Raw genomic sequence first — 111010 nt, forward strand, 5'->3', positions numbered from 1 at the left:
CCACCCGATCGCGTTTGAAACCGACCGTGTTCACGTTAGCCAGGTTGTTGGAGATACTGGACATCTTGGCATCTTGTGCCGACAGACCTGTTTTACTGACCCATAATGCTGCGTGCATTGTTATTCCACCTTATTCATCAAGCCTCATCCACTGGGATGTGGCAAGGCATCGGATATCTGCCCGATGCCGTCAAAATCAACCCTGACCGGAAATCAATTTGGCCCCCTGACGAGCCTGATCATCCGCTGCTTTCATCAACTTGACCTGCAGTTCGAAGTTGCGGGTCAATGACATGCTGCTCACCAATTCATCCACGGCATTGACGTTGGCCCCTTCCAGAAAACCGGATGCCATCACCACCTGGTCACTGACCTCTGCATCCTCTCCCTGACGCATCCGGAACAAACCGTCATGACCTTTGACCAATTCGGCAGGCTCTGGATTGACCAGTTTCAGACGCCCCACATCGAGCCGGGCGCCGCCCCCCGGAGGAGTGATACTCAGAGTGCCATCCTTGCCGAAACTGATGTCACGATAAGCGGGCAGCACCAGCTCGCCACCTTCCCCCAGTACCGGCCGACCATTGAGGGTCAACAGCCCGTCAGCATCCGCTTCCAGGTTACCAGCACGGGTATAGGCCTCTTTGCCATCCTCAGTCTGTACGGCAAGAAAGCCTTCACCACGAATCGCCACATCCAGCTTGCGACCGGTCTGCATCAGAGGGCCAGCCTTGAAATTGGTGCCCGCCATCTCCTCCTTGGCCATCACCCGACTCTGGTAACCATCGCCAGTCAGGGCATAAGCCGAAACCCGCTCAAAATCAGCGCGAAAGCCGGCGGTGTTGACGTTGGCCAGGTTATTTGCACGGATCTGCTGAGCCATCAGGGTATGTTGTGCCCCGGACATGGCTGTGTAGATAAGCTTTTCCACGGATTACCCTTAGAAGGAGTTGAACAGGATCTGGCTCATCTTGTCAGCCGAACTGATGGTCTTGGCGTTGGCCTGATAGTTACGCTGAGAAGTCATCAGGCTTACCAGTTCACCGGTAAGATCAACGTTGGAGCTCTCATAAGCCCCGGCGGTCAGCTTGCCCATGGTGCCGGTTCCCGGAGCCCCCAGTACAGGCTGCCCTGAGCTGAAAGATTGCTGCCAAGAGGTATTGTTGGTCTGCAGCAGGCCATTGGGATTGGTGAAGTTCGCCATCACGACCTGCCCCTGCAACAGGCTCTGACCGTTGGTAAAGGTGGCGTAGACACCGCCGTCTCCATCCACACGTACCCCGGTCAAATCCCCAGCGGTATAACCATTGGACTGGTTGCGGGTGGCATTAAAGTCAGAGGCATACTGGCTGACTCGGCTCATGTCCAATTGCAATTCAATCGGCGAGGCACCCGCAGGCTTCAGGGCCAAGGAGGGAGGAATGGTGGAAGCACCAGTATCCAACTTGCCATTGGGATCAAAAATCATTTTGGCGCCGGCAGCAGGCGTCACATCTGCTCCATTAAAGCTGTAATGAACATCCCAGGCATTGGCCCCTTTTTTCACAAAATACTGGGTGACGGTATGTTCAGTTCCCAGCGAATCATAAACCTTGCTGGACTGTGAATAGCTGAAGGTATTCGACTTGTTTGGATCAAATTTAGGGTCAACCGGGATGATACTGGCATCGGCTTTCAGGTTAGCCACAAACTCCAGTTTGTCGGATGGCTTGGCAGGCAGGCTGCCCGCCTTGACCTGGATATCACCAACCACACCGGATTGCAGCTTACCCGCATCATCAGTGGTATAACCTTGCAACCGCGTACCGCCTGCAGTGGTCAGGTAGTTGGCATTATCACGCTGGAACATACCGGCACGGGTATAGGACGTCTGGCCGCTGCCATCTTTCAGCACGAAGAAACCACTGCCAGAAATCGCCAGGTCCAGCCCGCGACCGGTACGAGTCATATCACCATTGCGGTCAAAATTCTGGGAGACGTTGTTCATCTCGACACCGCCAGCCTGACCACCACCGTAAATTGCCGCAAATTCGGCGCGGCTGGATTTGAAGCCCGCGGTACTGGCATTGGCTACGTTGTTACTGATAATACTCAATTCCTGGTTTACGGCGCGCAGGCCGCTCAATCCGATACTGAAAGACACAGTGTCGCTCCTCTCTGATTACGCTGATTTGCCGAACTGGATTGCACTGAAGAGCGGGACATCGCCCACACCGGCAACCTGCAGCATGATTTCTCCCGTACCGGGCAAGGCAACACGTTCCACCTTGCTCGCCACATAATTTTTGGCCCCCACCAGGGTCTTGCCTGCCGAGGCCTTGACCTCAAAGCGGTACTCCCCGGCAGGAAGAGGGGGCAATTCATAATCCAGCCCACCCGCCTTGCTCTCACCCCAGCTCTTGCTCGCTACCAGCACGCCATGCTGGTCATATACCTTGAGATCCACCTGTTCCGCCGTACCTTGCAACTCGATCTGACCGCGGATTTTGTGCTCTTGCTGCTGCTTGAGGGTTTTGCTAGGCACCATGACCTCTTTGTCGACCAACGCGGTACTCTCTAACACCTGCTGGGTATCCATCTTGGTATTGCTCTGGAGCTGGAGCTTCTTCAGCCCTTCGACCCCTTCAACCATGCTGAACTGGGCAAGCTGAGCCACGTACTGGGCACCCTCAAGCGGGTTGGTGGGATCCTGGTTCTGGATCTGCGCCACCATCATCTGCAGAAATTCATTGCGCAGTTGCATGCCACCATTTTGGTTGGCTTGCACATCCTGGGCAGCACCACTGCCATTGCTGGCGATCTTGGGATCAGTATTGGTCTGTACTGTACCGCGCGCCGTATCCAGGCTACTGATCTGTGGCAGACTCATGACTTAGACTCCCTGACCAAGACGCAACAGCCCCTGTTGCATGCTGTTAATGCGGTTGATCACCTCCACCGAGGTTTCAAAACCACGAGAGGCGCTCATCATGTCAGCCATCTCTTCCACCACGTTGACGTTGGAGTAGTAGACAAAACCATCCTGATCGGCCATCGGGTTGGTCGGTTCCAGCCGTTTCTCGACCTGACGGTCGGACTGCACGATACCCGCCACTTGCACCGACGCAGCTCCGAGGCCATCGGCATCCTGAATCTTCTGATAGAGAGTGGAAAAAACCGGTTTGATGGCACGAAACGCAGTATCTTCACTGGCGGCAGCGCTATCCACGTTGGCCAGGTTGGAGGCTACGGTATCCAGCCGCACGGTCTGGGCACGCATGGCACTGCCTGCGATGTCATAAATCTTGTTGAACGACATGGTTAACGGCCCTCAATCGCCTTGGCGATCCCGGTAATTTTCATATTGAGGAAGGTGAGGCTGGTCTGGAAATCGGTGGCATTGTTGGCAAACTTGCCCTGCTCCACGCCCAACTCAGCGGTATTACCATCCATGGAGACCTGATAAGGAATGCGATAGAGGGGGTGACGCATATCGTCACGCATGGCGCCCTGGCTGATAGCCTGGCTCTCTTCACCAGCAGCAACTTGTTGGGCGACACGGCCCAGAATCGTCTTATAATCGACATCCCGAGCCAGATAGCCCGGTGTATCCACGTTGGCCAGATTCCCCGCCAAAATCCGCGCCCGCTCAGCCCTGACATCGAGGGCATAAGGGTGTACGCCGAGGGCGCTGTCAAATGAGATACTCATGCTTCATCCTTTATCGTTCACTCAGACCGGTGTTTTCCTTATCAAGACTCATGCCAATCATGAAAAGACCTGATATCAAGCGGTTAGCGCACCTCATTAACCTCAATACAGCGAGAAATGAGGAAGTACGACTTCCCGTGTGGAAATTGGCCGGTGTGCTTTGGTTGCTATCAGGCGCGCCAGCCCATGGCACGCCGCAAGCACAAAGCGACATGCTTGAGCAGTTGCTTGAACAGGATGCCCGTAAAAGTCTTGAGGGCTACATCACCCAGCAGGGATGGCCTGTAACCACAGGAGAATTTCGAGTCTGGCTTGCCCCTTCCGTCGAGCATCTCCCCCCCTGCCCCTCACATTCCCTCTCGTTACAAGCAGGTGGCCAATATCGGCAACCCTGGGGACGACGCCCCTATCTCATCGAGTGCACCGACCCCGCCTGGCAGGTGCGCGGGCGGGTAGAGGTCTCGTTACTGTTGCCGGTCTGGGTTGCTGCACGGGATATCGCAAAAGGTCAGGCCATCAGTGCCAGCGATCTGGTGGAGAAAGAGCTGGATGTCAGCCGTATACAACGCGGGTTTATCCCGAGCAATCACTCCCTGCTGGGCCATAAAAGCAACCGGCATCTGAGAAGCGGACAGCTCATCGGTGAGCTCGATTTACAAAAAAGTTGGACGGTCAAACAGGGGGAAGGGGTACTGATCCGTGCAGGGAAAGGTGAGTTCTCCGCCACAACCAGAGGGGAAGCTCTCGAAAATGGCAGAATTGGCGATGGCATTAAAGTGAAAAATCTTAGCTCAGGCAAGCAGATACAGGCATGGGTGGTAGATAAAGGAGAGGTGGAAACCCGTTTTTGAACCTGGGCAGCTATTTGATTCAAGTTTGACAAACCTTGGGTCGCTTGTCATAGAAAGACCATCAGGAAGTTACGTTATGAAAATTACCCGAACTGACCCGCTCTATATTCAAAACCAACCTGGCCGCAAACCGGATGTGACGGCCAAACCGGAAACCAAATCTTCACAGTCATCCGAAGCCCGGATCAGCAGCACAGCGCAGTCAGTAGCCAACGCCCGCAGCCAGCTGGCCACCACATCCGACATCGACATGGACAAGGTCAACGAGATCCGCAAAGCCATCAGTGAAGGCAAGCTAGAGATCGATCTGGATGCGCTGGGTCAGGCCATTCTGGATATGCATCGCCGATGAGCGTGGATACCAAGGCCACCGTTAAAGCATTGATCCTCGGGATCCAGCAGGATTACGGCCACTATACCGAACTCACCGCCCAGTTGCTGCGTCAGCATGCACTGCTGGCAAGCCATGATGTCGATGGTCTGCAAGTCCATAACGAACAGCAGACCGAACTGATGGCCAAGGTGACACAACAGGCAAAATTGCGTTGCCAGCAGCTGCAGGCATTGGGCCTCAAACCCGATGAGAAGGGGATGGCCACCCTGATAGCCAAGCTGCCACTTCCCCTGCGCACCACGGTAGCCAATCAATGGCAACAGCTTGAACAGCTGCTGCACCAGTGTCTGCGCCAGAATGATCTCAATGGCCGCCTGCTGGCAGGCCAGATGGAGACGATTCATTCACTGTTGGGACAAGAGTCAGGTTATCGCGACCCGGACAGCATTACGGATTAACCTTGGTCTTACTCTTTACAGGTCAGGTGACGCAAACTCGCCAGCTCATCCAGCTGTAGCTGATCCCGCCTCTCCTGCTGCTGACGAGCAACATCATCACGTCTTGCCAGCAATAGCTCCAACCCCTTGACCCGTCCGAACTGCCGAACCAGCTCCCCTTCGTGGCGCTCCAGATCCAGTCTGGCCAGCGCCGATTGCTGCACCTGATGGGAGAGCAAACGGCGCAACTGGCCATCCATCTGTTGCTTGTTTTGCCATAGCAAAGGGTGAAACTTGTCGGAACCGGGTCGCAACGAGGAGATCACTTCCTGCAATTTGTGTGCTCGCTGCTCTTCCCGCAACGCCAGCTCCCGCAAACGCTGACGCTCAGCACCAAGATTTTCCAGCTCTTCCTGTTGCAACCCCAGATAAGACTTCAGCATAACGAATCCTTATCCCTGCCCCAGCACCTGCTTGAGACCAACCATCACCTGTTCAAAGGCCATCTCTTCATGCAAGCCTTGCTGCAGGAATGCGGCAATCCCCGGATAACGCTGAACAGCCTCATCCATCTGCGGATCGGCCCCAGGTTGATAACCGCCCAGTGGCAGCAGTTCACGCACCTGCTGATAGCGTCCCCACAGCTGGCGCAAGGTGACCGCCAGCTTTTGCCATTCGGCAGGCACGACTTGTGGCATAACCCGACTGACCGAGGCACCGATATCGATGGCTGGATAGTGGCCCTCTTCCGCAAGACGGCGGGTCAGCACGATATGACCATCGAGAATGGCGCGCGCCGCATCGACCACCGGATCCTGCTGGTCATCCCCTTCCGCCAGCACGGTGTAGAAAGCACTCAGACTGCCATCCGGATGCGTGCCGTTACCGGCTCGCTCCACCAGCTGGGTCAGCATGCTGAATACCGAGGGCGGATAGCCCCGGGTCGCGGGGGGTTCACCGATAGCCAACGCAATTTCCCGCTGCGCCTGGGCATAGCGAGTCAGTGAATCCATCAGCAGCAGCACATCCTGCCCCTGCTCACGGAAATACTCGGCAATCCGGTGGCATAGCTGGGCCGCTCGCAACCGCATCAGGGGAGATTGATCTGCTGGCGCCGCGATGACCACGGCGCGAGCCAGACCTTCCGCCCCCAGACTGTGCTCGATGAATTCGCGCACTTCACGGCCCCGCTCACCGATCAGTCCCACCACCACAATCTGGGCTGCGGTATTGCGGGTCATCATGCCCAGCAACATACTCTTGCCGACCCCCGAGCCGGCGAACAGCCCCAAACGTTGACCCTTGCCAACCGTCAGCAGGCCATTGATGGCACGGATACCGACATCCAGCGGTTCACGTACCGGGGTTCGCAATAGTGGATTGGGGGGAAGAGCAAACAGGGGGACACTGTCACCAACGTCGGGTAATGGCTGTCCGTCGAGGGGCTGCAGCAGTCCATCGAGTACCCGCCCCAGCAGATGACGACCAAGCCGAACGGTTTCCTCTCCATCGATCGGTTCGACCTGAGCCCCCGCGAAGAGGCCACTCATCGGCTGCAGAGGCATCAGGTAAGAGATATCCCGGTTAAAACCGACCACCTCGGCCAGCAAGGGGGCGCCACTTGCCGTGCTGACACGACAACGCTGCCCCATCACAAGTTGGCAGCCGACTACTTCCAGAGTCAAACCAGTGACTCGCACCAACCGGCCAAAGCGACGAAATGCGGGTAGTTCATCCAGATTATCCAGCGCACTGGTCAGTGCCTGCTGCAAGGCTTCATGCATCTTGTGGCACGTCCAGCGAGCTGTTGAGCTGTTCGATGCAGGTTGCCAGACGGGAGCTGGTGCTCACCTCGACGACGGCAGCGCGGGTTTCGATACGGGCATCGCCTACCCCGAGCGCTGCATCAACTTGCAATGGCCACCCTTCGCAGCGAGTCACCCCCTGCTCGGCGAGTCGCTGTCGGTCTTCCTCGTTGAGGTAGATCACCAGCTCTTCCGACTCACTCGGCAAAGTAGCCAGCGCCTGCTCGACCTGATTCATCACCTGCTGCGGATTGAGGGTAAACTCCGCCATGATGACCCGCTTGGCAACCTGCGCTACCAGCTGGGCAATCAGCTCTTTCTGCTCGGCCATTCGGGCCCGGCTCAGTGACTCCCACTGCTCTTGCAGCTTGGCAAACGGCAACATCGCCTGTTCGAAGGCCGCGCGCCCCTCTGAAAGGCCCTGAGCAAACCCGCGGGTTTGCCCTTGTTGCAAACCGGAGCTCTCGCCTTCCTGCAGGCCGCTGGTCAGCCCTTGCTGATAACCAGCCTGATAACCTTCGTCGTGGCCTTGCTCCAGCCCCTGCTGGTAACCATATTCAAACTGTTCTTGTTGACTCTGTGCTTCTTCCCCGCTCTGACCGAGCGCAGGGAAGCGATACAGTCTGGTCGCTCCAGGCACCAATTTACGCACATACTGGCTCATAAATGCCTCCTGTTAGCTGACGGTAGGCTCTTCGAACAGTTGGAACTCGATCTCGCCCTGCTCCACCAACTCGCGGACCAATTGCATGACCTCCTCTCTTGCCTGTTCGACCTTGCGCAAAGAGACACTGCCCTGGTTCTGGATCTGATCGTCCAGCGCCTGAGCCATACGTTTCGGCATAGCCCCCAGAATAACTTTGCGGAAGCCAGGGTCGGTATTCTTGAGAGCCAGTGCCAGCAATTCGCTGGGCAATTCCTGCACCAATCGCTGCAAGGTGTCGTCGCTCTGACGGCGTAACGTCATAAAATCGAACATGTTCTTCTCGATCTCAAACGCCATATCACCATCGTGCTCACGCAGCAGGGAAAGCATCTGCTCCTTGTCACCCTGATAACGGTTGAGAATATCGGCTACCTGCCGCACCCCGTTTACCTTGGCACCGGATTGATCCGCCACATAGGTGAGGCAGCGATCCAGCGTCAGCCTGAGCTCGCCCAGCACATGTTCACTGACACTGGTGAGACTGGCGACACGCACCAACAAATCATCGTGTACCGATCCGGGCAAGGCATCTAGCACGGCGGACGCAGTCTGGGGCGGCAGGAAGGCCAGCAGCACGGCCTGCATCTGGGGATGCTCATTACGGAAGAAACGAGCCAGTACATCGGCTGGCACCCACTGCAAACGCTGGATATCCTGACTCATCACATCGCCGTACAGACTGTCGAGCAGGCTGCGGGAGAGACGTTGGCCCAACGCCAGATCCAGCGTCTGCTCCAGATACTCCCGTGAGGCACTGCCAATACCGCTCTGCTCACGGTATTGATTGAAGAACTGTTGCAATGTCCATTTCGCTTCGATAGCACTGACGCCAGAGAGCGCGGCCATCTTGGATATCAACCGCTGCACCTCGTCACGGGAGAGCTTCTGCATCACCTTGGCTGCTGACTCTGTCCCCATGCTCAGCAACAAGATTGCGGCCTTCTCAAGGTTGTCGATATCGATATCGACAGCACTCTGATTCAAGTTAACGCTGTTCATTGCCACTCACCCACGCTTTGAAAACCTCCGCCACGCGGGCGGTATCTTTTTCCACCAACAACTGCAAATGCTTGAGTTGCACTTCAAGTTCAGATCCCGGCTCTGGCAGTGAGTCCAAATCCAATGATGTGAATTGGGGTTCAATCTCATTGTCTGCATGGATCAAGCCACTGGACAATGTGACCGGAGGTTGAAGGTCATCACTGCGCATCGACAATCCGACTGTGGGCTCCAGATCTTCCTCAGTCTCATTCATTTCCATATCCGGCTGCTGCTGGGTACGAACCAGGTGTTTCACCAGCGGACGAATACCGAAGAAGACCAGTGTCAGGCCAAGCAAACCGCCGACCAGATAACGCAGGGAGTCTTGCCAGTAAGGGGTTTCCCACCAACTGGATTCGGGCGCGGCTACTTGTACTGCACCATTGAAATCGAAGGCCTGCAGACTAATCTGATCGCCACGTGACTCATCGAAACCGACTGCACGCTCCACCATCTGACGGATCTGTTCCAGTTGCTCGGCACTCCAGCCACCTTTCGGAGCAATCTGCTGGTTAAGCAGAATGGAGACGTTAATTCGCTCCAGCCGCCCCTGCTGGTAACGGGTGTGCACTATGGTGCGACTGTTTTCGTACTGCTTGCTGATTTCCTGACGCTCGGTACGAGTGTCGTTCTGTTGTGTCGCGGTATTGGCATTTGCATTGCCTTTGTCAGCACCAGCCTTTTCATCTTTTGCCGCCGTTTCAGGCGGGCGGTTGGATAACGCCCCCGGGATCCCCATCGCCAGCGCATCGATAGTCTTGTCGGACTTGTTGGACTCTTGAGTCACCACACCTTGCGGATCGAGCTGCTGCTGGGTCTCTTCGACGGCATTGAAGTTCACGTCTGCCGCGATCTGCACCTTGAAATTGGTGCTGCCCAACATGGGATAGAGCATGTCATTGGCACGCTGACGGATATATTGTTCCAGCTTGCGGACATACTCCATCTGTTGGACGCTCTGCTTGCCAAACCCGACCTTGTCCCCCAGCTCTGCGCTGAGCAACTGGCCAGATTGGTCCACCACGGTCACAGCACCAGGTTTCATTCCGGAAATACTACCCGCAACCAGGTTGGCTATCGCTTCGACCTGACCCGCTTCGATGGATTGGCCCGGTTGCATATCGAGCATTACCGACGCGCTGGGTTTCTCCTCATCACGTCCAACGAATAGCGTGCGCTTCGGAATAGCCAGATGAACACGGGCACTGCGCACGGCATCGAGCGCTATGATGGTGCGGGCCAGCTCCCCTTCCAGGGCATGACGATAACGCGCCCCTTCCATAAATTCGCTGGTACCCAACCCGGTTACATTGTCCAGCCCTTCCAGACCCGACGGCATGGCTGCACGCACCCCTCGCGCAGCAAGTGCCATCCGGACATGAGCCAGCTGATTTTCAGGAACCAGTACCTGACCGGTGCTCTTTTCCAGACGGAAAGGTACCTGCTCTTTCTCCAGCATCTCCATGATGTTGGCGGTATCGTATAGCTCCTGTTTGCCATACAGGGGCACATAGTTTTTGCTGGAGGTCCAAAGGATAACGACTATGGTACCCGCCACAATGGCAGCCAGCAGAGCAATAGTCAGGATCGATTTATTGTCACGGGAGAGGGTACGCCAATTGCGTAGCCCCTCTTGCAACCTGATTTTGAGCGAATCAGGGGCAGCCCCCTGAGGGGATGTTACCAGTTCAGTCATCTGTTACCTCAGAGCGGCATGCGCATAATGTCGTCAAAACCGGTCATCAGCTTGTTGCGAACCTGCATCAAGGCTGAAAAACTCAAGCCGGCTTTTTGACTCGCCACCATGGCCCCCACCAGATCATCGCTCTGTCCGGCATCGACCGATGCCATCAATTTTGAGGCAATATTTTGCTGTTCATTGACACGCCCGACTACGTCGTGCATAGCCTCTGAAAACGATGCTCCCGATACATCACTATTGGGTTCGATGGACGGTGTCTGACTGGCGACACGCTGCATTTCCTGCATCTGTTGCAGGAGTGTCACCTGCGATGACATCATTTGAATTTTCACTCTTTATCCCTCTGCTTGAATCTGCTGTTCAATATCAATGCCTTGCTCACGCATCGCCGCAAGCTTGTAGCGCAGTGCCCGGGTTGTCATGCCCAGAGCATCGGCTGTGCGGGTACGATGGCCACGAAAGCGGCGCAAGGTCTCTAATACAAATTGGAACTCGGCATGCCGCCGGGTTTCACTCAACCCCTCGGGAGCATGCCACGTGTCTGATGCGACTGTTTCTTGGGGAAGAATACAGTTTGGCAACATCAAATCGACGGACTGTATATGCAAACCGCGCGCCATAATTAATGCGCGTTGCATAACATTATCAAGCTCTCGCACATTTCCTGGCCATTCATAAGACAACAGCAATTGGCACGCCTGCTTACTCAGGCGATAACCCTGCTGAGGTGCATAACGCTCAATAAAATAGTTGGCCAGCGGAATAATATCGTCAGGGCGATCACACAATGCGGGCCAACTCATAGGCAAAACATCAAGACGATAAAAAAGATCTTCACGGAATAATCCATTAGCAACCAAAGTACGCAGATCTTTATTGCTGGCAGCAATGATTCGAACATCAAGAGCAATCGTTTGATTACTACCAAGCCGCTCCACTTCTTTCTCCTGCAAAACCCGTAATAACTTTGCTTGCAAGTTCAAAGGCAATTCAGATATTTCATCCAATAACAGGGTCCCACCCTGTGCCAACTCAAATTTGCCAGGCTGGGCAGAAATAGCACCGGTAAATGCACCTTTATTGTGGCCAAAAAGAATTGACTCAAGCATTGTCTCAGGAATAGCGGCGCAATTAATTGCAACAAACGGTTTTTCAGACCTAACTGACATATCATGAATATAACGGGCCAACCGCTCTTTACCGGTGCCTGACTCACCCCCGATCAGAATGGTGGCAGAGGTTTTGGCTGCACGTCGAGCCAGTTGCAAGACCTGCAGGCTCATGGGCGACACAGCGATAAGATTGGGGATCGCCTGACGAAGGCGTAAAGCACCACGAACAGCATCGAGCAATTGCTGGGAGCGGAAGGGTTTGACAATATAATCTATGGCTCCGGCACACATAGCTTCTGCAGCAATTGTGGCCTGATGCTCATTAACAATAATGACACAATCGAGCCCTTCAAACTCATGCAGAATACGTGGTCCAAGCTCGGTCATAGCATCCATATCGAGCAATATAAGATGAACATTATTGCCAGCAATAATGCTCTTTGACTGTTTTACAGAATTAACCGTTGATACTCTAAGACCTTCCCTGGAGAGAATATGTCCAACCTCATTCCCAGCAACTAACGGTTGAATCAATAATATATGTGGTTCAGCAGAACCATCACCACACAACCCGATTGTTTTATTTATTGATAATCCCGAAGACATAGACATCTGATACCTGTGACTGTGAATAGGACAATCAATAGAGCTGAAGCATCAGACACAAAGGATCAATACAAGGTAATACTGAAAAACAGCACAACCTTGTATCCATATGGTAACAATATTGTATCCAAATTCACCTTGGTAACCCCGCTGTCATTAGCTTTCATGCTGTTAGACCGGAGGCTTTGCGTCCTGACTTTTCAGTTCAGTTTGCCCTTACAATGTGATAACACGCCCGACCTGATTGCCTAGGCGTGTAGCAACACAATTAATATTGTTTTTGTTATTTAACTTTCACACATTGCTGCGTCAATTTTCGTCACATCATATAGTATTCATACGGCAATTCAAGCAAAGGCGGAAAAAACACTTCCCCATCAGCGCATTTATCCAACAGCAATTAACCAAGTGTACCAATTACCTCTACCCGTAACTCTTCCGGTATTTCATTATAAGAAAGCACTTTGAGTCCCTTTGAAAATGATCGGGCATAACGGGCTATTAACGGTCTCAGTTGCGGCATAACAACCAATACGGGGGCATGTCCCAACTGCTGCAACTGCTCCTTCACCAACGGCATATTTTGCTGCAATTGGGCCAGCAGTTGCGGATCGACCGGGAAGCTGTCCAGCTGGATTTTGCCCTGCTGTTGTGACTGATTCATTGCAGCCAGCAATGTCTGCTCAAGGCGATCATCCAGCGTAAAGGTGGCCAACACATCGCGATTACCAATGGCCTGCCGCACAATCTGGCGCTTTAAGGCACAGCGCACATCGGATGCCAGCAAGACAGGGTCTTTGGTAAGCTCGCTCGCATCCAGCAGCGTCGTGGCAACAGTTCGTATATCGGTAAGACTGACCTGCTCCTTTAGCAATTGACGAAACACTCTCAATTGCTGCATCTGGGTCAGCGCCAGATTCAGCTCTTCAGCCAACCGGGGGGACTGACTGGCGAGATATTGGCCCAGTTTGCCAACTTCATCGTGACCAAACAGTGCATCAAGTTGTTCACGCAACAGCTTGCTGGCGTGAGTAGCAATCACGGTGGCCGAATCTACCACCGAGTAACCAAGATTAAGGGCCTTGGCCTTTTGCTCAGGGGAGATCCAGACCGCACTCATGCCGTAGGCCGGGTCCTGGGTCAACTCGCCATCTAGCGCGCCATAGGTCTCACCACTGCTGATGGCCATCAAGCGCTGACAATCCACATTCCCCATCGCTAACGCGACGCCGGACAGCTTGATCCGGTACTGATCCGGCTGCAACTGCAGATTGTCGCGCACCCGGATCTCGGGGAGCAGAAAACCGTACTGCTCGGAGAGGGTTTTACGGATCCCGCGCACCCGGGCAAGCAGTTCAGCTCCTTTATCAGTTTCAGCCAAAGGCACCAGACGATAACCAAGCTCGATGGCGACCGTATCAACTGGCGGCAAATCCTGCCACTCCAGTGCCTGCTGTTCAGGCTGAATCATTTGACGAGTCAGCTCTTGCGCTGCATCCAGATCCGGCACATTGACGGCTCGTTTGCTGACACTCCAGCCAGTCCAGGCCAGTACAGCTGCGAAACTGAGGAATGCGAGCATCGGCATCCCGGGCACCAGACCCAGGATCAGCATGATGGTTGCAGAGGTATAGATAACGCGAGGCGATGCCAGGATCTGCTGACCTACCTGATCAGCCATCTCACCCTCATCGCTGACCCGAGTCACGATAATAGCCGCAGCAGTCGACATCAGCAGGGACGGGATCTGGGCAACCAGACCATCACCAATGGTCAGCAGTGCATAGCGCTGGAAGGCCTCCGCGACGGGCAAGGCATGCTGGAAGATACCGATGGCCAACCCACCCACCAGGTTGATGATCAGCACCAACATGCCAGCTATCGCGTCACCACGAACGAACTTGGAAGCACCATCCATTGCACCATAGAAGTCCGCCTCGCGCGCGATCTCCTCACGGCGAGCCCTGGCCTGATGCTGATCCATGGTGCCGGCATTCAAGTCGGCATCGATGGCCATCTGCTTGCCGGGCATAGCATCCAGAGTGAAGCGGGCGGATACTTCCGAAATCCGCTCACCACCCTTGGTGATCACCACAAAGTTGATGATCATCAAGATCACGAAGACCACCAGACCGACGACATAGTTGCCACCGATCACGACTTCACCGAATGCCTGGATGACCTTACCGGCCGCTTCATGCCCTTCATGACCGTGCAGCAACACCACACGAGTAGAGGCCACGTTCAGCGACAGCCGCATCAAGGTGGCAACCAGCAACACAGTTGGGAATACCGAGAAATCGAGTGGTCTGCGGGCCGAGACGGATACCAGCAACACCAGAACCGCCAACACGATGTTGAAGGTAAAGAGCGCATCCAGCAGCCAACCGGGCAGAGGCAGGATCATCATGGCCAGAATGGCCAATAACATCAGCGGAATTGCGGTATAGGATTGGGTGAATACACGCCAGTTCACAACTTACCTCTCAGGTTGACGTAACTCGGGCGGTACATATAACGGGGCAAGAGGGGTCGGTTTCCTCCCCTTGCCTGCCTCATACGCCCTTAACTGCAATACATGGTTCAATACATAGGCAACTGCCGTGTACAGCCCTGCGGGGACTTCCTGATCCACCCTGGTCGAGTGATAGATGGCTCGCGTCAACTCGGGCAAGCTCATCACCATCTTGTCATGCTGCTTGGCAACCTGACGGATCCGCTCGGCCATACTGTCGACCCCTTTGGCAATCACGAAAGGGGCATTGGCACGAGTCGCATCATATTTTATGGCCACCGCATAATGGGTCGGGTTAACGATAATCACATCCGCCTGCGGTACCCGCTGCTCGATGCGCGCGCGGGCAAGCATTCCCTGCACCTGGCGGATCTTGGCTTTGATTTCGGGACGCCCTTCGCTGTTCTTGTGCTCATCCTTGACCTCTTGCTTGGTCATCATGAGCTGCTTGTTGAGCGACCAGCGCTGATAGGGCACATCCAGCACGGCAATCAGCATCTGTACGCTCCCCAGCAGAATAAATGCCTGTGAGAGGATTCGTAGCGCCTGTTCGAGGGCCGCCTGAGGAGGCATCCGGTTCATCATCAACAAGGAAGGCCATTGATGATTTAGCATCAACGCCAGCGTACCGCCGATCAGCGTCACCTTGAGCAGTGACTTCAGCAACTCCATCAGGCTGTTCTTGGAGAACATCCGCCCCAGCCCCTTCAAAGGGTTCATCTTCTCGCCACTGGGTAGCAGCTTTTTCCAGGTCAACGCCATACCGCCCGGCACTATGCTGAGCAACACCAGCATCAGGGCCAGAAAACCAAACAGGGGCAGCAGCACCCACAGCATGTTTATGAGCGCTTCACCCAACCAATGGATCATCATCTGCGGGTCACGGGCACCTTGCCAGTCAAAACGCTGCGGACGCTTCATCAACTCGGCAAAGAACTGGCCAAACCCCGGCACCATCCACTGCATCACCAACCCGCCAAGCAGCAGCAAACCGGCAGAACTGAGCTCTTTTGAGCGAGCGATCTGCCCCTCATCTCTCGCTTTCTGGCGTTTCTGGCTGGAGGCCTCTTCGGTTTTGTCCTGTGCGCTGTTCTGACTCATGCCGGGGTCAAGCCTCGCAGCTGTTCAAGCACATGGGTAACCAAATCCAGATAACGGGAGGGCACGCCACTGATGGAGAGCGCCATGGTGAGCAACCCGAGCAACAGGGTCATGGGAAAACCGAGAGAGAAGATATTGAGCGAAGGGGCGGTCCGGTTCATCACCCCGAAGGTCAGGTTAACCATCAACATGGCGACAACGGCAGGCAACGTCAGCAACAGGGCGGCACCGATAGACCAACCAAACAAGCCGATCACACCTTTCATATCGATCAGATCCAGAGATGAACCCGGCGGCCAGCTACGCAGGCTCTGCACCAGAATATCCAGTACCACCAGATGGCCATTCAGCCCCAGAAAGAGCAATGCGCAAAACACCATCATGACCTGACTGATGATGGGTGCAGAATCACCGTTGACCGGATCATTCATCACCGCCATCGCGAGCCCCATCTGCATGGAGAGGATCTGCCCCGCAGTGGTCATCACCATATAGAGCAGCTGGACACACAGACCAAACAGCAAACCAAACAGCAGCTGCTCCACCGCCAGGACCAGCGCACCGGCACTGAAAGGATCGACAACCGGCATATCCTTCATCATGGGGGCGAGCAGCAGGCTGATGATGAACGCCAGCATCAGGCGAACTTGCGCAGGCACCCGGGTATCCCCAAAGACCGGCATCACCCAGAATGCCATGCCGATCCGGATAAACGGCCACCACCACTGTCCCAACCATGCGGTCAGGTCAGCAGCACTGAGTGACAGCAGCGAATTCATCCGATAAACCCGGGGATTTTAAGAAAAAGATCCTGAAACAAAGTGGTGATCTGCGACAACAGCCAGTTACCCGTAAAGATAAGGGTCATCAGAGTCACGATAAAACGGGGAAGAAAACTGAGCGTCTGCTCCTGGATCTGGGTGGCCGCCTGAAAAATACTGACCACCAAACCTACGATCAGGCCCGGTACAATCAGCACCGAGACCATGGTCACCACCAGATTGACCGCGCCACCAACCAGGGCAACGCTCTGCTCAGGGGTCATATCAGCCTCCCCCACCAAAGCTGGCAGCCAAGGTGCCGACGGTCATCGACCAGCCATCGACCAGCACAAACACCATCAGTTTGAAGGGTAACGAGATGATCAGCGGTGAGAGCATCATCATCCCCATCGCCATCAAGACGCTGGCGACCACCAAATCGATCACCAGAAAGGGGATAAACAGCATAAAGCCAATCTGAAATGCGGTATTCAACTCACTCAATACAAACGCGGGCAACAGCACCCCGAAAGGCACATCCTCTTTGGCGACCGTAGTTGGTTCGCCAGAAATACGCAGCATCTGCTCCAGATCCGGTTCACGGGTCTGGGCCAGCATGAATTTGCGCAGGGGCTTTTCTGCCTTGGCGATCCCCTCTGACAGGGTTATTTCATTCTGGTCATAAGGGACAAATGCATTTTGATACATGTCCGTCCAGACCGGACGCATAATCACCACAGTCAGGATGAGGCTGATGCCGATCAGCACCCGGTTGGGAGGGCTCTGCTGCAGGCCAAGTGCCTGTCTCAATATGGCCAGCACGATGATGATCCGGGTAAAACTGGTCATCATCAGTAACAAGGTCGGAAGCAGACCCAGCAGGGTCATGAAGAAGAGGATCTGCAACTTGATGTTGTAGTCCTCGCCCCCTGAAGCGCCTGGCGATACCGATAACAGGGTCATGTCCGCCCCCCAGCCGGGCAGCGAAAATAACAGCAGCGTCAGCAGCAGATAGCGCATCAGTCGTCCATGCCACCCAGCAGGTTGGTATCGATGACATCGACCAGGCGCAGACCATATTTGCCATTCACGACGACGACTTCGCCCTTGGCAAGCAGACGGCCATTCACCCGCACATCCAGCGGTTCACCCGCCAGCTTGTCCAGTTCAATGACAGCCCCCTCCTCGACGCGCATCAAATCGCCGAGCGGCACTTCGGTACTGGCCACTTCCAGCGTCACCTTGACCGGGATCTGGCGAAAGAAGGAGAGATCCCGTTGTTTGCTGCTACTGGTGGGGGCCAAGTAGTCTGCGGCGCTAGGCATGCTGATGTCGTCACCAAACAATTGATCCAGTCCATCCAGATCCAGCGGATCATTCATATTGTGCTCGCTCATGATTCAATTTACTCCTCTACAACCGTCGCAACCTGATAGACCAGGCTGCCTTTGTGTTCTGCGATTCGTCCACTGAAGCAGGGACGGCTGCCAATCAGTGCTGGCACCACCTCAGGCAAGTCCAGTGACAGCACATCACCCACCTTGAGACACTCAAGATCCGCCAGCGTCATGGACAATTGGCCCATCACCACCCGCAGACGAACCGGGACATGAGTCAGAGCCTGTTCCAGCTGACCTGCCGGCAATGAATGGCTGACCTGAGAAATGGACTCCTCGGGGGGAAGCAACCACATCTGCCAGTGATGAGTGCAATTACCTGCCTGCAGGGTTGCCTGCGTGGTCCAGAGCTGGCGGTGGGCGATGGAATCCCGTGGCACGACATGCAACTGCCACTTCAGATCCCCCAACCCCAGACAAGCACACCAGATATCAACCTGATACTGGCAAAGCCGCAATAACAGCCGCTGTTCGGTATCGGTCAGCCCTTTGCCAGACTGAACATGCTCCTCTTTTTGCTGCAAGGTGCCGCCGAAAAAGAGGACCGCAAGACGATAGATGACCAGGGGTGCGATCGAGAAATAGACGGCGCGCTGTGGTTCAAGCGGACTTCTCGCCTCGACCCAGATATCAGCGCCATCTGTCTCTGCCGGGCCGGAAAAGGCAAACTCGCCATAATTCAGTTCGCACTCCGCACTATTGAACAGCTGGGCCATACAACTCGCAGCTTGCAGGGAAAATGTGCTCAACTGGCCATTGACCTGCTTCAAACGGGCGTGGTTTAACCGCTCGACACCCAACAGATCATAATGAGGCAGGGTTCTGCCCCGTTCTGCGCTAAGCAGCCGGGAAGGTGTGAGCATTGCGCTGCTTGATGACATTAATAATCCACCTTAACCATTTCATCTCGCCTTACTGCCACAGGGTCGCTCATCAGGCCAGCAGTGTGATAGATACAGACAGTCCAGCCGACGTATATCGACCAAAAAGGGTGAGAACTTTATTACAAATTCCAGAAAGCCGCCATGCGGTGCATCTCGGCGTGAATAATAAAAATCCCGGTGCCGTTAGGCACCGGGATTTTAGCGTGACGGTTCACGCGGAATGAGGTCGGAGTCGGCCTGTAAGCCGGGTTCTGTACCGGGTTGCCCCGGGTAGCAATCATTCCTCTAGGCCAGCAATCGCTCGCTGGCTCAAGCAACCTACCCGCCCCCAACGCGGGCCGCGCCAATAGGGGCCTATTTGGTCTTGCTTCGGGTGGAGTTTACCGTGCCACGAACTGTTGCCAGTCGCGCGGTGCGCTCTTACCGCACCCTTTCACCCTTACCTGATCCCTTGCGGGCCATCGGCGGTCTGCTCTCTGTTGCACTGGTCGTAGGCTCACGCCCCCCAGGCGTTACCTGGCACCCTGCCCTGTGAAGCCCGGACTTTCCTCCCCTCCGCCCGTCTGTCCCGAGGGACACAACGACGAAGCAGCGATTGCCCAGCCAACTCCGAGGCGCGGATTATAGCCTTGCGATACGCACGGGGTAAACCGGCAATTCCCGTTTACAGCCATTTATCGCGCTTTGGCCCCCGTTTACAGGCTGACTGATTGTCGATACAAGGGGTTGATCAGGTCAAAAAACAGTCTGACTACCTATTAACCGACTCAATAGTGCTCGAGACCGTATTTATAGAGGGCATTCTTCTTCACGCCGTGGATCTCGGCGGTCAGGGCAGCCGCTTTTTTCAGTGGCAGCTCAGTCACCAGCAGACCCAGAGTACGGATCGCCTCGGCAGGCAGATCCTCTTCTTCTTTGGAGGCGCCAGCCACGACCAGCACGATCTCGCCGCGGCAGCGGTTGTCATCCTCGCCAAGCCAGGTCAGCATTTCAGACGCTGGCAGACCATGGATAGACTCGAAGGTCTTGGTCAGCTCGCGGCACACCACCACCTGACGCTCGCCGAGAATGCGAGCAATCGCTTCCACTGTATCCTGCACACGGCGCGGAGATTCGTAAAACACCAGCGAACGGGGATCTTCGATAACGGCTTGCAGACGATCATCGCGACCCTTGCTCTTGGCGGGCAGGAAGCCTTCAAAGGCAAATCGATCAGTGGGCAGACCGGCCGCGCTCAAGGCGGTGATGGCGGCACAAGGGCCGGGCAACGGCACCACCTTGACCCCGGCTTCACGACAGCGGGTGACCAAGTGATAACCGGGGTCGCTGATGAGCGGGGTGCCGGCATCGGAGACCAGAGCAACACTCTTGCCCTCTTTGATCCGGCCGATCAGCACATCGGCTTTCTGCTGCTCGTTGTGATCGTGCAGGGCGAAGGTCGGCACCGAGATTTGGTAGTGGCTGAGCAGGATACCGGTATGACGGGTATCTTCGGCTGCCACCAGATCGACACTGCGTAAAATGTCCAATGCACGCTGGGTGATGTCCGCCAGATTGCCGATCGGAGTGGGGACTATATACAGGGTTGGGATGTCACTCATGGGATCTCCGAGTGCCCCGACAATTGTGTCGCCATATTGGCCCGTTTACACTATGGGGAACTTCAACACTGGTCGGGGAATGAACTTGAACCGGGTTACAAAGCAGCTAAGTGTATCACGACTCTTCGGCATCATACTCGCGGCAGTACTGCTCGCCGCCTGTGCGTCGGAGCCCAATCAACCGTCAGGGCAGTCAGGCATGCCCTCTGCGTTCTCCAATCTGACCAAGAATGCCCAGTGGTATCTTGAGCAGGTGGACCCGGCCAAGCCGGCCGAGGCCTTTACCTGGCAGATGCTGGCGGCACGCAGCTATCTGGCGCTGGGCCAGGCCAAACCGGCCTCGGCACTGTTCCAGCAATTGCAGAAGCAGGCCAAGGATCCCGTTCAGAAGGCACAGTTGCAACTGCTGCAAGCCCATCTGTTGCTGGCGCAAGGCCACGCCAATCAGGCGCTGATCCTGCTGGAAGGCAAACCCGAGGTGGTGCTGGATGCCGATACCCAGAAGGATTGGTATCGCCAGCGCGTAGTGCTTCAGCTCGACATCAACAACAAGTTTGGCGCAGCCAAATCGTTGATTGCACTGGAGCCCTACCTCAATCAGAGCGAGCAGGCGACCAACCATCAGCAGATCTGGTCGTTGCTGAAAAGCATGACCCCCTCCACCCTGCAAGCGCTGGAAGAGGCTCCGGCCCCTGATGTGACCACCGGCTGGCTACGACTGGCGGCACTGGTCAACGAGTTTGGCGCCCAGCCGAACCTGCTGGCACGCCAACTGGCAGGCTGGAAGCGCGACTTCCCCAACCATCCAGCCCAGAAGGATATGCCGGCAGGATTGGGCGATCTGGCGGCCACTGCCAGCACCTCGGTACAACAGATCGCTGTGCTGCTGCCCCTCTCAGGCAATCTGGAGCCGCAGGGCGCCGCCATCCGTAACGGTATGCTGATGTCTTATAAGGAAAATCAGGGGCAATTCACCCTGAACTTCTACGACACCCAGAGCAAGTCAACCGGCGATCTTTACAAGCAGGCGATTCAGGAAGGGGCGGACATGATCATCGGCCCGCTGCTGAAAGACCGGGTCGAGGAGCTGCTCAAGGCCAATCCGACCGTGCCGGTACTGGCGCTCAACGAGCTGGATAAGCCGGTCGTCAACGACACCACCTACTACTTCTCCCTCTCTGCCGCAGCAGATGCCGCGCAGGCAGCCCAGTACCTTTACACCCAGGGCTACCGTAAACCGCTGCTGATCGCCGCCCAGGGGCGGATCGGTTACAGCAGTATCAAGGCGTTCGAGCAGAGCTGGGCTACCCTGAGCCAGGATAAGCCGGTCGTTGCCACCTTCGGTGCCCGCAACGAAGTGCAGGGGATGGTCAAAAATGCCCTGAGCGGCCGCTCTACCGCCCGTGCTGGCGAGGTAGTGCAACTCTCTGATGCCGCACCGCGTAGCATCGATGCCGTTTATGTGGTGGCGAACAGCCTGGAAACCCGGATGATCAAGCCATACGTGGATGTCTCGGTCAATCCGATGGGCAGCCTGCCCATCTACACCAGCTCCCGTGGCTACGACAGCGCCGCCACCGAGGTCGCCTCCGAGCTCAACGGCATGCATATCGCCGATATGCCGCTGCTGCTGGGTGGCTACGAGAAACAGCGCGAGCAGATCGCCCTGCTCTGGCCGCAGACTCAGGGTGACCTGCTGCGTCTGTTTGCCATGGGCTACGATGCCGTCAGTCTGGCTGAGAACCTGCAGCAGATGCGCAAGGTGGGTGGCATGCAGCAGGCCGGCATGAGCGGTCAGCTGAGCGTGGATGCCCAGGGCAATATCGTGCGGATGCTGAGCTGGGGTACTTACCAGAACGGCAAACTGGTCGACGAGAACGCCGTTCAGCAACTGGAGGAGCCCTCCAATGAAGGAACTATGGAAACGGATACGCCAGCAGTTGCCGAGCCTGTTCCCCTCACCAACGAGCAAGGGACAGCACTTTGAACAAGTCGCTGAACGCTGGTTGCAGGCTCGGGGCCTGCAACCGGTAGCTCGCAACTACCGCTGTCGTGGCGGTGAAATAGATCTCATCATGCACCAGGGCCAGACCCTGGTGTTTGTTGAGGTGCGCTACCGGGCTACCGGCAGCCATGGCGGGGCCGCCAGCTCGGTCACCCGCAGCAAACAGCACAAGATCATGCTGGCAGCGCGCCACTATTTGAAGCAACATGCCATCAACGAGGCCAATCAGGCCTGCCGATTCGATGTGATTGCGTTCGAGGGCGACCAGCCAGCCTGGATCCAAAACGCATTTTAAGAGGACCCTATGACTGACCGCATCAAAGAGAACTACACCGAAAGCATCCAGACCAAGATAGCCGCCGCCGAGGCGCTGCCGGATGCCATCCATACTGCAGCCCAGATGATCACCATCTGCCTGCTCAATGGCCACAAGGTGCTGGCATGCGGTAACGGTCCTTCTGCCGCACTGGCGCAACTGTTCATCTCCGAGCTGGTCAACTGCTACGAGACCCAGCGCCCCTCCCTGCCCGGCATGGCCCTGACCCCGGACATGGCAACCATCAGCGCCATCGCTACCGATCACGGTTTTGAAGAGGTCTACGCCAAGCAGATCCGCGCGCTGGGCCAGCCTGGCGACATTCTGGTGGTCATCACCACCTCTGGCCACAGCCGCAGCCTGATCAAGGCCGCTGAAGCCGCCCTCTCCCGCGACATGACCATAGTGGTGCTGAGCGGGGGTGACGGTGGCGAAATGGCAGGCCTGCTCGGCCCGAACGATGTGGAGATCCGTGTTCCCTCCGCCCGTCGCCCTCGCATTCTGGAAGTGAACCTGTTGACCCTGCACTGCCTGTGTGATCTCATCGACCAGACACTTTTCCCGCAACAGGAAGATTGAAACCATGAAAAAGCACACTATCCTGCTCGGTCTGCTGGTTAGCACCCTGCTGCTGCAAGGCTGCGCAGCCCTGGTTGTTGGCGGCGCCGCAGGGACTGCCAAGGCCTCTGGCGATCGCCGGACGCTGGGCGCGCAGTGGGATGACCAGACCATCGAGCTGAAAGCGGCCAATCTGCTGGCCGACAACAAACCACTCAGTGCAGCCAGCAAGATCAGCGTCTACAGCAACAATGGCCGCGTCCTGCTGGTCGGCCAGACACCTTCTGACGTTTACAAGATTGAGGCGGGCAAAATTGTCAGTCGCATCGAAGGGGTTCGCCACGTCTACAACGAATTGCGCATCGGCCAACCAGCCAGTTTCACCACTCGCAGCAATGACTCCTGGATCACCTCCAAGGTGAAAGCCGATATGTTCGGCACCAAGAACTTCGACAGCACCAAGGTCAAGGTGGTCACCGAGAACGGCGAGGTATTCCTGATTGGTCTGGTGACTCGCCAGGAGGGAGAGCAGGCAGTCAACATCGCCCGCCATGTCACCGGTGTGAAGCGCGTGATCAAGGCCTTCGAGTTCGCCCAGAACTAAGCCCGACCGCACATAAAAAAACGCAGCCAATCGGCTGCGTTTTTTTATTTGATCACCTTCAGGGTCGGACGACCGCTTGGACGCGGCGGTTCCGGCTCAGGCTCCACCGGCGCTTCAGCCTGCTCCAGCCAGATATCGTAACCCGGCTCGGGCGGGAACATGGTGCCCACGCCGTTCTCCCGGGCATGGATGGCCAGTACGGCCGCCATCGGGATATAAACCTGCTGGGAGACCCCGCCAAAGCGGGCACTGAAGCTGATAGCCTCGTTATCCATGTGAAATTGCATCACGGCTCTGGGCGCGATATTCAGTACAATTTGTCCGTCCTGAGCAAACTGCATCGGCACCATCACATGGGGAATGTTGACGTTGACCACCAGATGAGGGGTCAGATCGTTGTCCAGCAACCAGTCAAAGAACGCCCGTAACAAGTACGGGCGGCTCGGTGTCATTGTCGGTTCCATGCTCATACGCCGGCACGGATCTCGCGTTCGGCTTCGGTCAGGGAAGCCTGGAAGGACTCACGCTCGAACAGACGAACCATGTAGGCCTTCAGCTCTTTGGCACCACGACCGGTCAGGTCGATGCCAAGGCTCGGCAGACGCCACAGCAGCGGTGCCATGTAGCAATCCACCAGACCGAACTCTTCGCTCATGAAATAGGGCATTTCACCGAAGATCGGCGCGATGGCCAGCAGGTTGTCACGCAGTTCGTTGCGTGCCGCTTCAGCATCGATTCCGGCCATGATCTTGTCGGCCAGGGAGTACCAGTCCAGCTCGATGCGGTGCATCATCAGACGACTGTTACCGCGGGCAACCGGGTAAACAGGCATCAGGGGCGGATGCGGGAAGCGCTCGTCCAGATACTCCATGATGATGCGCGAGGTGTAGAGTGCCAGCTCACGATCAACCAGGGTCGGTACAGAGTTGTACGGGTTCAGCTCGGCCAGCTCATCCGGCAGATTGGCTGGATCAACCTGGCAGATATCCACGCTAACACCCTTCTCCGCCAGGACAATACGCACCTGATGGCTGAACATATCGTTGGCACCGGAAAACAGCGTCATTACCGAACGCTTATTGGCAGCTACAGCCATTGAACCCTCCCGTCATTAAAAAGCAGAAACGGCAATGAAGCATCTTGGTCTTCATTGCCGTGCATTATATTACCCGTATCTGGTCGCTTAGTGAACGTCGCGCCAGAATTCCTTCTTCAACAGCACAGTGAAGATGAAGAAGATCACGATGAATCCAAGCACCCAGAAGCCCATGCGTTCACGCTCCTGTTGTACCGGTTCAGCCGAGTAGACCAAGAAGTTTACCAGATCCAGTACCGTCTGATCATACTCTTCGTCATCCATTTCACCATTACCGTCAGATTTGATGCTGACAACCTGCTGGGTTTCCACTCCGTCGACCGTGTGAGTAGCGAACTCTGCACGGGGGGTTCCCTGCAACGGCTCCAGCACATGGGGCATGCCCACGGACGGGAACACGGCGTTATTCACCCCGAACGGACGGGTCTCATCCACGTAGAAGGAGCGCAGATAGGTGTAGATCCAGTCTGCACCGCGCACCCGGGCAACCAGAGTCAGATCGGGGGGCGGCGCACCAAACCACTTGGCGGCATCCTTCTCTGACATGGCGCTCTTCATCAGGTCACCGACCTTTGCGCCGGTGAAAATCAGGTTCTCTTTCATCAAATCTTCGGGGATCCCGAGATCTTCTGCGACCCGGTTATAGCGCTGATACTGGGTAGAGTGGCATCCGGCGCAATAGTTCATAAAGGTGGCCGCGCCGCGTTGCAGCGATGCCTTGTCACTCAGATCGTAATTGGCTTTGTCCAGATGAACAGCTCCGCCACTTGCAAATACCAGAGATGGCAGCAGGGTCAGCACTGCAAATATTATTCTTTTCATTTAAATGTCACCCTCTCCGGCAGCGGCTTGGTGCTTTCATTCTTGCTATAGAAGAACAGCAGGACGAAGAACCCGAAATATCCCAGTGAACAGATCTGGGCAACCAGCGTCAACGTCGGCGTCGATGGCAGCACCCCCAACACCCCCAGGATGATGAAGCAGACCACAAACTGGGCAATGTTCAGCTTGTGCAGCATGCTGCGATAACGCACCGAGCGCACCTTGCAGCGATCCAGCCACGGCAGCAAGAACAGCACCACGATGGAGAGACCCATCATGATGACGCCAAGCAGCTTGTCCGGCACCGCCCGCAAAATGGCGTAAAACGGCGTGAAGTACCACACAGGCGCGATGTGCTCCGGGGTTTTCAGGCCGTTGGCCACTTCAAAGTTCGGCTTCTCGAGGAAGTAACCCCACATATCCGGTTTGAAGAAGATGATGGCGCAGAAGAAGAACAGGAAGCCTGCCACACCGATCATATCCTTGACGGTGAAGTAAGGGTGGAACGCCACCGCATCCAGCGGCCAGCCGTTTTCGTCCTTGTGCTTCTTGATGTCGATACCGTCCGGGTTGTTGGATCCTACTTCGTGCAGCGCCAGAATGTGCATGGCAACCAGCATCACCAGCACCAGCGGCAACGCAATGACGTGCAGCGCAAAGAAGCGGTTAAGGGTCGCACCAGAGATCACGTAGTCACCGCGGATCCACAGGGTCAGATCGTCACCGATGACCGGAATGGCGCCAAACAGCGAGATGATGACCTGAGCACCCCAGAATGACATCTGGCCCCAGGGCAACAAGTAGCCCATAAAGGCTTCCGCCATCAGCACCAGGAAGATCAGCATGCCGAAGATCCACAGCAGTTCACGAGGCTTCTGATAAGAGCCATAGATCATGCCGCGGAACATGTGCATGTAGACCACGATGAAGAATGCAGACGCACCGGTTGAGTGCATGTAACGCAGCAACCAGCCGTACTCCACATCGCGCATGATGTACTCCACGGAGGCAAACGCACCTTCCGCGGAGGGGTTGTAGTTCATGGTCAGCCAGATACCGGTGATGATCTGGTTGACCAGCACCAGCATGGCCAGCGAGCCGAAGAAGTACCAGAAGTTCAGATTCTTCGGTGCCGGATACTTGGCCATGTGGTCGTTGTACATGGCCGTGAGCGGGAATCGATAATCGATCCAGCCCATCAGTTTACTCAACATGGTCAGGCCTCCTTGCCATCGGCACCGACCTGGATGGTGGTGTCATTAATGAATTGATAGGGCGGAATGACCAGGTTCAGCGGTGCAGGCACCCCCTGGAACACACGGCCGGCCATGTCGAACTTGGAGCCATGGCACGGGCAGAAGAAGCCGGACGTAACGCCCTGCACCTGCTCGCCAAAGCTGTCAGGCAGATAGGAAGGTGAACACCCCAAGTGGGTGCAAATACCGACCGCGACAAAAATTTCGGGCTTGATCGACCTGTACCCGTTATGGGCATAGTCAGGCTGCTGCGGCTCTTCAGATGAGGGATCCCGCAGCTTGTCATCATGCGCGGCCAAGGCATCCAGCGTCTGTTTGGTGCGTTTCACCACCCAGACAGGCTTGCCTCGCCACTCGACACGGATGAGCTGACCCGGTTCCAACTTGCTGATATCGACTTCAACCGGCGCACCGGCTGCTTTGGCCTTGGCGCTCGGATTCCATGACTTTATAAACGGCACTGCGGTAAACGCAGCTCCTACCCCACCAACGGCAACCGTTGACCAGGTAAGAAATCTGCGGCGACCGGTATCAACTGGCGCATTGCTCATCCAAAAACTCTCCCATGTGGACTCCGCACATTCTTATAGTGTCCCTGTTCCCCATTTTTCCCGTGACAACAGCGGCGGAAGCTGGATTTACAATTGCCACAGAAAACAGGGGAAATTTTAAAGAAAAGATAACAACTTGACAAGAAAGAGCGGTGAGCAATGAAAACAATAAAGAAACAATTTTTTGTCTTTTGTGACGCGTGGTTAGCATTGATGTCGGTAATATTACCAATAAAAAAAGCCTGGCAGTTGCCAGGCTTTTTTGACACTCGAAAGAGTGAGTACCAAAAGCGAATTAACGCTTGGAGTACTGCGGACGCTTACGAGCTTTGTGCAGACCAACTTTCTTACGCTCAACCTTACGGGCATCACGAGTAACAAAGCCAGCTTTACGCAGTTCGGAACGCAGGGTTTCGTCGTACTGCATCAGAGCACGAGTGATACCGTGGCGGATCGCACCAGCTTGACCGGAGATGCCACCACCGTTAACGGTGATGTACAGGTCCAGTTTCTCGGTCATCTCAACCAGTTCCAGCGGCTGACGAACTACCATGCGGGCAGTCGGACGGCCGAAGTACTGCTCCAGGGAGCGCTGGTTGATTACGATCTTGCCGCTACCCGCTTTGATAAATACGCGAGCAGTGGAGCTTTTGCGACGGCCGGTACCGTAGTATTGATTTTCTGCCATGTTGCCAGTTCCCGATTAGATATCCAGTACTTGAGGTTGCTGAGCAGCATGAGCATGCTCGGCGCCTGCGTAAACTTTCAGTTTACGGAACATGGCACGGCCCAGAGGACCTTTCGGCAGCATGCCTTTGACGGCTGCTTCGATTACCATTTCCGGTTTACGCTGAATCAGCTTGTCGAAGCTGATTGACTTGATACCACCCGGGAAACCGGAGTGAGCGTGGTACATTTTGTCGGTAAATTTCTTACCGGTTACGTGTACCTTCTCAGCGTTTACAACGATGATGTAATCACCGGTGTCAACGTGCGGAGTGTACTCAGCTTTGTGCTTACCACGCAGACGAGCAGCGATCTCGGTTGCGATACGACCCAGAGTTTTACCTTCTGCGTCCACAATGTACCAGTCACGTTTTACGGTTTCTGGCTTGGCAACGAAAGTTTTCATTAAGTTAAACCCAATTACCTGTTACAGACCCAATTGCTTATGGGGGCTCTCCCACAAACAACAAACGATGGCCTACCTGTACCCCTTCGAATACAAGTAAAGCTTAAAGTGTTGCTGTCTTATCGACAGCTGTAACGTGGGCCGGGCGATTATAAGTGAAGTTGCCTTAAATATCACCTGCTAATTTCACTGCCATGAAACCAGCAAATGTCGCCCGGCCCTACCTGCCGCAGATGCCCATCCGACTGGCAGGCGCGGTATTGTGACTAAGGAAGGTGCACTCTGGCAAGGTATTCGTGCGATTGCATTTCCTGAAGCCGCGAAAGACAGCGTTTGAATTCGAAATTCAGCAGCCCTTCGCCGTAGAGTTCTGTCATGGGAACCGCCGCCGACATGATGAGTTTGACATGCCGTTCGTAGAACTCATCGACCATGGCAATGAAGCGGCGAGCCGCGTCATCCGTGCCTGTGCCCATTGGCTGAACATTGGCCAGCAGAACAGTATGGAACAGCCTGGCCAGCTCGATATAGTCGTTCTGGGAGCGGGGAGTACAGCAAAGTTGCTCAAATTCCATATAGAGCACCCCTTCCTCCATTCCCAGCGACGTCAGCTGGCGATGATTGACCTCGAACATCCCCTCGCAAGCCGTGTGCCCACCGGTTAATTGCTGAAAATAGTGGTCAAGATTGGCTTTTGCCTGCCAGTCCAGCGGGCAGTGATAAATCTCGGCTTGTTCCAGCGTACGCAGGCGATAGTCGATACCACCATCCACGTTAAGTACCTCACAATGGCGCTCGATCAGCTCGATAGCTGGCAGAAAACGGGCTCGCTGCAACCCGTTGCGATAAAGCTCCTGCGGCGGAATATTTGAAGTGGCGACCAGCACGACACCGTGACCAAATAGCTCCTGAAACAGCGTTCCCAGCAACATGGCATCGGTGATGTCGGAGACAAAAAATTCGTCGAAACAGATGATGTCTGTCTCGCTGGCAAGCTTGCTGGCCACCAGCTTGAGGGGATCGGATTGCCCGCTCAGCCCCTGCAGTTCATCGTGAATGCGGTGCATGAAGCGGTGGAAATGGCTGCGCATCTTGCGCGTCCCCGGCAGGCTGTCGAAAAAAGTATCCATCAGCCAGGTCTTGCCTCGGCCCACTCCGCCCCACATATAGATACCGAGGACGGGCTCCGGCGGCTTGGGCTTTTGCAGCCAACCCAGCAGCCCTCGAGATCTGGTCGGAGTCGGGCGCCGTAGCAAATCCTGATACAGTCGCTCCAGCCTGCTAATGGCCATCCCCTGTGCGGGGTCGGCCACAAAGCCGGGGCGCAGCAGATCCTGCTGGTATTTTTGCTGCGGTGTCATCCTTGAGCGCCTCTCCAAGTCCCTGAATCGAGGACAAAATGGTATCACGGCCTCAGGACGCACGGTATAGTGCCATCAAGGCATGGCGGTTATGACGACCGCATAAACCCACTCTGTTTTAGCTGTAACAAGGAGCATCTATGAGTCTGTTAACTGGGATCCTGCTGGCTGTCACGGCCTTGATTATCGGTATCGTTCTCGGCCGTTTTTCGGTACGTAGCCGCGATGCTGGCCGTCTCGAACAGGAACTGAAGAAGGCCCACAAGGAGCTCGAGAGTTATCAGGGCCAGATCAACACCCACTTCGCCGACAGTGCCGCCCTGATGGAGCAACTGGCCGAGCAGTATCAGACCCTCTATCGCCACATGGCCGAGCAGAGCAAATTCCTGGCCAAGGCGCAGGAACCGCTGTTCCGCGAATCATTGGTAGAAGAAGCCCCTGCCAATGTGGCAGAAGAGCCGGGCGTTCCGCCTCGCGACTATGCTGGCGCCTCTTCCGGACTGCTCAAGCAACCAAACTAGTTCCTCGCGGAACTAATTGGCCAGTCCCGTGGTCTGACCTTGACGATTGCAATGCAACTTTTTCTGGGAGCTGTTTTTCATATGCGTAAACCTCTTTCCATGCTCAGTGTGCTAGCCCTCAGTGTCGGTATCGCCATGTCTGCGGCCCCTGCTCAGGCTGCACTGCCTTCCCTGTTAGGTTCAAATCAGGAGATGCCAAGCCTGGCGCCTGTTCTCGAACAGGTCACCCCGGCGGTGGTCAATATCTCGGTTTCTGGCAAAAAAATTACCCGTCAGCGTCTGCCGGAACAGTTCAAGTTCTTCTTCGGCCCCAACATGCCCGATGAACAGGTGAGCGAGCAGCCGTTCCAGGCGCTCGGCTCCGGTGTCATCGTCGATGCCAAGAAGGGTTACGTGATCACCAACGCCCACGTGGTTCACGAGGCGGACGAGATCAAGGTCAACCTGAAGGATGGTCGTGAATATGCGGCCAAGAAGATCGGTGAAGACAAGCAGTCCGACATTGCCCTGCTGCAAATCAAGGCCGAGGATCTGGTACAGATCAAGTTCGCCGACTCCGACGAGCTGCGGGTAGGTGACTATGCGCTGGCCATCGGCAACCCGTTTGGTCTGGGCCAGACCGTCACCTCCGGTATTGTCAGCGCGCTGGGTCGCAGCGGCCTCAACATCGAGAATCTGGAGAACTTCATCCAGACCGATGCGGCCATCAACTCCGGTAACTCCGGCGGCGCCCTGCTCAACCTGCGTGGCGAGCTGATCGGTATCAACACCGCGATTCTGGGCCCGAACGGCGGCAACATCGGCATCGGCTTTGCCATCCCCTCCAACATGGTGCGGGATCTGACCGAGCAGATCGTCAAGTACGGTGAAGTGCGTCGCGGCCAGCTGGGGATTACCGGCACCGAGCTTACCTCAGACATCGCCAAAACCTTCGGCTACAACAAGAAGGATGGTGCCTTCGTCAATCAGGTCATGCCTGATTCGGCGGCCGACAAGGCGGGCATCAAGGCTGGCGATATCATCGTCAGCATCGATGGCAAACCGGTTCGCTCCTTCGGTGAGCTGCGTGCCAAGATCGCTACCATGGGCGCTGGCAAGCAGGTCGAACTGGGGCTGATCCGCGATGGCAAGTCACAAACTGCCAAAGTGACCCTGAAGCAGGCCGATGACAGCGAAGTACGCGCCAGCGCGCTGCATCCGGCACTGGAAGGGGCCAAGCTGAGCACCACTACCGACCCGGTCTCCGGTGTCGCGGTGGCCGATATTGATCCTCGCTCTCCGGCAGCCGCTTCCGGCCTGCAGAAAGGTGACATCATCATCGGGGTCAACCGCCTGCGCATCAACACCCTGGGCGAGCTGACCAAGGCGCTCAAGAACAAACCTGACGTGCTGGCACTCAACATCCAGCGCGGCGACTCCTCGCTCTATCTGGTGATCCGCTAACGCTCAAGTTGTTCGCCAACCCCTCTATCACCCGCGGCCTTCACCGCGGGTGATTTTTATCCATCGATAGTGTTATTCTCTGCGCGCAGCCTGTACGGATGAGAATGACATGAAAATCCCCCCTTTAGTCAGTTACTTGGGCAAGTCTGTCGGTTTTGGATTGACCGTCGCGGCGCTGCTGTTGCTGCTGTTTCCCCATTTTCGCGGTGGTGCCCAACTGCCCGGCATCATCACCAATGCCCGTGAACTGAGTTTCTCCTATGCCGCCCATCGGGCAGGCCCTGCCGTCGTCAACATCTACACCCGCAGCTTTGCCCCCAATCAGGGCAATCAGGGGGAACTGCGCCCGCAAGGGCTGGGTTCCGGCGTCATCATGAATCAGCGCGGCTATGTTCTGACCAACTACCACGTCATCGCCGATGCCGACCAGATCATCGTCGCATTGCAGGATGGCCGCGTCTTCAGCGCCGAGCTGGTCGGTACCGATCAGCTCACCGACCTCGCCGTGCTCTATATCGAGTCAGACAACCTGCCAGTGATCCCGCAGGATCCCGAGCGACTGCCAGAAGTGGGGGATGTGGTGCTCGCCATCGGCAACCCCTACAACGTCGGCCAGACCATCACCCAGGGCATCATCAGTGCGACCGGCCGTACCGGCCTCTCCAGCATGGGGCCCGACAGCAATGGCCGCCAGGATCTGCTACAGACCGATGCCGCCATCAACGAGGGCAACTCGGGTGGCGCGCTGGTCAACGGCCGTGGCGATCTGGTGGGTATCAACACCGCCACCTATCACCTCAACGGCAATCAGGAGAGCTACGGCATCAGCTTCGCCATCCCCTACCGGCTGGCAAAACGGATCATGGATGAGCTGATCGCCAACGGCCGGGTGATCCGCGGCTACCTCGGGATCTCCAGCGTCGAGATCAACCCCATCGTCGCGCGGATGATGAACCTCGGCGACCTGCGTGGTCTGGTGGTGGAGAGTCTGGATCCCAACGGACCGGCGGCCAAAGGCGGCCTGCAGCGAGGGGATGTGCTGCTCAAGATCAACGGAGAGGCCATCAGTGGCGTACGCAGCGCCATGGACAAGATTGTCGAGAGCCGCCCCGGCACCAAGCTTACCATCTCGGTATTCCGCTCCGGCAAGCCACTGGAAGTGGTGGTCACTATAGAGGAAGACCTGCGCTATCAGCAGAGAACGGCCAGCTCGAGCGCCGCATCGGCCAGCTAGCGTCACTCCTTTTAATGAGAAGGGCGGGAAACCGCCCTTTTCTATATCTGCCCTCTCGGCAACGTCTCTTACCGTGAGATGACTCACAGTTTCCCGCAACGCTTGCCCTGCCCCCGCCCCCCGATTTGTGCGCTACCGATCACACAAAACCAGCTTCAATAAGCACTCTTTTTACCTTTTCAGTATCCAAACGATCACTTCGGGGCCATTTCCTCAGGAATTTCCGCTTCGAATCGGAAAAACACTGCCTCCTCCACATCGACGCGCAGGCTTAGGGTAACGCCATACCTTCTGCCAGCCTTGGAGAGCAGACATTGCAAACAGAGACTCACGACCAGACCCTGACCCCGAACAGCCCGGAGTTGCTGCGCCAGACCGATCATATCCTCGCGCGCATTTATCCCCTGCTGGCCGAACAGGGCATCATCCCCAACGAGGTGCAACGGCAGATGCTGGCTTCCCATGTCAAAGCCATGGTGTGGCGCTCCCACAGTGGCGAGCCCCTGCCGGAGGTTGACCTCAGCCTGTTTGAAGAGATCTCCCCCCTCTCACTGCGTCTCGCCGAACAGGTCGTCAGCTGGCTGGATCAGCTTGCTTATGAGGAGGCACACCTCTTGTCCGTCCATTTTGAAGTCGCCAAAGAAAACGAACTCAGCTCGGTGCAGAACCCGTAACTCAAGGAGAAATCGATATGACAGCCATCAAACTCGTGATTGGAGACCGTCTCGGCAAGGGTCAGAAAGTGGGCGCAGGCGCGGAAGCAGCCGGAGCCAACGTGACCATCATCCCAGGCATGGCCGCTGACATGAAGCTCGGCGACGTGATGAACAAAGAGCAGGCGGATCTCGGCATCTCCTTCTGCGGCAGCGGCGGCGCAGGGGCGATCACCGCCCAGACCAAATACGGCTACAAGTGCCGCTACGGCATGCGCTCTGTTGAAGAGGGCGTCACCGCCATCAACGAAGGGTGCGTGGTGCTGGGCTTCGGTTTCATGGACAAGGAAGAGCTGGGCCAGAAGCTGGTCGAAGCCTTCGCCAAGAAGCACGGACGCGCCTGATGAAAGAGAACTTCACCACCCAGGTCATCGTCAACGGCAAGGGGACGACCCGCCAGCAGGCGTTTGCCTCCGCCCTCAGCCAGGTGCAACCCACACTGCTCAAGGACACCCAGCAGGTACTGCTGCGTATTGAGCCGGTCGATGTACAGGTGCTCAAAGCCGAGGAGTTGGTCCGGGTGGAGAAGTTCCTGTTCTTCTTCCTGCCGCGCCAGCGCCGCGAATACCGCGTCCAGCTGGAGATCAAGGTTCAGGTCACCAGTCTGGATGTCGCCAAAGTGACATTCACCCAGGTGTGATGCCTGCGCAGGCACAACCCCACAAGAAGGATACGTTGGATGTTTCTAATCATTTTTATCAAGTCACTCATCATTGGCGGCCTGGTTGGCGTCGGGGTGGGGGCCGGCGCGGCGCGGATGTTCCACGCCCCGACCGTACAGGGCATGGGTGCCTTCCGCACCCTGGGCGAACTTAACTCCTGCGAGGGGGATCCCGCTTCCCATTTCTCGTTTGGTCTGGGCTTCTTCTTCAACGCCTGGGCCTCGACCGTGGCGGCAGGCGCCTTCACCCAGGATGTGGATCACCGCATCATCCCGCACTGGGCCACGGCGGCACTGCTGTTCAAAAATCGGGATCTCGCCACCACTCTGCACGACCCGAAAAAGATGGCCATCGCCGGCGGCATCATAGGTGCCATCGTGGTTGCCTTCCTTAACAGCACGGCTGCTGCCGTCCCGGCCGCCCTGCAGGTCACTGCGGTCAAGGTGCTGGTACCGGCTGCCAACCTGCTGGTCAATACAGTCATGCCGGTGATCTTCTGGCTGGCCGCCATCGAAGCGGGCAAGAAATCCGGTTTCTGGGCCACCATCTTCGGCGGTCTGGCCCAACTCATCATGGGCAACGCGGTACCGGGTCTGGTGCTCGGCATCCTGATCGGCAAGGGCGTGGAAGAGAGCGGCTGGAACCACGTCACCAAGGTGATGATGGCAGCCATCGTCCTGCTGTTCGTGCTGAGCGGCTTCTTCCGCGGCTTTGACATGAAACTGATTGAGTCCTTCCATATGGGTGTCCCCCTGTGGCTGGAAAGTGTCCATAACCTGCTGAGCGGCAAATAAGGGGTCACACCATGGATGAGAAACTGAAAAACAACTTCTGGTATGCCGACTGGTCATTCCCCATCTTCGTCGGCCTGCTCTCGGCCGGGGTCTTTGCCGGTACCCACATGTTCTATCTGTACGGGGTTGGTGCCTTCAACGAGGTAGCCTTCGTCGCCATGCTGAAAGCCGGAATGGACACGGGTGCCTACGGCGCGGTAGCGGCGTTCGGTGCCAGCTTCCTGTTCGCCCGCATCATCGAGGGATCCCTGGTGGGGATCCTGGATATCGGCGGCGCCATCCAGACCGGGGTCGGCCTCGGAGTGCCAGCCCTGCTGCTGGGGGCTGGCATCGTCTATCCGGTGGAGAACTTCGGCGCCTCGCTGGCAACCGGCATGGGGATTGGTCTGGCCATCGGCTACGTCATCATTCTGGCGCGCAAGTTCACCATCAACCAGAGCAACTCCACTTACGGTGCTGACGTGATGATGGGGGCTGGCAACAGCTCTGGCCGCTTCCTCGGCCCCCTCATCATCCTCTCCGCCATGGGTGCCTCCATCCCCATCGGTATCGGTTCCCTGCTGGGTGCCCTGCTGTTCTACGTGTGGGGCAAACCCATCACCGGCGGTGCCATTCTGGGAGCCATGTTGCTGGGTACCTTCTTCCCGGTCGCCCTTGTGTAAGTACCAGCCGCCCTGCGGGGCAGCTCGCCAGAGGTTATCAGCATGTACGACATGATCATCAGAGCCGGGCGCCAGGGAGATGGCCAGCTCGTCGATGTTGCCATCAAGGAGGGCAAAATCGCCGCCATCGGCTCCCTGCCGGAGATGGCAACGGCGCGGCAGATCCTGGAGCTCGGCGGCCGGGTGCATGTGAGCGCAGGCTGGATCGACGGCCACACCCACTGCTACCCCGCCTCCCCCATCTATCACGATGAACCGGACAAGGTAGGCGTAGAGTCCGGCGTCACCACCGTCATCGACGCTGGCAGCACCGGAGCCGACGATGTGGATGACTTCCAGCAGATCGCTGCGGGCTGCAAGACCCGGGTGCATGCCCTGCTCAATATCTCCCGCATCGGTCTGCTGCGCCAGAACGAGCTGGCGGATAGCCGGGACCTCGATATGGATCTCGCCTCGGCGGCCATTCGCCGCCACCCCGACTTTATCGTCGGCATCAAGGCGCGGATGAGCGGCAGCGTGGTGGGGGAAAACGGCCTACAACCGCTGCGCATGGCCAAGGCGCTGCAACAGGCCCACGGCCAGCTGCCGCTGATGGTGCACGTGGGTAACACGCCGCCGGATCTGGACGAGATAGTCGCTCTGCTGGGGGATGGCGATCTGCTGACCCACTGCTTCAACGGCAAACCCAACCGCATCCTGACTCCGGCTGGCGAGCTGCGGGTCGCGGTGCGCGAGGCGATGAAACGGGGGCTCTTGCTCGACATCGGCCACGGCGGCGCCAGCTTCAGCTTCGAGGTGGCGGAGCTGGCTATCCGACAGGGGATCCTGCCCCGCACCATCAGCTCCGACATCTACTGCAAGAACCGCATCAAGGGGCCGGTCTACAGTCTGGCTCACGTGATGTCGAAGTTTCTCGCCATCGGCATGACGCTGGAACAGGTGCTCGCCTGCGTCACCCATCAGGCCGCTGATGCCCTGCGCCTTTCCGGCAAGGGGCGGCTAGAGGTGGGAGCCGATGCCGATCTGACCCTGTTCGAGGTCGCCAGCGGCCCGACCCTGTTTATGGATACCGAAGCTCAGTCCCGCAGCGGTGACCAACAACTGCAGCCTCTCGCCGCCCTGGTCGGTGGCGAACTGGTTCTGACTCACTATGGGAAATCACACCATGCCTTCTGTTTATGAGAAATATCAGCTCAAACCGGTGATCAACGCCTCCGGGCGCATGACCATACTCGGCGTCTCCACCCCCGAGCAGGAGGTGGTCGATGCGGTCAATTTTGGCCTGGGCCACTACTTCGAGGTCAAGGATCTGGTCAACAAGACCGGCGCCTATCTGGCTGGTTTGCTGAATGTGGAAGATGCGGTGGTGGTCTCCTGCGCCAGCGCCGGCATCGCCCAGTCAGTCGCCGCCATGATAGTACGCGGCGATCCCTACCGCCTCGAGCACCTGCATGCCCATCACCATGAGGTGCCGAGTGAAATCGTGCTGCCCAAGGGGCATAACGTCAACTTCGGCGCCCCGGTCGGTACCATGGTCAATCTGGGTGGCGGCAAAGTAGTGGAAGCCGGTTACGCCAACGAGTGCTCCCCTTCCCAGCTGGCAGCCGCCATCAATGCCAACACCGCTGCGATCCTCTATATCAAGTCCCACCACTGCGTGCAGAAGAGCATTCTGTCGGTGGCCGAGGCCGCCGAGGTCGCCAAGACCCACGGGCTCCCGCTCATCGTCGATGCGGCTGCCGAAGAGGATCTGCGCCTCTACTACAACCTGGGGGCGGATCTGGTCATCTACAGCGGTGCCAAGGCCATTGAAGGGCCCACCAGCGGGCTGGTGCTCGGCAAGCGTCAGTACGTGGAGTGGGTCAAGCAGCAAGCCAACGGCATCGGTCGCGCCATGAAGGTGGGCAAGGAGGGGATCCTCGGCCTGACCCACGCTATCGAGCGCTATCTGGCCAAAGAGAAAGAGAGCGGCGCCGCCATGGTCGCCAAGATGACCCCCTTCATCGAGCGCCTCAACCAGCTGCCCGGCGTCACCGCCAAGGTGGTATGGGACAGCGCAGGACGCGACATTGCCCGCACCGATATCGCTTTTGACCACCAGCAGATCGGCATGACCACAGTGCAGGTCGTCACCCGTCTGCAACAGGGCACGCCTGCCATCTACTGCCGCGGCTACAAGGCCAACGAGGGGCACATCGAGATCGATGTGCGCAGCGTCACCGTGCCCCAGCTCGACCAAATCCACACCGCCATTGCCAACCTCGTTCAGGAGAATCGCTGATGTCCCTTACCCCCAACTACTACCGTGATCGGGTCTGTCTCAACGTGCTGGCTGGATCCAAGGAGAATGCCGTCGAGGTGTACGACGCAGCCGAAGGTCACGTGCTGGTCGGAGTGCTCTCCAAAAACTACCCGGATATTCCCTCCGCAGTTGCCGATATGAAGGAGTACGCCAAGCTTATCGATAACGCCCTCTCCATCGGTCTGGGGGCCGGTGATCCGCGTCAATCCGCCATGGTGGCCGAACTGGCCTGCCAACTGCAGCCCCAGCACGTCAATCAGGTGTTCACCGGTGTCGGCGCCAGCCGGGCGCTGCTCGGCCAATCACAAACGCTGGTGAATGGGTTGATCTCCCCTACCGGCATGCCGGGCATGGTGAAGATCTCCACCGGTCCACTCAGCGCCGGGCAGTCGGATGGCATCGTGCCCATCGATACCGCCATTGCCTTGCTCAAGGACATGGGCGGCAGCTCGGTCAAGTTCTTCCCCATGGGCGGGCTGGCCTGCCGCGACGAGTATCAGGCAGTAGCCGAGGCTTGTGCCCGCAACAACTTCTGGCTGGAGCCCACCGGTGGCATCGATCTGGAGAACTTCGAGGAGATAGTGCGGATTGCGCTGGACGCCGGAGTCGAGAAGGTGATCCCGCACGTCTACAGTTCCATCATCGACAGCGCGAGCGGGCACACTCGCCCCGAGGATGTGCGGACTCTGCTGGCCATAGTGAAACGACTGTTGGCCTGATGGCAGTCACGGGCGCCGGTTCAATCACTGACCGGTGCCTGGCTTGTTGATGACCCACTTGTTAACATCGACCCTTTATCTCGCAACAGGAGTCTTGCATACCCCCTATGATCAAGCTGCCACACCCCAGGCTCCATCAACTGCTGATCCAGCTCCACGCCGAACCACTGCCACAGGAGGAGCTGGCTCGCCGCCTCAATGTCTCCACCCGCACGGTGCGCACCGATGTGGCGACCCTCAACGAACTGATTGCCACGCACGGCGCTCACCTGATCCACCAGCGTGGCAGCGGCTACCAGCTGAAAATCTACAATCAGGGACTGTTCGAGGCTCTGCTGGCCGCCCAGGGTCAGGATAGCGGCCTGCCACGCACCAGCCGCGAGCGGGTGCTGCACCTGCAGATCCTGCTATTGACGGCAGAGCAGGGGATCAAGCTCGATGAGCTGGCTGATACATGGTATCTGAGCCGGGCGGCACTGCAGGGGGATATGGCGGAAGTCCGTGAGCAACTCAGCCACTTCAGGCTCAGCGTCGAGAGCAAACCCCGCCTGGGGATGCGCATTCAGGGGGAGGAGACGGCGATCCGGGCCTGTCTGACCCAGCTGCTCTATCAGGAGTTGCTGCACAACAACCAGTTGCAAACCTTGCTGCCCAACCTCTGCCCTAGCAAGACGATGGAGGTAGTGGGCAATCACATCCATGCCCAGCTTGCCCGACATCAGCTGCGTCTCGCTGACGAGAGCTTGCAGCAGCTCGCCATCTACTGCGCCGTTGCCCTGCTGCGTCAGGCATCCGGTCACGAGTTGCGCCACTTCGCCAGCGAGGATCTGACTCTGCCGCTGCTGGCAGTATCTCGCGATATATATGCGGTATTGCCAACCCTGACGCCCCCCGTAGAGGACGAGATCGCCGGTCTCGCCATCCAGATCCAGGCGCGCCTGATTGCCGATACTCCCCAGCTCAGCCCGGCGATGGCCGCCGAGAGCGAACAGCTGGTGGAGCATCTGCTGACCTACATTCATCAACACTACCCTTACGACCTGCGAGGCGACCAACAGCTGCGGGCCGACCTGCAAACCCATATCAGCGCCATGCTGCTACGGGTTAAATACCAGATTGGCAACCACAACCCGCTGGCCGATCACATCAAGCAGTACTACCCCCTCGCCTACGACATCACGCTGGCGGCCATTTCGGAGTGGATCAAGCAGACCCCCTACCGACTGACCCACCACGAGATCGGCTATCTGGTGATCCATATCGGGGTCGGGCTGGAGCGCCATTACGATATCGGCTATACCCGCCGCCCGCAGGCGCTATTGCTTTGCGATGCGGGCAACGCCACCTTCCGGGTGCTGGAAGCACGCATCAAGCGGGAGTATCCCCAGTTGCAGCTGACCACGCTGGAGTCGGTGCGAGATTACGAAGGACTGGCGCAGATCGCGCAGGACTTTGTCATCAGTACCGTCAAGGTGAACGAAAAAAACGCCCCCGTGGTACTCGTTGCCCCCTTCCCGACCCAATACCAGCTGGAGCAGCTTGGCAAGCTGGTGCTGATCGACCGCACCCGCCCCTACATGCTCGACAAATATTTCGATGCCGACCACTTCATGGTGGTCAAAGAGCCCCTTACCCAGGCCGAACTGTTTACCCGTATCTGTGATCAGCTGGAGGCGGAAGACCTGGTGGAAAGCGGCTTCAGAGCCTCACTGCAGGAGCGGGAGCGGATCGTCTCCACCATGTTGGGAGAAGGGATCGCCCTGCCCCACTCCCTCGGTCTGCTGGCGCGCCGTACTCTGGTTTACACCGTGCTGGCACCGCAGGGGATTGACTGGGGGAATGGTGAAATCGCGACGCTCATCTTCGTGCTGGCCATCAGCAAGGCCGATTACGAGGAGGCGATGGGTCTCTACGACCTGTTTCTGGCACTGATGAACGAAAAAGCCAGCAGGAATCTGCTGGCTTGTCGGGATTTTGCCAGCTTCAAAGCGCTGGCGCGCACCGGTTCATAACATAAAACGAGGAGTGACTACTCCTCGTTAAAGCCGGAGGTGAACAGCTCCACCACGGCGGCCAGGGCCTCGACCTCTTCGGGGCCCTCAACCTGTACTTCCACCTGCCGCCCTTGCGCGGAATCCAGCATCAGCAGGCCGATGATGCTGTCAGCATCGGCCTCCACACCATCTTCATTGCGCAGCAGCACGTGGGCATCGAAACCCTGCACCAGCTCGAACAGCATCATGGCTGGTCTGGCATGAATACCCAGCTTGTTTTTCACTTCAACAGAGGCGGAAACAGTCATCGGGTCGTCCTATTGGTCCGTCAGGATTGGGAGGCACTCTTGTCGAGAGTGCGGTGGCGGATCTGCACGTTCTTGCCAAGCAAACGGAATGCACTGGCCAGCCGCTCTGCAATAAAGACCGAGCGGTGCTGACCGCCGGTGCAACCGATGCCGACCGTGAGGTAGCTGCGATTGTTGCGCTCCAGATGGGGCAACCAGGTCGCCAGCATGTTTTCGATCTGCTGGGTAAACAGCATCACGTCAGCCTGCGCCGAGAGGTAGTTGGCGACCGGCTCATCCTTGCCGGTAAACGGCTTGAGCTCGGGGATCCAGTGCGGGTTAGGCAGGAAGCGGGCATCGAACACGAAGTCGGCATCCTTGGGAATGCCGTACTTGAAGCCGAACGACTCGAACACCAGCACCAGCTCGTTCTCTTTCTTCCCAAGCACCCGGGTTTTGATGAGCTCGCTCAGGTCGTGAATGCTGAGGGTGGTGGTGTCGATACGCAGGTCAGCGGTCGAGGAGATGGGCGCCAGCAGGTGGGTCTCCTCCCGAATCGCCTCATCCAGCGACAGCTTGTTGCGTGAGAGGGGGTGCAGGCGGCGGCTCTCGCCATAGCGCTTGAGCAGGGTGCCGTTGTCGGCATCGAAGAAAAAGCTGGAGAACTCTACCCGCCCCTCATTGCGCACCTGTGCCAGCAGATTTTCCAGTTTCTCCGGATCGCTCGGCAGGTTGCGCACATCAATACTGACCGCCAGTTTGTCATACTGGCTCTCCACCGACACAATCAGCTGGGGCAGCAGATTGACCGGCAGGTTGTCCACACAGTAGTAACCCAGATCTTCCAGCACTCGCAGGGCTACCGTTTTACCGGAGCCCGAACGTCCACTTACCACGATTAACTGCATCTTGTTCCCTCACGCCAATACGGGTGTCTCATCCTTGGCCTGCTGTCAGGCCGAGGTCATGATCTGATAGAGCTCTTCGTCGCTGGTTGCCTGACGCAACTGGCGGCAAACCGCCTTGTCACCCAGCTTGGAAGCCATCAGAGAAAGGGTCTTGAGATGCTGCTTGCACTCGCTTTCCGGCACCAGCAAGGCAAACAGCAGGTCAACCGGTTGATTGTCGATGGAGTCGAAAGGAATAGGGTCGGCAAAGGTCATCAGGATCGCGGTTGGCGGGAACTCATCGTCAATGCGACCGTGGGGGATCGCAATACCGGCACCGATCCCGGTACTACCCATTTTTTCGCGGGCCAGCAAACATTCAAACAGCGCCTGGCGGGAGGTGCCAAGGCGTTCGGCGGCCAGCTCGCTGATGATTTCGAGGGCGCGTTTCTTGCTGGTACAAGGGACTGCACTCTTGGTGCAGTCCCGACTCAGTATGTGTTCAAGTTGCATGGTTATTTTTTATTTAACTTATCTTTGTGCTTGATGATCTGCCTGTCCAGCTTGTCGAGCAAGGTGTCTATCGCAGCATACATATCGGCATGTTCAGAGTTGGCAAACACTTCGCCACCGCTGACGTGCAATTTGGCTTCCGCTATCTGGTTCAGTTTTTCCACGCTAAGCACCACATGAACATTGTTGATGTGGTCGAAGTGACGCTCGAGTTTGGCAAATTTGTTATTCACATAATCACGCAGAGCTTCGGTGATCTCGACATGGTGTCCGGTCAGGTTAATTTGCATAACATCATCCTTTTGTTTGCCTAAACCAGGCGTTTGCGCTGATTGGAAGGTGGGATAAACAAGGATTCGCGATACTTAGCGATCGTGCGTCTCGCCACCATAATACCCTGTTCGGCCAGCAAATCCGCGATCTTGCTATCACTTAACGGCTTGGCAGGATTCTCTGCCGTGACCAGCTTCTTGATGAGCGCGCGAATTGCGGTCGATGAGCACTCTCCTCCTCCTTCGGTGTTCACATGGCTGGAGAAAAAAAACTTCAATTCGAAGATACCACGGGGGGTATGCATGTACTTCTGGGTCGTCACCCGGGATATGGTCGACTCATGCATCTCTACCGCTTCGGCGATGTCATTGAGCACCATCGGCTTCATCGCCTCTTCACCATACTCGAAAAAGCCCTGTTGCTGCTCGACAATGCAACTGGCCACTTTCAGCAGGGTGTCATTGCGACTTTCCAGGCTCTTGATGAACCACTTGGCTTCCTGCAAATGGGAGCGGATAAACTGGGTGTCGGTGCTGCTGCGGGCGTTGCGGGCCATGGCGGCATAGGTCTCGTTGACCCGGATGCGGGGGGCGGAGTCGGGATTGAGCTCGACCACCCACTTGCTGCCCTTCTTGACCACGGAGACGTCGGGGATCACGTACTGGGAGTCGCTCTGGATGATGCCGTTACCGGGACGCGGCTCCAGCAGCTGGATCAGATCCAGCACCTCCTTGAGGTCGCTCTCTTTGAGTTTTGTCTTGCGGGCGAGGGTGCGGTAATCCCGGTTGCCGAGCAGCTCCATGTGCTCGAGGATCACCTCTTTGGCCTCGTTGAGCCAGGGGGTCTGCGGGTCATACTGATCCAGCTGGATCAGCAAACACTCCTGCACAGAACGGGCAGCAATGCCGACCGGATCGAAGTGCTGCACCCGCTTGAGTACCGCCTCGACCTCATCGAGTTCCACCTCTACATCATCGCTGGTGACGGCAGCCTGGATATCCTCCAGCGCAACGGTCAGATAACCGGATTCGTCGATGGCATCGATGATGGCGAGCGCGATGGCGGCATCCACATCGCTAAACGGTGTGAGCCGCATCTGCCACAGCAGATAATCCTGCAGGTTTTCGGTGGTCTCTCCCTGATAGACGCTATCTTCCCCATCGTGGATGGGGCCCGCGCTCTGGGCGGTGCCGGCAGAGTAAACCTCGTCCCAGGTGGTATCCACCGGCAACTCGTCCGGCATCTGCTCCTGGGCCATGGCATCGCTGGAATCCAGCTGGCTGGCATCGACCGGCGCTTCCGGACTGGTCTCTTGCGCCTCGCTCTCTTCCTGCTCCAGCAGAGGGTTGTTTTCGAGCGCTTGCTGAATTTCCTGCTGAAGTTCCAGAGTGGAGAGCTGGAGCAGACGAATCGCTTGTTGTAATTGCGGCGTCATGGTCAGGGACTGACCGAGACGCAACTGTAATGTCGGCTTCATCTACGTCGGGATATCCTTATGTTCAGCGAGGCACTCGTCAAAGGAAATGAAGGCATGCCCCCTTACTATAGACTGAATTGATCGCCCAAATAGACGCGCTTGACCTGCTCATCGGCAAGGATGTCAGCCGGTGCACCTTCGGCAATCATCTTGCCGTGGCTGACGATATAGGCCTTCTCACATACGTCCAGAGTCTCTCTGACGTTGTGGTCGGTAATCAAGACGCCAAGGCCCCTATCTTTCAGATGCTGAATGATCTTCTTGATGTCTATCACAGAAATCGGGTCAACCCCTGCAAAGGGTTCATCCAGCAGAATAAACCGCGGCTCGGCCGCCAGCGCACGGGCAATTTCGACCCGACGGCGCTCACCGCCGGAGAGGCTCTGACCCAGGTTGTCGCGAATGTGGGTGATGTTGAACTCTTCCAGCAGTTGCTGAACCTTGTCCTCACGCTCCTCGCGACTCAACCCCTTGCGGGTCTGCATCACTCCCATCAGGTTGTCGAACACCGACAGGCGACGGAAGATGGAGGCCTCCTGCGGCAGGTAACCGATGCCGTTACGCGCCCGCACATGCATGGGCTGCAGGCTGATGTCCTGATCGTCGATGGTGATGAGACCGGCATCGCGCTGTACCAGCCCCACGATCATGTAGAAGGAGGTGGTCTTGCCCGCCCCGTTGGGGCCGAGCAGGCCGACAATCTGGCCGGTGCCCACTTCAAGGCTGACGTCACTCACCACCATGCGGCGCTTGTAGCTCTTCTGCAGACCCACTGCTTTCAACACTGCCATGGCTTATTTTCCCTGCTTCTTCTGGTCGGCGGGCTTGTCGAAATTCTCTACCTGATCAGGCAGGAACACGGTTTTGACCCGCTGGCTCGGGCTCTTGCTCTCGGCAATCATCTTCTGTTTGACGATGTCGTAGCGGATCAGATCGCCATTGACCTGGCTATCTTCCTGCTTGAGCTGACCGTTGCCGGTGATGGTCACCAGCCGGTTCTTCAGCTCGTAGCGGATAGTGTTGCCGTGGGCATTGACCGGCTTGCCGTTATCCAGGATCTGGAAGAAGGTAGCGGGCTTGCCGTAGGCAGTCATCACCTCGGCCCCTTTCTCGCCGGAACGGGTCACTACCACCTTGTCAGCTTTGATCCGGATGGTGCCCTGATTGATGGTCACATCCTCTTCGAAGGTGATGCGGTTGTCCTGCATCTCGGCCACCTGTTTGACGGCATCGACGTAGACCTTCTCGGCAAAGTCGGACTCTTTGGCGGTCACCGCACCACACAACAACAGGGCTGCGAGGGCCAGATTAGCGTTTTTCATTGAAATAGATGGCATGGCCTTGATCCAGTAACTCAAAATATTTGCGGTCCAGATGGCCCTTGAGGCCAACCCCTTGGGTCTGGAAATCCCGACCCAGAATGTTCACTTCCCGGTTGCTGCGCACATCCTGTGTCACCAGATCCAGCTCCAGATAGGGGGTATCCAGTGTGGAGATGAAAGAGGTAGGCAGCAGACCATCCAGATGCACCTTGTCCCGCAGGATGACGTTGTCGCCGGTGTTGAGCACGCCGGTTTCGGCGGTCACCTTCCACTCGGCGGCACCCTGATCGTCATACATGTAGACCACCGGCTTGTCGAAGGTGGCCTGCTCGAGGATTTGATAATACTCGGCGTAGGTCGACTCCAGCCGCTCGGTGCGCTTGCCGTTGATATCAAAACGGGTGGTCACCAGATCTTTGGCGACAAAATCCGGCTGATAGTTTTCGATTTTGACGGCGCTCTCAGGCACCAGCTCAACCTTGCCCAACTGCCAGGCAACCAGTGCGACCAGAAACAGCAGGGCAAACAACAGGGTCTGTCTGCTCATACCGAGGCCTCGGGCTGATAATCGTCGTGGCCCTGCGCCTGCAAAATGAGGTCACACACCTCGCGCACCGCGCCCATGCCACCGCCAAGCCGGGTCACCATATCGGCACGACTCAGCACCAGCGGATGGGCATCGGCCACCGCGATACCCAGGCCGCAAGCGGCCATCACCGGCAGATCGATGGTGTCATCGCCCATATAGGCGGCCTGTTCAGCAGTCAGCCCCAGCTTGGCCAGCAGCGCTTCGAAGTGAGGCAGCTTTTTATCAGCCCCCTGCACCACATGAGCCACCCCCAGGCTTTTCATCCGATCGCTAACGATACGGGAGTTGCGCCCGGTGATGATGGCGATCTCGATCCCGGCATTGAGCAGCGCTCGCATGCCCGCGCCATCGCGGGTGCAGAAGGTTTTCAGCTCTTCGCCGTTGTTTCCCATGTAGATGAGGCCGTTGGAGAGCACCCCGTCCACATCGCACACCAGCAGGCGGATTTGCGCCGCCTTCTCAAACTGGCTGCGCGTCACCGGACCATAGAGGGTCGGTACGTTTTGCATCAAATTACTCCGGCTTTCAGCAGGTCGTGCATATTGAAGGCGCCGAGCGGGCGTTTCTCTTCATCCACGACCAGTAATCCGTTGATTTTTCTCGTTTCCATCAGCTTGACGGCTTCCGCAGCCATCATCTCTGGACCTACGGTAACACAGTTGGCCGTCATCACACGGCTGATGGGGGTGTGATGGATATCGATCTGCTGGTCAAGAATGCGGCGCAGGTCGCCATCGGTAAAGAGCCCGGCCAGCAGGCCATTGCCATCAACCACAGCCGTCATACCGAGCCCCTTGCGGCTCACTTCCAGCAGCGCCTGGCTGATGGTGGCATCTATCCCCACCCGGGGCAACAGCTCGCCACTGTGCATCAGGTCGCCAACCCGCAGCAACAGACGCTTGCCAAGGGAACCGCCAGGGTGAGAGAGGGCGAAGTCATCGGCGGTAAAACCGCGCGCTTCCAGCAGGGCGACCGCCAGGGCATCGCCCATGACTAAGGTTGCCGTGGTGCTGGAAGTGGGTGCCAGACCCAGCGGGCAAGCCTCTTTCTCCACCTTGATGCACAGATGCACGTTGGCCTCTTTGGCCATGGTGGAGGCGGGATTGCCAGTCATGCAGATGAGCGGAATGCCGCGGCGCTTGAGTACCGGCAGCAGGGCCAGGATTTCGTCACTCTCGCCGGAGTTGGAGATGGCGATGATAAGATCGCCGCTGGAGATCATCCCCAGATCGCCGTGACTCGCTTCTCCCGGATGAAGGAAGAAGGCCGGTGTGCCGGTGCTGGCGAGGGTGGCGGCGATCTTGCTGCCGATATGGCCCGATTTGCCCATGCCGGTGACCACTATCTTGCCACCGCAGCGCAGCACCATTTCGCACGCCTTGTCGAAGGCGTCATTCAGATACTGATAGAGTCCATCAATGGCTTGCTTTTCTGTGTCCAGCACCGCGCGGGCACTGCGACGAAAATCGAACAGTTCAGACACTTTCTCAGGCTTTACAGACATAAAGACACAGCTCCGGGCCGAAATTAGCTGCGGGATTATAAAAAAGTCTGCCCGGATAAGCGAATCGGATGGCAAGTCCCGCTCTCAATGACGCACTTTGTTACAGAAAACTGTCGTGCAAATGGGCTTGCAGCCTGTTCAATAGTTGTTCCTTGCTGTTGCTTAGACCTAGACTACCCCATAAAATTCGCACCTCATTTACACCGGATGGACAATTGTTTGAACAATGACCTGATCACCATCTCCGACCTGACCTTCAGTCACGGAGATCGGCTGTTGTATGACGGGATCAACCTGACCATTCCTCGTGGCAAGGTCACCGCCGTCATGGGCCCGAGCGGCATCGGTAAAACCACCCTGCTGCGGCTGATCGGTGGCCAGCTCAAGCCGGAGTCCGGTCACATTCTGTTTGACGGGGAAGATATACCCACCCTCTCCCGTTCGCGCCTCTATGAAGTGCGCAAACGGATGAGCATGCTGTTCCAGAGCGGCGCCCTGTTTACCGGCATGACGGTCTACGACAACGTGGCCTTCCCGCTACGGGAACACTCCGGCCTGCCGGAGGAGCTGATCCACACCATCGTCATGATGAAACTGCAGGCGGTGGGCTTGCGCGGCGCAGCGAAACTGATGCCCTCCGAGCTCTCCGGCGGCATGGCGCGCCGGGCAGCGCTGGCTCGGGCCATCGCCCTTGACCCCGACCTCATCATGTATGACGAGCCGTTTGTCGGGCAGGACCCCATCACCATGGCGGTGCTGGTCAAACTGATCAAGGAGCTGAACGATGCCCTCGGTATCACCTCCGTCATCGTCACTCACGATGTGAAAGAGGTGCTGAGCATCGCCGATTACGCCTACATCATTGCCAATCGCAAGGTGGTGGCGCACGGCACGCCGGACCAGCTGCGCGAGGAGCACAATCCCGAAGTCGAGCAGTTCCTCAAAGGATTGCCCGATGGTCCTGTTCCGTTTCATTTTCCGGCAGGCGATCTGCTACAGGATCTCTGATGTTGATAAGTCAAATAAGCAAGCTGGGGCGGGTCGGAGTGCGGTTTATCAGCTCCGTCGGTCGCGCCACCATCATGTTGTTCCATGCGCTGGCAGGCAAACCCGAACCGCGCAAGCACTTCCCGCTGCTTGTCCAGCAGTTGTATGTGGTGGGCGTACAGTCGGTGGCCATCATTCTGGTCTCCGGCCTGTTCATCGGCATGGTGCTCTCGCTGCAGGGTTACAACGTATTGAAGGATTTCGGCGCCGAGCAGAGCCTGGGGCCGCTGGTCTCCCTCTCCCTGCTGCGGGAGCTGGGTCCTGTGGTCACGGCGCTGCTGTTTGCCGGCCGTGCCGGTTCGGCCCTGACCGCTGAAATCGGCCTGATGAAGGCTACCGAGCAGCTTTCAAGCCTCGAGATGATGGCGGTCGACCCACTGCGCCGGGTGGTTGCCCCCCGCTTCTGGGCTGGCGTCATCAGCATGCCGCTGCTGGCCTTTATGTTCAGCCTGATCGGTATCTTCGGCGGCAAGCTGGTCGGTGTGGACTGGCTCGGCGTGGACGAAGGGGGCTTCTGGTCTGCCATGCAGGCCTCCGTCGACTGGCATGAAGACATCATGCAGGGCGCCATCAAGAGCCTGATTTTCGCCCTGGTGGTCACCTGGATTGCGCTCTTTAACGGCTATGATGCCAAGCCGACCTCGGCCGGGATCAGTCAGGCCACGACCCGTACCGTGGTCCACTCATCCCTCGCCGTGCTCGGCCTGGATTTTATACTCACTGCAGTCATGTTTGGATAAGGTAAAGATGAAGTTCAGCAAAGTAGAATTCCTGGTCGGCACCTTCATGCTGGCTGGCATCGGTGCCATTCTGGCACTGGCCCTGCAAGTGGCCGGTTTGAGCTTCAAACCGGAAGGAGAAACCTATACCCTGCGCGCGCATTTCGATAATATCGGCGGCCTGAAAGTCCGTTCGCCGGTCAAGGTCGGCGGCGTGGTGGTCGGTCGGGTCAGCGACATCGTACTGGACCCGAAAACCCAGGTGCCCGAAGTGACCCTGATGATGCAAAAGAGCGCTGGCGAGTTCGCCGATACCAGTTCCCTCTCCATCCTCACCTCCGGTCTGCTCGGCGAGCAGTACATCGGTCTGGCCCCCGGCTTCAGCGATGAGGAGATGGGCACCGAGATGCTCAAGGATGGCGACCTGATTGAAGACACCAAATCCGCCATCGTGCTGGAAGATCTGATTGGCAAGTTCCTCTACAGCCAATCCTCCGACAGCAAATCAGACAGCAAGAAGGAGTAATCATGTTCAAGAAAATCGCCCTGCTGCTGGGCCTGATGACCAGCATGCTCTTTTCCCTGTCTGCCCAGGCCGCAGTCGATGCCACCGACCCCAACGCGCTGGTGGATCAGGCTGCCAAGCAGACCTTTGCCCGCCTGAAGGCCGATCAGGCCCAGGTGAAAAGCAATCCGGATCACCTGCGGGTGATCATCCGCGAAGAGCTGCTGCCCTATGTGGACAACCGCTTCGCCGCCTACAAGGTGCTTGGCAACCAGATTAAAGAGACTACCGAAGCGCAGCGCAATGCCTTCGTCGAGGTGTTCACCGAGTACATGGTGAGCTCCTACGCCGATGCGCTGGCCCATTTTGACAAGCAGACCGTCAAGGTCGAGCCGGGCAAAGCCCCCAGCGGCAATATCACCGCCGTCAACGTCAGCGTGAAAGAGGCCGGCAAGCCGGACATCTTCCTCGAGTTCAAGCTGCGCAAGAACAACAAGACCGGCGAGTGGAAAGCCTTTGACATGGTGGCAGAGGGGATCAGCCTGCTCTCCGCCAAGCAGAGCGAGCTGGGCGGTTTGATCCGCCAGAACGGCATCGATGCGGTGATCGCCCAGTTGCGCGAACACAACGCCAAGCCGCTGGTACTCAAACCATGACCCTCAGCGGTGAGCTGCAGGCGCCACAGGTCAATGACCTGTGGCAACGCCGCGCCGAATGGTGGCAGGACGACCAGCTCGAGCTCGGCGGCGTCACCACCCTCGACTCTGCCGGACTGGCCCTGCTGGTCAAATGGGCCAAAGCCGTATTAGCGCGAGGCGCCACACCGCAACTGGTGGGCGCCTCCAGTGATTTCTATACCCTGGCCAACCTCTACGGGGTGGCAGGGCTGTTTCAGTCAACCCCGCTCACAACTGAGGACGCATAATGCAAGTCTCTGAAATTGAAGCGATACTCCTTGAGGCTCTCCCATTGTCCGAAGTCCATGTCAAAGGGGACGGTAGTCACTACCAAGTGATCGCCGTCGGTGACATGTTTGACGGCATGAGCCGGGTCAAGAAGCAGCAGGCCATCTATGCCCCGCTGATGGACAAGATCGCCAGCAACGCCATTCACGCCCTCTCCATCAAGGCGTTCACCGACGCCGAGTGGAAACGCGAACGTAAATTCCTATTGCCCTCCTGATTTGGTAACGAAGTAAAAATGGACAAATTCAAAATCGATGGTCGTTGTACTCTCAACGGCGAAGTGACCATCTCCGGCGCCAAAAACGCCGCGCTGCCGATCCTGTTCGCAACCCTGCTCTGTGATGAAGAGGTTCACCTCTCCAACGTGCCGCGCCTGAAAGATGTGGGCACCACCATCAAGCTGCTGGAGATGCTGGGCGCGACCACCAAGGTCAACGGCAACGTCACAGTGCTGACCGGTGCGGTGAACAACCACGTCGCTCCCTACGAGCTGGTGAAGACCATGCGCGCCTCCATTCTGGCGCTGGGTCCGCTGGCCGCCCGTTTCGGCGCGGCTGACGTCTCCCTGCCAGGCGGTTGCGCTATCGGTGCCCGTCCGGTCAACCTGCACGTCCACGGCCTGGAGCTGATGGGTGCCAAGATCACCATCGAAGATGGTTACATCAAGGCCCGTGTCGATGGTCGCCTGAAAGGCGCCCACATCCTGATGGACATGGTCTCCGTGACCGGTACCGAAAACCTGATGATGGCCGCCACCCTGGCTGATGGCCGCACCGTGATCGAAAACGCCGCACGCGAGCCGGAAGTGGTCGATCTGGCCAACTTCCTCAATACCCTGGGAGCCAAGATTCAGGGTGCGGGCACCGATACCCTGACCATCGACGGTGTCGAGCGTCTGCACGGCGGCAACTACAGCGTGCAGCCTGACCGCATCGAAACCGGTACCTTCCTGGTGGGCGCAGCGGTCACCGGCGGCAAGATCACCTGCCGCAAGACAGACCCGACCCTGCTGGAAGCGGTACTGGTCAAGCTGGAAGAGGCTGGCGCCCTGATTGAGAAGGGTGAAGACTGGATCACCCTCGACATGACTGGCCGCACCCTCAAGCCGGTCACCATCAAGACTGCCCCCTACCCGGCCTTCCCGACCGACATGCAGGCACAGTTCACTGTGCTGAACGCCGTCGCCAAAGGCACCGGCATGGTCACCGAGACCATCTTCGAGAACCGCTTCATGCACGTTCCCGAACTGGTACGGATGGGTGCAGACATCGAACTGCAGGGCAATGTGGCCATCTGCCGTGACACCGAGCAACTCAAGGGTGCCCAGGTGATGGCGACCGATCTGCGCGCCTCCGCCAGTCTGGTACTGGCCGGCTTCGTGGCCGAAGGCTCCACCATCGTCGACCGTATCTATCACATCGACCGTGGCTACGAAGATATCGAGCAGAAGCTGCAGGGTCTGGGTGGCCGCATCGAGCGCATCAAGGGCTGATAGCCCCCTGATCGCAGGCCGATAAAAAGGCCCCCTCGCGTTGGCGAGGGGGCCTTTTTCATGGTTTCGGTTCTGTTGAAACCGGGATCAGTGACCCGCCAGCTTCATATTCTCTACCAGCACCGAGCCGGTCTTGAGACTGGAGCGCTCATCCTCGTCACGACCTACCGCCACGATATGGCTGAACATCTCGGCCAGATTGCCGGCGATGGTGATCTCCTCGACCGGATAGGCTATCTCGCCATTCTCGACCCAGAAACCGGCAGCGCCGCGGGAGTAGTCACCATTGACGATATTGACACCCTGCCCCATCAGCTCGGTCACCAGCAGACCTGTGCCCATCTCTTTGAGCATGCCCTGAAAATCCTGGCCGGTACTGGAGACCTGCCAGTTGTGGATGCCACCGGCGTGCCCCGTGGTGGTCAGCCCCAGCTTGCGCGCAGAATAGGAGGTAAGCAGCCAGCTCATCAGCTCGCCGTTACGGATGATATCCATGTCACGGGTACGCACCCCTTCGCCATCGAACGGGGTACTGGCAAGCCCGCCCAGCAGGTGGGGGAACTCTTGAATGGTGAGCCACTCGGGCAGGATCTGCTTGCCCAATTTGTCGAGCAGGAAGCTCGACTTGCGATAGAGGTTGCCGCCGCTGATGGCCATCACCAGATGGCCCCACAGACCGGAGGCAGTGTCTGGGTGGAACAGCACCGGCGCATGACGGGTAGAGATCTTGCGGGCGCCGAGGCGGGAGACGGTACGCTCAACGGCTTCGTCGGCAATGCGCTGCGGGCTCCAGAGCCCGTCGAGGGTACGGCTGGAGGAGTAGCCGTAATCACGCTGCATGTCGCCATCCTGCTCGCCGATCAGCACGCAGCTCAGAGAGTTGCGCGACGCCGCGTAGCCTTTGACGAAGCCGTGGCTGTTGCCATAGACCTTGATGCCAAGATGGCTGGAGAAACCGGCGCCGTCGGAGTGCTTGATACGGGCATCGCGACCAAGCGCCAGCCGCTCGCACTCGATGGCCAGCTCGATGCCGCGCTGGGGATCCAGTTCGATTTGGTGGCACAGTTGTAGATCGGGGGCATCCCAGGCCAGCAGCTCGGCGTCCGCCAGACCGGCGCAATCATCGGCCGAGGTGTGGCGGGCAATCTCGATGGCCGCTTCAACGGCGGCACGAATGGCGGGTTTGCTCAGATCGGTGGTCGAGGAAGATCCCTTGCAACCATCGCGATAGACGGCGATACCGAGGGCGCCATCCTTATTGAATTCAATGCTTTCTAGTTCACAACCCCGGGTGTTCACCGACAACCCGGTCTGCTTGCTGATGGAGACTTCGGCCAGCGAGGCGCCCAGTCCTTTGGCTATCTCCAGGGCTTCGGCAACCACGGCCTCGAGATGGGCTTGATCCTGGCGGATTTGGTCTTGCTGATCCATAACTCACATCTGTATGAAAGAAGGAAAGGGGGTAAGCATATCAGACCCCTGCGCCCAGCGGGAGAAGCTGGTAACATATCCGCCAAACGTGAATGACAGGAATCAAGAGACCGATGAGTCAATATCAAGACGACAACGAGTTCGAAGACTGGGGCCCCAGCAAGAGCCAGCTCAAGCGCGATGCCGAAGCATTGCAGAAAATGGGGGAAGAGATCGTCTCCCTCAGCCACAGCGAGCTGGAAAAAATCCCGTTGGATGAAGAGCTTGCAGAAGCTGTCGAGCTGGGTCGCAAACTCAAGCCGAAGAAGGATGAGTCCTTCCGTCGCCATCTGCAGTTCATCGGCCGCCTGATGCGCAGCCGCGATATCGAGCCGATTGCCGAAGCGCTCTCTATCATCAAGAACCGTCACTCCACCGTGAATGCACGCCTGCATCGCCTGGAGCAGTGGCGCGAGCGCCTGATCACCGAAGGTGACAGCGCCCTCAACGAGCTGATGTCCCAGTTCCACGAGCTGGATCGCCAGAAGCTGCGCCAGCTGATCCGCTCCGCCAACAAGGAGCGGGAGCTGAACAAGCCGCCGGTCGCCTACCGCGAGATGTACCAGTATCTGCGCGGCGAGATCGAAGACCTGCTGTGATCCCCGAAGCACGCCTCCCCTTACGGAGGCGTGCTTCTATTGATGCCTTTTCCTCTCCACATCCCCCGCCATCCCTGCACGTTTAATATATCCACCACTTCGCTACCCCAACAATAACGGCTCATCTCAACAGCCCCGTTAAATCGCCATTTCCGAGCAGTCCAAAGCAAAGCTGTTAACAATCCGGCATCATTTTGTTTGACATATTGAACGGCCTTGGCAGACTGAAGAGAGGATCCATGCCGTCGCTGCCCAGGCTGACCAACGATTCTGTCACCCGGCCCGACGCGGGATCCCATGACCATGCCTTGAGGCATGCCCTTGCCCTGCCGGTTTGCAAGGGCCTGCCCAAGGCGCAGGATGAGACTTCAACGCCAAGGATAATCAAGGTGCCCTATGCCAAATCCCCAGCCTCCCGCCACCCGTAAACCTGTCGTGCTGATGACCATGGGCGCCCAGCCCCGCAACGGCCACGCCTATCAGGTGATGACCCACAAATACATCATGCCGCTGGTCGAGATCAGTGGCTGTGTCCCGCTGCTGGTGCCCACCTGCTGTGGCACCGCCGATCTGGAGCAGTATCTGGATCTAGCTGACGGCATCTATCTGAGCGGCGCCGGCTCCAACATCGATCCGGCGCTTTACGGACAGGAGAACCTCACCCCGGAGAAACAGCAGGACAGGGATCGCGACCTGTTCGATCTGCCCCTCATCAAGGGGGCGCTCGCCCGTGGCTTGCCGATCCTCGGGATCTGCCGCGGAATGCAGGAGATCAACGTGGCGCTGGGGGGAGACATCCATCAGAAGGTCTATAACGAGCCGGGTTATGACGATCACCGGGAGGATGTCAACGATCCGGTCGACGAGCAGTATGGGCTGAGCCATCAGATCAAACTGCTTCCCGGCAGCTGGTTTGCCGAACTGATGGAGGAAGAACAGATTCCGGTCAACTCCCTGCATGGACAGGGCATCAACCGGTTGGGGAAGGGTCTGGAGCCGTTGGCCCACGCCGAAGATGGGCTGATCGAGGCACTTCATGCTCCCGCACTGTCACCCTTTTTGCTGGCAGTGCAGTGGCATCCGGAGTGGAAGGCCAATGAAAACCCCCACTCCATCAAGATCTTTCAAGCCTTTGGCGATGCCTGCCGCCAACGCAGTGCATTGATGGCAGCGAGTTAACCCTTCATCGATTCAGTCGCCAAACCCGCGCGCCTTGAGCTTGGGCAGTCCGCCCCGCTCGGGGCGCAAGGTGCGGCAGATATCCATCCCCTTGAGCCCGCGCTGGATATGGTCAGGCGAATGGCCAAACACCATACCGTTGCTGCGGTAGAGGTTGTTGTCATCCAGCTCGAACTTCTCGCCGCCAATCAGCAACTGCTCGCGGCCATTGACCGTGTCACCCCGCTTGATGGGCACCTTCATGTCGCTCAGCACCTCGCCGGTGGCACACCCCTCACGCCAGCGCGCCTCGCTGGAGAAGGGGGTAATGGCTATTTCACGCCAGGAGCCATCCCGGAATTCGACCCGATACTTCTCGGCCAGCAGGTCGCAGCCAACCAATGGCAACAGGGCCATCAAACAGATGATTTTCTTTGAAAATTTCACTCAATCGCACTCCTTTGCCCGGTTCTGCACAGGATAAATAAATTGCCGCCCCAACGCACCATTTCCCCGCGCCGTAGCAGCTATGCTGGAAATAAAACCACAATAAGGTGCTGCTATGGCTGGCGAAAACCTCACCGCGCTACCGACGCTGATCTGGATTGGCGAACACCCGTTCTGGACCCTGCTCACCCTCTCCCTGATGCTGATCCACTTCTGGCGCCGTCCGGGACAGCGACGGGAGCTGCTCTCCGAGCTCAGTTTCGTGATGATAAGCGCGGTGGTGATCCTGCTGATCCAGCTGGAAGGGGGCTGGTTCAAACTGCCGCTGCCCCATCAATTGCTGATCGAGATCTCCACCCTGCTGGCTGGCCTGATACTGGTCAAGATATGGGGGATCCTGCTGTTCGAGTTTCTGCTCCCCCTCTGCCATGTGCGGATCCCGCGGATCATCGCCGATATCGTCATCACCATCGGCTATATCGGCTGGGGTCTGTTTCGCCTCTACGCCTCCGGCATGGCGCTCGGGGAGATAGTCACCACCTCGGCGGTCATCACCGCGGTCATCGCCTTCGCCATGCAGGACACCCTTGGCAACCTGCTGGCCGGGGTCTCCATTCAGCTCGACAACTCCATCGCCATCGGTGACTGGCTGCAAGTCGACGCCACCCAGGGCCGGGTGGTGGAGATCAACTGGCGTGCCACCACCATCGAAACCCGCAACTGGGAGACAGTCGTCATCCCCAACAGCCACCTGCTCAAACAGCGCTTCACCGTGCTCGGGCGCCGCCGTGGCGAACCCTTGCAGTGGCGGCGCTGGGTCTGGTTCGATCTGACCCTGGATACCCTGCCGACCCAGATCATCGCGCTGATCGAGAAATCCCTGCGGGAGACCAAGCTCCCCTGTGTCGCCAAGCATCCGCAACCGGACTGCCTGCTGATGAATGTCGAGGGGGGCATCGCCCGCTATGCGGTGCGCTACTGGCTCACTGACCTGGCTCGCGACGATCCGACCGACTCCATGGTGCGCAGCCTGATCGATGCAGCCCTGCGCCGCAACGATCGCCGCCTCACCCCGCCGATCTTCAACGTCTTTATGGCCAAGGAGAAGCAGCATCTGGATGCTCGCCACAAGCGCCACACCGCCGAACGAACCGATACCCTGCGCAAGCTGCCGCTGTTTGCCATGTTGCAGGAGAACGAGCTGCTCCAGCTGGCCGATCAGGTGAAGTTCGCCCCCTTCGTCAGCGGCGACATCATGCTGGAGCAGGGGGATGTCTCCAGCTGGCTGTTCGTGCTGGTCAAAGGGGAGGCCGAGATGGTGGTCAATGTCGAAGGGCGAGAGCTGAAACTCGGTACGCTCAACGCGGGAGACTTTTTTGGCGAACTGAGCCTGCTCACCGGCGAGCCCAGCTCCTTCACGGTGCGGGCGGTGGCCACCGTCGAAACCTATCGCATCAATCAGGCAATGTTTCAGGAGTTGGTGATGCAGCGCGAGTCGCTGGTCGAGCCCCTCTACCGGGTGCTGAGCGACCGCCAGCAGGAGCAGCGGGCGCTGCTGGAGCGGGAGGCGGAAGCCATGAAACAGCCACCACAACAGCTTGATCTCCTTGATAAACTGATGAAGTTGTTCGGTGGAAGATGACGTAGCATGGCACGATATTGAGGACGTGAAGAGAGAACCGCAGCCATGTTACTGACTACCCTGGCCCTTGCCGCCAGCCTGCAATTTGATTGTCCCGCCACCATCGAGGGTCGCCAGCAGCTGCTGACCCCGCAGCAGGGCTGGCAGGCGTTCACCCGCAATGACGATGGCAAACCGGACGAAACCCTCAGCCACCGGCTCGATAATCTGGCCCTGTTCGACAGAGATCCTGCCGAGCTGGCCCAACTCAAACCGGATAATGGCGACAGCGACGAGATCCACTACTGGAGCCAGCTCGATAGCAGCCTGCGCCCGCTCTATCTGGTCTGCCGCTATCAGAACAGCGCCATCACCCTGCAGCAGGCGCTGCCCGTCGGCATCAGTTACTGCCGCGTCAACCAGCGCGATCGCAACACCCTGCTCGGGTTGATTTGTCGCAAATAGCGGGCGTAACCCCTTGCCATATATCGCTATTCGCTGACAGCCATTACCGCCTGAGCGTGGCCACCCGCCAGCGCCATCAGAGCAGCAGCTCGGCCAGCTCCTCCAATGCCGTCAGCTCAACGTCCGGCAACAGTTGCAGCTGTTGCCACGGTTGTTGCCGCTCGTTGAGCCAGGCAGCGCGAAAGCCGTGCAAGCGGGCACCCAGTACATCGGTCTCGGGATGATCCCCCACATGGAGGATCCGCTCTGCTGGCAGCTTGAGGGCACTGCGGGTCTGCTTAAACATATCCGGCGCCGGTTTCATTCTGGCGCCTGCCCCCGCCTTGCAGACCAGTGTGAAGTAGCGATCCAGCCCTGCCTGCGCCAGATCCAGATTGCCGTTGGTGATCACCACCAGCGGGTAGCGTTCGGCCAATCTGGCCAGCAGCTGATGAGTGGACTCGCTCACCTCGATCTTCGAGCGCTCTGCCAGAAACGCAGCAAACACCTGCTCCGCCTCGCGACTGGCCTGCTGGTCAGCCATCCCCCCCGCCACCATAGCGGCGCGGATGGTCTGCTGGCGCGCCAGACTGACATCGTGGCGCAGCTCGGGCCTGGCCAGCAACACGGTGCGTTTTAACTCCAGCCAGCGCGGCTTGTCGAGCATGGCGGTGGCCAGATATTCGCTGCGCAGATGGCCCAACATCCACTGCTCGGCGCGCACGATGGCGGGGCCGTTGTCATAGAGAGTGTCATCGAGGTCAAACGAGATGGCAGCAACCGGCTGCCAGCGGCGATAGAAGTGCATGGACTATCCTCTGCAACGGGGCTCAGGGCCCGTTATTCATCGTCCTGCGCATCCGGGTCACGCTTGGCCCTTGGGTGAGCGCTGTCGTAGACCTTGGCCAGATGCTGGAAGTCGAGGTGGGTATAGATCTGGGTGGTAGAGAGGTCGGCATGACCTAGCAGCTCCTGCACTGCCCGCAGATCGCCGGAGGACTCCAGCATATGGGTGGCGAAGCTGTGGCGCAGCTTGTGGGGATGGACGTGGGCGTTGAGCGCCTGCTTGTTGCCCCAGCCATCGAGGCGGGCCTGCACCGAGCGGGCCGACAGCCGCTGCTTGCGGCTGGAGACAAACAGCGCCTCGCTCTCGTCCCCGGCCAGCAGCGAGCGCACCTTGAGCCACTTCTGCAGCCACTCGACCGCCATCCGGCCGATGGGCAGCACCCGCTCCCGCGAGCCCTTGCCGGTCACCTTGAGCTGGCGGTCGTCGAGCTTCAGATCCACCAGATTGATCCCCACCAGCTCGGCCAGACGCAGACCTGAGGAGTACATCAACTCCATGATGGCGCGATCCCGCACCGCCAGCGGATCCTGCTCGTCGGTGATGTTGAGCAGCTGATGCATCTCGTCCACATCGAGGTTTTTTGGCAGCGGCCGCCCCTGTTTGGGGGTGACGATGCCGCGGGCCGGATTGGCGGTCAGCCGCCCCTGCCGCACCTGCCAGTCGCAAAAGCTGCGCAGGGCAGAGACCTTGGTGGAAAGGGAACGAGGAGCAAGGCCCCCCTTGTGCATCCGGGTCACCAGAGTGCGCACCTGACTCGCCTCGAGCCGACCCCAGTCAGTGAGCCCCAGGGCCACCAGCTCGGCGGTCATCGCCTCCAGATGGGCTTGATAGTTATTGCGGGTATGAGGGCTGAGCTGACGCTCGACCCTCAGGTATTCGATAAAGGCCGCCAGCTCGTCCGCCAGTTCCGCAGGCAGTGGCGGTGCGACGACGGGAGCTTTGGCGGGCGCCCTGGCCGGTGTTCTAGCCATGAATCAACTCGGGCAGACGCAGTTGCAGCAGGCGCCCCAGTTGGCCCAGCAGCAGGGTGTCGTTATGGGGAGTAAAGTGGCCGGGATCCGAGCTGGCGAAGGCCAGCACACCGAGATCGCCGAGCCGCATCAGGGCCACCGAGTTGACCAGCACATCGTGGCCAAACAGCGCCTGCTTCTCGCTCTGACTCAGGCGGCCAAAGTAGTAATCCTGCCCCGGCAGACGCTGACCCAGCAGGGATTCAAGCTGCTTGCCCTGCGCCAGAAAACGCTGCTCTGGCCCGCTCAGGGCAAACTTCTTGGGATTGAGCCAGAGCCGCAGACCGGTCAGCCGCAGCCGCTGCACGAAGGCCTTGCCCATCACGGCACTCACCTCGAACAGGGTCTGGCAACCGTACAGCTCGCCGTAGAGATCGGCATAGACCCGGAAGATCCGCTCGTTCTCGCTGGCGATCCCCATCAATTCGGTGATCTCCTGCTCCAGCTGTTCGATCCGCTCGCGCTGACGCTCCAGCTGGCGCTCGACCAGCGAGACCGACCCTTTGCGTTCATGGGGAATGCGGATCCTGTCCAGCACGGCGGCATGGCGTTGGAAAAACTCGGGATAACGGGCCAGGTACTCCAGCACAGTGGCTTCATCCACCGATTGCTCCTGCCGTTTGAGTTCGCTCATAAATTGGTTGATCCATCAGAGAAATGGGGCTCGCTGCCCCGACATCATGGGCAAAGGGGGCCAACGCCCCCCGTACCTGAACCTTTATCGGCTAAACCTCTATCTGGCCGTCAAACACATGCTCGGCGGGACCTGTCATATAGACCGGCTGGCCCGGCCCCTTCCAGGCGATGGTCAGCTTGCCCCCCGGCAGGCTGACGGTGACCCGCTCCTTGAGCTTGCCCTGACTGATGCCAATCACTGCCGCCGCACAGGCACCGGTGCCGCAGGCCAGGGTCTCGCCACAGCCCCGCTCGAATACACGCAGCTTGATCTCGGTGGCATTGACCATCTCCATGAAACCGACGTTGACCCGTTCGGGAAAACGCTCGTGGCGCTCCATGATGGCACCGAGCGTCTCGACCGGCGCATCGGCGACCGAAGGCACCTCGATGACGCAGTGGGGATTGCCCATGGAGACCACGCCACACATCACGGTATGCTCCTGCGCCCGCAACAGATAGGTTTTCTCTGCCTTCTGGGCCCGGAACGGGATCTTGCCCGGCTCAAACTGGGGAACCCCCATGTTGACCGTGACCTGATTCTCCCCCTCCAGCTGCAACACGATGCGACCCCGGGCGGTACTGACCGCGATGCGATCCCGGTTGATCAGCCCCTTGAGACGCACGAAACGGGCAAAACAGCGGGCACCGTTGCCACACTGCTCCACTTCGCTGCCATCGGCATTGAAAATGCGATAGTGAAAGTCGAGTTCAGGGTCATAGGGCGGCTCCACCAGCAGCAGCTGGTCAAAGCCGATCCCGAAGTGGCGATCTGCCAGCTTCTTGATGACGTCATTGCTGAAAAATACCTTCTGGGTGACGCCATCCACCACCATGAAGTCGTTGCCCAAGCCATGCATCTTGGAAAAATCTATCAACATCGTGCATTCCTGTGCTGTTAGGGCTGTAAAAATTCACCGAACCAAGGGTCGCCAAGCGCCATGAAGTCGTTGTCCAAAGCCCCATGCATCGTGGAACAATCTATCCACATCGTGCATTCCTGTGCTGTCAGGGCTGTAAAATTCTGTCATCTCTATCTACTGCATCAGGGCAGCAGGTGCTCACCGCGCCAGAGATCGGCCAACTGCTCACGCTCGCGGATCAGGTGTGCTTCGGCACCATCCACCAGCACTTCGGCGGCACGGGGACGGGTGTTGTAGTTGGATGACATGGTAAAGCCGTAGGCACCGGCCGAACGCACTGCCAGCAGGGAGCCCTCGGCAATGGCCAGGGTGCGCTCCTTGCCGAGGAAGTCGCCGGTCTCGCACACCGGGCCCACCACGTCATAGATCGCGGGAGCATGGCCGGCACGGCTATCCACCTCGATGATGTTCATCCAGGCGCCGTAGAGCGAAGGGCGCAGCATGTCGTTCATGCCGGCATCGATCAGCGCGAAGTTGCGGGTCTCACCCGGCTTCAGGTACTCGACCCGGGTCAGCAGCACGCCGGCATTGGCGACGATGGCACGGCCCGGCTCGAACAGCAGGGTCAGATCCCGGCCCGCCAGCTTCTGCTTCAGCGCTTCGGCATACTCGGTCGGATGGGGTGGCTGCTCGGAACCGTAGTTGACCCCCAGACCGCCCCCCACGTCCAGATGATGGATATGAATGCCTTCTGCAGCCAGACCGTCGATCAGCTGCAGCAGCTTGTCAGCCGCTTCCATAAAGGGATTCAATTCAGTGAGTTGCGAGCCGATATGGCAATCGACCCCGACGATCTCGATGTTCGCCATCGCGGCCGCCTTGCGATAGATGGCGGGCGCCAGCTCGATGGGAATGCCGAACTTGTTCTGCTTGAGGCCGGTGGAGATATAGGGGTGGGTACCGGCATCGATATCCGGATTGACCCGCACCGAGACGCGAGCCTTCTTGCCCATGCTGCCCGCCACCCGATTGAGGCGCTCCAGCTCGGCTTCCGACTCCAGATTGAAACAGAGGATCTCTTTATCCAGCGCGAGGCGCATCTCGGCCTCGCTCTTTGCTACACCGGAGAAGACCACCTTGGCCGGATCACCGCCCGCCGCCAGCACCCGCGACAGCTCGCCACCGGAGACGATGTCAAACCCCGAGCCCAGTCGGGCCAGCAGGTTGAGCAGCGCCAGGTTCGAGTTGGCCTTCACCGCATAGCAGATCAGATGGGGAATATCGCCAGCGGCCTTGTCGAAGGCGTGCCAGTGGCGCTCGAGGGTCGCACGGGAGTAGACGTAAAGCGGGGTACCGTACTGCTCGGCAAGCTGTTGCAGCGAGGTTTGCTCGGCCTGAAGCTGGCCGTCGGCGTCGTAGTTAAAGTGATCCAAGGGGGCGGTTCCTTCCTAGAATGGGTGCGGCATTAGTGCGGCGCGGCCTCGGTGGCAGCCTCAGTGGTCGCAGGCGGTGCTGCTTGCGGTGTACTCTGGCTCTGTGGCTGCTCGGGGGGCGGCATATAGAGCGGCCCCTTCAGACCGCACGCGGCCAACCCGAGGGACAGAAGAGTGGCAAGCAGACACTTGGTGAACTGAGTGATCATAATGGTTCGCTGCGAAAAAATTTTTGGCCCTCTATAATCGCACTCACATTGTTAAAAGCAACAGGATAAACCGATGAAGGATCACGAGTATCACGCCCTGACCGACGCCTTTTTCCAATATGTAGAAGACACGCTCGACGAGGGGTATCCGGATATCGACTGCGAACGCAACGGCGGCGTATTGACCCTCTCTTTCGAGAACAAGACCAAGGTCATCATCAACAAGCAGGAGCCACTGCATCAGATTTGGGTCGCCACCCGCGAGAACGGCTTCCACTTCGAACTGCAGGGTGACACCTGGATCGACAACCGCTTCGGCCACGAGCTCAAGGCGCTGCTGAGCCAATCCTGCTCCGCCCAGGCGGGCGAAGAGGTGGTGTTCCCATGATTGACCAGCACCCGCAGGGCGCCCGTCATGCGGTGATCTGGCTACACGGGCTGGGTGATTCCGGCGCCGGTCTCGCCCCGCTGGTTGATGCGCTGGATCTGCCCGCCGAGCTACCGGTGCGTCACCTGCTGCCGGATGCCCCCGAGCGCCCCATCACCATCAATATGGGCTACAAGATGCGCGGCTGGTACGACATCAAGAGCTTCGAGGATCCCGCCGAGCGGGCCGTGGAGTCCCATGTCCGTGAATCGGCCGACCAGATTGCCGCATTGCTCGATCAGCTGATTGCCGACGGGTTTGCCCCCGAGCATATCGTGCTGGCTGGTTTCTCTCAGGGCGGGGTGATTGCCTCCTTCACCGCGCTGCGCTATCAGGCAACGCTGGCGGGCCTGCTCTGCATGTCCACCTATCTGGCAGCCCCCGACAAACTGCTCGGCGAGATGAGCGAGGCTGCTCGCACCCTGCCCATCTGCTATATGCACGGCATCTATGACGATGTGGTGAGCCTGTCGCTCGGTTGGGATGCCAAGAACCGGCTGGAAAGCGCCGGACTCGCCCCCGAGTGGCACGAGTACCCGATGCGTCACGAGATCTGCCGCCCGCAGCTGGGCGACATTCGCAGCTGGCTGCTGGCACGCCTCGGCGCGTGAACCCTTCCGGCAAAGCAAACGGCCTGCATCTGCAGGCCGTTTTTTATAGCGATTCCAACTGACGGATCAACCCACTTCCCGAGCTGGCGGCACCTGTTCGCGCAGAGTGCCCTGACTGCGATAGGGGATCACATCCAGCTCACCATTCACTTGTACTATCTCGTAGTACTGCGGCAGGTTGAAGTTGATGAACTGCCCATCATCGCTGAACCGCTCGTGATTGGAGGTGTAGAAGCGGTTGACCCCCGCCACCAGCTCATCCTTGTTGCCGGCAAAGTGCTGGTAGATCTCCACCCGGTTCGCCTCATCGAGGATGTAGATGTTGGTGCCCGCATCCCGGGTATCGAAGAAGAACTGCACCAAGCCTTCGCTGGCGTAGGCATCGACGATGCTCGGCAGATGCTGGCTGTGGGTCTTGTCGAGCCGCAGCGGCAGGTGATCCAGCTTGTTGTGGGAGATGTGACGGTAAAAATCGATGGCGTTTTCCAGCTTCTTCACCGACACCCCGCGCCGCTCGAAGAAGATGCCGTACTTCTCTCGGCCAAGGGCCATGGTCTTGACCAGCTGCTGCTTGTCGCGGGCAAGGCGCAGATCGATACACTCCGCCACCAGCGTCTGGAAGCGGGAGCGCACCAGAGAGCGGAAGTGCTGGCTGTAGCAGAACACCTCGATCATCTCGGGGGCGGCGGCATCCTGATGCATCTTGCCGAGGATGGTGGTGAGGGCATCGACCACGGCTTCATCCCCCTGGAAGTGCAGGGTACGGATCTCGCTCCAGGAGTTGCGATAGACCAGATCCACCGAACCGACCAGACACTCCTGATTGCGACCAAACGAGAAGACATCCACGGTATTGGCGTCAAATTCGATCACCTGACCGACCCAGTGGCTGGTCGGGTCCATCTCCAGGTTGAGGAAGATGGAGAGCTGACGGATCTCGCACGGCCGACTGAGGGCCAGGTTGGTAGCGAGCGGGTACTTCTCGGGGAAGCAGCCGGAGAGATCGCGGCAGAACTGGTGCAGATTGTCGATGTGCAGATCCGAGCCCTGATTGAACAGGTGCACCCGCGACTGGGGGGTCAGCAGATCGTTGAAGTAGGCCCAGGAGACCAGCTTGCTGATGTAGCCGTTGAACTCCAGCGGCGCGCGGCCAATGATGTCCACCGGCTCCAGCGAATGTTTGTAGAGATACCAGCCGGCGCGGTTGAGGCGACCGTGGGGCACCTGCACGAAGCTGAGATCCGGCTCGCTCAGATCCGGCGCGATCTTGAGGTTGATGCGCTGCACCTTGCCCGGCAGGCTCTCGAACGCAGCGTAGAGTTTGCGCGACAGAATGCCGATATCTTCCGGGTTGATCGACTCGCTGATGTTGTTGCGGCGAGCGAACTGGATCAGGTTGCGGTAGCTCTGCATCAGGGCTTCCAGCAGCTCGGCGTGAGCGATCTTCACCTCTTCGATCTTCCACTCGTGGCGATGATCGAGCTGATAGAGCTTGTCCTGACTCCAGCCCCAGTAGGAGACCAGCTGGCTCATCTGCTCGCGACGCCACTCGGGGGAGTGATCATCCTTGGGATGGCTGAGACCGTCGCACACCTTGAGGTAGAAGCAGCGGCGCACCAGATCGAGCCGCGCCATGTCGCCGATGGACTTGAGGTAGTTGGTCACCTTGTCCAGCATCAGACAGTAGTTGTCGAGCCGGTAGTGCATCCCCTCGTTGTGCTGGAACCAGTCGCGACCAATCATCGACAGCAGGCGGGTATTGGGATACTCGTGCGAGTAGGCTTCCATCAGCACCGACTTGAGCACCGCCTTGTAGGGGGAGTCGATCCCCTTGTAGAGCTGCCACAGGGCGGAGCCGAAATACTCTTCGGCCGGAATACGGTCAAAACTGCCGAGATCGAGCCAGTCGTCCTGCTTGAGCTTGCCGCTCTCGAACAGCTCGTTCACATACGCATCGTAGTGATCATCACACTCGGTGGGCACCAGATACCAGATCAAGCGTTTGCCCGCGATACGCATGGCACTGCGGTAGAACTCGTCGAGCAGCAGCAGGTGCTGGGCACTGCCGCAGCTCTCCCCCTGCATCTGGGCATCATTGGTCTGGCGGAACTTGTCTTCCGGGATCAGGAAGAAGTTGAGATCGACCCCGCGCTGTTCGGCCCACTTGGAGAGTTGCTGGCATTTCAGCTCCAGCAGATCGAGCCGCTCCTGCGACAAACCGGCCACGTGGCAGACCCAGATATCGAGATCGGAGTGACAGCACTGGCCGATGGAGGATGTGCTGCCCATGGAGTAGAGCCCCTGAATGGCTCGATCATGGGTTGCCAGACCGCTCTGACAGTTGGCGTTGCGGCAGAGGTCATCGATAAAGGCTTGCTGCTCGGCGGTGGCGCTGAAGCTCCAGATGCCATGAGGGACATCACCGGAGACATAACCGGGCAGCAGGGGATGATTGAAGTGCAGCATGACAGGCAGCAGTTGGAATACCTGCTGCCCATAGCGACTCATGAGGCCTAACGCCCGTTGCGTCTTGAGACGGGTAATGTCGTCATAACGCGCAACCAGCGTATCGATGTGTTCCTGCAATGCCCTGCCTATCACCTAAGTGAAAATGACGCACCAAAAGGGGGATACGTCAAAAAAGTGTGATCATGTTAACAATGCAAACAGCGGTGGTAAACAAGCCTTCAGCTAAACGTCAGATTATTTCTGGTATGACCACATCAAGTATCAGGGGAAATCATTAAATTCCAATATATTCAATGAATTAATCAACTGCACTTGCTTAATGAAAATCATTTTCAGCATGCATTTTTGAGCTTGGCCCCGCTTTTGCCGGCTCCGCCATGAAAGCCCGGGCAAAGGGTGGTAATATCGATTTCCTTCTAAAAATGAAACAACTGATTGATATGGCAGCCCGAACCCTGAAAATTGCCACTCGCAAGAGCCCGCTGGCCCTGTGGCAGGCCAACTTTGTCAAAGACCGGCTCGAAGCCCTGCACCCGCAGTTGCAGGTCGAACTGGTGCCCATGAGCACTCAGGGTGACAAGATCCTCGATACCCCGCTGGCCAAGGTCGGTGGCAAGGGGTTGTTCGTCAAGGAGCTGGAGACCGCCATGCTGGAAGGACGGGCCGATATCGCCGTTCACTCCATGAAAGATGTGCCGGTGGAGTTCCCCGAGGGGCTCGGCCTGCACACCATCTGCGAACGGGAAGATCCCCGCGATGCCTTCGTCTCCAATCGTTTCAAGGCCATTGCCGAACTGCCGCAAGGGGCCGTTGTCGGCACCTCCAGCCTGCGCCGTCAGTGCCAGCTGCGCGCGGCGCGCCCGGATCTGGTGATCCGGGATCTGCGCGGCAACGTCAACACTCGCCTCGCCAAGCTGGATGCCGGTGAATACGACGCCATCATCCTCGCCGCCGCTGGTCTGAAACGACTGGAGATGGCGCACCGCATCACCGCCTTTATCGAGCCGGAACAGAGCCTGCCTGCCAACGGTCAGGGGGCTGTCGGCATCGAATGCCGCCTCGACGACGTTGAGCTGCACGCTCTGCTGGCGCCGCTCGAGCACGCCGAGACCCGCGCCCGGGTGCTGACCGAGCGCGCCATGAATCGCGCCCTGCAAGGGGGATGTCAGGTGCCTATCGGTGCCTACGCACTGGTCGACGGCGAGCAGATCTGGCTGCGCGGTCTGGTGGGCAGCCCGGATGGCAGCCAGGTAATCCGTGACGAGATCCGCGGCCCGCTGGCCGATGGTGAGGCCCTCGGCGAGCAACTGGCCCAGCGCCTGCTGGCCGCCGGTGCCGACGAGATCCTGGCCGAGGTCTACCGCGCATGACCCCGCTGGTGGTGCGTCCGGCCGCCCAGGCCGCCGAGCTGGTGCAGTTGCTGCGCCAGCACGGTCATGCACCGCTCTGCTGCCCGCTGCTGGAAACCGTGGCGGGCAGCGAACTCCCTCTCCTGCCCGACCTGCTGCGCAGTGCTGACGCGGTTATCGCCGTCAGCATCCATGCCGTTCATTTTGCACACGATTTTCTGTTGCAAACTGGTCAGACCTGGCCACATATTGAGTACTTTGCGGTGGGTCAGGCCAGCGCAGATGCGTTTGCCGCCATCGGCATCACGGCAAGCTGCCCGGATGACCCGCGCAGCGAAGGGCTGCTCGCCCTGCCCGCCCTGCAGCAGGTAGCAGGCAAACGGGTACTGATCCTGCGCGGCAATGGCGGGCGGGATCTCATCGCCAGCACACTGGCCTCACGCGGTGCTCTGGTGCACTATTGTGCGGCCTATGAGCGCCACTACCCCGAGCTGGACGGGGACACATTAACCCACCACTGGCAGGCAGCGGGGCTGGACAGCCTGCTCATTACCAGTGGTGAACTGCTGCAACGGCTGCTGGAGCTGGTTCCCACCAGCCAGCAGCCCTGGCTTTTTGACCGCCTGCTGGTGGTCCCCAGCCCGCGCGTGGCCGAGATGGCCAGCGCTGCGGGCTTTATCCATATCACGATTGCCCAAGGTGCATCCAACCAGGCCCTGACGGCCGCACTGGAACTGAGGAAGATGGAATGACAGAACAACAAGAATCCCAGGTCAAACCCCAGCCGACCGCTGCGGTCAATGGCAGCAAGAACCGCTCCGGTGCCGTACTGGGAGGGGTTGCCATCCTGCTGGCCCTTGGCCTGACCGGCGGTCTCTATCTGCACGGTCACAAGAACGCCGTGGCCCAACAGGCCGAACTGGCCCAGCTCAAGCAGCAGCTGGCGAGCGCCCTGAGCAAGATCGACCAGACCAGCAGCAAGGATGCCGAGCAGCTGGCCGCGCTGGATCAAACCCAGCGGCGGCTGCAAGGGGAGATGCAGGGCCTGCAGAATCGGGTACTGGATCTGAATGACAAGCGCCCTAACGACTGGATGCTGGCCGAATCCGAATATCTGGTACGAATGGCGGGCCGCAAGCTGTGGCTGGAGCATGACCTCGTCTCCGCCATCACCTTGCTCGGCAATGCCGACGAGCGCATCGCCGCCCTCAACGACCCGAGCCTGATGCCGATCCGCAAGGCGCTGGCCGAGGATATCGCCAAGCTCAAGGGGATGCCGCGCATCGACCGCGAGGGGCTGACCCTCAAGCTGGCCGCCCTGTCCGACCAGATCGAGCTGCTGCCCCTCTCCACCGTCAGCATGCCGGAAGCCAAGGCCGAGCCGGATCAGGCGGTCAGCACCAATCCCGACGAGTGGGAGAGCAACCTGAAGAAGAACTGGGTCAAGTTCACCGAGAACTTCGTCACCATCCGTCGCCGCGATGGCGCGGTCGAGGCGCTGCTCTCGCCGCAACAGGAGATCTTCCTGCGTGAAAACCTCAAGACCAAGCTGTTGCAGGCCCAGCTCTCCGTCTATCGCGAGCAGCAAGCGCTCTACGAAGACAGCCTGGACAAGGCCCAACGCTGGCTGACCCAGTATTTCGACACCGACAACAGCGCCACCCGCTACATGCAGGGCGAGATCGACAAGCTCAAGGGTGAGCAGATCCAGATCGACTATCCGGCCCAATTCAAGACCCAGGCGATGCTGGAGCAGGTGCTGACCGAACGCCTGCAACGCATTCTGGCCAGCAGCTGAGGAGGGCACCATGATCCGTATAATCATTCTGGTTGCCGTGATGGTCGCAGGGCTGATCTTTGGCCCGCAAGCCTCCGGTAACAAGGGCTATGTGCTGATTGCTCTTGGCAATTACACCATCGAATCTTCCGTCACCAGCGCGGTGATCCTGGCCGTGCTGTTCTACGGCGCCCTGCTGATCGTCGAGTGGCTGCTGGGTCGGGTATTCGGCCTGCGCCGCAAGACCCTCGGCTGGTACGGCTCGCGCCGCCGCCGCAAGGCCAATCAACAGACCGTCGCCGCCACCCTGGCAATGGCCGAAGGGCACTACAGTCAGGCTGAAAAACTGATGATCAAGGGGGCCAGCAACAGCGACACCCCGCTGCTCAACTACCTGAGCGCCGCCAAGGCGGCGCAGGCCCGTGGTGACGACGCCCGCCGGGATCAATACCTGCAAAAAGCGCAGGAGGAGAACCCCAAGGCCGAGCTGGCGCTCACCCTGACCCAGACCCAGCTGCAGATCGAGCAGGGCCAGTACGATACCGCGCTGGCGATGCTGGAGTCGGTCTACGCCCTCAACCCGCGCCACCCCATGGTGCTGGATCAGCTGCGTCAGGTGCATCTGGCCCGTCAGGACTGGAGTGCCCTGTGCGACCTGATCCCGGCACTGCACAAGGTCGGCAAGCTGACCCCGAAACAGGAAGAAGATCTACTGCAACAGGCCTGGTGTGGCCGCCTGCAACAGGCTGCCGGCAGCCTCGAGACCCTCAAGGCGGTATGGCAGGATCTGCCGCGCAAACTGCGCCTTGAGCCAGAACTGCTGGCCTGCTACGGCGATCTGCTGCGCCAGCTGGGTGCCGACGGCGAAGCCGCCACCCTGTGGCAGGAAGCGCTGCGCAAACAGCCGGTGCCGCAGCTGCTGGCTCGCCTGCCCAAGCTGAAACTCGACAGCTACCAGCCGCTGCTGGCGCTGCTGCAAAAGCAGCAGGGGCAACCGGAGGTGGACACCGCACTAGCCCAGCTCTATCTACTGGCAGGTCAGCTGGACGATGCCCAGAAGCTGCTGGAGCAGGAGGTGGAGCGGGCGCCGAGCGCCGCCGCCTACCATGCTCTCGGCCAGCTGATGGACAAGCGCCGCCTTACCAACAAGGCCAACGAGTACTATCGTCAGGCACTGGAATTGGCGGGGATCTGACCCCCGGCGAACAGAAACGCGAGAGGCCGCATGATGCGGCCTCTTTTTTTATCTCTTCACCCTGCTCTCGTCAGGTGGTGAGCCGCTCCAGCTCGCCGATCAGCCAGATGGCCTCGGCGCGATGGCTGCCGCACACATCCATCATGGGGCGAAAACCGCTGCACACCGCTGGCCGCTCCGGTTGACCGAAGATCTTGCAGCCAAGGGCGCTATCGAGCTGGATACAGGGGACGCCAGCCGGTTTGCCATCTGGCATACCGGGAATGGCACTGCTGATACTGGGGGCGATGCAACAGGCAGCGCAGCCGCTACGACACTCCATAGACTCCACTCCTTTGGGACGGTCTGAGCCACCATAGCCGAAGCGGCGGCACAAACGTAGCTGGCGCACAACAAAAAGCCCGACCGCACGGGCGATCGGGCTTCAGACAACACAGCCGGTTCAGCGAGCCATCATCACAGGATGATGTCGCGTACCACGCTGTCTTTACGCTCAAGATAATGGATCGACTTGATACGACGAATGGTACGGGATTTACCACGGATCAACAGAGTCTCGGTGGTCGCCATCACGCCATCGCTGGTGATGCCATCCAGCAGATCACCCTTGGTGATGCCGGTGGCGGAGAAGATGACGTTGTCATTCTTCGCCATGTCTTCCAGCTTGAGCACCTTGTTGACATCGATGCCCAGCGCTTCGCAGCGGGCAATTTCCTGCTCGCCCAGCGCACGCACTTCCGGGCTGTCGCCCTTGACGCGGTGACGCGGCACCAAACGGGCCTGCATGTCACCATCCAGCGCGCGGATCACCGCCGCGGAGATCACCCCTTCCGGTGCGCCGCCGATGCCATACAGCATGTCGACTTCGCTGTCCGGCAGACAGGTGAGGATGGAGGCGGCAACGTCACCATCAGGAATGGCGAACACCCGCACGCCCAGACCCTGCATCTCCTTGATTGCCTTGTCATGACGCGGCTTGGCCAGGGTAATGACGGTCAGACGGGAGAGCGGCTTGCCCAGCGCCTTGGCCACGGACTTCAGGTTCAGCTCGAGAGCCTGATCCAGGTCGATGGCGCCTTTGGCCTTGGGGCCGACGATCAGCTTTTCCATGTACATATCAGGCGCTTTCAGGAAAGAACCCTTGTCGCCCACCGCCAGCACGGCCAGCGCGTTGGCCTGACCCATGGCAGTCATGCGGGTACCCTCGATGGGATCGACCGCGATATCCACCGCGTCGCCGTGTCCGGTACCAACCTTCTCGCCGATATAGAGCATCGGCGCTTCATCAATTTCACCTTCGCCGATCACAATCTCACCATCGATCTCGATCTGGTTGAGAATGTGGCGCATGGCCGCAACGGCCGCCCCATCAGCGATATTCTTGTCACCACGTCCGAGCCACTTGTAGCCAGCCAGTGCAGCCGCTTCCGTCACTCGGGAAAACTCGATTGCCAGTTCACGTCTCATCGCATATCCAACCTATGGAGCTCGAAAACGGGCGGCATTCTACCACAAGGGCAAACCTTTGCGCACAAAAGTAGCCGCTGCGAGCAAGAATGTAGCCAATTCATCCAATTGCAACCCAATTGCCATCGACTCTTCATCCAACTGTCACCCCGCTGTCATCCCCGCTGCCTAGCATGACCCCGTTTTCAAAACAAAAGCTTGCAACACCACAAGGGATTAAGATGAAAAAGCTGACTGTAGTGGCACTGGCTCTCACCGCAGCCTTCCAGGCTCAAGCCGTTGAAGTGTACAAAAATGACACCTCCATGCTGGATCTCTATGGCCGTATCTACGCTGGCCACTTCTTTGGTGACAAGAAGGAACTGGATGCCAGCGGCAAACCGAAAAGCGAATACAGCGACAAACAGGGTGCCAACCAGTTTGTCCGTTTCGGCGCCAAGGCCGAGACCCAGATCCAGAGCGGCCTGAAGGCTCTGGCTCAGTACGAAGTACAGATGTACATCAACGACAGCGAGAAGACCATCAGCGAGAACTCCGACAACCTGCGCACCCGTCTGGCGTTCGCCGGTGTCGGCGCTGACTGGGGCACCGTGACCTTCGGTCGCCAGAAAGGGGCCCCGGGTTTCCTGGCCGACTGGACTGATGTTTCCCTCTCCGACGGCTACGGCAATGAAGCGCTGGGCGCCAAGACTGACACCTTCGCCACCAACCGCGCCGGTTCCGTGCTGAAATACTCCGGTCTGTTCAATGGCTTCCAGCTCGACACCAGCTACAAGTTCGACGGTGGTGACACTGAAGAGACCACTAGCAAGGATAGCGACGCCGCCTACGGTGCTGCCGTGGCCTACACCTTCCCGTTCAACCTGTCTCTGGGTACCGCTTACAACGTCGGTATCCGCGACAAGAGCGGTGAAGAAGATGCCAAGCTGTGGCTGATCTCCGCCAAGTTCGACAACAAGGCCGCCTACGCTGCCCTGAGCTATGCCGATGGCAGCGACTTCCTGGCGACCGGCACCGATCACACCGGTTGGGAAGCTGCGCTGGGCTACAACTTCGAGAACGGCTTCGGTCTGATGGCCCTGTGGAACAAACAGGAGCAGGACAAGGCTGGTATCAAGAAAGACAACGTGGATTACTACACCCTGGGTGCCCAGTACAAATTCAACAAGAACCTGCGGGTGATTGGCGAGTACCGCATCAACAATCTGGACAGCAAGGAGAGCGGCAAGCTCAACGTCAAGGATGACTTCCAGCTGGCTGCCCGCTACGACTTCTAATCGAGGTTTTGCGGATCCCCAAAGCGCGATGGCTTGCCATCGCGCTTTTTGCTGAGCATCGCTCACGACCGGAGAAAGTGGCCTAGGCTCAACAGTAGATGTATCGCCGGAGAGATGATCATGGTCAGGCTGCCTTTCGTCCTGCTGTTGCTGCTGGCTCTTCCCGCTCACGCCCTCTCTATCGCCATGGTGCTGTGGCGCGGTGAAACCGCAGCCGAAGCGGGCTTTCGGGCAGAGCTGACCCGCCTTGGCTATCAGGCCACCATCACCACCTATAACGCCGATCAGGATCGTACGGCGCTGGCAACCATGCTGCGCCAGCAGATGCTGCCGAAACTGGCCGAATACGACTACATCTACACCTTTGGCACCACCGCCACCACCATGACCAAGAGTCTGGTGGCCAACCGCAAGCCTCTGATTTTCAATGTGGTTTCCGATCCGGTCGGGGCTGACATCCTCTCGGAAGACAAAGCCCAGAACAGCATGGTGGCCGGGGTAAGCAACATGGTACCGATGGCACTGCAACTGGCCAACGCCAGCGAGCATCTGGCCACCGGCAAACGGCTGCTGCTACCCTTCAACCCCCGTGAGCAGAACACCCTGCTGGTGGCCGATATGTTGCTCAATGAAGCGAAACGCTATCAGTGGCAGATGGTCACCTGGCGAATGGCCCCTGACCCACGGCGGCTGGACAACGAACTGAAGCGGCTGCAACAGGATGCCAAAAACGACATCGTCTTTCTGGCCGCAGACAGCTATCTGCTCTCCATCGCCCCCCGTTTGCTGAATGCACTCAACGCAGCTGCCATCCCTACCATCTGCAGCGCCGAGCTATTCGTTGAACACGGCTGCAGCGTTGGCACCATCAGCAGCTACGAGGCGCTGGGCAAGATGGCCGCCGGGATCATCCATCGCCATCAGCAGGGAACAGAGTTGCAGGATATTCCGCTGCAGACCGACCCCCATCCCAAACTGGTGCTGGGGCAGCTGGGTAACGCCACCACGCAGGAGGAGAGCCCCGCAAAGCCGAAGCCTTGATAAAGATCTCGGCCAATCAGGCTCCGGGCGGGTATGCTGTTGACCCCCATCGCCCGAGAGTCCTTTCCCATGAGCACCCCCGTCTTTTTTGCCGTTCTGCTGGCCGCCCTGCTTCACGCCAGCTGGAATGCGCTGGTCAAAATTGGCGAAGAACGGCTGGTGGGCGTGTCACTGGTGGCGATCTTCTCAGGGCTTATCGCCGCCGTGGCGCTGCTGCCCATGGGGCTTCCCTCTGCTGCCGAGCTGCCCTGGCTCGGCCTCTCAGTCCTGCTCCATACCGGTTACTGCCTGTTTCTCAGCCATGCCTACAATCAGGGCGATTTTGGCCAGATCTATCCGCTGGCCCGTGGCAGTGCCCCGCTGCTCGCCATGGCGTTAAGTGCCATATTGCTGGGGGATTACCCCGGTTACGGCGGCCTCATCGGCGCCTGCGTGCTGATCATGGGGGTCTTGCTGATGGCCTGGCGAGGTGGGCAGCAGCGTCTTGCCAGCAAAGCGGTTCGGGCAGCACTGGTCACGGCCATGTTCACGGCGACCTATACCCTCTCGGATGGTGCCGGCGCCCGCGCAGGGGGTGAACCGGTACGCTACACCCTCTGGCTCTTTGCCTGCACCGGGCTGGCGATGCTGCTGGTGCTGATCATCCACCAGAAACGCAACGCATGGCGCCAGATCCGTCAATATGCACTGGTTGGCGCCACCGGGGGTGCCATGTCACTGCTCGCCTACGGGATTGTTATCTGGGCCATGACCCAAGCCCCCATTGGCGTGGTCGCGGCTCTGCGCGAAAGCAGTGTGCTGTTTGCCATGCTGCTCTCGGTCTGGCTGCTGAAAGAGCCGCTCGGGCGCATGCGGCTGACGGCGGCGGCTATTATCACTGGCGGCGTGCTGCTGACCCGGCTGGGAGGATAAGCGCTGTCGCCATTGGTGCGGATTTATCAGGCAGGATGGCGTAATTCACTCTGCCAAATATGCCGAATACGAATAATGGAAATAAGTGTCGGCCCGGGCGTAAATGTTTACATCCGCAACGTATCAATTAACTGGCAGGTCTGTTTATTTCAACCACAGCTTCATTCGGGAAACTTACCTGTCCAGCAGCATTAATGATAAAATCGTTCACAGTTAATTTTCGGCAACGCTGACCAATACCGCGCATGGCACAGACCATGCCGCTCCGCCCATACATTCATTGACCGCCTGACGGGTAAGCCAGCCCGGTCAGAGATGACCTGATCGCGCCCGCCACAGCAGGATGGAATGGCGCTACCGCGTTATTAATGGGTCCGGTTTCGTCTGTTTAATTTTTGATTATTTTAAATCCAGCACCATCAGGGAGTTTTTAATATGTCGGCAAAAAAGCTGAAGTTGGGCGCCTTTATATTGATGATATTAACATCGGTATTTGGCGTCACTAATATCGGGATCGGTTTTTACCGAATGGGATATGCCGCCATTCCGATGTTCGTGATCGGCGGTCTGTTTTTCTTCATCCCGTTCATTTTGATGATGATTGAGTTTGGTACCGGCTTTCGCAAAGAGGCGGGCGGTATCTTTACCTGGATGCGCCACTCGGTCTCGACCCGATTCGCCTTTATCGGTCTGACCATGTGGTTCGCCTCCTACGTCATCTGGATGTTTGGCAAGGCGCTCTCTATGTGGGTGCCCCTCTCCTTCATGCTGTTTGGCCGCGACATCACCGTCATCCCGGTCACCCTGGGCACTGGGGTCGACTTCGGCCCCTTTATTCTGGGAGTGGTCGCCATCGCGCTGGTTGCCACCGTCACCAAGCTCATCACCCTGGGTAGCGCCCGCTTCGCCAAAGTGGCAGCCATCGGCGGTCTCTCCGTGGTGGCACTCAACGTGTTGCTGCTGGTCGGTGGCGTCTTCACCTTCGCGGTGAGCGGCATGACTCTGCAGGAGCCCTTCACCCAGGCATCGCTGACGGCTTCTCCCAATGCCGCTTTCAACGACATCATCCCCTTCCTCGGCTTTATGGTGTTTGCCATCTTCGCCTACGGCGGGGTCGAGGCGATGGCCGGGGTGGCTGACGAGCTGGAAGATCCCGAGCGCGACCTCAAGCGCGGCATCTTCCTCTCCGGCGCCTTCATCGTGCTCTGCTACATCATCGGCTTTCTGGCGGTCGGCTCCATCATGCGCTGGAGCGACTTCCCGGCCGAGGGGATCACCTCACTCTCCGCCCTTTTCATCATCATGCTGGAGCTGGGGCGCCATCTTGGTGGCGAGTGGCTGGGACAGGTGTTCATGCGCTTTGCCGGATTGGGCATGTTCCTGAGCTATCTGGGTGCCTTTATCGCCCTCTCCTACGCGCCGCTGCGCCAGTTCATCACCGGCACCCCGAGCTACTTCTGGCCGGAGCGTTTCCAGCGCGAGAACGAGAATGGCGTGCGCATTGAAGCCCTCAAGGTGCAAGCCTGGGTGGTCTGTCTGTTCATTGCCGCCAAATCCATCTTTACCCTGATCAACCCAGAAGGTGCCGCAGCCCTCTACGAGTTGATCATCACCATGACCAACGTCGGCATGACCCTGCCCTACATGTTCCTCATCTACGCCTGGTATCGCTATCGCAACAACCCGGCGCTGGGCAAGGACCTGATCTTCTTCAAGAGCGCGGGCTCGGTGCTGCTGGCTACCATCATCAGCCTGATCCTGGTCGCCTTCGGCAACGTCTTTACCGTGGTCGCCCCCTTTATCTCCGGCGATATCTCCACCGGCGTCTGGACCATCATTGGCCCGCTGCTGTTCGTAGTGATCGCCATGCGCTTCAAGATCAAGCAGGAAGATGCCCACTAAACGGCAAGCAATGCTCCATGCCTATCGGGACCGTTCTGGTCCCGATTTTTTTAGCGCCGGCGCCGGCTTCCGCTCACCATCACGACCAACCCATATTGTTAATGCAGAAAAGACTCATGGAGACCCTTTTTACGTTCTCCTCGCCGCCAGAGCGCACTCAACGCCGTAAATTATCAATATCAAGGTGAGAATGATTGTGAAGCGCCAGTTCACGACATATAACTTAGCGAGATATCCCTGTATTTCGTCCGGTAGAGCTGATCATGATGATGCGTTCCCTCCTTCCCCTGTTGCTTGGCGCAGTAATGCTGCCGGCCACTATGGACAGTGCCCATGCCAACCCCTTTTCCGCCAGCAGCAAGAGCAGCAGCGGCTTTCTCGAGCGACGGGATGTGCCCAACCTCAGCTCGGCTGCCTTCGTGGTGGCCAACCACAGAACCGGCGAGGTGATCTCCGAGCGCAACGGCAACCGGGTAATGCCCATCGCCTCACTCACCAAGCTGATGACGGCGCTGGTGGTGCTGGATGCCAACCTGCGCCTCAACGAAATGCTCACAGTGACCAATGCCGACATCGACCGCATCAAGGGAACCGGCTCGCGCCTAGCCATCGGCTCCAGGCTCAGTCGCGCCGAAATGCTCCATATCGCCCTGATGTCCTCTGAAAACCGCGCCGCCTCGGCGCTGGCCCGCCACTATCCCGGCGGCCAGCGTGCCTTTGTCGAGGCGATGAACGCCAAAGCCCGCATGCTGGGGATGTGGAATACCCGCTACGCCGACAGCACAGGGCTCAACCCGCGCAATGTCTCCACCGCGCAGGATCTCGCCAAGCTCGCCGCCGCAGCGGCCTCCTATCCGCTGATCCGCCAGTACTCCACCGACGAGCAGAGCTATGTGCGTACCAACAAACGTCAGCTGCACTACCTCAACTCCAACCGGCTGATCCGCGAAGGGCAATGGGAGTTCACCCTCTCCAAGACCGGCTATATCCGCGAAGCGGGCCGCTGTCTGGTGCTGGGCACCAAGGTCAATCGTGAGCCGGTGATCATGGTGCTGCTCAATGCCGAGACCACCAACGATCGGGTCGCCGATGCCAAGCGGATCAAAACCTGGCTGGAGAGCTCGGGCAGAACCACCCTGGCAGCCAACCAGAGCAGCATGCTGACTCATCAGTAAGCTCGACATCCCCAACCAAGCGAGGCACCTGCCTCGCTTTTTTTATCTGCATGAGCGCGCCCCAAAAATGGGATCCAGTTCCCGTTACAGGTAACACCTTCCGCCATCCCGTTACAAAACGTAACTACTCAACAGCGTGATTCACACTAATAGAATCAATTAGTTGTAAGTTTTCGGCAAGAATTTTAGCGTGCCGTCACAACCCCTGTAGCGACGAGCCACCATGCGAATTTCCAGTATCGAGTGCGGGCGGGTACTGGCCATTCTGGCCGTGATGACCATTCACGTATCCCCTTTCGCCAACCCCTTCAATCCCGCCCTGTGGGGAGGCGAATCCTGGCTCTGGCTAAGCGGCACCATCAACCAGTTATGCCGCTTTGCCGTGCCGCTATTTTTCCTCTGTGCCGGTTATTTTCTGCAGCCGAGACTGAGTCGCGAGGCGCCGCTGACCGTGGCCTGGCGCTACTGCCGCCCCTTGCTGCAGCTCTGGCTGGTGTGGAGTCTGGTCTACCTGCTGGTGCCGTTCAATCCGCTTGATGCCGTGCAGCAAGGCTATCTGGCCTCCCTGCGCGGGCAGTGGCAATTCCAGCTCGGCGACCCCCTCAATGGCTGGCTGGTGGGCGGCATGATCCACCTCTGGTTCCTGCCAGCACTGATCATGGCGGTGACCCTGCTGGCACTCTGCTACCGGCTTGGCAGACCAGCGCTCGCCCTCTGGCTGGGTCTTGGCCTCTACCTGCTGGCGCTGCTGGGGGGCTCCTATGCCAAGCCGCTGCTGGGCGCCGAGTGGCCACTGCTCACCCGTAACGGCCCCTTCTTCTCCCTGCTGTTTGTGGCGCTCGGAGCCCTGCTGCGCCAGCGTCAGTGGCAACCGGATGCCCGCACTGGCTGGCAATTGCTGCTGGTGGGCGTGGCGCTCTATGGCTGTGAAGCTTGGGCGCTGCAGCACTTCGCCGCAGTGCCGCTCACCCGCCACGACTTCCTGCTCGGCTCCCTTCCCTGGGCTATCGGCCTGTTTGGCCTGCTGCTGGCCAACCCCGAGTGGGGCAAGGGCAGCTGGCTTGAGCGCCAGGCCCCCAAAGTGCTCGGGATCTACTGCCTGCACATGATGCTGGTGGTCTGGCTCTTCATGTTTGGACCGCAGGGCGCATCCATCCTGTGGGAGATTGCCAAGGTGCCGCTGCTGCTGGGAGCGTCTCTGCTGGCCTATCGCCTGATGGCGGCCCTCCCCCTCACCCGCCGACTGCTGCGTACCCACTGAGTCCGGTATCCGGCCCATCCTATCGGGCCGGACACCTCTTCACGTTTTGTCCCTTTCTCTTCCGCTTCACCCTTTTTCCTCTCGCTTCGTTCCCGCGCTTTTGCTGCAGGGGATCTGCGTTTCAGCCGCGCTCTCCCAACCGCAACAACCACCTCCACAGATACCTCCATTTTCACCTTGCCAGATAAATGAAAATCAATATCATTGGCATCCCGCTTAAGCGGGTCAGGCTAATTATAATTAAATCAATATGTTCGATCCGTCAGGTCGACATCCAAAGAGTCAATATTGAATATGCAGCACCCTCACTTTCGCAGAACGCTGGTCTCGCTGGCACTGCTGGGCACCGGCTTCACTGCCCAGGCCACCGATGAAACCATGACTGTGGTTGGCAAACGCTCCCAGCATCAGGAAGTTGCCACCGCTACCCGTACCAATACGCCAGCCAAGCTGGTTCCCCAGACCATCGACAGCGTCAAGGTCAGCGAGCTGACCGCCTTCGGCCAACCAACGCTGAGTGAAGCCCTGAGCGGCATTCCCGGTGTCAACGCCAGCGGTGATACCCGCTTCGATGGAGTCAATATCCGCGGCTTCAGCGCCAGCAACGACTTCTATCTCGACGGGTTCCGCGACGACATGCAGTACACCCGGGATCTCGGCAACATCGAGCGTGTGGAAGTGCTCAAGGGCCCGGCTGCCGTGCTCTACGGCCGTGGCAGTACGGGGGGCATCGTCAACCGGGTCAGCAAGAAGCCGCAGAAAGGGCAGGAGTCCAGCGTCACCGCCCGGGTCGGCAGCTTTGACAGCCAGCGACTGGCTGCCGACCTCAATGGCGAGGCGAGTGAGCAGGTGCAACTGCGCCTCAACATGGCGCAAGAGGACAAAGATAGCTTCCGCAACGGCGTGAAGAGCAAGCGCACCCTGCTGGCCCCCTCCGCCAACTGGGAGATCAGCGACAACCTCAACTGGCTGGTGCAGTACGAGCGCAACGAACATGACCGCACCCCGGATCGCGGCATTCCCGGGGTCAATGGCCGTCCGGCCGATGTGCCGCGAGAGTATGTCTACAGCGATACCAGCCGCGACTTCATCGATGACGTGGCACAATCCACCCGCTCACGCCTCTCCTGGGATATCAACGATCAGTGGCAGTTGCGCCAGCAGCTCGGTTACTCCACCCTCGACAGCCAGTTTGACAACACCTATGTCACCAGCGTCAAAGGGGATCAGGTGACCCGCTCCCGCTGGCAGCAGGATCTGAAAGCGAAGAACCTGATCAGCAACACCGAGGCAGAAGGTCTGTTCCAGACCGGCCCGGTGGAACATCGCCTGCTGGCCGGCTTCGAGCAGAACTGGCAGGAGCGCACACCCAAGCTCTACCAGAACGCCACCGCCATCCCGTCCGGCAACCTCTACGACCCGGGCTCACTGCCTACCTACAATGGCGCCATGAAGCTCTCCAGCGACGCCAAACACAAGGTGCGCGGCAATGGCCTCTATCTGCAGGATCAGCTCAGCCTGGGTGACTGGCATCTGGTGGGCGGGCTGCGCCGTGACGACTTCACCGTCACCAGTCGCCGCTACGACCTCAACAAGGAGGAGAGCGTCTCGGTCAACAGCCTGAGCCCGCGCCTCGGTCTGGTGTGGAATCCCCTCGAGGATCACGCCTTCTACACCTCCTACAGCAAGACCTTCACTCCGGTGGGCGGCGAGCTGATCGGCATCACCCCGGGCGACAAAAACAACGGGCTGGAACCCCAGCACACCCGCCTCTACGAAGGTGGGGTGAAGAGTGACTGGCTGAACGGCAAGCTGGCGACCACTCTCTCCCTCTATCGACTGGAGATGTACAACAAGCGCACCAAGGATCCGCTGGATCCCACCAAGGTGATCCTCACCGGCCTGCAGCGTACCGAAGGGGTCGAACTGAGCGCCCGTGCCGAGCTGACCGACGAGATCTATCTGCGTGGCGGCTTCGCCATTCAGGATGCGGAGCAGGTCAAGGCGGATGCGGATCTGCAGGGCAAGCGCCCGATGAACGTCTCCCGCCAGAATGGCCAGTTCTATCTCGGCTACAAGAGTGGCGAGCAGGGCTGGTTCGGTGAAACCGGCGTGACGGCGGTGGGCGATCGCTTCGCCGACAACGCCAACACCACCACACTGCCCGGTTACGCCCGCTTCGATGCGCGCGCCGGTTATCGCTGGCAGCAGTGGGAAGCCGAGCTGAGCGCCGAAAACCTGACCGACCACGAGTACTTCGTCAGCGCCACCAGTGCCACCCAGATCATGCCGGGTACGCCCCGTCAGCTGAGCCTGACCGGAACCTACCGCTTCTGATCTCTGTGACAACCACCCCGACTGGCCAGCCCTTGCTGGCCAGTTTTTTATGAAGCAACCACGATGAAACGCAGAAGAGTTCCCCTTCACAACAACAAATGGGTACGCCGCCTCCATGCCTGGGCCGGTTTTTTTACCCTCGCCCTGATGCTGATGTACGGCATCACCGGTCTCTGGCTGCAACACCGTGCCGTGTTGCCCATCCCCGGCCCCCACACCGACAAATCGAGTGAAGAGATAGTGCTGGAGGCGCCGCTCGCCAGCCCGGAGCAGCTGAAAAGCCTGCTGCAACAGCGCTATCCCGATACCTTTGCCGACGGGCGAACCATGATCACCCCGGCCCAGACCCTGCCCACCCCGAACGGCCCGCTCACCCTGCCCGCCAAGTGGGAGATGCGCGGTGTCACCCTCAGCCAGAGCGTGGCCGCCAGCTATGTTGAGGGTACCCTGCTGGTACGTACCGATCTGCAACTGGCCAACTTTGCCGCCAGCCTCAACCGGCTGCACCGCGGCATGGGTACCGGCCTCGGCTGGCAGCTGTTTGGCGATATCGCCGCCCTGGCCCTGTTGCTGCTCGCCCTCACCAGCCTGTTTATGTGGACCAAGCTGCACGGCACACCCAGAGCCATCATAGCGCTGACACTGGTTGGCACCCTCGGTACCCTGCTGTTTGCCCTGCTGGGATAGTGCGGCAACCATGTTCTGATGCAGCAAGGTTTGGAAAGAAAACCGCAATAGAGACAGGCCGCTGGCGGCGATGCCGTCAGCGGCTATATCAAGAAAAGGAAATAACGGAGAGAGGGAAAAGAGAAGGGATACCAAGAGGTAACGGGAAGTACTGCCAGCTCAACAGTAACGCTCCAATGTGCAGGAACGCCAAAAAACAAAAGGCCATCATTGCTGATGGCCTTTTGTCATGAATTTGATGGTGCCCGGGGTCGGACTCGAACCGACACGGTTATTCACCGGCGGATTTTGAAACCATCGCAAGCTACTTTAAATCAATAACTTGCTTTGTTTTCAGTGGGTTGTTTGAGGATGACTGGGGTTTATTGTGGGTCGCTGGTGAACTCTGCCGCCATTTTGCCGCCACTTTTCAGCGCGGTGATCGGATTGAGTTTGACTGCATCTTCGAGGTGATCTGGGGCAAAATGGGCATAGCGCATAGTCATCTTGATATCGGTATGACCCAGGATCCGTTGCAACACCAGAATGTTGCCGCCCCCCATCATAAAGTGACTGGCAAAGGTATGGCGCAGAACGTGGGTACTCTGGCCAGCAGGCAATTCAATCTCAGCCCGCCGTATCGCTTTCTCGAACTCGGCATAACAGTCGCCGAACAACCTGCCCGTTCGTTTGGGCAGCAATGCCAGCAGCCAACCCGCCACCGGCACAGTACGGTTCTTCTTGCCCTTGGTTCGAGTAAAAGTAAGCCGACCGATGCCAACCTGTGATCGAGTCAGCTTTTCAATCTCAGACCAACGGGCGCCAGTGGAGAGGCAGAGCATCACGATCAACCACAAGTCTTTAAGACACGCGCAAGCTGCCAGTAACCGTTCAATCTCGTCCTGATTCAAAAATGCCAACTCTGACTCTTGCACTTTGTACTGACGCAGAACCTCTAGTGGGTTTCCATGACTCCACTCACCCAATCGACCAAGCTCATTGAACACCGCCTGCAGGTAGAGCAGCTCACGGTTGATAGTTGTTGGGGAAACTTGCTTACGCTGACCGGGCACATGGAGTTCACCGGCCAATCGCCGCTCACGGTAGGCCGCAAACTGCTGAGCCGTGAACTCGGTTGCTATAGGATCGTCCAGCGCTCCAGTCAGCCAGAGCAGCTTGTCGCGGCGCCTATCACCATCGGCCAAGGTTTGGCCGTGACGGCCATACCAAAGCATAACCAGATCACTCAACCGCCGTTCATCCGCACTCCCCGTCTCAGGTTGTTGCCAAGGCTGTGCCAGCACGTGTTTTTCCCACGCAAGCGCCTCGCCCTTGGTCGCAAAGCGCTTCCGCTTACGAAGGCCGTCACGGCCTTGAGGGTACACTTCGGCAAGCCAGAGCTTAGTCTTTCCGTCGTCGAGCTTACGAACCGTCATTGCATGATGAACCTGTTACTGGATTACCATTGAACGCCAAAAGGATTCAAACCAAGCCGCCATTTGCATTCTTGGATACATTAATACTGTTATTTTATACAGCCGTTGCAACGAATAGGAATGTTTAAAACGGGAGAATGCATACATACTAGATAGCAAAGTCGACTAGCCAAAACACGTGACCGAACGTCCTGACCTCATGCTTGGTGATAGGAATCGAAAAATATGCGCCTCAAAAATCAGGCAGAGACTCACTAAAGTGATTGGAAAAAAGTTGGACTGCGACTATATTAACTCTTGTCAAAACTAATCAGCCGCAGCCAAAACTTCTCTTGGTGTCGGTCTAAGAATGAAGCTCAATGTCCCAACATTGGGCTTTTTTGTTTTTTAGACCATAGAGCATGACTAACTCCCCGGTGAAGAACGCCAATGCGAGATAACATACTCCAAACGCCCTTTACGCCGCCTCAGATAGGCGCATACGTGCACATCTTTGATCTTACCAAACATAACTTTTACCTCTTACTACTCTAGTTACTTGCCATTTCGTTCACAAAAAATAATGAACGACTAGTTTTCCTAAAGGCCATTCACTAAAAAAAATGAATGGCCTTTCTTTTTTAAGGAGGCCCAACTAGACCTCCTTATTGACTAAGATAACATAGCCGATCTTCTCGATCAAGAAATTTTGTGAAGCAGTTTCTACTTACTCCGTCCATGAATAGGGAAGTAGTAAAATTCAATACCTCCACTTTCAGCAACGCCTTCTTTTCTTAGCAAAAATCCTTCATCAACAAGTTCTTTTAGCTTGTTGCTAGCATTGTTGATTTTCAGGTCACACACTTCTGCAACCTCAGATGCTGTCACCCACCCGTTTTTAACAACATAGTTGTACAGTTCTTTTTGAGTTCTTTTAGGCTCTGGGCCCAACACCTCTACGTTACCCTGACAGCAGGCATGCAAAGGAAAACTCAACTTGTCAGCCCCAGCCCGGATGTTGTCCAGCAGTACCACATTTGCAACATCACTGACGAAGAAGCCTTTTTTCCCCACTGATTTTAATGCGAGCATGATGAACGCCTCACGTGGGAAGGAAGCATCGATACGTCTAACACCTTCCAGCGAGATGTCATAGATGTCTACTTCTGGAGAATTAGAGATGTACTTTGCAAGCGATGCCGCAACGGCCTCACCATCGGTGACCCCCCAGCCATCTTTGGTTCCATCAGCATTTGGAACAGCAAAGTCCATGAAGTCAAAGAGTTTGATACGTGCGATTATCTGTTTCATAAAACTTATTGAATCAGAGTGTGGCCTATAAGGCAAGAGAACACTATATCTTTGCCTTAGGAATGCAGAGAGTAATATGGGTCCCCTTGGCAAGAAAGCAATCTGTGCTCATATGAGCCTCAGCTTCAAATCTTCCTCCCTTGGGGTATAGGTTAATCACGTGCTTATCAAGTCGCACGTGAAGCGTTCCTTCAAACTCGATAGCAATACGCGCGGCCCGATTCAGGCCCGTGCCTCTACCATCATGTTTCCGGCTAATGCCTTGGTTAAACATCTCTAAAATCAAGCTCTGATCAGACAGGTCTTTAGCCGGGTGATCCCGCTTTTGTAAGCCTTCACGCAAACTGGTAAGCAACCCAACCCCCATGTCAGCGATAGAGATGAAAATATTACCCGTTCGTTTGTAGTGATGCATGTACACAAAGCCAGGAGTCGGCACCTGACTATGTTCAGACACGTTGCTACAAAACTCACCGACGATAGTGTGAATATTTGTCAGAAATGTATTGCAGTCTGTCTTGATTATGGTTCCCAACGCATCGGACAACTGAGTAGGTATCGGTCTATTTTTACCTGGTTCTGTGGAACTCACAGCCCTAATTTCAATCAAGTTTTCGCTATTGCCTGCGAATGTAATCGATGCATCCTGAGCTTGTGGCCGGAAGGGAATAACATCAGCTTCAGGAGGCAGTGACTGGAAAAAACCACAACGCTCCATAAATGTAAAACAGCTACACCGATCACCCCCTTCAAAAGTCAATGTCAGGTCTTTATGAAGAGACACCACGTGATGGCAGAGACATAGTAGCTTTATTGTTGCATCAGCTAACAACCTGTTGCCACGCCCTAACCTGATGTGCACATGAGAAATCACTGCAGATTCGCTGAATTTGGCCTGCCTGATGGCCCGTTCAAAGTCATGCGTATCGTAGTACCTCCCCAGACTGGGAAAGTTAATAACTTCAATCACAGGGGGCTGTCCAAAACTCAATTTCAGATAAACCTCTATAGGGACTTAGAAAAAATGGCAAACCTGTTGCGATGTACAGCCGAGGGGAAACGATAAATGAAGACTTTATCGTTTTCTGAAAATTCGATGCTCGACCATCACGCCGATGATCTCGATATGTTGCCGGTCGGAGTGCATAGTGGGGTAATCGTCATTGAGGGGAACTAGCTCGAACACCTCTTGTCCGTTCTCATCAATGCCGCGGGGCCGGTACTTCTTGAAGGTGGCCTCTTCGCCGCCATTCTTGGCCACTACATAGTCACCAGGACGTGGTTGTTCGTCAGGATCAATGATTACCAGATCCCCTTCATTGAAGAACGGGGTCATGGAGTTGCCACGTAGCCAAAGGCCAAATCCACAAGGACCGATATCAACGCTGGCAGACACAAATTCCACATTGCCATCGAAAGCCGTGGCCTGCTCACACATCTCCCGCCAGTTGCCAGCCTGGACATAGCTCAGGATCGGCACCCGATTCCCCTGCGGGATCACTGCCGGCTCAACGTTCGACTGTTCAGGCGACCCCTTCCCCGTAGAAAGCCAGTGCGCTGAAACTCCAAACATCTTAGCCAATGCGACTAAATAATCAGCGCTCGGCGAAACATCCCCACTTTCCCATTGAGATACCGAAGCTCGACTTGCGCCAATGCGCTCACCCACTTGTTGTTGGGTAAGTCCATGCTTTTTACGAAGTTCTTTGATGCGTTCACTTTTCATAGTTGGAAACTTTAACATCGACAAGCGTTGGATCTTTTACATCTTCGTGTTGACATTCCAAACAAAGGATCGTAAAAACTCCAACGTTAATGTTTGGACATCCAACGTGAGGGCATTCATGAAGAAGCAAGATGTACTTAGCCACTTCGGTGGAGTTACCAAAACGGCTAATGCCTTGGGCATTAACAGGGCCACGGTTTCTTGTTGGGGTGAAGTCATTCCCCAGGGTCGCGCCTACCAGATCGAGGTGATGACCGGCGGCAAACTGAAAGCCGACGACTCGCAACCTCGCACCGCACAATGAGGGTAGCACCAATGCCACCACGTCATATCAATCCTGCTGTTTCGCATGCTCCGCCGGCAACCGTCAGTGCGATCAATCTTGTGATCTCCCCTGACATTCCACCGCTGATGCCCATCGCCAAGTTCGCAGAGTGGATCGGTATCTCTGTTGACACTGCTCGCCACTGGGTCAGAACCGGCCGCCTCGATGTCATGGAAAAAACCAGAGGCAACGAGCTGGTGATGGTCAAGGTGCATGTGTTCATCGCTAAGCAGATGGCCGGCTCGATGTTAGTACACAACTTCAAGCTCGCGAGTTAACCATAACCGGCCAAGGATGAGTTCACTATGTTTGACCTGAGTTCAACCAAACAACCGCACTTCGAGTCCGCCTGCTCACGCTTCGCCGCCAGCCATTCCCTTGCCGAGGTAGCACGCGCTGCAGGTATTGGCGAACAGTTACTGCGCAACAAGTTAAACCCGGCACAACCGCATCAACTCACCGCTCGGGAACTGGTGGCTATTTATCACGCCACAGAGGGGGACGAGACCCTGTTCGATGGTCTGTTGTTGGAGTGCGGTCTCACTGCAGTGGCTATCCCCAAGGCAGAGCGGGCCCCTTCCCTGCCCCACCAGGCAATCGATCTAAACGCCAAGATCGCCAGCATTGGCCAACGAGCGCTGGAGCTGACTGACCGCGGCCGGATCACCCGCTCGGAGCGCAACACCCTAGTGAGCGTGGCCACCTCGGCCATGGGGTCACTCGCCATCCTGATCCACGACATTGAGGCCCGCTTTCAGGCGGTGCCGACCCTGGCCTGTGCGTCAGACATCCTGATGCAAACCATGACCATGTAAGGAGGGAACCCATGCAAACCCAACGCATTGACCATCAACAACGCAATCTGGCTGGCCTGACGCCAGAAGAACAGGTGGCCATGAACACCGCCGGCTGCATGTTGCTGCGCGAGATGTTCGGCAAGAAGCGCTCGAGCCTCGACACCGACTGGCTAGCACTGGGCCAGGCCAAGAAAGCCGCAATCTGTGCCATCGCTCGCCAGCCTCGGGGCGAACTGATGAGCGCCACGCTGTCGGCATTGCCGCATGCGCAGCGCGAGTCGGTCCGCCTTGCGGTGATTGCACTGGATTACCAAAGCGAATTTCGCGGCGGCTGTGACACCAAGGTATGGCACCCGGCACCGGTCACCAGATCTATCCGGGATATCGAGAGGGAGAAGAAAGAGAGAGCAGCAAAGCTGCGCATGAAGCGCGCGGTGCTGGCAGCAAGCCAGATGACCGGGCAAGGCCCACGTCCTATTGGGCAATAAAAAAGCCCGCATTACGGAGGTGCAACTCCAAGCGGGCCTTATCAACAACGTATGAGGAAGTCGACATGGCAACTTTAGCGATCCCCTGCGCCCTGCGCAACCTTCGCATCCAACAACGCAAGCTGACGGGCCGCTATGGCGCCCGTCTTAGCCAACACCCGGACGGGGTTGCGCTTATGGAGCGGTCAACCGCACTGGCTTGGGCTTCTCTGTTCAGCCGCATCAACCCCTGCACCACTCAACAAGGAGCCTGACCATGAACGCACAACCGACCCAAATCAACCTGCTCAACCACCATGCCGCCAAGCGCCTGCGCCAGTTGCGGGAACAGTTGAAGCTGAGCCGCCCCAAGTTTGCCGACCAGCTCGGCATTCCGCCCACCACGCTCAAGAACTACGAGCTGGGATACCGCGAGATCGGGGGCGGTCTGTTCTTGCTGATCGCCAACCACCCGGAGCTGAAACGCCATGTCGATTGGCTGCTGACCGGTATCGCCACGCCGGAGGTGCAGGCATGACCAAGATCTTCCATCCCATATCCGAACAGGAGGCGCTGGCCGAGTTGCCGCGCCTGCGCCAGCGGCTCACCGCCAAAGCTCGTCACTCTTCATGCCTCAGAGGAACGGAGGGTAAAACCTTGTTAGCCCAGGCCAAGCGTGCCCTGCGCTGGCACCAGCTGTTTGTCAGCATCAACCGGAGGGCCTGCCAATGAGCGACATCATCAAGATTGCCCGCCAGGCTCCCAAGGTGGTCGAAGGGCTGCTGGCCGATATGTTCGCGGCCAATGCCGAAGACAACCGCATCGCCCTGGGCGGGGTTTACTCCGGCCAGCAGTACATCCAGCTGCAGCTGGTTGCGACCAGCAACCCGGCTGATCTGCTCGATGATGACGGCAACGAGGACGATGAAGAATCCGCACTACTCCCCGCTCACAACCCACTGACCACCCACTGGCTGGCGGCCCGCGCCGAGTTTATCGCCGCCGGTGGTGAGGCCAGAGGCGATCGGGATATCCCCCGGGAGCTGCTGGCGCTCGGTGCGGTGCGCTCTGTCTATTGGCTGGCACTGGGCCAGGGCGCAACTGCGCTGGCCAAAGAGATCGGTGAGTGGTGGCAGGAGTGCGCGCCACTGCATGGGCAAGGTGAGGTGATCAAGTGACCCATCATCTGCAGCAGGAACTGACCAGCCTGATGTATCGCTGGCAAGAGGCCTATCGGGAAGACGCAGCGCGGCTGCGTCTTTATCAACGGGAGCTGGCCCATGCGCGCCGGCTACCAGCCCGCCCCCACGTCAGCATCAAGCTGTTGCTGCGTCAGTGCGCGGCCGCCCGTCGAATGAAAACCCATGCCCAGCAGCGCATCAGTGGATGCCTGTTTCGCATCAAGACGTTATCCGCTTAACGCATGACCAAGCTCACCACCCGGCTGCCGCTGTCGAGAAAAGCACAGCTGCAGCGCGTCAACACCCTTTGCAACTCTCTGCCCGGCGTCAACTTTGACGCCGTTTTCGGCGGCCCACGCGGCCAATACGATCTGCTGTGGGCTATCCAGCTGCTCGATGGCCTCTCCCCCGAGTTAACCCGAGACCTGTTCAAACAGTACGCAAGGCGCCGCAAGGATTGCAGCTTTACCCATTGCCGGGCGGCCAATATCTGGCTGCGTGAGCGAACCCGCTGGGTGCGCCAGCTGCTCCACTCCATTCCGGTCAACCCAAGGGAGATGCGCGATGAAGACGGCCGCAAGAAGGTGGCCCACCAATTCGCCAACCAGACCGCTGCCATTTACAAGAACATCGAACAGGACATCAAAGAGGGCGCCGAGCCGGATCTGCTGCAGACCTGGGAGCTGATGCGCCAGCCGGCCGATCAGTGGGGCTTTATCGGCAAGATGCCCAAGTTCAAATCCAACGAGGTGCGGGATAACTGGATCCTGAGCGTGCTGGTGCGCCTGCTCTCTGCCAAGTGGTGGGAGAAGCGCGTCAACCGCTGCTGGGATCGGCTGCAGGAGCAGATCAACATTCTGCTCGGCAAGGTACGTAAGGGCGTGTCGGCTTATGTATCGAACGCCACCATGAAGGTGGTGCGCGAACGCAAGCAGGCCATGATGCGCTGGCTGGCCGAGTCGGAAGTAATCAACGAGCAGTATGACCTGGTTGTGTCGATGAAGGATTGCTGGGAGGCCAGCAACGCCAACCCGGTGAACCGCCGCAACGAAATGATGGTGCGTGCTCGGGGGTTCAATGACTATGCCGAGGAGCAGGGACATGTGGGGGTATTCTTCACCTGGACAGCACCAAGCCGCTTTCATGCCTGGACACAAAAGCACAACGGCAAAGCGGTAGAGAACAAGCGATACCAAGGGGCCACGCCGCGGGAAACCTGCGCCTATCTGGCCAAACTCTGGAGCCGCGCCAGGGCGGCCCTCAAGCGGTGGAACGCGCCCGTTTATGGATTTCGCGTGTGCGAGGCTCACCACGACGGTACCCCGCACTGGCACCTGCTGCTATTTATGCGCCCGGAAGATCGCAACCGGGTGATCGGTATCCTGCAACGCTATGCCCTGACCGATGACCACGACGAGCTGGTACGGGATATCAAGGGCGCCCCACCCTATACCGACTTTACTCCCCGCTTTGACTGGAAAGAGATAGACCCGGCCAAGGGTGATGCCGCGGGCTATATCGCCAAATACATTGCCAAGAACATCGACGGCGCCTACCTGGACGATGACGAAGAGGCCGGCACTGCCGCCGATGAGGGCGCCCTTCATGCCGTGGCCTGGGCCAGTTGGTGGGGCATTCGCACCTTCCAGCAGATCGGCGGCGCCCCGGTCGGTGTATGGCGCGAGCTGCGCCGCATCAGCAACGCCAAGAAGAATGCCGATCTGGTTGGCCCACCCAAGCCAGTGCTGCAAGACCCACGCTTTGAGGCGGCCCGCTTTGCCGCAGATAACGGCATCTTTCGCTGCTACCTGCACGCCATGGGCGGCGCACTGGCGACCCGTGCCGAACACCCCATCAAGCTGGCCCACCTCATTGAGGAGCAAGCCAACAGCTATGGCGAAGACATCAAGCGCCTGATGGGCCTGACCTCTGCCCGCCTGGGCATCAAGACCCGCCTGCAAGGATGGGAAATTGTGCCTGCCGGTACCCATGAAGCCAGGAAAGCCGCCGAGGCTGCAGCGAGAGGGGTTGGGGTTAAGACGGGCGACAGCCCGGCACCTTGGAGCTCTGACAATAACTGTACGCTACCGGATCCTGATGTCTTCACAGAGCAGATCATGAGGGAACAATGGGGGTTATCGCCCTTCTCCATCGACCGGTTACGGTCAGGTGCCTGCGTAAGGGTGGATGGTTTCACCCTTTGGCTAGAAAACGGCCAGGTGCAGTCGAGCCGCTCGCTTCCAAGCGAGCCAGATTTGCAACTGGATGGACTACAGCCAGCCGAACAGGACCTGCCGGATGAGTACGCGGTACCGGAGGGGGATCCGGACTGGCCGATGCTGGTTGAGCTGTGCGGTGAGGTCTACCAGGCACAAGGCCACGACGGGACACATCGCTGGATCGAGATGTTGCCGGGGCCCTATCAGTCAGAGATGTGGCGGGAGCTGGAAGGGCTGGATACGCCAGAATAGATGCCGGAACAGGACGGCTGCAGCGAAGAGTTGACATGAACAACATGCAGACCTTCAGCCGCGCAGAATACCGCCACTAGGATAATCGAGTGGCCTGTATTCTCCAGCAACGCTGGCCCTGTCGGCCGCTGCAACCGAGGTGCCAGGCCCCTTTCAGATAAAGGTAAACCACCCGCCAGCTCGGCTTCGCTGATGGCAGAAAGCATTTTGCTGATAGCCTAACCCCTGTGGCCATCGACCTGAACGGTACCATCCGTTGCGCCACTACAGGCAGCAGTCTTTGGATAGCACAAAGCTCAACTCAACGTACCGGCCAGCATTGCATCAGATAGTAGCGGGCCACCGTCAACTCAGAGAAGGGAAAAATAATAAGAGACCTATGCTATCGTGGAAATTAGAAGGTAATGATTAGTATTCCTGCATATTAACCCCTTATTCAGATCCCGAGAGCGCAACACTCACTAGGATTTTTTTCTGAGTGCCGCGCCTGATCGATGTTACTTAATCCAGTGAGCGTAAGCAGAAGCTGACTTAGTTGGCACTGTCGATGGGTCAATAAGTCTAACTAGACCTTTGAAACGATTACGACAGCTTGCATAAGACTTAATTCGCTCACTCAATAAAACTTTTTTGCTTGGCAAAGCAAGCATTATCTCTACTTCGCTGGGTGAAAAACCTTGAATGATCTTTTCATAGTGCGGAACTGCAGCATTAGAAACTCCATAAGGGTTACCCGAAGCACAAGTAACTACAACAGTTACCAACTCTTCCTTTACCGTATCAGGAATTGCACCTTGCTGTGTTAGTTGTAGCAATCGCTCTGCAAAAGGCGGTTCGTTGTAAAAATTATCCATAGCCTGATGGACACCAATCAGACGCTTTGCAGCATTAGAGATTAAAGAATGGAACTCGTGTTCACCAAGCAGAGCCAACATCCCAAGACGCTCAAAAAATTGCTGTGATGCTTTATGTCTTTTCTCATCACCCTTTGCTATGTAATCATGATGTCGATTAATGAGGTCTGACTTTGCTTTTGGCGTAAAATGCGGCGCAAATGCTGCGGCGATCATTAATGCATTTACCCGCGATTGCTCTACACTAGCCGGATCGCTATAAATCCCGTGTAATGTACCAAACAATAGATATTGCTGTGCCTCATGGGTTCGCTGAATTCTATGAACCCATTGGTCCTTCTGCTCATCAGAAAATTTAGTGCCTTTAACTGCGGTCATGAATGCCGATATGTCTACTCCAACGGGGTTGTACTCATTTCCCAAAGCATACTTGGCACACCGATTTGCAAAACCAATAAACTCATGGTCATCAATTTTCCCCACGACAGGATGTGCCGCGGAAAAATTGTTTCTAATGTCTCTACACTGATCGAGAAAAAAATAACCATCTTCCGTGATGAGGTTAAGCTTTAAACATAGGCTTAATAACTCAGCATCTTTTATATCTAAAAGAGCTTGCTCATCAAAATTCGGCTTACTCAATAGTTGTTCAACCACTGGTAAGCCAAATCGCTTAACTTTTTCTCGTAGTTCTATGACTGATGTGTTCCATATGTAATTTATAGCACTGTCAAAGAGGCCTGCAGCAACAGCTACGCACATTCTAGCTAAGCCCTCTGTCCGTAGTGCTGGCGGTATTTTATTCATAATGCCAGGTAGGTTATTCCATGCACTCTGAATCTCTTGACCTGAAGCAATAATATCTCTAGGAACGCCTAGCGCATTAGTTAGCTGATCAAGCACAGGTAACGTATTCCCCATTACTGCGGGCAAGTTTACATCAGTCATCATTAATCCTTTTCAAATGTTAAGTCCTAGCCGACTTGGTTCTGAAACTGTGCAAATAAGCGTCTTGTTAGCCCTAAACTGCACGGCTATGCCATGGTGCTATACTGATAAATTCACTTTTACCGGGGGTAATCTCAATTAAGCCGACATGAGATAAGAACTGCACCCATTCAAAAAGCTGTTTCCCTATGTCATTTAATCTCATACCACATTCATAAGCGAAGTATTCATATGCTGCATTTACACCAGAGATAACATCACCATTTGATAATGTGATATCAGGGACTTCATTGTCGTCATCCCACCAATCATCATTTTCATCATCCTCATTCGCAAAAAAATCTATATAAGGATAGGCTCTCTCTAATCCATGAATAGTCATCATGTATTGCCAATGTTCTCTTAAAACCTCTTTATTATCACCTCCTATTTCATAAATGTAGAGCTGACCTCTTGTTTTACTTTGCCAATCCCAAAACTCTAATCCGTGAGTTACATTTCTCTCTTCAGCCGTACCAAGATGCCAAATTAAATCGTAATCCCTGTAGCACACATCAATATTTTCGCCATCATTACCTAATGCTTTTTTCCATTCGTTAATGTCGTTCTCTTTCAAAATTAGGCTAAAGGCTTGGCTGTCAAGTTCACTTTCCACTGGAACTTCAACTGTTGCGGTGGTTTGATCTAACGTTAATATATCTCGCCCCCACTTATCTTTCACAAACCTAGTAATATTTAAAATAAAAAACTTATCTACTGACTCAATATAAAGAGCCAAGTAAGTAGGCATTGGTTGTAAATACCAATATCGAAGATGATTTACATTAAGTGGAATTGTTAATTTTTCTAGTTTCTCAAATTCTTTTACTGGCAATGTTGTTGACATCACTCCCTTCATCTGAAACCAAACAAGTGCCGTTGATAAGCGTTCTTTTCCTGAGCTAAGAGGATGAGTTAGATGTAGTCCAATGTCTCGTGCACCTCGGTCATGCTCATAGTTAATAAACTCTCCAAAACCTGAAGCAAACGCTCGGAATTTCTCCATATACTTTCGTTCAAATACGTCAGTTTTTCCAACTACGATCATGCTCCCCCCTAAATGTAACAGACAGTTTTTTATGTGAAACACTTATAGAAAATAACAAAACATTGGATATGAACATTTTTTGACAACCGAAGACAACCGAAGACAACCGATTTTTGGCAATGCATATGGATATATGCAATCTTCCCTCCCCTAATAAAAAGCAGCTCCCATTTCCCTGCAAACAGATGGCTACCGCACTAGGTTTCAGCTCCCAGTATGCTGTTTTAACCGGATTGAAGAAGCTACCATCAAGCGGCGCAGTTACCTTTAGAACAGTAAGAACCCAGATGAGTAGGGTATCAAACGATAACTAAATTAGTGAGTGGAAAGTTATTTAGCCCGCTGATTTTTGTCTCACTTTTTGATGGAGATCAGCATTGTGGGGGGAGCGAAGCGGAGGAACTACTGTGGTTACCAGAGCAGAAGCGATGCTTGGTGACAAGCCAGAATACGAGAGCGGAAAACAACTAGGGGCGCTATTGCGCCCCCAGCCCTTTGAGTACCAGCTGCCGTCCCTCTGGCGTCAGCGACCCCATCAAGCTAAGCACTAGCTGGTTCGTAGTCTTGGCCGAGGGGCTTAAGGTATGGGCGAACGACAAGGTGGCCACCCAGCTGTGGCCACACTCGGCATCGGTGCACTGGCAGTAGAGATCCGAGACATCATCGCTCAGTTTGTTGGTCTTGGTAATGCGGCCCCGCTGGCCACACACTTTGCAATAAACCCGCATCACGCCCCCTTTTCTATCCAAATCAACAGCCTATCTTGCCATAGCAAACACTGTTTGTTTATACAGTTGAACCGATATTCTCCCGAAAATCGACCCAGAGGGAGCGAGGGAGTCCCGCGCTGTTGATGGCATCCTGGATAAGCTCACACAGCGGCAGCACCTCGTTGCGGGCATAGGTGGCATCGTACTTCTCGGGATCCCCGAGCCCTCCCCCGCCATTGGTCGGAATGATGCCGGCCAGCGCGGCTGGGAAACGGTGGCTGGTCAGTACATCCTGAGCGGTGATCCCCTTGATAGCGGCAAACTCGTCCTTGGTGGCGATATCCCCGACCGGTATCAGCTTGATGCCATCGGGTTTGCCGTCCGGGATGTTGACGAACATGGAGCGGAAGTTCCCTACCCCCTTGCTGCTGGCGATCATCTCCTTCATCTCCTCCTCGGTGTCGTCGTCCATGTTCGGGTCGGTGGCGTAGAAGATGAACCCCATGTGGGCGCCATTGAGGAAGTATTTGCGCCGAAACAGGGTGGCATCCTGGTTGAGCAGGGCCGACTGCAGGCCGCCCAGGTAATCAGGCATGCCGTAGATCTGCTGCTCGGGGTCGTACTGGGCGAGCCAGACCACATCCTCAGTCTGATATATCAGACTCGGCTTGCCCTGCTGCAGGTAGACAAAACAACCATCCTCGCGCCGGCGTAGGTAGACGCTCGAGAGCGGGTATAGCCCCACCACCTGGCCAAAACCGTTGCGCAGTTTAAGCAGGCCCGCGTCCCCGAACTGCAGATAGTTGTGCACGAACGCGGTGATGGCTGCGCGCTGGTTGGTGAAGCGCCCTGCCACCATATTGCGGCGCGCCATCAGAATGGCGCCGTGGTGGGCATTGGCCCGCACCACCTTGGCCAGTCCCTTGCGCTCGATGGGGGGCTGGTAATACTCGCCATAGGGGTTGTAGAACACCCCGGTGTAATCGGTCATCCAGGCCGTGGGGTCGATGGCCTCCGGCATGCTGAACGCCACCGCGCTCTTTGCTTGGGTGGCCGCCCGGGCCGGTTGGGATTTGTGTCGCTTGGTCATGCTGCCTTTCTCTCCTGGCTGGTTGCCCAGGTGGATTTACGTTTGCGGGTGGTATCGAGCGGCTCGTTGGCCACGGCGTGGGCGATGGCAAAAAAGACGTCGGCGTGACCGGTCACGTTGTCGCGGGCGGCCCGAAACGTCATCTGGCCGCCGCCGGTGGTGCTGCGCTTGATGGCGAGGAACGCCAGCGGTATATCCCGATCTGCGCTATCCCACTCGATGCGATTAGCCTCCACCACGTCAATCATCTTGAGCACCAGCCGCGATTTGCTCTCGATGCTGTAGTTGATGGGGTGGCATATGCCTTTGAAGGTGGGCTTCAAGAGGTCATACACCCCGGCGCCAATGCCGGAGACATCGACCCCGAGATAGGTGACCCGAAACTTCTTGGCGATGCGCTCTATCTCCTGCGCCTGGTACTGGAAGTTGAGCCCGCGCCAGTAGTGCTTCTCCAGCACCCGAAAGCGCTCACCGGCGACCATGGGCGGGGCAACCACCACCAGGGTGGCATTGTCGCGGGTGCGGCTCGGGTCGTAGCCCATCCACACCTCACGCCGGCCAAAGGGATCAGGCCGCCCGGGCTTGTAGTCCTCCCACCGGCTCGGGTCCCCCCCTGCCCGCTCCATATCCTGGAACTTGAACACCGACAGCGCATCATCGATAAAGCGACACATATAGAGCCTGTCGAACACCTCCTCCGGGTACTCGTCTTTCAGCTCCTCGATGTCGATGAGGTTACAGCCAAGGCGAATGGCATCCTCGATGGTGATGACGTAACGCCACTGCCGATCGGGGCAGACGCGACCACCATCGCGCAGGTCATTTTCGCCCGGGAAGTCGATGGCCACCCTGCTCGGCCGTTGCCCCTTCCAGCGATCCCCGGTCCAGAACCGGTACGCTTCGTGAACCTTGCTCGACGGGGTTGAAAAGTAGGTCTTGCGCCAGCGCGATTGGGTCGCCATGGCGCTGGCCACGTCCGAGAGCTTCTCGAAGTTCGGGATCCAGAAATACTCGTCGATGTAGACGTTGCCGGAGCGTGACTGGGCGCTGTTGGAGTTGGTGGAGCAAAAGTGCAGCTCGGCCCCGTTCGACAGGACAATGGGGTTGCCGGTCAAGGTGACGCCAAGGAAAGTCTGGGCAATCTTGCAGATATAGGAGCGAAACACCTCCGCCTGGGCGCGGGTGGCTGACAGGAAGATCTGGTTGCCGCCAGTCAGTATCGCATCTTCCAGCGCTTCGCCGGCAAAGTAGTAGGTCATGCCGATCTGGCGGGATTTGAGGATATTGCGGGTGCGCGGCAGCGCCGGGTCGTTCTTGGCCTCCCGACAGCGCAGCTGGTAGCCAAACAGGGTACCCAGCCACTCGGCAAAGTCGTCGGCCGTCAGGTGGCTGACCTCGTTCTTGCCCTTCTTGCCGCCCTTCCCCTTGCGGCCACCATCCTGGCCACCTCGCCCGCGTTGGGTTCGCGGTGAGGCGGGTTCCTCTCCACCTTCACGTTGGGCCTTGAGGGCCTGCTGCCGCTCGGCCCACTTGATGGCCTTCTCTTTGAGGCTGACGTGGTGACCGATAAGCCGGTCCAGTTCGTCCAGCTCGGCGCTGGTTTTCTTCTCTCGCCCGAGCAGCGACTGCACCCGGCGGGCAATGGCATCCTCCACCGCCTCTTCGGTCAGCAGGTCGCGCCAGCCGTATTTCTCGGCCCAGAAGTAGACCACGCGGCAGGAGTTAAGCCCCAGTTCGTCCTTGATCTCCTGGGGTGTCCATCGTTTAAGGTAGAGTCCCCGCGCGGCATTGCGGATCTCTTCGGGATACGCCACGGCGCCTCCATCAGGTGAATGATGGCGCCATCATAGCCAGCCCCTCCCCTTGCTTATCTCACTGATGTTCCAAGCAATTCGGATATCCCGCTGGATCCGAATCACGACGAACACAACTGGATGAAACCCCCTTGCCGACCCGATAGCCTGACCCCGTATCTATTGGGAGCAGGCATGAACGAATCAACCTTGAGAACTGGCTGGGTCTGTATCGCCACCGAAGGCAAAGCGGTGGATGGGCGGGATATTACCCGCGACTGGCTCACCGATATGGCCGAGACCTACGATCCGACCTATTACACCGCCGTCATCTGGCCGGAGCACGATCGCTGGTCCAGCTATGGCACGGTGCAGGCACTCAAGACCGAAGAGGTGGATGGCAAGCTTAAGCTGTTCGCCATCCTCTGCCCGAATCGCGATCTCATCTACTACAACCAGAACGGCCAGTACCAGTTCTGCTCCATCGAACCCTTCGAGAACTTCGCCGATCTGGGGCGTACCTACCTGCTGGGCCTCGGCGTCACCGACGAACCGGCCAGCACCGGCACCACCCATCTCAAGTTCAGCAACAGCAACAAAGGACAGGCCGTTGGCACCAGCGAGCCGCTGGACCTCTCCATGTTCAAGCTCCCCAAGCACGAGAAGGCCGATGGCCTGATCGCCAAGTTTTTCAGCTTCCTGGCCAGTCATGGCGAGCAAGCGCCCACGACTCCCCCCAGCCAACCCGAGGATGAGGAAATGAAACCAGAACAGTTCGATCAGATGCTGGGGGCCCTTAACGGCCTTGGCACCAAGATCGATGCCTTCAGCGCCAAGCTGGAAGCCAAACCGGCCACCGACGACACCACCCAGCCGATCACCGAGCCCACCAAGGTAGATGAGCAACCCGGCATCACCACCGAGCAGTTCAGCAAGCTGGAGCAGACCCTGGCCAGCCTGACCGACAAGTTCGGCGAACTGAACAACAAGATCGACCAGTTCTCTGTCGAGAAGCCGGGCCAGCGCCCGGGCGCCCTCGGCGGTGACGATACCCCCGCAGTCTATTAAGGAGCGACCGTGAGCCAGACCCTTACCGTCCAGGCCATGCAGCGCCTGGAGCAATACAGCAACGCCCTGGCCAAGGCCTATGGCATCCCCGTCAATGCGCTGGCCAAGCAGTTCAGCGTCACAGGTCCCGTGGAAACCGGCCTGCGCGCCGCGCTGCTCGCCTCCGTTGAGTTCCTGGGCCTTATCACCTGCCTCGACGTAGACCAGATCAAGGGCCAGGTGGTGCAAGTGGGCATCGGCAAGCTGTTTACCGGCCGCAAGAAGGATGGCCGCTTTAACGGCAAGATTGGCGTCGCCGGCAACACCTACGAGCTGACCGAGACCGACTCCTGTGCCTCGCTCGACTGGGCGACCCTGTGCGTCTGGGCCAACGCCGGCAGTGAGGGCGAGTTCCTGCGCCTGGTGGGCGATTTCATCAACAAGGCGTTTGCCCTGGACATGCTGCGCGTCGGCTGGAACGGCGTGGAAGCGGCCGACGACACCGACCCGAAAGCCCATCCGCTGGGTGAGGACGTCAACAAAGGCTGGCACCAGCTGGCCCGCGAGTGGAACGACGGCAGCCAGATCATCAAGGCCGAGGCCGGCAAGAAAATCCACTTCGACCCGGACGGCAAGGGCGATTACAAGACCCTGGACGAGATGGCCTCCGACCTTATCAACACCACCATCGATCCGCTGTTCCGCCAAGACCCGCGTCTGGTCGTGCTGGTCGGCACCGACCTGGTGGCCTCGGCCCAGGCCAAGCTCTACAGCGAAGCCACCAAGCCGACCGAGCAGATCGCCGCCCAGAAGCTGGCCGAATCCATTGCCGGGCGCAAGGCCTACATCCCGCCCTTCTTCCCAGGCAAGCGGATGGTGGTCACTACCCTGGACAACCTGCACATCTACACCCAGCGCGGTACCCGCAAGCGCAAGGCCGACGATAACCAGGACAAGAAGTGCTTCGATAACCAGTACTGGCGGATGGAAGGCTACGCCATCGGCGAATACCTGGCCTATGGCGGGTTCGAAGAGGCTGACATAGAGATCGGTGCCGCCCCCACTGCGCCGAGTGAGTAAGCCATGAGCTCACCGGGTCAACGCCACAAGCAACGGGTGCAAGCCATGCAGGGGGCCGCGCAGGCCGCCTGCACGGGCATGGCCACCGGCGCGGTGGCGGACAGCCTGCACCTGCAGATGATTGCCCTGGAGCAGGACATCGTCCGCCTGCGCAAGCTGGCCCGCATTGGGGATCGGGTGAACATGAAACGCAGCGAACTGATGCCCAAATACCGCCCCTATGTGGAGCGCTATCTGGCAAGCGTCGCCGAGTCAGGCCAGCCCTACCAGAACGAGCTGTTTCAGCTGCTCACCGTCTGGGCCTTTGATGTCGGGGATTTCGACACTGGCATCGCCTGGGCCGAACTTGCCATCGCCCAGGGCCAGCGCACCCCGAGCAACATCAAACGGGACTGGGCCCACTTCGTGGCCGACACCGTGCTGGAGTGGGCCGAAAAACAAGCCGCCGAAGGCCATGCGGTCGAGCCCTGGTTCTCCCGGGTGTTCGACAAGGTGCGCAATGACTGGCGCCTTAACGAGCGACTCACCGCCAAGTGGTTCAAGGCGGCGGGTTGTCTGCTGCTACGTGACCAGGATGGCCAGCCGCGTCCGAGCGCCGTGGGGGACTCCGCCACGCTGGAGCAGGCCGACCACTGGCTGGCCCAGGCAGAGAAGCTGCACAACAAGGTGGGCGTCGGCACCCTGCGCCAGAAGATTGCCATGCGCCTGCGGGTGCTCAATCCCGAATAACGAACCGACTCTCCGCGCCGTCGCTCCCCGGCGGGGAGGATAGGCAAGCCGCAAGGCCCGCGCCGAATCCTGCGATCCGTGGCTACAGGGGAGCCCTTTTTTCAGACGAGGTCAGTGATGTTTGCAGGCAAGGATATCGACTATAGCGCCGCCACCATCCGCAATGACGGGTTTTGGCCCGATGTGGCCGTGGCCGATTTTGAGCGTCGCCGCGCCCTGCCTGCCGACCTTGACCCGCAAACCACCGGCGCCGCGCTACTGGCGGCCATCTCGGAAATCAACCTGCAGCTGGCGATGCGCCAGGCCGCACTGATGGCCGAGGGCTATGCCAGTGCCGCCGAGGTGCCGGGGCCAAGCCTGCAAGAAGGCTCTAACACCGGCAGTAATGCCCTGACCGAGCAGTATCTGGCCGCGGTGTTCGCCCGCGCCAAGGCGGCCCTCTTGCCGGAGTTCGCCAGCGTCACCGAGCGGCCGGCCGCCAGCAACCTGGCCGAGCGGGCACCGGAGCAACGGGCCCAGCTGCTGGCCGAAAGTCAGCAACTGGTGCGCAGCATCAAGGGCAAACACCGGGCGGGGGTCTCGTTGATATGAGTAAAGAGATGAGTGAACAGCAGGCCCAGGGCTATTTCCTGCACGCCCTCCACGCCGAGCTCAACCGGGTGCTGCCGGCCAAGTGCCGCAAGTCTCTCGACAGCTGGATGGAGAACGGAACGATCCGACTCGAATCTCGCAACATGGGCCCCACCGGCGTGGACGTGGCCTGGCTCACCTATCAGGCGGTGTTCATCGTTGAGCAACTGCCCTTTCGTGAGCTGGATCCGGCCATCGTATTGGCTGCTGTCGCCGCCTGGGTGCAGGAGCACGACTCGTTTCGCGAACAGTTTGAGCTGGCAGACCCGGAATATGCGGTGACCCCGAACGATGAGAAGAGTGCCGATCTCGAGATCCAGCTCGCCTTTACCGAGCCGCTGCGCCTCATCGAGCACCCGAGCGGCCCCATCAACTGGCTCGGCAAGCGTTGGCAAGTGGCCCCCTATGAGATCTGGGTGGCCGACCACATCGACATGAACGTCGGTGACACCGGCCATCACCAGGTAGGTGGCCCGGCATGATCACCATCACCCTGGACGCTCGCCGCAGCCAGGACCAGCTCAACCTGCTGGCCCTGCCACCCCAGAAGCGCAAACGCCTGGTGTGGCGCGCCGCGGCCGAGCTCAAGAAGCTGGCGGCACGTCATGTGCGCCAGCAACAAGACCCCAACGGCAAGCCCTGGGCACCGCGCAAGCGGGGCAAACGCAAGATGCTGCGCGGCCTGCCCAAGCTCTTGGAGATCCACGCACCCAGTCAGGACGTGGCCGAGCTCGGGTTCAAGCGAGGGACGATGAACGTTCACGCCGGGGTTATCGCCAACACCCACCAGAAGGGACACTCCTATCAGGTGACCGCGGCCAGCCGGCGCCGCATTGCCCCCAGTGAAGGCGGTAAGCAAAAACCTGCGACCAAGGCGCAAGCCCGCAAGCTGCGCGAGCTCGGGTTCAAGCGTCCGGGGGCGCGCAAGGGGTCATACCGCTCGGCGTCGCTTGGCTGGATCACCGGCAATCTCAACTACGCCCAGGCGGGATTGCTCATCAGGAAACTCAAGGATGAACCGGTGAAAGCGAGCTGGGAGATTGAGCTCCCTGCCCGACCGTTCCTCGGCGCCAACGCCAAACAACGGGAGCAAGCCTTTGCCCGCGCCCTGCAGAGCATCGACTACGGCTGGGACGTCAACAAGCAAGAGATGAAGGGGAAATAACGCCATGTGGCCTTATGTACAGATCAACAACTTGAACCAGATGCAGGGGCCCGTGACCGAGGTCGAGCGCCACCTGCTGTTTGTCGGCACGGCGCCAAGCAATACCGGCAAGCTGCTCTCCCTCAACACCCAGAGCGATTTTGACAAGCTACTGGGCGAGCCCGCCAGCGCGCTCAAAACCAACCTGCAGGCCGCCATGGCCAACGCCGGCCAGAACTGGACGGCGGCCGCCTTCGTGCTGCCCACCGACATGGAGTGGCAAGAGGCGGTGCGCGCGGCCCAGAAGACCCAATCCTTTGAAGGGGTTGTGGTGCTGGGGCAAGAGTGGGACGAGGCGAAGATCAACGCCGCCCACGCGCTGAACCAGGAGCTGATCGCCAAGTGGGGTCGCTGGCAGTTCATGCTGCTGGCGGTCGCGGGGATCAATGCCGCCGAGAAGGATGGCCAGAGCTGGAGCGACTACGAGGCCGCCCTGGTCACCCTGCAAGATGGCATCAAGGCCGAATCCGTCACCCTGCTGCCGCAGCTGTGGCCCAACCTCGCTGGCGCCTATGCCGGACGCCTGTGCAACCGGGCGGTGAGCATTGCCGATACCCCGTGCCGGGTCAAAACCGGCGCCCTGGTCGGCCTTGGCAACAAGCCCAAGGACAAGGACGGGATCGAGCTGCCGCTCGCCACCCTGCAGACCCTGGAGCAGAACCGCTACTCGGTGCCGATGTGGTACCCGGACTATGACGGCATCTATTGGGCCGATGGGCGCACCCTGGATGCCGAGGGCGGTGACTATCAGGTGATCGAAAACCTGAGGGTGGCCTACAAGGTGGCGCGCCGGATGCGAGTACGCGCCATCGCCCGCATCGGCGATCGCTCGTTCAACTCCACCCCGGGCAGCACGGCCGCCGCCATTCTCTACTTTGGCAAAGACCTGCGCGAGATGGCCAAGACCACCACCATCAACGGCCAGCCGTTCCCGGGTGAGATCACCTCCCCCCGGGATGGCGATATCGCTATCCAGTGGACCGACAAAAACCACGTTTCCATCTACGTGGTGATCCGCACCGTGGACTGCCCCAAGGGGATCACCATCAACATCATGCTCGATCTGAGCCTCACCAATGGGGAGGGCTAACCCATGACCAGACGCATTTCAGGGCAGAGCTTCGACATTGAACTGCTGGGCACCATGGTGCACGTCGAGAAGGCCAGCCTCACCATCACCGACAGCAGCGCCGTGGCGCAAACCCGCGGCATCCCTGACGGCTATGTGGATGGCGAGGTATCGGCCGAGTGCGAGTTCGAGCTCGATGCCAAGAACTTCAAGCTGCTGAGCGATGCCGCCAAACGGGCCGGCAGCTGGCGCGGGCTGAAACCGGACGATGTGCTGTTCTACGCCGACACCGGCGACGAAACCATGAAGGTGGAGGCCTTCGGGGTGAAGCTGCAGATCGCCGACCTGCTCGACATCGACCCCAAGGGGGGCAGCAAGGGGGTGCACAAGCTCAAGGGCATCGTCACCTCCCCCGACTTCGTTCACATCAATGGCGTGCCGTACCTCTCGGATGACGACACTCGCCACCTCAAAGGGTAAGGGGGCCAGGTGGACGATATCGACCGCGCAAACAGCCACGCAGCCCGAATGCTGGCCGTACATCTGGCCAACCAGGTGGGCAAAGGGCGCTACCAGGGGGAGAGCCGCCACCACTGCGAAGAGTGCGACGACCCCATCCCGGCAGCACGCCGTCAACATGTGCCGGGGGTGCGGCTGTGTGTCCCCTGTCAGACCCGCCTTGAGAGGCTGGGCCGCTAACCAGAGCAACGGACATGAACGCCATGCCCCATAAAGACCCCACTCTCTGGGCCCTGTTACTGGCCTGGTTGATGGACAACATGCCTACCGTCTATGGCACTGCGTTAGCAGTATTAACGGCATGGCTACGCATCACCTATGGCGGTGGCAGTGGTCGCCGCAGGCTCCTGGAGTCCGTCTTGTGCGGGGCCATCACCTTGGCATTTATCAGTGCCTTTGGCTGGTTCGGGATCCCTGGAGAGGCAGCTGGATTTGTCGGCGGCATGGTAGGCCTTATCGGTGTTGAGACTATTCGCGGCCTTGCCGAGCGGTGGCTCAACGCCAAATTACCGAAGGAGTGAACAGACGTGATGACTGATCAAATGCATATCCACAAAATCAACGACCGCATCAAGCTGGTGAATGCGGATTCGCTGGTTTACCTGAAAACCATGCCCTCTCACAGCCTGGATCTGGTAGCGGTAGACCCGCCCTACTTCCGGGTAAAAGATCTGGACTGGGATAACCAGTGGCCAGACGTCACCGCCTACCTGGATTGGCTAGAACAGTGTGTGATCGAGTTTGCCCGCATCCTCAAGCCGAACGGATCGCTCTATCTGTTTTGCAGTCCCGGGCTCAATGCCGATATCGAGCTCTTGGTACGCAAGCACTTCAAGGTATTGAGCCACATCGTCTGGGCCAAACCCTCGGGGGTGTGGAATCGCACGGACAAATCCGCCCTGCGCAATTTCTGGCCCGCCAGTGAACGCATCATTTTTGCCGAGCAGCTGGACGCCCATGGCATGACGCAACAAAGCGGCTATCGCCAGGCCTGCCAGACGCTGCGTGTTCAGGTGATGCAGCCGTTGATCGACTATTTCCAACAAGCCAAAGCGGCCTGTGGCATCTCCAACAAGGAGATCGACCAGGCAATGGGGTGCCAGATGGCCGGGCACTGGTTCGGTCGCAGCCAGTGGAGCCTGCCAAGCGAAGCACAATACGCCCGCTTGCAAGCCCTGTTCGCCAAGAAGGCTGACGCCCTTTGCCGGCCTCATCATCAACTCAAAAAGACCTATCAGGGATTGCATCGCACCTACCAAACCCTGGCAGCCAGTTATGACGAGCTGAAGGCCGAGTATGAGCGACTGCGCCGCCCTTTCAGCGTCACCAAGGATGTCCCCTTTACAGATGTCTGGTCTTACCCCTCGGTGCAAGCCTACCCCGGGAAGCACCCGTGCGAAAAACCCGCCGCCATGATGGAGCACATTGTGCGCACCAGCAGCCGGCCGGGTGATGTGGTCGGTGACTTCTTTATGGGATCGGGGGCTACCGGCAAGGCTGCCTGGCGGCTGGGCCGCCGTTTCGTCGGCGTGGAGCTGGAAACCCCGCGGTTTTCTCAAACATGCCGGGAGTTTCAGACCCTTGTCTGTCAGGAGGAAAAACAACATGCCTCGTAGTCACTGCCACCCGCAGGTAGCCGCGTTTCTCGACATGATTGCCTATGCCGAAGGCACCAAGGGGCTGGGCGATGACGGATACAACAAGCTGGTTAATCCGGCGGGGTTCTTTGAGAGCTACACCACCCACCCGAACGTGCTGGTGCAGGTCAACAAGACCCTGAGCAGTACAGCGGCCGGCCGCTATCAGTTCCTGTCAAAACACTGGGCCCACTACCGCGACCAGCTCGGGCTGCCTGACTTTGGCCCCGCGTCGCAAGATGCCTGGGCGATCCAGCTTATTCGGGAGCGCAAGGCACTGGACGATGTGCTCAAGGGGCGTATCAGCCAGGCGATCGCCAAGTGCGCCAACATCTGGGCCAGCCTGCCGGGGGCCGGCTACGGCCAGCGCGAGCACCAGCTGGCCGACCTGCTGGCCAAATTCACCGAGTTCGGCGGGGTACTGGCATGAGCACCTTCAAGGCACTGCTCTCCAATGTGCTGCTGGTCCTGGTGCTGGTGATGGGCGCCGCCCTGTTTCTTGGCAACCGGATGCTGGAGAGCCGGGGCAAGGCGCTCGCCACCGCCAACGAGACCATCAACACCCTGCAGCAGACCAACCAGCTGCAGGCCCGCCAGCTGGCGACACTCCAGCGCGATGCCGTGGGGCTGCGCAAGTTGCTGGGCACCCAGAACGCCGCCCTGGCCGAGCTCGACCAACAACAGAGGAAAACCGCCGATGAACTGCAACAAGCGCTGGCCACACCGCCGGCGGGCCGCCCGGACTGCGCTCGCGAGCCTCTGCCTGACGCTGCTCTGCGCCTGCTCCAGCCAGCCCCAAACCGTAGTGCAAACGCAGGTGGTAAAGCGGCTACCACCACCGGGACTGGTACCCCACTGCCCGGAGCCTGATTTCACGGGGCGCACCTACGGCGACGCCGTGCGGTTTATCCCCACCCTGCAGATGGCGCTGCGCCGCTGCCAGACCCAAATCAACACCCTGAACCATTGGATTGAACAAGAGGAAACCACCCCATGACCACACCGATCATCACCCTGGACGTTGCCGGCAAAGAGCTGAAATTCGCCCCCACCATGGTGGCCTACAACGGCTTTATCAACGACATGATGCCAAGCGACAAGGTCGCGCCGGCCCACAACTACCTGAAAAAGATCGTCTGCCAGGAGAGCAAAGAGGCGCTCGATGAGCTGCTCAAACGCCCGGGTGCAGCGCTGCAGTTGGCGGGCGCCATTAACCAGCAGTTCGCCCCCGATCTGGAGATCACCGTAAAAAACTGACGGCGCGCGCCGAGGCGATCGAGCGCAATCACCTGGAGCAGGCGCTGGCGCTGCGGCGCCATTACCTGCCCCATGACGATGACGACATCGACAGCCTGGCCCGCGCCCTCTGGTTAGACCGACACGCCCGGGAGTCCCACGCCGCTGCAGTGGCCGAGGGCATCGCCAACGCATTCAACGGATAACGACCTATGGCCTGGATGGAAAAATTGATGATGCAGGTGGCTTTGGTGGATCAGGTCACCAAGCCCCTTGCTGGCATCAATGCCCAGATGGACAAGGTCAGCAAGGCCGGCCGTCAGGGCTGGAGCAGCATGGCAATGGGGGCCACTACGGTGGCCGCCGGCGGCATGGCGATCCAGTCTGCCTTGGGCCCGGCCATTGAGATGGATCGGGCACTAGCGGAGGTGGCCTCACTCGATGTGCAAAAGGAGGTGCTCGGGGCGCTCGGGCGCGAGGCGTTGAAGCTCTCTATCCAGTATGGAGAGTCAGCCACCGAGATTGTCCGCTCCTCCTACGATATCCAGTCGGCGATCGCGGGGCTCGAAGGTAACGAGCTGCCCGCCTTTACCCGCGCATCAACTACCCTGGCCAAAGCGACCAAGGCCGACACCGCCACCATCACCAACTACATGGGCACCATGTACGGCATCTTCGAGCAGCAGGCCAAACAGATGGGCAAGGCCAACTGGGTCGAGGATGTGGCCGGCAAGACAGCGCTTGCGGTGCAGCTGTTCAAGACCACCGGCCAGGGCATGGCCGATGCGTTCGGGGCAATTGGCGCCAACGCCACCGCCGCTGGCATCGCGATGGATGAGCAGTTTGCCGTGCTCGGCCAGCTGCAGGCCACCATGAGCGGCGGCGAGGCCGGTACCAAGTTCAAGGCATTTCTGGCAGGCGTCGGCAACGCCCAGAAGGCGCTCGGTATCCAGTTCACCGATGCAGCAGGCAACATGCTGCCGGTGCTCACCATGCTGGACAAGCTCAAGGCGCGCTATGGCGACACCCTGAGCGTGGCCGAAGGGGACGAGCTCAAGAAGGCGTTCGGTTCGGATGAGGCAGTCAGCATGATCAAGCTCCTGATGACCAACACCAAGGCGCTCGCCACCAACATTAATGCGCTGGCCAACACCCACGGCATGGGCAAGGCCGAGCAGATGGCCGCCGCCATGACAGACCAGTGGCAGCGGGTCGAACAAGCCTGGTTTGCCATCCGCGCCGCCGCGTTCGGGGTGGTGCTGCCCGCCATCAACGCGGTGATGAGCGTCTTTGCCGATGGCGCCAACGAAGTGCTGCGCTGGACGCACCTCTTCCCGAACCTGACCAAGGTCATCAGCTATGCCCTGCTGGCCATCGTGGGGTTGAGCATGGTCACCGGTACCTGGATGCTGATCGCCGGCTTGGCCAAGCTGGCCACCCTGGGGCTCGGCATCGCCTGGTCCATCATCACCGCCCCGCTCGCCCTGCTCAATGCCGGGATGGCGACCTTTCGCGCCATCCTGCTGGCGGTCAACATCGCCATGTATGCCAACCCTGTAGGCCTGATCGTGGCGGGCATCGTGCTGCTGATCGGTGCCGTGGCGGCGGCCATCTACTACTGGGACGACCTAAAAAAGAGCATGGCCGACTGGAGCGTGTTCAAGCTGCTCGGGCAGGCAGTGGATTGGCTGGTCGAGAAGCTGAACATGATCCCGGGCGTCAATATCGAGATGGGCAGCATGCCGGATCTCAACCTGCCCAATCAGGAGAACATCAACGCTCCCCTCGCCCGCTTTAGCCAGGGTAGCCAAAGCCGCGTACCGGCGGGCGGGCTGGGCCAGCAGTTGATCCAGGCCAACGCGGCCGCGACCACCGCCAACCAGAAGCCGCCCAAGTACCTGAGCATCGGGGAAGTACACATGCACAACCAGAACCCGATGACCCCTGAGCAGATGGCAGAAAACGCCTGGCTGGAGACCCCGTGATGAGCGACGCCAAGTACATCGACATTTTGGTGGTAAACGGGGCCTGGCTGCTCGATGCCGGCGGCCAGCCCCGTTACACCCGGGACCGCCACAGCATCGGCCAGGACATCAAGCACCGGATCATGGAGTCGGGGCTGGCCCGCAAGCTGATTGGCGAGCGCAGTCCGACCCTGCGCGCCGATGTAATGA

At 58.2% G+C, this 111010-nt stretch carries 130 protein-coding genes, 1 other RNA gene and 1 riboswitch (2 of these 132 cut by a window edge); of the genes, 71 read left to right on the plus strand and 60 right to left on the minus strand.

Annotated elements, in window-relative coordinates:
- From lfgG to lfgB, 6 genes are all read right to left on the minus strand, one after another.
- Positions 1 to 118: the 5' portion of a lateral flagellar basal-body rod protein LfgG gene (gene lfgG, locus I6L47_RS11675; RefSeq protein ID WP_040068879.1), read on the minus strand. 668 nt of this gene lie to the left of the window's left edge; 118 of the gene's 786 nt are visible here — the first part of the coding sequence; the start codon lies at positions 116 to 118; its stop codon lies off the left edge, out of view.
- A 78-nt stretch (positions 119 to 196) separates the two neighbouring features.
- Positions 197 to 931 (minus strand): lateral flagellar basal-body rod protein LfgF, encoded by a 735-nt coding sequence (lfgF, locus tag I6L47_RS11680; protein WP_040068877.1) that lies wholly within the window; start codon positions 929 to 931, stop codon positions 197 to 199.
- A gap of 9 nt (positions 932 to 940) precedes the next feature.
- A complete protein-coding gene (gene flgEL / locus I6L47_RS11685; protein WP_128834334.1) occupies positions 941 to 2143 on the minus strand; it encodes a lateral flagellar hook protein FlgEL in 1203 nt (400 codons plus the stop codon).
- A gap of 18 nt (positions 2144 to 2161) precedes the next feature.
- A complete protein-coding gene (locus I6L47_RS11690) occupies positions 2162 to 2869 on the minus strand; it encodes a flagellar hook assembly protein FlgD (protein WP_216947470.1) in 708 nt (235 codons plus the stop codon).
- Positions 2870 to 2872: 3 nt separating this feature from the next.
- The gene (gene flgCL, locus I6L47_RS11695) at positions 2873 to 3298 is read right to left on the minus strand and encodes a lateral flagellar basal body rod protein FlgCL (RefSeq protein WP_106843488.1); all 426 of its coding nucleotides are present in this window, start codon (positions 3296 to 3298) and stop codon (positions 2873 to 2875) included.
- Between the two features lie 2 nt (positions 3299 to 3300).
- Positions 3301 to 3690 carry a lateral flagellar basal body rod protein LfgB gene (gene lfgB / locus I6L47_RS11700; protein ID WP_019444816.1) on the minus strand — a complete coding sequence of 130 codons (390 nt, stop codon included), beginning with the start codon at positions 3688 to 3690 and terminating at the stop codon, positions 3301 to 3303.
- 59 nt (positions 3691 to 3749) lie between these two features.
- On the opposite strand from lfgB, the gene flgA reads away from it, so the two are divergent.
- The 3 genes from flgA to I6L47_RS11715 all read left to right on the plus strand — a co-directional run bounded on the left by flgA (position 3750) and on the right by I6L47_RS11715 (position 5333).
- Positions 3750 to 4541, plus strand: coding sequence for a flagellar basal body P-ring formation chaperone FlgA (gene flgA / locus I6L47_RS11705; protein ID WP_128834340.1), 792 nt, complete (start codon positions 3750 to 3752; stop codon positions 4539 to 4541).
- A 76-nt stretch (positions 4542 to 4617) separates the two neighbouring features.
- Complete coding sequence (flgM, locus tag I6L47_RS11710; RefSeq protein ID WP_128834341.1) at positions 4618 to 4893, plus strand: flagellar biosynthesis anti-sigma factor FlgM; 276 nt, start codon at positions 4618 to 4620, stop codon at positions 4891 to 4893.
- Positions 4890 to 5333: a flagellar protein FlgN gene (locus tag I6L47_RS11715; RefSeq protein WP_128834343.1), complete on the plus strand. Its 444-nt coding sequence runs from the start codon at positions 4890 to 4892 to the stop codon at positions 5331 to 5333. The genes flgM and I6L47_RS11715 overlap by 4 nt, the downstream gene beginning before the upstream one ends.
- An 8-nt stretch (positions 5334 to 5341) precedes the next feature.
- Here the strand turns inward: I6L47_RS11715 and lfiJ are convergent, their stop codons facing one another.
- From lfiJ to rsmI, 16 genes are all read right to left on the minus strand, one after another.
- Complete coding sequence (gene lfiJ / locus I6L47_RS11720) at positions 5342 to 5755, minus strand: lateral flagellar protein LfiJ (RefSeq protein ID WP_040068866.1); 414 nt, start codon at positions 5753 to 5755, stop codon at positions 5342 to 5344.
- Positions 5756 to 5764: 9 nt separating this feature from the next.
- A complete protein-coding gene (lfiI, locus tag I6L47_RS11725; RefSeq protein ID WP_005336228.1) occupies positions 5765 to 7096 on the minus strand; it encodes a lateral flagellar FliI-like assembly ATPase LfiI in 1332 nt (443 codons plus the stop codon).
- Positions 7089 to 7781 (minus strand): lateral flagellar assembly protein FliH, encoded by a 693-nt coding sequence (gene lfiH / locus I6L47_RS11730; protein ID WP_216947471.1) that lies wholly within the window; start codon positions 7779 to 7781, stop codon positions 7089 to 7091. The genes lfiI and lfiH overlap by 8 nt, the downstream gene beginning before the upstream one ends.
- Positions 7782 to 7793: 12 nt before the next feature.
- Entirely contained in the window at positions 7794 to 8822 is a 1029-nt protein-coding gene (gene fliGL / locus I6L47_RS11735; protein ID WP_040068863.1) for a lateral flagellar motor switch protein FliGL, read from the minus strand.
- The gene (gene fliFL / locus I6L47_RS11740; protein ID WP_216949349.1) at positions 8809 to 10551 is read right to left on the minus strand and encodes a lateral flagellar M-ring protein FliFL; all 1743 of its coding nucleotides are present in this window, start codon (positions 10549 to 10551) and stop codon (positions 8809 to 8811) included. The genes fliGL and fliFL overlap by 14 nt, the downstream gene beginning before the upstream one ends.
- A gap of 17 nt (positions 10552 to 10568) precedes the next feature.
- Positions 10569 to 10898 (minus strand): lateral flagellar hook-basal body complex protein LfiE, encoded by a 330-nt coding sequence (gene lfiE, locus I6L47_RS11745; protein WP_216947472.1) that lies wholly within the window; start codon positions 10896 to 10898, stop codon positions 10569 to 10571.
- 3 nt (positions 10899 to 10901) lie between these two features.
- A complete protein-coding gene (lafK, locus tag I6L47_RS11750; protein WP_216949350.1) occupies positions 10902 to 12284 on the minus strand; it encodes a lateral flagellar response regulator transcription factor LafK in 1383 nt (460 codons plus the stop codon).
- A 137-nt stretch (positions 12285 to 12421) separates the two neighbouring features.
- A riboswitch (cyclic di-GMP riboswitch) is annotated at positions 12422 to 12509 on the minus strand.
- A 175-nt stretch (positions 12510 to 12684) separates the two neighbouring features.
- The gene (gene lfhA / locus I6L47_RS11755; protein ID WP_021231850.1) at positions 12685 to 14760 is read right to left on the minus strand and encodes a lateral flagellar biosynthesis protein LfhA; all 2076 of its coding nucleotides are present in this window, start codon (positions 14758 to 14760) and stop codon (positions 12685 to 12687) included.
- A gap of 3 nt (positions 14761 to 14763) precedes the next feature.
- Complete coding sequence (gene flhB / locus I6L47_RS11760; RefSeq protein ID WP_103251094.1) at positions 14764 to 15900, minus strand: flagellar biosynthesis protein FlhB; 1137 nt, start codon at positions 15898 to 15900, stop codon at positions 14764 to 14766.
- Positions 15897 to 16679, minus strand: coding sequence for a lateral flagellar biosynthetic protein LfiR (gene lfiR / locus I6L47_RS11765; RefSeq protein ID WP_005336245.1), 783 nt, complete (start codon positions 16677 to 16679; stop codon positions 15897 to 15899). The genes flhB and lfiR overlap by 4 nt, the downstream gene beginning before the upstream one ends.
- Positions 16676 to 16945, minus strand: coding sequence for a flagellar biosynthesis protein FliQ (gene fliQ, locus I6L47_RS11770; RefSeq protein ID WP_005336246.1), 270 nt, complete (start codon positions 16943 to 16945; stop codon positions 16676 to 16678). Before fliQ ends, lfiR begins: the two co-directional genes overlap by 4 nt.
- A gap of 1 nt (position 16946) precedes the next feature.
- Positions 16947 to 17681: a flagellar type III secretion system pore protein FliP gene (fliP, locus tag I6L47_RS11775; protein ID WP_103251093.1), complete on the minus strand. Its 735-nt coding sequence runs from the start codon at positions 17679 to 17681 to the stop codon at positions 16947 to 16949.
- Positions 17681 to 18058, minus strand: a complete 378-nt coding sequence (gene lfiN / locus I6L47_RS11780; RefSeq protein ID WP_019444828.1) for a lateral flagellar motor switch protein LfiN — start codon at positions 18056 to 18058, stop codon at positions 17681 to 17683. The genes fliP and lfiN overlap by 1 nt, the downstream gene beginning before the upstream one ends.
- 8 nt (positions 18059 to 18066) lie before the next feature.
- Entirely contained in the window at positions 18067 to 18939 is an 873-nt protein-coding gene (lfiM, locus tag I6L47_RS11785) for a lateral flagellar motor switch protein LfiM (RefSeq protein WP_199258926.1), read from the minus strand.
- Positions 18940 to 19166: 227 nt separating this feature from the next.
- Positions 19167 to 19553: RNase P RNA component class A (gene rnpB / locus I6L47_RS11790), an RNA gene on the minus strand.
- Positions 19554 to 19709: 156 nt separating this feature from the next.
- Positions 19710 to 20543: a 16S rRNA (cytidine(1402)-2'-O)-methyltransferase gene (rsmI, locus tag I6L47_RS11795; RefSeq protein ID WP_128834350.1), complete on the minus strand. Its 834-nt coding sequence runs from the start codon at positions 20541 to 20543 to the stop codon at positions 19710 to 19712.
- Between the two features lie 199 nt (positions 20544 to 20742).
- On the opposite strand from rsmI, the gene I6L47_RS11800 reads away from it, so the two are divergent.
- From I6L47_RS11800 to dolP, 4 genes are read left to right on the plus strand one after another with little or no spacing between them, the layout of a single operon-like run.
- Positions 20743 to 22530, plus strand: coding sequence for a penicillin-binding protein activator (locus I6L47_RS11800; RefSeq protein WP_225315380.1), 1788 nt, complete (start codon positions 20743 to 20745; stop codon positions 22528 to 22530).
- Entirely contained in the window at positions 22451 to 22843 is a 393-nt protein-coding gene (locus tag I6L47_RS11805; RefSeq protein ID WP_058057529.1) for a YraN family protein, read from the plus strand. Before I6L47_RS11800 ends, I6L47_RS11805 begins: the two co-directional genes overlap by 80 nt.
- A gap of 9 nt (positions 22844 to 22852) precedes the next feature.
- Positions 22853 to 23443, plus strand: a complete 591-nt coding sequence (locus tag I6L47_RS11810) for an SIS domain-containing protein (protein ID WP_005336275.1) — start codon at positions 22853 to 22855, stop codon at positions 23441 to 23443.
- Between the two features lie 4 nt (positions 23444 to 23447).
- The gene (gene dolP, locus I6L47_RS11815) at positions 23448 to 24026 is read left to right on the plus strand and encodes a division/outer membrane stress-associated lipid-binding lipoprotein (protein ID WP_005336277.1); all 579 of its coding nucleotides are present in this window, start codon (positions 23448 to 23450) and stop codon (positions 24024 to 24026) included.
- Between the two features lie 44 nt (positions 24027 to 24070).
- Here the strand turns inward: dolP and I6L47_RS11820 are convergent, their stop codons facing one another.
- From I6L47_RS11820 to zapE, 8 genes are all read right to left on the minus strand, one after another.
- Positions 24071 to 24496, minus strand: a complete 426-nt coding sequence (locus I6L47_RS11820) for a ClpXP protease specificity-enhancing factor (protein WP_005336278.1) — start codon at positions 24494 to 24496, stop codon at positions 24071 to 24073.
- Positions 24493 to 25122, minus strand: a complete 630-nt coding sequence (sspA, locus tag I6L47_RS11825; protein WP_216947473.1) for a stringent starvation protein SspA — start codon at positions 25120 to 25122, stop codon at positions 24493 to 24495. The genes I6L47_RS11820 and sspA overlap by 4 nt, the downstream gene beginning before the upstream one ends.
- Positions 25123 to 25209: 87 nt before the next feature.
- A complete protein-coding gene (locus tag I6L47_RS11830) occupies positions 25210 to 25944 on the minus strand; it encodes a cytochrome c1 (RefSeq protein WP_005336280.1) in 735 nt (244 codons plus the stop codon).
- Positions 25941 to 27158 carry a cytochrome bc complex cytochrome b subunit gene (locus I6L47_RS11835; RefSeq protein WP_005336282.1) on the minus strand — a complete coding sequence of 406 codons (1218 nt, stop codon included), beginning with the start codon at positions 27156 to 27158 and terminating at the stop codon, positions 25941 to 25943. The genes I6L47_RS11830 and I6L47_RS11835 overlap by 4 nt, the downstream gene beginning before the upstream one ends.
- Positions 27159 to 27160: 2 nt before the next feature.
- A complete protein-coding gene (gene petA / locus I6L47_RS11840) occupies positions 27161 to 27751 on the minus strand; it encodes a ubiquinol-cytochrome c reductase iron-sulfur subunit (RefSeq protein WP_005336284.1) in 591 nt (196 codons plus the stop codon).
- A 295-nt stretch (positions 27752 to 28046) separates the two neighbouring features.
- Positions 28047 to 28439, minus strand: coding sequence for a 30S ribosomal protein S9 (gene rpsI, locus I6L47_RS11845; RefSeq protein ID WP_005336286.1), 393 nt, complete (start codon positions 28437 to 28439; stop codon positions 28047 to 28049).
- 15 nt (positions 28440 to 28454) lie between these two features.
- On the minus strand, positions 28455 to 28883 hold the full coding sequence (gene rplM, locus I6L47_RS11850) for a 50S ribosomal protein L13 (RefSeq protein WP_005336289.1): 429 nt from the start codon (positions 28881 to 28883) through the stop codon (positions 28455 to 28457).
- Positions 28884 to 29149: 266 nt separating this feature from the next.
- Positions 29150 to 30244, minus strand: a complete 1095-nt coding sequence (zapE, locus tag I6L47_RS11855) for a cell division protein ZapE (RefSeq protein WP_216947474.1) — start codon at positions 30242 to 30244, stop codon at positions 29150 to 29152.
- Between the two features lie 140 nt (positions 30245 to 30384).
- On the opposite strand from zapE, the gene I6L47_RS11860 reads away from it, so the two are divergent.
- From I6L47_RS11860 to I6L47_RS11915, 12 genes are all read left to right on the plus strand, one after another.
- The gene (locus tag I6L47_RS11860) at positions 30385 to 30765 is read left to right on the plus strand and encodes a YhcB family protein (RefSeq protein WP_181269566.1); all 381 of its coding nucleotides are present in this window, start codon (positions 30385 to 30387) and stop codon (positions 30763 to 30765) included.
- An 81-nt stretch (positions 30766 to 30846) separates the two neighbouring features.
- Entirely contained in the window at positions 30847 to 32208 is a 1362-nt protein-coding gene (locus I6L47_RS11865) for a Do family serine endopeptidase (protein WP_005336295.1), read from the plus strand.
- Positions 32209 to 32317: 109 nt separating this feature from the next.
- Positions 32318 to 33442 (plus strand): outer membrane-stress sensor serine endopeptidase DegS, encoded by a 1125-nt coding sequence (gene degS, locus I6L47_RS11870; protein WP_005336297.1) that lies wholly within the window; start codon positions 32318 to 32320, stop codon positions 33440 to 33442.
- Between the two features lie 314 nt (positions 33443 to 33756).
- Positions 33757 to 34116: a transcriptional regulator gene (locus I6L47_RS11875; RefSeq protein WP_005355140.1), complete on the plus strand. Its 360-nt coding sequence runs from the start codon at positions 33757 to 33759 to the stop codon at positions 34114 to 34116.
- Positions 34117 to 34133: 17 nt separating this feature from the next.
- Positions 34134 to 34499, plus strand: coding sequence for an SFCGS family glycine-rich protein (locus tag I6L47_RS11880; RefSeq protein WP_005355141.1), 366 nt, complete (start codon positions 34134 to 34136; stop codon positions 34497 to 34499).
- Positions 34499 to 34795: a DUF4312 family protein gene (locus I6L47_RS11885; RefSeq protein ID WP_216947475.1), complete on the plus strand. Its 297-nt coding sequence runs from the start codon at positions 34499 to 34501 to the stop codon at positions 34793 to 34795. Before I6L47_RS11880 ends, I6L47_RS11885 begins: the two co-directional genes overlap by 1 nt.
- A 39-nt stretch (positions 34796 to 34834) precedes the next feature.
- Positions 34835 to 35611: a DUF4311 domain-containing protein gene (locus tag I6L47_RS11890; protein ID WP_005355143.1), complete on the plus strand. Its 777-nt coding sequence runs from the start codon at positions 34835 to 34837 to the stop codon at positions 35609 to 35611.
- 11 nt (positions 35612 to 35622) lie between these two features.
- Positions 35623 to 36273, plus strand: a complete 651-nt coding sequence (locus I6L47_RS11895; RefSeq protein WP_005355144.1) for a DUF4310 family protein — start codon at positions 35623 to 35625, stop codon at positions 36271 to 36273.
- Between the two features lie 42 nt (positions 36274 to 36315).
- On the plus strand, positions 36316 to 37455 hold the full coding sequence (locus I6L47_RS11900; protein ID WP_042079671.1) for an amidohydrolase/deacetylase family metallohydrolase: 1140 nt from the start codon (positions 36316 to 36318) through the stop codon (positions 37453 to 37455).
- A complete protein-coding gene (locus I6L47_RS11905) occupies positions 37439 to 38554 on the plus strand; it encodes a DgaE family pyridoxal phosphate-dependent ammonia lyase (protein WP_216947476.1) in 1116 nt (371 codons plus the stop codon). Before I6L47_RS11900 ends, I6L47_RS11905 begins: the two co-directional genes overlap by 17 nt.
- A complete protein-coding gene (locus tag I6L47_RS11910) occupies positions 38554 to 39294 on the plus strand; it encodes a KDGP aldolase family protein (protein WP_216947477.1) in 741 nt (246 codons plus the stop codon). Before I6L47_RS11905 ends, I6L47_RS11910 begins: the two co-directional genes overlap by 1 nt.
- Before the next feature lie 107 nt (positions 39295 to 39401).
- Complete coding sequence (locus tag I6L47_RS11915; RefSeq protein WP_021231840.1) at positions 39402 to 41306, plus strand: transcription antiterminator; 1905 nt, start codon at positions 39402 to 39404, stop codon at positions 41304 to 41306.
- Between the two features lie 17 nt (positions 41307 to 41323).
- Here I6L47_RS11915 and npr read toward each other — a convergent pair whose 3' ends face one another.
- From npr to I6L47_RS11965, 10 genes are all read right to left on the minus strand, one after another.
- A complete protein-coding gene (npr, locus tag I6L47_RS11920) occupies positions 41324 to 41596 on the minus strand; it encodes a PTS phosphocarrier protein NPr (RefSeq protein WP_005336318.1) in 273 nt (90 codons plus the stop codon).
- Positions 41597 to 41616: 20 nt separating this feature from the next.
- Positions 41617 to 42483 carry an RNase adapter RapZ gene (gene rapZ / locus I6L47_RS11925; RefSeq protein ID WP_064339242.1) on the minus strand — a complete coding sequence of 289 codons (867 nt, stop codon included), beginning with the start codon at positions 42481 to 42483 and terminating at the stop codon, positions 41617 to 41619.
- Positions 42484 to 42528: 45 nt separating this feature from the next.
- Positions 42529 to 42975, minus strand: coding sequence for a PTS IIA-like nitrogen regulatory protein PtsN (ptsN, locus tag I6L47_RS11930; protein WP_005336322.1), 447 nt, complete (start codon positions 42973 to 42975; stop codon positions 42529 to 42531).
- Between the two features lie 2 nt (positions 42976 to 42977).
- A complete protein-coding gene (hpf, locus tag I6L47_RS11935) occupies positions 42978 to 43265 on the minus strand; it encodes a ribosome hibernation promoting factor (RefSeq protein ID WP_005336323.1) in 288 nt (95 codons plus the stop codon).
- Between the two features lie 20 nt (positions 43266 to 43285).
- Positions 43286 to 44725, minus strand: a complete 1440-nt coding sequence (locus I6L47_RS11940; RefSeq protein WP_005336331.1) for an RNA polymerase factor sigma-54 — start codon at positions 44723 to 44725, stop codon at positions 43286 to 43288.
- Between the two features lie 65 nt (positions 44726 to 44790).
- Entirely contained in the window at positions 44791 to 45516 is a 726-nt protein-coding gene (gene lptB, locus I6L47_RS11945; RefSeq protein ID WP_005336333.1) for an LPS export ABC transporter ATP-binding protein, read from the minus strand.
- 3 nt (positions 45517 to 45519) lie between these two features.
- Entirely contained in the window at positions 45520 to 46047 is a 528-nt protein-coding gene (gene lptA / locus I6L47_RS11950; RefSeq protein ID WP_040068817.1) for a lipopolysaccharide transport periplasmic protein LptA, read from the minus strand.
- Positions 46034 to 46594: an LPS export ABC transporter periplasmic protein LptC gene (gene lptC, locus I6L47_RS11955; protein ID WP_005336338.1), complete on the minus strand. Its 561-nt coding sequence runs from the start codon at positions 46592 to 46594 to the stop codon at positions 46034 to 46036. Before lptC ends, lptA begins: the two co-directional genes overlap by 14 nt.
- Positions 46591 to 47145: a 3-deoxy-manno-octulosonate-8-phosphatase KdsC gene (kdsC, locus tag I6L47_RS11960; RefSeq protein ID WP_101530526.1), complete on the minus strand. Its 555-nt coding sequence runs from the start codon at positions 47143 to 47145 to the stop codon at positions 46591 to 46593. Before kdsC ends, lptC begins: the two co-directional genes overlap by 4 nt.
- Positions 47145 to 48140: a KpsF/GutQ family sugar-phosphate isomerase gene (locus I6L47_RS11965; RefSeq protein WP_058057518.1), complete on the minus strand. Its 996-nt coding sequence runs from the start codon at positions 48138 to 48140 to the stop codon at positions 47145 to 47147. Before I6L47_RS11965 ends, kdsC begins: the two co-directional genes overlap by 1 nt.
- A 207-nt stretch (positions 48141 to 48347) precedes the next feature.
- Here I6L47_RS11965 and mlaF point away from each other — a divergent pair, with 207 nt between their 5' ends.
- From mlaF to murA, 7 genes are read left to right on the plus strand one after another with little or no spacing between them, the layout of a single operon-like run.
- Positions 48348 to 49148, plus strand: a complete 801-nt coding sequence (mlaF, locus tag I6L47_RS11970) for a phospholipid ABC transporter ATP-binding protein MlaF (RefSeq protein ID WP_005336343.1) — start codon at positions 48348 to 48350, stop codon at positions 49146 to 49148.
- Positions 49148 to 49927, plus strand: coding sequence for a lipid asymmetry maintenance ABC transporter permease subunit MlaE (gene mlaE, locus I6L47_RS11975; protein ID WP_005336345.1), 780 nt, complete (start codon positions 49148 to 49150; stop codon positions 49925 to 49927). The genes mlaF and mlaE overlap by 1 nt, the downstream gene beginning before the upstream one ends.
- Before the next feature lie 7 nt (positions 49928 to 49934).
- Entirely contained in the window at positions 49935 to 50432 is a 498-nt protein-coding gene (gene mlaD / locus I6L47_RS11980; protein ID WP_005336348.1) for an outer membrane lipid asymmetry maintenance protein MlaD, read from the plus strand.
- Between the two features lie 2 nt (positions 50433 to 50434).
- The gene (locus tag I6L47_RS11985; RefSeq protein WP_005336350.1) at positions 50435 to 51067 is read left to right on the plus strand and encodes a phospholipid-binding protein MlaC; all 633 of its coding nucleotides are present in this window, start codon (positions 50435 to 50437) and stop codon (positions 51065 to 51067) included.
- A complete protein-coding gene (locus I6L47_RS11990) occupies positions 51064 to 51336 on the plus strand; it encodes a lipid asymmetry maintenance protein MlaB (protein WP_005336352.1) in 273 nt (90 codons plus the stop codon). Before I6L47_RS11985 ends, I6L47_RS11990 begins: the two co-directional genes overlap by 4 nt.
- Complete coding sequence (gene ibaG, locus I6L47_RS11995; RefSeq protein WP_005306001.1) at positions 51336 to 51593, plus strand: BolA family iron metabolism protein IbaG; 258 nt, start codon at positions 51336 to 51338, stop codon at positions 51591 to 51593. Before I6L47_RS11990 ends, ibaG begins: the two co-directional genes overlap by 1 nt.
- An 18-nt stretch (positions 51594 to 51611) precedes the next feature.
- Positions 51612 to 52868, plus strand: a complete 1257-nt coding sequence (murA, locus tag I6L47_RS12000; RefSeq protein ID WP_005336355.1) for a UDP-N-acetylglucosamine 1-carboxyvinyltransferase — start codon at positions 51612 to 51614, stop codon at positions 52866 to 52868.
- Positions 52869 to 52955: 87 nt separating this feature from the next.
- Here murA and pmbA read toward each other — a convergent pair whose 3' ends face one another.
- Positions 52956 to 54299, minus strand: coding sequence for a metalloprotease PmbA (gene pmbA, locus I6L47_RS12005; protein WP_100652491.1), 1344 nt, complete (start codon positions 54297 to 54299; stop codon positions 52956 to 52958).
- Between the two features lie 113 nt (positions 54300 to 54412).
- Between pmbA and yjgA the strand changes: the two genes are divergently transcribed.
- A complete protein-coding gene (yjgA, locus tag I6L47_RS12010; RefSeq protein ID WP_005336359.1) occupies positions 54413 to 54937 on the plus strand; it encodes a ribosome biogenesis factor YjgA in 525 nt (174 codons plus the stop codon).
- Positions 54938 to 55333: 396 nt separating this feature from the next.
- On the plus strand, positions 55334 to 56116 hold the full coding sequence (locus tag I6L47_RS12015; protein WP_216947478.1) for a gamma-glutamyl-gamma-aminobutyrate hydrolase family protein: 783 nt from the start codon (positions 55334 to 55336) through the stop codon (positions 56114 to 56116).
- A 12-nt stretch (positions 56117 to 56128) separates the two neighbouring features.
- Here I6L47_RS12015 and I6L47_RS12020 read toward each other — a convergent pair whose 3' ends face one another.
- Positions 56129 to 56512, minus strand: coding sequence for a hypothetical protein (locus I6L47_RS12020; protein ID WP_041236100.1), 384 nt, complete (start codon positions 56510 to 56512; stop codon positions 56129 to 56131).
- Between the two features lie 145 nt (positions 56513 to 56657).
- Here I6L47_RS12020 and I6L47_RS12025 point away from each other — a divergent pair, with 145 nt between their 5' ends.
- Together I6L47_RS12025 and I6L47_RS12030 are read left to right on the plus strand one after the other, a co-directional pair.
- On the plus strand, positions 56658 to 58184 hold the full coding sequence (locus tag I6L47_RS12025; RefSeq protein WP_182963124.1) for a cyclic nucleotide-binding domain-containing protein: 1527 nt from the start codon (positions 56658 to 56660) through the stop codon (positions 58182 to 58184).
- Between the two features lie 45 nt (positions 58185 to 58229).
- Positions 58230 to 58628, plus strand: coding sequence for an STY0301 family protein (locus I6L47_RS12030; protein ID WP_216947479.1), 399 nt, complete (start codon positions 58230 to 58232; stop codon positions 58626 to 58628).
- A gap of 76 nt (positions 58629 to 58704) precedes the next feature.
- Here the strand turns inward: I6L47_RS12030 and I6L47_RS12035 are convergent, their stop codons facing one another.
- The 6 genes from I6L47_RS12035 to I6L47_RS12060 form a co-directional block, all read right to left on the minus strand.
- A complete protein-coding gene (locus tag I6L47_RS12035) occupies positions 58705 to 59415 on the minus strand; it encodes an HAD-IA family hydrolase (RefSeq protein ID WP_216947480.1) in 711 nt (236 codons plus the stop codon).
- A gap of 32 nt (positions 59416 to 59447) precedes the next feature.
- Positions 59448 to 60425 (minus strand): tyrosine recombinase XerC, encoded by a 978-nt coding sequence (xerC, locus tag I6L47_RS12040; RefSeq protein ID WP_254204734.1) that lies wholly within the window; start codon positions 60423 to 60425, stop codon positions 59448 to 59450.
- Positions 60418 to 61098, minus strand: a complete 681-nt coding sequence (locus I6L47_RS12045; protein ID WP_216947481.1) for a DUF484 family protein — start codon at positions 61096 to 61098, stop codon at positions 60418 to 60420. Before I6L47_RS12045 ends, xerC begins: the two co-directional genes overlap by 8 nt.
- A 91-nt stretch (positions 61099 to 61189) precedes the next feature.
- Entirely contained in the window at positions 61190 to 62020 is an 831-nt protein-coding gene (gene dapF / locus I6L47_RS12050) for a diaminopimelate epimerase (RefSeq protein WP_005336371.1), read from the minus strand.
- A 164-nt stretch (positions 62021 to 62184) separates the two neighbouring features.
- Complete coding sequence (gene lysA, locus I6L47_RS12055; RefSeq protein ID WP_216947482.1) at positions 62185 to 63435, minus strand: diaminopimelate decarboxylase; 1251 nt, start codon at positions 63433 to 63435, stop codon at positions 62185 to 62187.
- A 32-nt stretch (positions 63436 to 63467) separates the two neighbouring features.
- Positions 63468 to 63644 (minus strand): lipoprotein, encoded by a 177-nt coding sequence (locus I6L47_RS12060; protein WP_019444858.1) that lies wholly within the window; start codon positions 63642 to 63644, stop codon positions 63468 to 63470.
- A gap of 73 nt (positions 63645 to 63717) precedes the next feature.
- Here I6L47_RS12060 and cyaY point away from each other — a divergent pair, with 73 nt between their 5' ends.
- Entirely contained in the window at positions 63718 to 64032 is a 315-nt protein-coding gene (gene cyaY / locus I6L47_RS12065) for an iron donor protein CyaY (protein ID WP_106843461.1), read from the plus strand.
- Positions 64029 to 64682, plus strand: a complete 654-nt coding sequence (locus tag I6L47_RS12070) for an alpha/beta hydrolase (protein ID WP_216947483.1) — start codon at positions 64029 to 64031, stop codon at positions 64680 to 64682. Before cyaY ends, I6L47_RS12070 begins: the two co-directional genes overlap by 4 nt.
- A gap of 66 nt (positions 64683 to 64748) precedes the next feature.
- On the opposite strand, the gene I6L47_RS12075 is transcribed toward I6L47_RS12070, so the two are convergent.
- Positions 64749 to 67268: a class I adenylate cyclase gene (locus tag I6L47_RS12075; RefSeq protein ID WP_123172211.1), complete on the minus strand. Its 2520-nt coding sequence runs from the start codon at positions 67266 to 67268 to the stop codon at positions 64749 to 64751.
- A gap of 323 nt (positions 67269 to 67591) precedes the next feature.
- Between I6L47_RS12075 and hemC the strand changes: the two genes are divergently transcribed.
- The 4 genes from hemC to I6L47_RS12095 are packed head-to-tail and all read left to right on the plus strand — an operon-like array spanning position 67592 to position 71472.
- A complete protein-coding gene (gene hemC, locus I6L47_RS12080) occupies positions 67592 to 68521 on the plus strand; it encodes a hydroxymethylbilane synthase (RefSeq protein WP_139495464.1) in 930 nt (309 codons plus the stop codon).
- Positions 68518 to 69252 carry a uroporphyrinogen-III synthase gene (locus I6L47_RS12085; protein WP_216947484.1) on the plus strand — a complete coding sequence of 245 codons (735 nt, stop codon included), beginning with the start codon at positions 68518 to 68520 and terminating at the stop codon, positions 69250 to 69252. The genes hemC and I6L47_RS12085 overlap by 4 nt, the downstream gene beginning before the upstream one ends.
- Positions 69249 to 70298: a uroporphyrinogen-III C-methyltransferase gene (locus tag I6L47_RS12090; RefSeq protein ID WP_216947485.1), complete on the plus strand. Its 1050-nt coding sequence runs from the start codon at positions 69249 to 69251 to the stop codon at positions 70296 to 70298. Before I6L47_RS12085 ends, I6L47_RS12090 begins: the two co-directional genes overlap by 4 nt.
- Positions 70299 to 70308: 10 nt before the next feature.
- A complete protein-coding gene (locus I6L47_RS12095; RefSeq protein ID WP_216947486.1) occupies positions 70309 to 71472 on the plus strand; it encodes a heme biosynthesis HemY N-terminal domain-containing protein in 1164 nt (387 codons plus the stop codon).
- Positions 71473 to 71542: 70 nt separating this feature from the next.
- Here the strand turns inward: I6L47_RS12095 and I6L47_RS12100 are convergent, their stop codons facing one another.
- Together I6L47_RS12100 and glpX are read right to left on the minus strand one after the other, a co-directional pair.
- The gene (locus I6L47_RS12100; protein ID WP_216947487.1) at positions 71543 to 71794 is read right to left on the minus strand and encodes a YkgJ family cysteine cluster protein; all 252 of its coding nucleotides are present in this window, start codon (positions 71792 to 71794) and stop codon (positions 71543 to 71545) included.
- Positions 71795 to 71928: 134 nt separating this feature from the next.
- Entirely contained in the window at positions 71929 to 72939 is a 1011-nt protein-coding gene (gene glpX / locus I6L47_RS12105; protein WP_005336386.1) for a class II fructose-bisphosphatase, read from the minus strand.
- 221 nt (positions 72940 to 73160) lie between these two features.
- Between glpX and I6L47_RS12110 the strand changes: the two genes are divergently transcribed.
- From I6L47_RS12110 to I6L47_RS12145, 8 genes are all read left to right on the plus strand, one after another.
- Positions 73161 to 74216 (plus strand): porin, encoded by a 1056-nt coding sequence (locus I6L47_RS12110; protein ID WP_019444867.1) that lies wholly within the window; start codon positions 73161 to 73163, stop codon positions 74214 to 74216.
- 120 nt (positions 74217 to 74336) lie between these two features.
- Positions 74337 to 75257, plus strand: a complete 921-nt coding sequence (locus I6L47_RS12115; RefSeq protein WP_216947488.1) for an ABC transporter substrate-binding protein — start codon at positions 74337 to 74339, stop codon at positions 75255 to 75257.
- Positions 75258 to 75290: 33 nt separating this feature from the next.
- Positions 75291 to 76169, plus strand: coding sequence for a DMT family transporter (locus I6L47_RS12120; protein ID WP_216947489.1), 879 nt, complete (start codon positions 75291 to 75293; stop codon positions 76167 to 76169).
- A gap of 435 nt (positions 76170 to 76604) precedes the next feature.
- Positions 76605 to 78071, plus strand: coding sequence for a glutamate/gamma-aminobutyrate family transporter YjeM (gene yjeM / locus I6L47_RS12125; RefSeq protein ID WP_204482258.1), 1467 nt, complete (start codon positions 76605 to 76607; stop codon positions 78069 to 78071).
- Positions 78072 to 78334: 263 nt separating this feature from the next.
- On the plus strand, positions 78335 to 79246 hold the full coding sequence (gene pbpG, locus I6L47_RS12130) for a D-alanyl-D-alanine endopeptidase (RefSeq protein ID WP_005336410.1): 912 nt from the start codon (positions 78335 to 78337) through the stop codon (positions 79244 to 79246).
- Positions 79247 to 79469: 223 nt separating this feature from the next.
- Positions 79470 to 80507: an acyltransferase gene (locus I6L47_RS12135; protein WP_216947490.1), complete on the plus strand. Its 1038-nt coding sequence runs from the start codon at positions 79470 to 79472 to the stop codon at positions 80505 to 80507.
- Positions 80508 to 80801: 294 nt separating this feature from the next.
- Positions 80802 to 82844: a TonB-dependent siderophore receptor gene (locus I6L47_RS12140; protein ID WP_120416099.1), complete on the plus strand. Its 2043-nt coding sequence runs from the start codon at positions 80802 to 80804 to the stop codon at positions 82842 to 82844.
- Between the two features lie 63 nt (positions 82845 to 82907).
- On the plus strand, positions 82908 to 83531 hold the full coding sequence (locus tag I6L47_RS12145; protein WP_216947491.1) for a PepSY-associated TM helix domain-containing protein: 624 nt from the start codon (positions 82908 to 82910) through the stop codon (positions 83529 to 83531).
- Positions 83532 to 83893: 362 nt separating this feature from the next.
- On the opposite strand, the gene I6L47_RS12150 is transcribed toward I6L47_RS12145, so the two are convergent.
- The 4 genes from I6L47_RS12150 to I6L47_RS12165 form a co-directional block, all read right to left on the minus strand.
- A complete protein-coding gene (locus I6L47_RS12150; protein ID WP_216947492.1) occupies positions 83894 to 84946 on the minus strand; it encodes a site-specific integrase in 1053 nt (350 codons plus the stop codon).
- A 702-nt stretch (positions 84947 to 85648) separates the two neighbouring features.
- Entirely contained in the window at positions 85649 to 86236 is a 588-nt protein-coding gene (locus tag I6L47_RS12155) for a helix-turn-helix domain-containing protein (protein ID WP_216947493.1), read from the minus strand.
- A 43-nt stretch (positions 86237 to 86279) separates the two neighbouring features.
- Entirely contained in the window at positions 86280 to 87206 is a 927-nt protein-coding gene (locus tag I6L47_RS12160) for an ATP-binding protein (protein WP_216947494.1), read from the minus strand.
- A 105-nt stretch (positions 87207 to 87311) separates the two neighbouring features.
- Positions 87312 to 87962, minus strand: a complete 651-nt coding sequence (locus I6L47_RS12165) for a LexA family transcriptional regulator (RefSeq protein ID WP_216947495.1) — start codon at positions 87960 to 87962, stop codon at positions 87312 to 87314.
- A gap of 118 nt (positions 87963 to 88080) precedes the next feature.
- On the opposite strand from I6L47_RS12165, the gene I6L47_RS12170 reads away from it, so the two are divergent.
- From I6L47_RS12170 to I6L47_RS12220, 10 genes are all read left to right on the plus strand, one after another.
- Positions 88081 to 88266, plus strand: coding sequence for a Cro/CI family transcriptional regulator (locus I6L47_RS12170; protein ID WP_216947496.1), 186 nt, complete (start codon positions 88081 to 88083; stop codon positions 88264 to 88266).
- Between the two features lie 11 nt (positions 88267 to 88277).
- On the plus strand, positions 88278 to 88565 hold the full coding sequence (locus I6L47_RS12175; protein WP_216947497.1) for a hypothetical protein: 288 nt from the start codon (positions 88278 to 88280) through the stop codon (positions 88563 to 88565).
- A gap of 27 nt (positions 88566 to 88592) precedes the next feature.
- Positions 88593 to 89102 (plus strand): phage regulatory CII family protein, encoded by a 510-nt coding sequence (locus I6L47_RS12180; RefSeq protein WP_216947498.1) that lies wholly within the window; start codon positions 88593 to 88595, stop codon positions 89100 to 89102.
- 11 nt (positions 89103 to 89113) lie between these two features.
- The gene (locus I6L47_RS12185; protein WP_216947499.1) at positions 89114 to 89572 is read left to right on the plus strand and encodes a hypothetical protein; all 459 of its coding nucleotides are present in this window, start codon (positions 89114 to 89116) and stop codon (positions 89570 to 89572) included.
- A 65-nt stretch (positions 89573 to 89637) separates the two neighbouring features.
- Positions 89638 to 89826 (plus strand): hypothetical protein, encoded by a 189-nt coding sequence (locus I6L47_RS12190; RefSeq protein WP_041204794.1) that lies wholly within the window; start codon positions 89638 to 89640, stop codon positions 89824 to 89826.
- Between the two features lie 2 nt (positions 89827 to 89828).
- Positions 89829 to 90089: a DNA-binding transcriptional regulator gene (locus I6L47_RS12195; RefSeq protein WP_024943315.1), complete on the plus strand. Its 261-nt coding sequence runs from the start codon at positions 89829 to 89831 to the stop codon at positions 90087 to 90089.
- Positions 90086 to 90283, plus strand: a complete 198-nt coding sequence (locus I6L47_RS12200; RefSeq protein ID WP_216947500.1) for a hypothetical protein — start codon at positions 90086 to 90088, stop codon at positions 90281 to 90283. The genes I6L47_RS12195 and I6L47_RS12200 overlap by 4 nt, the downstream gene beginning before the upstream one ends.
- Positions 90280 to 90729 (plus strand): hypothetical protein, encoded by a 450-nt coding sequence (locus I6L47_RS22510; protein ID WP_254204736.1) that lies wholly within the window; start codon positions 90280 to 90282, stop codon positions 90727 to 90729. Before I6L47_RS12200 ends, I6L47_RS22510 begins: the two co-directional genes overlap by 4 nt.
- A complete protein-coding gene (locus tag I6L47_RS12215; protein WP_021229410.1) occupies positions 90726 to 90971 on the plus strand; it encodes a hypothetical protein in 246 nt (81 codons plus the stop codon). Before I6L47_RS22510 ends, I6L47_RS12215 begins: the two co-directional genes overlap by 4 nt.
- Positions 90972 to 90974: 3 nt before the next feature.
- Complete coding sequence (locus I6L47_RS12220; RefSeq protein WP_216947501.1) at positions 90975 to 93203, plus strand: replication endonuclease; 2229 nt, start codon at positions 90975 to 90977, stop codon at positions 93201 to 93203.
- Positions 93204 to 93700: 497 nt separating this feature from the next.
- On the opposite strand, the gene I6L47_RS12225 is transcribed toward I6L47_RS12220, so the two are convergent.
- From I6L47_RS12225 to I6L47_RS12245, 5 genes are all read right to left on the minus strand, one after another.
- Positions 93701 to 95008, minus strand: a complete 1308-nt coding sequence (locus tag I6L47_RS12225) for a hypothetical protein (RefSeq protein WP_216947502.1) — start codon at positions 95006 to 95008, stop codon at positions 93701 to 93703.
- A gap of 70 nt (positions 95009 to 95078) precedes the next feature.
- Entirely contained in the window at positions 95079 to 96092 is a 1014-nt protein-coding gene (locus I6L47_RS12230) for a DUF4365 domain-containing protein (RefSeq protein WP_216947503.1), read from the minus strand.
- 476 nt (positions 96093 to 96568) lie between these two features.
- A complete protein-coding gene (locus I6L47_RS12235) occupies positions 96569 to 96820 on the minus strand; it encodes an ogr/Delta-like zinc finger family protein (RefSeq protein ID WP_216947504.1) in 252 nt (83 codons plus the stop codon).
- Positions 96821 to 96878: 58 nt separating this feature from the next.
- Positions 96879 to 97892, minus strand: coding sequence for a phage portal protein (locus I6L47_RS12240; protein WP_216947505.1), 1014 nt, complete (start codon positions 97890 to 97892; stop codon positions 96879 to 96881).
- The gene (locus I6L47_RS12245; RefSeq protein ID WP_216947506.1) at positions 97889 to 99706 is read right to left on the minus strand and encodes a terminase family protein; all 1818 of its coding nucleotides are present in this window, start codon (positions 99704 to 99706) and stop codon (positions 97889 to 97891) included. The genes I6L47_RS12240 and I6L47_RS12245 overlap by 4 nt, the downstream gene beginning before the upstream one ends.
- Before the next feature lie 174 nt (positions 99707 to 99880).
- Between I6L47_RS12245 and I6L47_RS12250 the strand changes: the two genes are divergently transcribed.
- From I6L47_RS12250 to I6L47_RS12330, 17 genes are all read left to right on the plus strand, one after another.
- Entirely contained in the window at positions 99881 to 100753 is an 873-nt protein-coding gene (locus I6L47_RS12250) for a GPO family capsid scaffolding protein (RefSeq protein WP_216947507.1), read from the plus strand.
- Between the two features lie 9 nt (positions 100754 to 100762).
- Positions 100763 to 101812: a phage major capsid protein, P2 family gene (locus tag I6L47_RS12255; protein ID WP_139401317.1), complete on the plus strand. Its 1050-nt coding sequence runs from the start codon at positions 100763 to 100765 to the stop codon at positions 101810 to 101812.
- Positions 101813 to 101815: 3 nt separating this feature from the next.
- Positions 101816 to 102541 (plus strand): terminase endonuclease subunit, encoded by a 726-nt coding sequence (locus I6L47_RS12260; protein WP_216947508.1) that lies wholly within the window; start codon positions 101816 to 101818, stop codon positions 102539 to 102541.
- 117 nt (positions 102542 to 102658) lie between these two features.
- Positions 102659 to 103132 carry a head completion/stabilization protein gene (locus tag I6L47_RS12265; protein WP_216947509.1) on the plus strand — a complete coding sequence of 158 codons (474 nt, stop codon included), beginning with the start codon at positions 102659 to 102661 and terminating at the stop codon, positions 103130 to 103132.
- 8 nt (positions 103133 to 103140) lie between these two features.
- On the plus strand, positions 103141 to 103653 hold the full coding sequence (locus I6L47_RS12270) for a phage tail protein (RefSeq protein ID WP_139441324.1): 513 nt from the start codon (positions 103141 to 103143) through the stop codon (positions 103651 to 103653).
- Complete coding sequence (locus tag I6L47_RS12275) at positions 103650 to 104336, plus strand: phage virion morphogenesis protein (protein ID WP_216947510.1); 687 nt, start codon at positions 103650 to 103652, stop codon at positions 104334 to 104336. Before I6L47_RS12270 ends, I6L47_RS12275 begins: the two co-directional genes overlap by 4 nt.
- Positions 104337 to 104340: 4 nt before the next feature.
- Positions 104341 to 105465: a DUF2586 domain-containing protein gene (locus I6L47_RS12280; protein ID WP_216947511.1), complete on the plus strand. Its 1125-nt coding sequence runs from the start codon at positions 104341 to 104343 to the stop codon at positions 105463 to 105465.
- 3 nt (positions 105466 to 105468) lie between these two features.
- Positions 105469 to 105924 (plus strand): phage protein, encoded by a 456-nt coding sequence (locus I6L47_RS12285; protein WP_099358949.1) that lies wholly within the window; start codon positions 105469 to 105471, stop codon positions 105922 to 105924.
- Positions 105925 to 105933: 9 nt separating this feature from the next.
- Positions 105934 to 106143 carry a TraR/DksA family transcriptional regulator gene (locus tag I6L47_RS12290; protein WP_075115554.1) on the plus strand — a complete coding sequence of 70 codons (210 nt, stop codon included), beginning with the start codon at positions 105934 to 105936 and terminating at the stop codon, positions 106141 to 106143.
- Positions 106144 to 106166: 23 nt separating this feature from the next.
- Complete coding sequence (locus I6L47_RS12295; RefSeq protein WP_075115611.1) at positions 106167 to 106484, plus strand: phage holin, lambda family; 318 nt, start codon at positions 106167 to 106169, stop codon at positions 106482 to 106484.
- Between the two features lie 9 nt (positions 106485 to 106493).
- Complete coding sequence (locus tag I6L47_RS12300) at positions 106494 to 107579, plus strand: site-specific DNA-methyltransferase (RefSeq protein WP_254204737.1); 1086 nt, start codon at positions 106494 to 106496, stop codon at positions 107577 to 107579.
- Positions 107569 to 108030: a glycoside hydrolase family 104 protein gene (locus I6L47_RS12305; protein ID WP_216947512.1), complete on the plus strand. Its 462-nt coding sequence runs from the start codon at positions 107569 to 107571 to the stop codon at positions 108028 to 108030. Before I6L47_RS12300 ends, I6L47_RS12305 begins: the two co-directional genes overlap by 11 nt.
- Complete coding sequence (locus tag I6L47_RS22515) at positions 108027 to 108470, plus strand: hypothetical protein (RefSeq protein ID WP_254204738.1); 444 nt, start codon at positions 108027 to 108029, stop codon at positions 108468 to 108470. Before I6L47_RS12305 ends, I6L47_RS22515 begins: the two co-directional genes overlap by 4 nt.
- Entirely contained in the window at positions 108370 to 108597 is a 228-nt protein-coding gene (locus tag I6L47_RS12315; protein WP_236665443.1) for a hypothetical protein, read from the plus strand. Before I6L47_RS22515 ends, I6L47_RS12315 begins: the two co-directional genes overlap by 101 nt.
- Positions 108594 to 108857, plus strand: a complete 264-nt coding sequence (locus I6L47_RS12320; RefSeq protein ID WP_029299933.1) for a putative phage tail assembly chaperone — start codon at positions 108594 to 108596, stop codon at positions 108855 to 108857. The genes I6L47_RS12315 and I6L47_RS12320 overlap by 4 nt, the downstream gene beginning before the upstream one ends.
- Positions 108858 to 109048: 191 nt before the next feature.
- Positions 109049 to 110821 (plus strand): phage tail tape measure protein, encoded by a 1773-nt coding sequence (locus tag I6L47_RS12325; RefSeq protein ID WP_216947515.1) that lies wholly within the window; start codon positions 109049 to 109051, stop codon positions 110819 to 110821.
- A protein-coding gene (locus I6L47_RS12330) for a DUF2590 family protein (RefSeq protein ID WP_139462135.1) crosses the window boundary here: on the plus strand, positions 110821 to 111010 show its 5' portion. Its footprint extends 134 nt past the window's final position; only the first 190 of its 324 coding nucleotides appear in the window; it begins with the start codon at positions 110821 to 110823; its stop codon lies off the right edge, out of view. Before I6L47_RS12325 ends, I6L47_RS12330 begins: the two co-directional genes overlap by 1 nt.

The sequence above is a fragment of the Aeromonas sp. FDAARGOS 1417 genome, assembly GCF_019046985.1.
GTDB lineage: Bacteria > Pseudomonadota > Gammaproteobacteria > Enterobacterales > Aeromonadaceae > Aeromonas > Aeromonas veronii.

Bases quoted from the DNA above. Each gene is read 5' to 3' on its own strand.
- I6L47_RS11690 (WP_216947470.1), bottom strand. From the start codon at position 2,869: ATGAGTCTGCCACAGATCAGTAGCCTGGATACGGCGCGCGGTACAGTA.
- flgCL (WP_106843488.1), bottom strand. From the start codon at position 3,298: ATGTCGTTCAACAAGATTTATGACATCGCAGGCAGTGCCATGCGTGCC.
- lfgB (WP_019444816.1), bottom strand. From the start codon at position 3,690: ATGAGTATCTCATTTGACAGCGCCCTCGGCGTACACCCTTATGCCCTC.
- flgA (WP_128834340.1), top strand. From the start codon at position 3,750: ATGAAAAGACCTGATATCAAGCGGTTAGCGCACCTCATTAACCTCAAT.
- flgM (WP_128834341.1), top strand. From the start codon at position 4,618: ATGAAAATTACCCGAACTGACCCGCTCTATATTCAAAACCAACCTGGC.
- I6L47_RS11715 (WP_128834343.1), top strand. From the start codon at position 4,890: ATGAGCGTGGATACCAAGGCCACCGTTAAAGCATTGATCCTCGGGATC.
- lfiJ (WP_040068866.1), bottom strand. From the start codon at position 5,755: ATGCTGAAGTCTTATCTGGGGTTGCAACAGGAAGAGCTGGAAAATCTT.
- lfiI (WP_005336228.1), bottom strand. From the start codon at position 7,096: ATGCATGAAGCCTTGCAGCAGGCACTGACCAGTGCGCTGGATAATCTG.
- lfiH (WP_216947471.1), bottom strand. From the start codon at position 7,781: ATGAGCCAGTATGTGCGTAAATTGGTGCCTGGAGCGACCAGACTGTAT.
- fliGL (WP_040068863.1), bottom strand. From the start codon at position 8,822: ATGAACAGCGTTAACTTGAATCAGAGTGCTGTCGATATCGATATCGAC.
- lafK (WP_216949350.1), bottom strand. From the start codon at position 12,284: ATGTCTTCGGGATTATCAATAAATAAAACAATCGGGTTGTGTGGTGAT.
- flhB (WP_103251094.1), bottom strand. From the start codon at position 15,900: ATGAGTCAGAACAGCGCACAGGACAAAACCGAAGAGGCCTCCAGCCAG.
- lfiR (WP_005336245.1), bottom strand. From the start codon at position 16,679: ATGAATTCGCTGCTGTCACTCAGTGCTGCTGACCTGACCGCATGGTTG.
- fliQ (WP_005336246.1), bottom strand. From the start codon at position 16,945: ATGACCCCTGAGCAGAGCGTTGCCCTGGTTGGTGGCGCGGTCAATCTG.
- fliP (WP_103251093.1), bottom strand. From the start codon at position 17,681: ATGCGCTATCTGCTGCTGACGCTGCTGTTATTTTCGCTGCCCGGCTGG.
- lfiN (WP_019444828.1), bottom strand. From the start codon at position 18,058: ATGAGCGAGCACAATATGAATGATCCGCTGGATCTGGATGGACTGGAT.
- lfiM (WP_199258926.1), bottom strand. From the start codon at position 18,939: ATGTCATCAAGCAGCGCAATGCTCACACCTTCCCGGCTGCTTAGCGCA.
- rsmI (WP_128834350.1), bottom strand. From the start codon at position 20,543: ATGAGTGACATCCCAACCCTGTATATAGTCCCCACTCCGATCGGCAAT.
- I6L47_RS11800 (WP_225315380.1), top strand. From the start codon at position 20,743: ATGCCCTCTGCGTTCTCCAATCTGACCAAGAATGCCCAGTGGTATCTT.
- I6L47_RS11805 (WP_058057529.1), top strand. From the start codon at position 22,451: ATGAAGGAACTATGGAAACGGATACGCCAGCAGTTGCCGAGCCTGTTC.
- I6L47_RS11810 (WP_005336275.1), top strand. From the start codon at position 22,853: ATGACTGACCGCATCAAAGAGAACTACACCGAAAGCATCCAGACCAAG.
- dolP (WP_005336277.1), top strand. From the start codon at position 23,448: ATGAAAAAGCACACTATCCTGCTCGGTCTGCTGGTTAGCACCCTGCTG.
- I6L47_RS11820 (WP_005336278.1), bottom strand. From the start codon at position 24,496: ATGAGCATGGAACCGACAATGACACCGAGCCGCCCGTACTTGTTACGG.
- sspA (WP_216947473.1), bottom strand. From the start codon at position 25,122: ATGGCTGTAGCTGCCAATAAGCGTTCGGTAATGACGCTGTTTTCCGGT.
- I6L47_RS11830 (WP_005336280.1), bottom strand. From the start codon at position 25,944: ATGAAAAGAATAATATTTGCAGTGCTGACCCTGCTGCCATCTCTGGTA.
- I6L47_RS11835 (WP_005336282.1), bottom strand. From the start codon at position 27,158: ATGTTGAGTAAACTGATGGGCTGGATCGATTATCGATTCCCGCTCACG.
- petA (WP_005336284.1), bottom strand. From the start codon at position 27,751: ATGAGCAATGCGCCAGTTGATACCGGTCGCCGCAGATTTCTTACCTGG.
- rpsI (WP_005336286.1), bottom strand. From the start codon at position 28,439: ATGGCAGAAAATCAATACTACGGTACCGGCCGTCGCAAAAGCTCCACT.
- rplM (WP_005336289.1), bottom strand. From the start codon at position 28,883: ATGAAAACTTTCGTTGCCAAGCCAGAAACCGTAAAACGTGACTGGTAC.
- zapE (WP_216947474.1), bottom strand. From the start codon at position 30,244: ATGACACCGCAGCAAAAATACCAGCAGGATCTGCTGCGCCCCGGCTTT.
- I6L47_RS11860 (WP_181269566.1), top strand. From the start codon at position 30,385: ATGAGTCTGTTAACTGGGATCCTGCTGGCTGTCACGGCCTTGATTATC.
- I6L47_RS11865 (WP_005336295.1), top strand. From the start codon at position 30,847: ATGCGTAAACCTCTTTCCATGCTCAGTGTGCTAGCCCTCAGTGTCGGT.
- degS (WP_005336297.1), top strand. From the start codon at position 32,318: ATGAAAATCCCCCCTTTAGTCAGTTACTTGGGCAAGTCTGTCGGTTTT.
- I6L47_RS11880 (WP_005355141.1), top strand. From the start codon at position 34,134: ATGACAGCCATCAAACTCGTGATTGGAGACCGTCTCGGCAAGGGTCAG.
- I6L47_RS11885 (WP_216947475.1), top strand. From the start codon at position 34,499: ATGAAAGAGAACTTCACCACCCAGGTCATCGTCAACGGCAAGGGGACG.
- I6L47_RS11890 (WP_005355143.1), top strand. From the start codon at position 34,835: ATGTTTCTAATCATTTTTATCAAGTCACTCATCATTGGCGGCCTGGTT.
- I6L47_RS11895 (WP_005355144.1), top strand. From the start codon at position 35,623: ATGGATGAGAAACTGAAAAACAACTTCTGGTATGCCGACTGGTCATTC.
- I6L47_RS11900 (WP_042079671.1), top strand. From the start codon at position 36,316: ATGTACGACATGATCATCAGAGCCGGGCGCCAGGGAGATGGCCAGCTC.
- I6L47_RS11905 (WP_216947476.1), top strand. From the start codon at position 37,439: ATGCCTTCTGTTTATGAGAAATATCAGCTCAAACCGGTGATCAACGCC.
- I6L47_RS11910 (WP_216947477.1), top strand. From the start codon at position 38,554: ATGTCCCTTACCCCCAACTACTACCGTGATCGGGTCTGTCTCAACGTG.
- I6L47_RS11915 (WP_021231840.1), top strand. From the start codon at position 39,402: ATGATCAAGCTGCCACACCCCAGGCTCCATCAACTGCTGATCCAGCTC.
- npr (WP_005336318.1), bottom strand. From the start codon at position 41,596: ATGACTGTTTCCGCCTCTGTTGAAGTGAAAAACAAGCTGGGTATTCAT.
- rapZ (WP_064339242.1), bottom strand. From the start codon at position 42,483: ATGCAGTTAATCGTGGTAAGTGGACGTTCGGGCTCCGGTAAAACGGTA.
- ptsN (WP_005336322.1), bottom strand. From the start codon at position 42,975: ATGCAACTTGAACACATACTGAGTCGGGACTGCACCAAGAGTGCAGTC.
- hpf (WP_005336323.1), bottom strand. From the start codon at position 43,265: ATGCAAATTAACCTGACCGGACACCATGTCGAGATCACCGAAGCTCTG.
- I6L47_RS11940 (WP_005336331.1), bottom strand. From the start codon at position 44,725: ATGAAGCCGACATTACAGTTGCGTCTCGGTCAGTCCCTGACCATGACG.
- lptB (WP_005336333.1), bottom strand. From the start codon at position 45,516: ATGGCAGTGTTGAAAGCAGTGGGTCTGCAGAAGAGCTACAAGCGCCGC.
- lptA (WP_040068817.1), bottom strand. From the start codon at position 46,047: ATGAAAAACGCTAATCTGGCCCTCGCAGCCCTGTTGTTGTGTGGTGCG.
- lptC (WP_005336338.1), bottom strand. From the start codon at position 46,594: ATGAGCAGACAGACCCTGTTGTTTGCCCTGCTGTTTCTGGTCGCACTG.
- kdsC (WP_101530526.1), bottom strand. From the start codon at position 47,145: ATGCAAAACGTACCGACCCTCTATGGTCCGGTGACGCGCAGCCAGTTT.
- I6L47_RS11965 (WP_058057518.1), bottom strand. From the start codon at position 48,140: ATGTCTGTAAAGCCTGAGAAAGTGTCTGAACTGTTCGATTTTCGTCGC.
- mlaF (WP_005336343.1), top strand. From the start codon at position 48,348: ATGGACAATTGTTTGAACAATGACCTGATCACCATCTCCGACCTGACC.
- mlaE (WP_005336345.1), top strand. From the start codon at position 49,148: ATGTTGATAAGTCAAATAAGCAAGCTGGGGCGGGTCGGAGTGCGGTTT.
- mlaD (WP_005336348.1), top strand. From the start codon at position 49,935: ATGAAGTTCAGCAAAGTAGAATTCCTGGTCGGCACCTTCATGCTGGCT.
- I6L47_RS11985 (WP_005336350.1), top strand. From the start codon at position 50,435: ATGTTCAAGAAAATCGCCCTGCTGCTGGGCCTGATGACCAGCATGCTC.
- I6L47_RS11990 (WP_005336352.1), top strand. From the start codon at position 51,064: ATGACCCTCAGCGGTGAGCTGCAGGCGCCACAGGTCAATGACCTGTGG.
- ibaG (WP_005306001.1), top strand. From the start codon at position 51,336: ATGCAAGTCTCTGAAATTGAAGCGATACTCCTTGAGGCTCTCCCATTG.
- murA (WP_005336355.1), top strand. From the start codon at position 51,612: ATGGACAAATTCAAAATCGATGGTCGTTGTACTCTCAACGGCGAAGTG.
- pmbA (WP_100652491.1), bottom strand. From the start codon at position 54,299: ATGGATCAGCAAGACCAAATCCGCCAGGATCAAGCCCATCTCGAGGCC.
- yjgA (WP_005336359.1), top strand. From the start codon at position 54,413: ATGAGTCAATATCAAGACGACAACGAGTTCGAAGACTGGGGCCCCAGC.
- I6L47_RS12015 (WP_216947478.1), top strand. From the start codon at position 55,334: ATGCCAAATCCCCAGCCTCCCGCCACCCGTAAACCTGTCGTGCTGATG.
- I6L47_RS12020 (WP_041236100.1), bottom strand. From the start codon at position 56,512: ATGGCCCTGTTGCCATTGGTTGGCTGCGACCTGCTGGCCGAGAAGTAT.
- I6L47_RS12025 (WP_182963124.1), top strand. From the start codon at position 56,658: ATGGCTGGCGAAAACCTCACCGCGCTACCGACGCTGATCTGGATTGGC.
- I6L47_RS12030 (WP_216947479.1), top strand. From the start codon at position 58,230: ATGTTACTGACTACCCTGGCCCTTGCCGCCAGCCTGCAATTTGATTGT.
- I6L47_RS12035 (WP_216947480.1), bottom strand. From the start codon at position 59,415: ATGCACTTCTATCGCCGCTGGCAGCCGGTTGCTGCCATCTCGTTTGAC.
- xerC (WP_254204734.1), bottom strand. From the start codon at position 60,425: ATGGCTAGAACACCGGCCAGGGCGCCCGCCAAAGCTCCCGTCGTCGCA.
- I6L47_RS12045 (WP_216947481.1), bottom strand. From the start codon at position 61,098: ATGAGCGAACTCAAACGGCAGGAGCAATCGGTGGATGAAGCCACTGTG.
- dapF (WP_005336371.1), bottom strand. From the start codon at position 62,020: ATGTTGATAGATTTTTCCAAGATGCATGGCTTGGGCAACGACTTCATG.
- I6L47_RS12060 (WP_019444858.1), bottom strand. From the start codon at position 63,644: ATGATCACTCAGTTCACCAAGTGTCTGCTTGCCACTCTTCTGTCCCTC.
- cyaY (WP_106843461.1), top strand. From the start codon at position 63,718: ATGAAGGATCACGAGTATCACGCCCTGACCGACGCCTTTTTCCAATAT.
- I6L47_RS12070 (WP_216947483.1), top strand. From the start codon at position 64,029: ATGATTGACCAGCACCCGCAGGGCGCCCGTCATGCGGTGATCTGGCTA.
- hemC (WP_139495464.1), top strand. From the start codon at position 67,592: ATGGCAGCCCGAACCCTGAAAATTGCCACTCGCAAGAGCCCGCTGGCC.
- I6L47_RS12085 (WP_216947484.1), top strand. From the start codon at position 68,518: ATGACCCCGCTGGTGGTGCGTCCGGCCGCCCAGGCCGCCGAGCTGGTG.
- I6L47_RS12090 (WP_216947485.1), top strand. From the start codon at position 69,249: ATGACAGAACAACAAGAATCCCAGGTCAAACCCCAGCCGACCGCTGCG.
- I6L47_RS12095 (WP_216947486.1), top strand. From the start codon at position 70,309: ATGATCCGTATAATCATTCTGGTTGCCGTGATGGTCGCAGGGCTGATC.
- I6L47_RS12100 (WP_216947487.1), bottom strand. From the start codon at position 71,794: ATGGAGTGTCGTAGCGGCTGCGCTGCCTGTTGCATCGCCCCCAGTATC.
- glpX (WP_005336386.1), bottom strand. From the start codon at position 72,939: ATGAGACGTGAACTGGCAATCGAGTTTTCCCGAGTGACGGAAGCGGCT.
- I6L47_RS12110 (WP_019444867.1), top strand. From the start codon at position 73,161: ATGAAAAAGCTGACTGTAGTGGCACTGGCTCTCACCGCAGCCTTCCAG.
- I6L47_RS12115 (WP_216947488.1), top strand. From the start codon at position 74,337: ATGGTCAGGCTGCCTTTCGTCCTGCTGTTGCTGCTGGCTCTTCCCGCT.
- I6L47_RS12120 (WP_216947489.1), top strand. From the start codon at position 75,291: ATGCTGTTGACCCCCATCGCCCGAGAGTCCTTTCCCATGAGCACCCCC.
- yjeM (WP_204482258.1), top strand. From the start codon at position 76,605: ATGTCGGCAAAAAAGCTGAAGTTGGGCGCCTTTATATTGATGATATTA.
- pbpG (WP_005336410.1), top strand. From the start codon at position 78,335: ATGATGATGCGTTCCCTCCTTCCCCTGTTGCTTGGCGCAGTAATGCTG.
- I6L47_RS12135 (WP_216947490.1), top strand. From the start codon at position 79,470: ATGCGAATTTCCAGTATCGAGTGCGGGCGGGTACTGGCCATTCTGGCC.
- I6L47_RS12140 (WP_120416099.1), top strand. From the start codon at position 80,802: ATGCAGCACCCTCACTTTCGCAGAACGCTGGTCTCGCTGGCACTGCTG.
- I6L47_RS12145 (WP_216947491.1), top strand. From the start codon at position 82,908: ATGAAACGCAGAAGAGTTCCCCTTCACAACAACAAATGGGTACGCCGC.
- I6L47_RS12150 (WP_216947492.1), bottom strand. From the start codon at position 84,946: ATGACGGTTCGTAAGCTCGACGACGGAAAGACTAAGCTCTGGCTTGCC.
- I6L47_RS12155 (WP_216947493.1), bottom strand. From the start codon at position 86,236: ATGAAACAGATAATCGCACGTATCAAACTCTTTGACTTCATGGACTTT.
- I6L47_RS12165 (WP_216947495.1), bottom strand. From the start codon at position 87,962: ATGAAAAGTGAACGCATCAAAGAACTTCGTAAAAAGCATGGACTTACC.
- I6L47_RS12170 (WP_216947496.1), top strand. From the start codon at position 88,081: ATGAAGAAGCAAGATGTACTTAGCCACTTCGGTGGAGTTACCAAAACG.
- I6L47_RS12175 (WP_216947497.1), top strand. From the start codon at position 88,278: ATGCCACCACGTCATATCAATCCTGCTGTTTCGCATGCTCCGCCGGCA.
- I6L47_RS12180 (WP_216947498.1), top strand. From the start codon at position 88,593: ATGTTTGACCTGAGTTCAACCAAACAACCGCACTTCGAGTCCGCCTGC.
- I6L47_RS12185 (WP_216947499.1), top strand. From the start codon at position 89,114: ATGCAAACCCAACGCATTGACCATCAACAACGCAATCTGGCTGGCCTG.
- I6L47_RS12190 (WP_041204794.1), top strand. From the start codon at position 89,638: ATGGCAACTTTAGCGATCCCCTGCGCCCTGCGCAACCTTCGCATCCAA.
- I6L47_RS12195 (WP_024943315.1), top strand. From the start codon at position 89,829: ATGAACGCACAACCGACCCAAATCAACCTGCTCAACCACCATGCCGCC.
- I6L47_RS12200 (WP_216947500.1), top strand. From the start codon at position 90,086: ATGACCAAGATCTTCCATCCCATATCCGAACAGGAGGCGCTGGCCGAG.
- I6L47_RS22510 (WP_254204736.1), top strand. From the start codon at position 90,280: ATGAGCGACATCATCAAGATTGCCCGCCAGGCTCCCAAGGTGGTCGAA.
- I6L47_RS12220 (WP_216947501.1), top strand. From the start codon at position 90,975: ATGACCAAGCTCACCACCCGGCTGCCGCTGTCGAGAAAAGCACAGCTG.
- I6L47_RS12225 (WP_216947502.1), bottom strand. From the start codon at position 95,008: ATGATGACTGATGTAAACTTGCCCGCAGTAATGGGGAATACGTTACCT.
- I6L47_RS12230 (WP_216947503.1), bottom strand. From the start codon at position 96,092: ATGATCGTAGTTGGAAAAACTGACGTATTTGAACGAAAGTATATGGAG.
- I6L47_RS12235 (WP_216947504.1), bottom strand. From the start codon at position 96,820: ATGCGGGTTTATTGCAAAGTGTGTGGCCAGCGGGGCCGCATTACCAAG.
- I6L47_RS12240 (WP_216947505.1), bottom strand. From the start codon at position 97,892: ATGACCAAGCGACACAAATCCCAACCGGCCCGGGCGGCCACCCAAGCA.
- I6L47_RS12250 (WP_216947507.1), top strand. From the start codon at position 99,881: ATGAACGAATCAACCTTGAGAACTGGCTGGGTCTGTATCGCCACCGAA.
- I6L47_RS12260 (WP_216947508.1), top strand. From the start codon at position 101,816: ATGAGCTCACCGGGTCAACGCCACAAGCAACGGGTGCAAGCCATGCAG.
- I6L47_RS12265 (WP_216947509.1), top strand. From the start codon at position 102,659: ATGTTTGCAGGCAAGGATATCGACTATAGCGCCGCCACCATCCGCAAT.
- I6L47_RS12270 (WP_139441324.1), top strand. From the start codon at position 103,141: ATGAGTGAACAGCAGGCCCAGGGCTATTTCCTGCACGCCCTCCACGCC.
- I6L47_RS12275 (WP_216947510.1), top strand. From the start codon at position 103,650: ATGATCACCATCACCCTGGACGCTCGCCGCAGCCAGGACCAGCTCAAC.
- I6L47_RS12280 (WP_216947511.1), top strand. From the start codon at position 104,341: ATGTGGCCTTATGTACAGATCAACAACTTGAACCAGATGCAGGGGCCC.
- I6L47_RS12285 (WP_099358949.1), top strand. From the start codon at position 105,469: ATGACCAGACGCATTTCAGGGCAGAGCTTCGACATTGAACTGCTGGGC.
- I6L47_RS12295 (WP_075115611.1), top strand. From the start codon at position 106,167: ATGCCCCATAAAGACCCCACTCTCTGGGCCCTGTTACTGGCCTGGTTG.
- I6L47_RS12300 (WP_254204737.1), top strand. From the start codon at position 106,494: ATGACTGATCAAATGCATATCCACAAAATCAACGACCGCATCAAGCTG.
- I6L47_RS12305 (WP_216947512.1), top strand. From the start codon at position 107,569: ATGCCTCGTAGTCACTGCCACCCGCAGGTAGCCGCGTTTCTCGACATG.
- I6L47_RS22515 (WP_254204738.1), top strand. From the start codon at position 108,027: ATGAGCACCTTCAAGGCACTGCTCTCCAATGTGCTGCTGGTCCTGGTG.
- I6L47_RS12320 (WP_029299933.1), top strand. From the start codon at position 108,594: ATGACCACACCGATCATCACCCTGGACGTTGCCGGCAAAGAGCTGAAA.
- I6L47_RS12325 (WP_216947515.1), top strand. From the start codon at position 109,049: ATGGCCTGGATGGAAAAATTGATGATGCAGGTGGCTTTGGTGGATCAG.